Source organism: Lutimonas saemankumensis, assembly GCF_020171465.1.
Lineage (GTDB): Bacteria > Bacteroidota > Bacteroidia > Flavobacteriales > Flavobacteriaceae > Lutimonas > Lutimonas saemankumensis.
The window spans coordinates 865072-958946 of record NZ_JAIUZR010000004.1 but is presented as its reverse complement, the minus strand read 5'-3'; the positions used below and the strand labels follow the sequence as shown (position 1 = coordinate 958946).

The 93875-nt window shown below is 39.1% G+C and carries 78 protein-coding genes and 1 pseudogene (1 of these 79 running past the window's edge); 45 read left to right on the top strand and 34 right to left on the bottom strand.

The features are described 5' to 3' along the window. Window positions 1-5111, bottom strand: a 5111-nt coding sequence (locus LCM02_RS12065) for a beta strand repeat-containing protein (RefSeq protein WP_394369941.1), incomplete at its 3' end; no start/stop codon positions are given. A gap of 276 nt (window positions 5112-5387) precedes the next feature. Between LCM02_RS12065 and LCM02_RS12060 the strand changes: the two genes are divergently transcribed. From LCM02_RS12060 to sufD, 4 genes are read left to right on the top strand one after another with little or no spacing between them, the layout of a single operon-like run. Beyond that, window positions 5388-5717 (top strand): HesB/IscA family protein, encoded by a 330-nt coding sequence (locus LCM02_RS12060; protein ID WP_224930186.1) that lies wholly within the window; start codon window positions 5388-5390, stop codon window positions 5715-5717. A 25-nt stretch (window positions 5718-5742) separates the two neighbouring features. After that, window positions 5743-7191 (top strand): Fe-S cluster assembly protein SufB, encoded by a 1449-nt coding sequence (gene sufB / locus LCM02_RS12055; protein ID WP_224930182.1) that lies wholly within the window; start codon window positions 5743-5745, stop codon window positions 7189-7191. Window positions 7192-7228: 37 nt separating this feature from the next. Further along, the gene (gene sufC / locus LCM02_RS12050) at window positions 7229-7966 is read left to right on the top strand and encodes a Fe-S cluster assembly ATPase SufC (protein ID WP_224930178.1); all 738 of its coding nucleotides are present in this window, start codon (window positions 7229-7231) and stop codon (window positions 7964-7966) included. Between the two features lie 10 nt (window positions 7967-7976). Then, a complete protein-coding gene (sufD, locus tag LCM02_RS12045) occupies window positions 7977-9299 on the top strand; it encodes a Fe-S cluster assembly protein SufD (RefSeq protein ID WP_224930175.1) in 1323 nt (440 codons plus the stop codon). Between the two features lie 4 nt (window positions 9300-9303). On the opposite strand, the gene LCM02_RS12040 is transcribed toward sufD, so the two are convergent. Beyond that, entirely contained in the window at window positions 9304-10164 is an 861-nt protein-coding gene (locus tag LCM02_RS12040) for a cupin-like domain-containing protein (RefSeq protein ID WP_224930173.1), read from the bottom strand. Window positions 10165-10173: 9 nt separating this feature from the next. Beyond that, window positions 10174-11520, bottom strand: coding sequence for a serine hydrolase domain-containing protein (locus tag LCM02_RS12035; RefSeq protein WP_224930169.1), 1347 nt, complete (start codon window positions 11518-11520; stop codon window positions 10174-10176). Window positions 11521-11630: 110 nt separating this feature from the next. Between LCM02_RS12035 and LCM02_RS12030 the strand changes: the two genes are divergently transcribed. The 4 genes from LCM02_RS12030 to LCM02_RS12015 all read left to right on the top strand — a co-directional run bounded on the left by LCM02_RS12030 (window position 11631) and on the right by LCM02_RS12015 (window position 14956). Further along, on the top strand, window positions 11631-12845 hold the full coding sequence (locus tag LCM02_RS12030) for an aminotransferase class V-fold PLP-dependent enzyme (protein WP_224930166.1): 1215 nt from the start codon (window positions 11631-11633) through the stop codon (window positions 12843-12845). Window positions 12846-12855: 10 nt separating this feature from the next. After that, window positions 12856-13242 carry an META domain-containing protein gene (locus tag LCM02_RS12025; RefSeq protein WP_224930163.1) on the top strand — a complete coding sequence of 129 codons (387 nt, stop codon included), beginning with the start codon at window positions 12856-12858 and terminating at the stop codon, window positions 13240-13242. Window positions 13243-13421: 179 nt separating this feature from the next. After that, window positions 13422-14504 carry a zinc metalloprotease gene (locus LCM02_RS12020; RefSeq protein ID WP_224930160.1) on the top strand — a complete coding sequence of 361 codons (1083 nt, stop codon included), beginning with the start codon at window positions 13422-13424 and terminating at the stop codon, window positions 14502-14504. Window positions 14505-14545: 41 nt separating this feature from the next. After that, entirely contained in the window at window positions 14546-14956 is a 411-nt protein-coding gene (locus LCM02_RS12015; RefSeq protein ID WP_224930157.1) for a hypothetical protein, read from the top strand. Here LCM02_RS12015 and rnhA read toward each other — a convergent pair. Continuing rightward, complete coding sequence (gene rnhA, locus LCM02_RS12010; RefSeq protein ID WP_224930154.1) at window positions 14948-15421, bottom strand: ribonuclease HI; 474 nt, start codon at window positions 15419-15421, stop codon at window positions 14948-14950. The genes LCM02_RS12015 and rnhA overlap by 9 nt on opposite strands. After that, window positions 15411-15983 carry a phosphoribosylglycinamide formyltransferase gene (gene purN / locus LCM02_RS12005; protein WP_224930151.1) on the bottom strand — a complete coding sequence of 191 codons (573 nt, stop codon included), beginning with the start codon at window positions 15981-15983 and terminating at the stop codon, window positions 15411-15413. Before purN ends, rnhA begins: the two co-directional genes overlap by 11 nt. Window positions 15984-16154: 171 nt before the next feature. Between purN and LCM02_RS12000 the strand changes: the two genes are divergently transcribed. The 5 genes from LCM02_RS12000 to pyk all read left to right on the top strand — a co-directional run bounded on the left by LCM02_RS12000 (window position 16155) and on the right by pyk (window position 20482). Then, the gene (locus LCM02_RS12000) at window positions 16155-16388 is read left to right on the top strand and encodes an acyl carrier protein (protein WP_224930148.1); all 234 of its coding nucleotides are present in this window, start codon (window positions 16155-16157) and stop codon (window positions 16386-16388) included. Between the two features lie 87 nt (window positions 16389-16475). Beyond that, window positions 16476-17729 carry a beta-ketoacyl-ACP synthase II gene (gene fabF, locus LCM02_RS11995; RefSeq protein WP_224930145.1) on the top strand — a complete coding sequence of 418 codons (1254 nt, stop codon included), beginning with the start codon at window positions 16476-16478 and terminating at the stop codon, window positions 17727-17729. A gap of 5 nt (window positions 17730-17734) precedes the next feature. Further along, window positions 17735-18469 (top strand): ribonuclease III, encoded by a 735-nt coding sequence (gene rnc, locus LCM02_RS11990; RefSeq protein WP_224930143.1) that lies wholly within the window; start codon window positions 17735-17737, stop codon window positions 18467-18469. A 118-nt stretch (window positions 18470-18587) separates the two neighbouring features. Continuing rightward, complete coding sequence (locus LCM02_RS11985) at window positions 18588-19055, top strand: IPExxxVDY family protein (protein ID WP_224930139.1); 468 nt, start codon at window positions 18588-18590, stop codon at window positions 19053-19055. 2 nt (window positions 19056-19057) lie between these two features. After that, entirely contained in the window at window positions 19058-20482 is a 1425-nt protein-coding gene (pyk, locus tag LCM02_RS11980; RefSeq protein WP_224930136.1) for a pyruvate kinase, read from the top strand. A gap of 7 nt (window positions 20483-20489) precedes the next feature. Here pyk and LCM02_RS11975 read toward each other — a convergent pair whose 3' ends face one another. Next, a complete protein-coding gene (locus tag LCM02_RS11975) occupies window positions 20490-22241 on the bottom strand; it encodes an aromatic amino acid hydroxylase (RefSeq protein ID WP_224930133.1) in 1752 nt (583 codons plus the stop codon). Between the two features lie 329 nt (window positions 22242-22570). Here LCM02_RS11975 and LCM02_RS11970 point away from each other — a divergent pair, with 329 nt between their 5' ends. The 9 genes from LCM02_RS11970 (at window position 22571) to LCM02_RS11930 (ending at window position 33160) form a co-directional block, all read left to right on the top strand. After that, window positions 22571-24043 carry a M14 family metallopeptidase gene (locus LCM02_RS11970; RefSeq protein WP_224930130.1) on the top strand — a complete coding sequence of 491 codons (1473 nt, stop codon included), beginning with the start codon at window positions 22571-22573 and terminating at the stop codon, window positions 24041-24043. A gap of 27 nt (window positions 24044-24070) precedes the next feature. Then, complete coding sequence (locus LCM02_RS11965) at window positions 24071-26356, top strand: TonB-dependent receptor (protein WP_224930127.1); 2286 nt, start codon at window positions 24071-24073, stop codon at window positions 26354-26356. A 31-nt stretch (window positions 26357-26387) separates the two neighbouring features. After that, entirely contained in the window at window positions 26388-27500 is a 1113-nt protein-coding gene (locus LCM02_RS11960) for a PQQ-dependent sugar dehydrogenase (protein WP_224930124.1), read from the top strand. 151 nt (window positions 27501-27651) lie between these two features. Beyond that, complete coding sequence (gene gpmI / locus LCM02_RS11955) at window positions 27652-29175, top strand: 2,3-bisphosphoglycerate-independent phosphoglycerate mutase (protein ID WP_224930121.1); 1524 nt, start codon at window positions 27652-27654, stop codon at window positions 29173-29175. A 160-nt stretch (window positions 29176-29335) separates the two neighbouring features. Further along, the gene (locus LCM02_RS11950; RefSeq protein ID WP_224930118.1) at window positions 29336-29752 is read left to right on the top strand and encodes a BT0820 family HAD-type phosphatase; all 417 of its coding nucleotides are present in this window, start codon (window positions 29336-29338) and stop codon (window positions 29750-29752) included. Between the two features lie 113 nt (window positions 29753-29865). Next, window positions 29866-30468: a DUF4254 domain-containing protein gene (locus LCM02_RS11945; protein ID WP_224930114.1), complete on the top strand. Its 603-nt coding sequence runs from the start codon at window positions 29866-29868 to the stop codon at window positions 30466-30468. After that, window positions 30455-31510 carry a glycosyltransferase family 9 protein gene (locus LCM02_RS11940; protein WP_224930111.1) on the top strand — a complete coding sequence of 352 codons (1056 nt, stop codon included), beginning with the start codon at window positions 30455-30457 and terminating at the stop codon, window positions 31508-31510. Before LCM02_RS11945 ends, LCM02_RS11940 begins: the two co-directional genes overlap by 14 nt. A 66-nt stretch (window positions 31511-31576) precedes the next feature. Beyond that, a complete protein-coding gene (map, locus tag LCM02_RS11935; RefSeq protein WP_224930107.1) occupies window positions 31577-32383 on the top strand; it encodes a type I methionyl aminopeptidase in 807 nt (268 codons plus the stop codon). Between the two features lie 9 nt (window positions 32384-32392). Next, window positions 32393-33160 (top strand): class I SAM-dependent methyltransferase, encoded by a 768-nt coding sequence (locus tag LCM02_RS11930; protein ID WP_224930104.1) that lies wholly within the window; start codon window positions 32393-32395, stop codon window positions 33158-33160. 7 nt (window positions 33161-33167) lie between these two features. On the opposite strand, the gene LCM02_RS11925 is transcribed toward LCM02_RS11930, so the two are convergent. The 15 genes and pseudogenes from LCM02_RS11925 to LCM02_RS11855 all read right to left on the bottom strand — a co-directional run bounded on the left by LCM02_RS11925 (window position 33168) and on the right by LCM02_RS11855 (window position 50821). Next, a complete protein-coding gene (locus tag LCM02_RS11925) occupies window positions 33168-33935 on the bottom strand; it encodes a tetratricopeptide repeat protein (RefSeq protein ID WP_224930101.1) in 768 nt (255 codons plus the stop codon). A gap of 16 nt (window positions 33936-33951) precedes the next feature. Further along, window positions 33952-35712: a BatD family protein gene (locus tag LCM02_RS11920; protein ID WP_224930098.1), complete on the bottom strand. Its 1761-nt coding sequence runs from the start codon at window positions 35710-35712 to the stop codon at window positions 33952-33954. A 47-nt stretch (window positions 35713-35759) separates the two neighbouring features. Next, the gene (locus LCM02_RS11915) at window positions 35760-36623 is read right to left on the bottom strand and encodes a tetratricopeptide repeat protein (RefSeq protein ID WP_224930095.1); all 864 of its coding nucleotides are present in this window, start codon (window positions 36621-36623) and stop codon (window positions 35760-35762) included. A gap of 1 nt (window position 36624) precedes the next feature. Continuing rightward, window positions 36625-37659 carry a VWA domain-containing protein gene (locus LCM02_RS11910; protein WP_224930092.1) on the bottom strand — a complete coding sequence of 345 codons (1035 nt, stop codon included), beginning with the start codon at window positions 37657-37659 and terminating at the stop codon, window positions 36625-36627. Window positions 37660-37669: 10 nt separating this feature from the next. Continuing rightward, on the bottom strand, window positions 37670-38671 hold the full coding sequence (locus LCM02_RS11905) for a vWA domain-containing protein (protein WP_224930234.1): 1002 nt from the start codon (window positions 38669-38671) through the stop codon (window positions 37670-37672). Next, complete coding sequence (locus LCM02_RS11900) at window positions 38658-39650, bottom strand: hypothetical protein (RefSeq protein ID WP_224930089.1); 993 nt, start codon at window positions 39648-39650, stop codon at window positions 38658-38660. Before LCM02_RS11900 ends, LCM02_RS11905 begins: the two co-directional genes overlap by 14 nt. Window positions 39651-39675: 25 nt before the next feature. Then, the gene (locus LCM02_RS11895) at window positions 39676-40542 is read right to left on the bottom strand and encodes a DUF58 domain-containing protein (RefSeq protein ID WP_224930086.1); all 867 of its coding nucleotides are present in this window, start codon (window positions 40540-40542) and stop codon (window positions 39676-39678) included. An 88-nt stretch (window positions 40543-40630) separates the two neighbouring features. After that, entirely contained in the window at window positions 40631-41635 is a 1005-nt protein-coding gene (locus LCM02_RS11890) for an AAA family ATPase (protein WP_224930083.1), read from the bottom strand. Window positions 41636-41768: 133 nt separating this feature from the next. Beyond that, window positions 41769-42587, bottom strand: a complete 819-nt coding sequence (panB, locus tag LCM02_RS11885; RefSeq protein WP_224930080.1) for a 3-methyl-2-oxobutanoate hydroxymethyltransferase — start codon at window positions 42585-42587, stop codon at window positions 41769-41771. Window positions 42588-42655: 68 nt separating this feature from the next. After that, window positions 42656-43180, bottom strand: a complete 525-nt coding sequence (locus LCM02_RS11880) for a CvpA family protein (RefSeq protein WP_224930077.1) — start codon at window positions 43178-43180, stop codon at window positions 42656-42658. Between the two features lie 2 nt (window positions 43181-43182). Continuing rightward, entirely contained in the window at window positions 43183-46326 is a 3144-nt protein-coding gene (locus LCM02_RS11875; RefSeq protein WP_224930074.1) for a UvrD-helicase domain-containing protein, read from the bottom strand. Between the two features lie 89 nt (window positions 46327-46415). Next, window positions 46416-48600: pseudogene (gene feoB / locus LCM02_RS11870) on the bottom strand (ferrous iron transport protein B). After that, complete coding sequence (locus LCM02_RS11865; protein WP_224930071.1) at window positions 48597-49619, bottom strand: metal-dependent transcriptional regulator; 1023 nt, start codon at window positions 49617-49619, stop codon at window positions 48597-48599. The pseudogene feoB and the gene LCM02_RS11865 overlap by 4 nt, the downstream one beginning before the upstream one ends. Continuing rightward, window positions 49619-50278, bottom strand: coding sequence for a metal-dependent transcriptional regulator (locus LCM02_RS11860; RefSeq protein WP_224930068.1), 660 nt, complete (start codon window positions 50276-50278; stop codon window positions 49619-49621). The genes LCM02_RS11865 and LCM02_RS11860 overlap by 1 nt, the downstream gene beginning before the upstream one ends. A 105-nt stretch (window positions 50279-50383) precedes the next feature. Then, on the bottom strand, window positions 50384-50821 hold the full coding sequence (locus LCM02_RS11855; RefSeq protein ID WP_224930063.1) for a tellurite resistance TerB family protein: 438 nt from the start codon (window positions 50819-50821) through the stop codon (window positions 50384-50386). A gap of 124 nt (window positions 50822-50945) precedes the next feature. Between LCM02_RS11855 and mfd the strand changes: the two genes are divergently transcribed. The 3 genes from mfd (at window position 50946) to LCM02_RS11840 (ending at window position 56347) form a co-directional block, all read left to right on the top strand. Further along, window positions 50946-54299 (top strand): transcription-repair coupling factor, encoded by a 3354-nt coding sequence (gene mfd, locus LCM02_RS11850; protein ID WP_224930060.1) that lies wholly within the window; start codon window positions 50946-50948, stop codon window positions 54297-54299. 167 nt (window positions 54300-54466) lie between these two features. Next, a complete protein-coding gene (locus LCM02_RS11845) occupies window positions 54467-55801 on the top strand; it encodes a PhoH family protein (RefSeq protein ID WP_224930055.1) in 1335 nt (444 codons plus the stop codon). A gap of 93 nt (window positions 55802-55894) precedes the next feature. Continuing rightward, window positions 55895-56347, top strand: a complete 453-nt coding sequence (locus tag LCM02_RS11840; RefSeq protein ID WP_224930052.1) for a DUF4252 domain-containing protein — start codon at window positions 55895-55897, stop codon at window positions 56345-56347. Window positions 56348-56352: 5 nt separating this feature from the next. Here LCM02_RS11840 and LCM02_RS11835 read toward each other — a convergent pair whose 3' ends face one another. After that, window positions 56353-57147: an SDR family oxidoreductase gene (locus LCM02_RS11835; RefSeq protein WP_224930050.1), complete on the bottom strand. Its 795-nt coding sequence runs from the start codon at window positions 57145-57147 to the stop codon at window positions 56353-56355. 101 nt (window positions 57148-57248) lie between these two features. Here LCM02_RS11835 and LCM02_RS11830 point away from each other — a divergent pair, with 101 nt between their 5' ends. After that, on the top strand, window positions 57249-58595 hold the full coding sequence (locus LCM02_RS11830) for a thioredoxin-like domain-containing protein (RefSeq protein ID WP_224930047.1): 1347 nt from the start codon (window positions 57249-57251) through the stop codon (window positions 58593-58595). Between the two features lie 14 nt (window positions 58596-58609). Here LCM02_RS11830 and LCM02_RS11825 read toward each other — a convergent pair whose 3' ends face one another. Together LCM02_RS11825 and LCM02_RS11820 are read right to left on the bottom strand one after the other, a co-directional pair. Further along, window positions 58610-58969 (bottom strand): YraN family protein, encoded by a 360-nt coding sequence (locus tag LCM02_RS11825; protein ID WP_224930043.1) that lies wholly within the window; start codon window positions 58967-58969, stop codon window positions 58610-58612. 4 nt (window positions 58970-58973) lie between these two features. Continuing rightward, entirely contained in the window at window positions 58974-59978 is a 1005-nt protein-coding gene (locus LCM02_RS11820; RefSeq protein ID WP_224930040.1) for a S66 peptidase family protein, read from the bottom strand. A gap of 150 nt (window positions 59979-60128) precedes the next feature. Between LCM02_RS11820 and metG the strand changes: the two genes are divergently transcribed. From metG to LCM02_RS11790, 6 genes are all read left to right on the top strand, one after another. Further along, window positions 60129-62186, top strand: a complete 2058-nt coding sequence (metG, locus tag LCM02_RS11815; RefSeq protein ID WP_224930037.1) for a methionine--tRNA ligase — start codon at window positions 60129-60131, stop codon at window positions 62184-62186. Between the two features lie 226 nt (window positions 62187-62412). Next, window positions 62413-62892 carry an RNA polymerase sigma factor gene (locus tag LCM02_RS11810; RefSeq protein WP_262902509.1) on the top strand — a complete coding sequence of 160 codons (480 nt, stop codon included), beginning with the start codon at window positions 62413-62415 and terminating at the stop codon, window positions 62890-62892. Next, window positions 62889-63671, top strand: coding sequence for a hypothetical protein (locus LCM02_RS11805; RefSeq protein WP_224930031.1), 783 nt, complete (start codon window positions 62889-62891; stop codon window positions 63669-63671). Before LCM02_RS11810 ends, LCM02_RS11805 begins: the two co-directional genes overlap by 4 nt. Window positions 63672-63689: 18 nt before the next feature. Next, window positions 63690-64745, top strand: a complete 1056-nt coding sequence (locus tag LCM02_RS11800) for a hypothetical protein (protein WP_224930028.1) — start codon at window positions 63690-63692, stop codon at window positions 64743-64745. Between the two features lie 103 nt (window positions 64746-64848). After that, on the top strand, window positions 64849-66975 hold the full coding sequence (locus LCM02_RS11795) for a Tex family protein (protein WP_224930025.1): 2127 nt from the start codon (window positions 64849-64851) through the stop codon (window positions 66973-66975). Window positions 66976-67034: 59 nt separating this feature from the next. Next, window positions 67035-69485 carry a mechanosensitive ion channel domain-containing protein gene (locus LCM02_RS11790; RefSeq protein ID WP_224930020.1) on the top strand — a complete coding sequence of 817 codons (2451 nt, stop codon included), beginning with the start codon at window positions 67035-67037 and terminating at the stop codon, window positions 69483-69485. 12 nt (window positions 69486-69497) lie between these two features. Here the strand turns inward: LCM02_RS11790 and LCM02_RS11785 are convergent, their stop codons facing one another. After that, entirely contained in the window at window positions 69498-70529 is a 1032-nt protein-coding gene (locus tag LCM02_RS11785) for an alkane 1-monooxygenase (protein ID WP_224930017.1), read from the bottom strand. 20 nt (window positions 70530-70549) lie between these two features. Further along, window positions 70550-73693, bottom strand: a complete 3144-nt coding sequence (locus tag LCM02_RS11780; RefSeq protein ID WP_224930015.1) for a VPS10 domain-containing protein — start codon at window positions 73691-73693, stop codon at window positions 70550-70552. Window positions 73694-73808: 115 nt separating this feature from the next. Between LCM02_RS11780 and LCM02_RS11775 the strand changes: the two genes are divergently transcribed. Continuing rightward, on the top strand, window positions 73809-74282 hold the full coding sequence (locus tag LCM02_RS11775; RefSeq protein WP_224930012.1) for a transposase: 474 nt from the start codon (window positions 73809-73811) through the stop codon (window positions 74280-74282). A gap of 111 nt (window positions 74283-74393) precedes the next feature. Here the strand turns inward: LCM02_RS11775 and LCM02_RS11770 are convergent, their stop codons facing one another. Continuing rightward, window positions 74394-74816 (bottom strand): secondary thiamine-phosphate synthase enzyme YjbQ, encoded by a 423-nt coding sequence (locus tag LCM02_RS11770; RefSeq protein WP_224930009.1) that lies wholly within the window; start codon window positions 74814-74816, stop codon window positions 74394-74396. Window positions 74817-74873: 57 nt separating this feature from the next. Beyond that, window positions 74874-75227, bottom strand: a complete 354-nt coding sequence (locus LCM02_RS11765) for a single-stranded DNA-binding protein (RefSeq protein WP_224930004.1) — start codon at window positions 75225-75227, stop codon at window positions 74874-74876. Between the two features lie 237 nt (window positions 75228-75464). On the opposite strand from LCM02_RS11765, the gene LCM02_RS11760 reads away from it, so the two are divergent. The 5 genes from LCM02_RS11760 (at window position 75465) to LCM02_RS11740 (ending at window position 81091) form a co-directional block, all read left to right on the top strand. Beyond that, window positions 75465-75815 (top strand): DUF2116 family Zn-ribbon domain-containing protein, encoded by a 351-nt coding sequence (locus tag LCM02_RS11760; protein WP_224930001.1) that lies wholly within the window; start codon window positions 75465-75467, stop codon window positions 75813-75815. Between the two features lie 89 nt (window positions 75816-75904). Then, window positions 75905-77170 (top strand): carboxypeptidase-like regulatory domain-containing protein, encoded by a 1266-nt coding sequence (locus tag LCM02_RS11755; protein ID WP_224929998.1) that lies wholly within the window; start codon window positions 75905-75907, stop codon window positions 77168-77170. 197 nt (window positions 77171-77367) lie between these two features. Next, window positions 77368-78555 (top strand): phosphoglycerate kinase, encoded by a 1188-nt coding sequence (locus LCM02_RS11750; protein WP_224929995.1) that lies wholly within the window; start codon window positions 77368-77370, stop codon window positions 78553-78555. A gap of 105 nt (window positions 78556-78660) precedes the next feature. Next, window positions 78661-79698: an aldo/keto reductase gene (locus LCM02_RS11745; RefSeq protein WP_224929992.1), complete on the top strand. Its 1038-nt coding sequence runs from the start codon at window positions 78661-78663 to the stop codon at window positions 79696-79698. Window positions 79699-79738: 40 nt separating this feature from the next. Beyond that, window positions 79739-81091, top strand: a complete 1353-nt coding sequence (locus tag LCM02_RS11740; RefSeq protein ID WP_224929990.1) for an alpha-L-fucosidase — start codon at window positions 79739-79741, stop codon at window positions 81089-81091. A gap of 57 nt (window positions 81092-81148) precedes the next feature. Here the strand turns inward: LCM02_RS11740 and LCM02_RS11735 are convergent, their stop codons facing one another. From LCM02_RS11735 to LCM02_RS11725, 3 genes are all read right to left on the bottom strand, one after another. Further along, window positions 81149-81532 carry a RidA family protein gene (locus LCM02_RS11735; RefSeq protein ID WP_224929988.1) on the bottom strand — a complete coding sequence of 128 codons (384 nt, stop codon included), beginning with the start codon at window positions 81530-81532 and terminating at the stop codon, window positions 81149-81151. Between the two features lie 23 nt (window positions 81533-81555). Further along, the gene (gene trpS / locus LCM02_RS11730; RefSeq protein WP_224929986.1) at window positions 81556-82524 is read right to left on the bottom strand and encodes a tryptophan--tRNA ligase; all 969 of its coding nucleotides are present in this window, start codon (window positions 82522-82524) and stop codon (window positions 81556-81558) included. A 109-nt stretch (window positions 82525-82633) separates the two neighbouring features. After that, complete coding sequence (locus LCM02_RS11725; protein ID WP_224929984.1) at window positions 82634-82876, bottom strand: GlsB/YeaQ/YmgE family stress response membrane protein; 243 nt, start codon at window positions 82874-82876, stop codon at window positions 82634-82636. Window positions 82877-82961: 85 nt separating this feature from the next. Between LCM02_RS11725 and trhA the strand changes: the two genes are divergently transcribed. After that, a complete protein-coding gene (trhA, locus tag LCM02_RS11720) occupies window positions 82962-83609 on the top strand; it encodes a PAQR family membrane homeostasis protein TrhA (protein WP_224929982.1) in 648 nt (215 codons plus the stop codon). 3 nt (window positions 83610-83612) lie between these two features. Here the strand turns inward: trhA and LCM02_RS11715 are convergent, their stop codons facing one another. Beyond that, entirely contained in the window at window positions 83613-84767 is a 1155-nt protein-coding gene (locus LCM02_RS11715; protein ID WP_224929979.1) for a DNA polymerase III subunit, read from the bottom strand. Between the two features lie 179 nt (window positions 84768-84946). Between LCM02_RS11715 and LCM02_RS11710 the strand changes: the two genes are divergently transcribed. The 6 genes from LCM02_RS11710 (at window position 84947) to LCM02_RS11685 (ending at window position 92018) form a co-directional block, all read left to right on the top strand. Beyond that, a complete protein-coding gene (locus LCM02_RS11710; RefSeq protein ID WP_224929976.1) occupies window positions 84947-85177 on the top strand; it encodes a ferredoxin in 231 nt (76 codons plus the stop codon). 188 nt (window positions 85178-85365) lie between these two features. Next, window positions 85366-86541 carry a PSP1 domain-containing protein gene (locus LCM02_RS11705; protein WP_224929974.1) on the top strand — a complete coding sequence of 392 codons (1176 nt, stop codon included), beginning with the start codon at window positions 85366-85368 and terminating at the stop codon, window positions 86539-86541. Window positions 86542-86543: 2 nt separating this feature from the next. Then, window positions 86544-87059: a gliding motility lipoprotein GldH gene (locus LCM02_RS11700; RefSeq protein ID WP_224929971.1), complete on the top strand. Its 516-nt coding sequence runs from the start codon at window positions 86544-86546 to the stop codon at window positions 87057-87059. Continuing rightward, complete coding sequence (locus tag LCM02_RS11695; RefSeq protein WP_224929968.1) at window positions 87059-89362, top strand: penicillin-binding protein 1A; 2304 nt, start codon at window positions 87059-87061, stop codon at window positions 89360-89362. The genes LCM02_RS11700 and LCM02_RS11695 overlap by 1 nt, the downstream gene beginning before the upstream one ends. A 4-nt stretch (window positions 89363-89366) precedes the next feature. Further along, window positions 89367-91178 (top strand): AMP-binding protein, encoded by a 1812-nt coding sequence (locus LCM02_RS11690; RefSeq protein WP_224929965.1) that lies wholly within the window; start codon window positions 89367-89369, stop codon window positions 91176-91178. A 75-nt stretch (window positions 91179-91253) separates the two neighbouring features. Next, window positions 91254-92018: an exodeoxyribonuclease III gene (locus LCM02_RS11685; protein WP_224929962.1), complete on the top strand. Its 765-nt coding sequence runs from the start codon at window positions 91254-91256 to the stop codon at window positions 92016-92018. On the opposite strand, the gene rlmN is transcribed toward LCM02_RS11685, so the two are convergent. Continuing rightward, window positions 92015-93058: a 23S rRNA (adenine(2503)-C(2))-methyltransferase RlmN gene (gene rlmN, locus LCM02_RS11680; RefSeq protein WP_224929959.1), complete on the bottom strand. Its 1044-nt coding sequence runs from the start codon at window positions 93056-93058 to the stop codon at window positions 92015-92017. The genes LCM02_RS11685 and rlmN overlap by 4 nt on opposite strands. A 69-nt stretch (window positions 93059-93127) precedes the next feature. Beyond that, window positions 93128-93875 carry the 3' portion of a tRNA preQ1(34) S-adenosylmethionine ribosyltransferase-isomerase QueA gene (queA, locus tag LCM02_RS11675; RefSeq protein ID WP_224929956.1) on the bottom strand. 302 nt of this gene lie beyond the right edge of the window, so the window shows 748 of its 1050 coding nt (coding positions 303-1050); the start codon falls outside the window, past its right edge — the gene reads right to left on this strand; its stop codon occupies window positions 93128-93130.

Here is a 93875-nt window from a genome sequence, read left to right as displayed (position 1 = left end):
CCGCCTTCTACAAAGTTCAGTACATCTGTCGTGGTTCCTGTGATCGTACCGGCACATGCATCCGTCGTGGTCGGTGCGGTCAACACGCCATCACAATCAACCGTTACCGGTGATAATGTAGGTGTAACAGGTGCAGTTGTATCAGGCAATATTGTTACGATTACTGTATCCGAATCAGTACATCCAGTAGATGAGTCTGTAACAGTTAAAGTGTAAGTACCCGCAGCACTAACGACCGGTGAGGCTGTAGCCGCGCCACTATCTATGACCCCATCTGCAGTTGTCCAGGCATAAGTTATGGTTCCAGAGGAAAGAGATGAAATATCACCATCATATATGATGTTTTCAATACCATTATAAGTGATCGTCCTTCCGTTACGAGTTATTTGATTCACATTAACAGTATAACTTCCTGCTGATAAGGGTAAAACAATTGTATCATCACCAGACCCTCCATTAATTGAAGTGTTTCCACTACTGGCCCAATCTGATGAAAACCAGACTACATCATCCCCATCATTTAAATTTATATTTTGACCACTACCATTTACTCCGGTAATGTTTAAATAGTCATCATCAGCAGTTCCATTATAATTATCGTTATTATTAAATAATGTTTCGGAAAAACTCGTTGTCAGTCCTGCTCCGTTGAAACTCACGGTTGGATTAATACAATCAATTGATGCATCCGGTCCTGCCTCTGCCACAGGAGACGTAGGATCACTTAAAGTCACATCAACAGGTGCACTATCACAACCGAGCAGACTTAAAGTAATATCGGTATAAACACCTGCATCTAAACCATTAATGAAAAGAACTCCTCCAGGATTTGTAGTAATATTAACTGGTCCAATTGGTGTTCCATTATCTGAATAACTTACCGAATAAGTTGTATTACTTTCAAGCTGGTTGAAATTAATGAATCCATCAGTACCTCCACAGGTAGTTGGATCAGTCCCATTTCCACCTCCAAATTCAACATCCGGAACGGTCAAAGTTGCCGCATCCGAAGTTATATCACCACATGCAAAAGTACTGCTGCTCACAATAACTCTATATTGATAAGCATCCATACTTGTTGTTGCCCCAGTAATATTAAGTGATGCTGCATCTACATTAGAATAAACTCCACCATTACTTAGGGGTGAAAACGAACCTCCGTTATCTGTGCTTAATTCCCATTGGTAAACCAAATCATTACCTGAGGCCGTGACAGTAAAACTACCATTTCCTGAGGCACAAATTGACTGATCAGTAGGTTGTGTGCTTATACTTGGTGCTGTTCCAGGAATTAAATATACTCCGTTAGGATTGGTATAACCATCTGAGCCGGAAATTACTAAACCATTAGAATCAACCCCAACCGGACTCGATCCAAGTAATCCATCATTATCATTATCTGTAAATCCGGCTTCTGCAACATCATTACATGTATCGCCATCACTGTCAAGGTCTAAAAAGTTTAGAATAAAATCTGCATCATCAGAGCTTTCAGCCACTGCGTAATTCACGGTTCCATCATCAGCTATGTCTTGAACAGCATCTGGTACACCATCCGTTCCAACGATTCCGTTCACAATTCCGTTGGTATATGCCTGACCATGTCCGGCCTCCTCAGCGTCATAAATTCCATCATTATCACTATCAAGATCATATTGATTTGCAATGCCATCTCCATCAGTATCAATATCCGAGTTAGTCACTTGAACATATCCTTCATCAAAATTTGAAAAATTTGACATCGTTACTACAAATGAATATGTGCCCGGAGTTAAAACAACATTACCACTAATTTGCTCCCATGGAGTTGTACTAGATGAACCCCCTTGAAGAGGAAACGCAACTGTCCCTGTAGTTGACACCAAAGTTCCTGAATTCCCAGTACCTGAATAAATAGAAATTTGACCAGTTGCTGAATTGTTATTATCTCTTGGAGAAAAATACCCTGAATAAGTTATATCCGTTGTATTGGTAATTACAAAGGTTTGATAAAAATCTGCATTCCCATTGATATCGAAATAGTGCTGATTAATTCCATCACCAGTATTAGGATCTGCATCGGATGGAGGTCCGCCATTTCCGTAATTATAATCTGGGGCTACTCCGTCGCCATCTACCTGAACTATATTTGGGGTACCACCTGAGCCTAAGGCACCAGGAGTTAATACCCACGGTAAAATAGTTGTTGCATTAACTCCTTGACCCGACTGATTATTTCCATCGTTAGGAACCGAAACATGTTCGAATCCACCATAAAGAAGTAAATTATTTTCTTGCTTATCTAAAATTCCATCATTGTCATCATCCAAATCAAACGCTGGCGAAACCCCGTCACCATCTGTATCACAGGCCGCTGTCATGAATTGAGGATCAGTAACTATGGAATCTGGAGTTGTATATCCGTCCAGATTTCCTGTTACGGTTCCATCGGTATCAACACCGGTTCCACTTAACTGACCGCTACCATTTCCTGTAAAACCTGCTTCTATAACGTCATTACATCCATCATTATCTGAATCAATCTCCAGAGAATCAGGTATACCGTCATTGTCGCTATCCGTTGCTACTGATGGTGTACATGGTGCAGCCGTAAACTCAACACTCTGAATATATGGATCCCAAGAATAATTACCACTAATTCCTAATATCCTGTAATATTTATACGAAGAAGCGTTGGTGCTTAGATCAAATACCTCCTCGTTACCTGTTGCCTGTCCGTCCGATGTTAAAGTCCCGGTCAGATCAGTAAAACTTACATTATCATTCGAACCTTCCACCCTGTAAGTGGAGTTATTTCTCAAAAACGAGCTCGACCTATCAGTATTCACCTTTAACTCAGTGATCACGAGAGCTTCTGTAAATTCAAAATTCAATATTTCTAAACCTGCAATGGGTCCAGAATTTGATCCGGTGCCAAAATAAAAAGAGCTGGTACAACTACCATCGATCAGGTGATTGATTTCTTCACCAGCTGAGAAACATGAACGGTCATTGCCATAAAGCAATCCCGTGGTCAGGTTTGTAATTTCTTCAACCGAAGGGCAAAGGACCTCTTCTCCTTCAACTGAATCCAGAATCCCATCATTATCATCGTCAAGGTCGCAAACATCATTTACTCCGTCTCCATCGGTATCTGTTAGCGTAGGGTTATTACATGAACAATCTGCCGGTTGAGAATTCTCATCAGTTACCATGGAGTTCGTCCCCGTATATCCATCTGAATTTCCTGTTACAGTTCCGTCTGCTGCTATTCCGGTTCCATCTAATTCTCCATCAAAATCCGAATCGGTAAATCCTGCCTCAGCCACATCGAAACATCCATCATCATCACTGTCAATTTCAAATGTGTCCGGTATTCCGTCTGAATCTGCATCACAGTTCCCATTCCCAACTAAAGCAGGATCAATGATCAACTCATGCCATCCGGCATGTGAAGCTCTTGCTCTAAATTGTATGTATCGAATTGGAAAGGGAACAACAAATGAATTGTCCTGGTCAGTTCTCGCATTATTAAGTACCTGACTCGCACTGTTATTTGCTACATTTGCCTGAATAGTTGTCCATCCCGAACCATTTCCTGAAATGGCATTAGTATCGCCATTTGGATCCGTTGAGTCATAGGATACAAAAACATCCATTCGTTCGTCCTCAGACCCTCCTGCGGATTCTTGTAAATATAATGTTGTGCCTGCCGGAATTTCCTGGCCCAGTGCCAATTCAAATACATCATCATCATGAAGCCTTAATTCTGTATTTGAGTCTCCGTCAAAAATATACAACGGGTTGTTGTTTCCAAGATTTGCAGGTGTTGGAGGATTGGCCCAATGCCTAGAAGTGTTTCCATCGATATCCTGCATATAGCTGTAGCCTCCGGTATCCGATAATGGAAGTAAATTTGGACATTCTATCAAGTCTAAAATCCCATCATTATCATCATCAAGGTCACAAACATCTTTTATTCCATCACCATCATTATCTGCTGTTATTAATGGATTGTTACATAAACAATCTGCTGGTTGAGAATTCTCATCAGTCACCATGGAGTTCGTCCCCGTATATCCATCTGAATTTCCTGTTACGGTTCCGTCTGCTGCTATTCCTGTTCCATCCAATTCTCCATCAAAATCCGAATCGGTAAATCCTGCCTCAGCCACATCAAAACATCCATCATTATCACTGTCAATTTCAAATGAATCGAGTATCCCGTCTGAATCCGCATCACAGTTTCCATTACCAACTAAAGCAGGATCAATGATCAACTCATGCCATCCGGCATGTGAAGCTCTTGCTCTAAATTGTATGTATCGAATTGGAAAGGGAACAACAAATGAATTGTCCTGATCAGTTCTTGCATTATTAAGTACCTGACTCGCACTGTTATTGGCTACATTTGCCTGAATAGTTGTCCATCCTGAGCCGTTTCCTGAAATGGCATTAGTATCGCCATTTGGATCCGTTGAGTCATAGGATACAAAAACATCCATTCGTTCGTTCTCAGACCCTCCTGCGGATTCCTGTAAATATAATGTTGTGCCTGCCGGAATTTCCTGGCCCAGTGCCAATTCAAATACATCATCATCATGAAGCCTTAATTCTGTATTTGAGTCTCCGTCAAAAATATACAACGGGTTGTTGTTACCAAGATTTGCCGGAGTTGGAGGATTGGCCCAATGCCTTGAAGTGTTTCCATCGATATCCTGCATATAGCTGTAGCCTCCGGTATCGCTCAATGGAAGTAAACTAGGACATTCTATCAAGTCTAAAATCCCGTCATTATCATCATCAAGGTCATTGACGTTTAGAATCCCATCTCCGTCAAAATCATCATTGTCTGCATATTGACCGAATATGCTTATCGAAAAAAATAATAATCCGAGTAGCAATAATATCTTGGTACTTCTCGAAGAATAGTAGGATTTTTTCTGTGTTTTCCTACTGATAAAATCAAAACTTTTTACTTTTTCCATTGTTAAAGAATTTGTGCTTTTGGCACTAATTTTGTTTTTGTTAGTTGCATAGGCAAAGCCCGTCATCACAGAATCTACTGCTGATAACAGGTTTAAATTGTTATTTTTTGATTGTCTACCGGTTCGCGAATTCTCGGTGTCCATATCTTAAATATTTTGTTAACTATTTGTATGTCAACAAATTATCTCGAAGATATTTTCATTAGTTCTAGAAGAGGAGTCCATCCTTGTTAAGAAGATGTTAATAACTCGAGAAAATTGTTAATATCCGAAACGCCATCAAATAGGCTTTATTGCGCCATTTTTAGTCTGCAAAAAAATTTTTTTTATTGTGTTCTGGGGGCACTTTTTTTTGGGGATGTTTAATAAGTTCAGTTTTTGCCTTATCTTTGCACTTATTTAGAATGAATCTAATTTGTTATGATACAAGTATCTGAAAAAGCTAAACTGAAAGCCATTGAGCTAATGAAAGAGGACGGATTTGATGCTTCCAAAGATTTTATCCGGGTTGGAGTTAAAAGCGGAGGATGTTCAGGGTTGTCCTATGATCTGAGTTTTGACAATGAGGAAAAGGAAAATGATAAGGTGTTTGAAAACAACGATATCAAGATTGTAGTTGACAAGAAGAGTTTCTTATATCTGGTTGGAACTGAACTTGATTATTCCGGTGGCTTGAACGGGACCGGTTTTGTGTTTAAAAACCCGAATGCCAACAGGACTTGTGGCTGTGGTGAAAGCTTCTCACTATAAGTTTTAATCGATCTAATTTAATGTTATGAGCAAGTACACCGAGGATGATCTGAAAAAGGAACTCGAAACGAAAGAATACGAGTATGGTTTCTATACCGAAATTGAATCTGAAACCTTTCCTAAAGGTCTTAACGAAGATATAATCCGGGCAATTTCCAAGAAAAAGAACGAGCCTGAATGGATGACGGAATGGAGGTTAGAGGCTTTTGGTATATGGAAAAAAATGGTCGAGCCTGAATGGGCTAATGTAAAATATGAAAAGCCTAGTTTTCAAGATATTAGTTACTATTCGGCACCTAAACCAAAGAAAGAACTGGAAAGTTTGGACCAGGTAGATCCCGAACTGTTAAAGACCTTCAATAAGCTTGGAATTTCTATTGATGAACAAAAGAGGTTAACCGGTGTTGCCATGGATATTGTTGTAGACTCAGTTTCTGTGGCTACTACTTTCAAAGAAACTCTCGCGGAAAAAGGGATAATATTTTGCCCAATTTCTGAAGCGATACAGGAGCATCCGGAACTGGTCAAAAAATATATAGGCAGCGTAGTACCTAAAACGGATAATTTTTACGCTGCTTTGAATTCAGCGGTATTTACGGATGGTTCCTTCTGTTACATTCCAAAAGGGGTTCAGTGCCCCATGGAACTCTCTACTTATTTCCGAATCAATGAAGGTGGAACAGGACAATTTGAACGAACCCTTGTCATTGCGGATAAAGGAAGTTATGTGAGTTATCTCGAGGGTTGTACGGCACCTGCCCGGGATGAAAACCAATTGCACGCAGCCGTAGTGGAGCTTATTGCCCTGGATGATGCAGAAATCAAGTATTCAACGGTTCAAAACTGGTTCCCGGGGGATCATGAAGGAAAAGGCGGGGTTTTCAATTTTGTTACAAAAAGAGGTATTTGCCATACCAATTCAAAAATTAGCTGGACCCAGGTAGAAACAGGTAGTGCTGTCACCTGGAAATATCCAAGTTGTGTGCTTAAAGGTGACAATTCGGTTGGAGAGTTTTATTCCATTGCCGTTACCAATAATTTTCAGCAGGCTGATACGGGAACTAAAATGGTTCACCTTGGAAAGAATACAAAAAGTACGATTATTTCCAAGGGTATTTCAGCCGGACAGTCTCAAAACTCCTACAGAGGTTTGGTTCAGGTAGGCTCAAGAGCAGAAAATGCCCGGAACTTCTCACAATGTGACTCGCTTTTGATGGGTAATGAATGTGGGGCACATACCTTTCCATATATAGAAGCCAAAAATAAATCCGCTCAGATAGAACACGAAGCCACTACCAGTAAAATCGGTGAGGACCAGCTTTTCTATTGCAACCAAAGGGGTATCGATACAGAAAAAGCTATAGCGCTGATTGTTAACGGTTTTAGTAAAGAAGTACTGAATAAGCTCCCCATGGAATTTGCTGTGGAGGCTCAAAAATTGTTGGAGATTTCTCTTGAGGGATCCGTTGGATAATATATAAAAATTTTAAAGTCAATTAGATCATTTTACAATGTTAAAGATAAAAAACCTACACGCTGGAATAGAGGATAAAGAAATTTTGCGAGGTATTGATCTCGATGTTAAACCAGGCGAAGTTCATGCGATAATGGGGCCAAACGGTTCGGGAAAAAGTACTCTTTCCTCAGTAATTGCGGGAAATGAAACCTACGAGGTGATGGACGGAGATATCGAATTTCAGGATGAAAGTATTCTTGAACTGGCGCCTGATGAAAGAGCTCATAAGGGAATCTTTATGTCATTTCAATATCCCGTGGAAATCCCCGGGGTAACAACCACGAACTTTATTAAAACAGCAATCAATGCAAAGCGAAAGGCCAATGGCCAGGAAGATCTCCCTGCAAGAGATATGCTCAAATTGATCAGAGAAAAGTCTGAATTGCTGGAGATGGACAGAAAATTTCTTTCAAGATCTTTAAACGAAGGGTTTTCGGGTGGAGAAAAAAAACGAAATGAAATCTTTCAAATGGCCATGCTTGAACCAAATCTTGCGATCCTTGATGAAACGGATTCAGGTCTTGACATTGATGCATTAAAAGTTGTGGCCAATGGGGTTAACAAGTTAAAGAATGAAAATAATGCCGTTATTGTAATTACGCATTACCAGAGGTTGCTTGATTATATAGTTCCTGACTTTGTCCACGTACTTCACGACGGAAAGATCGTTAAGTCTGGTGGTAAGGAGTTGGCCCATGAGCTGGAGGATAAAGGGTATGATTGGTTGAAATAGTCGGATTAATATGGATTTAAAAGAAAAATTAGTAGCCTCATTTATGGCTTTTGAGAATCGTGGAAATATAGACCTCGACTCTAAAGTTCATGAAATTCGTTCGGCCGCGATTGAAAGGTTCGAAAAGGAAGGATTCCCGGACAGAAAAAATGAAGAATGGAAATATACTTCCTTGAAATCTTTGCTTAAAAATGATTACTCTGTTTTTCCTAAAGCTGAAAGTGCTTTGGAACTCAAAGATGTGAAAAAATATTTTTTACATGAGATTGAATCTTACAAAATTGTTTTTATTGACGGGGTTTACAGTTCATTTTTATCGGATACCTCACATGAAATAGCTGATATCTGTATATTGTCATCTGCCCTTAAACAACCAAAATATAAAATGGTTGTGGATCACTACTTTGGAACGGTAGCTGCTAAGAGTGATAGTCTTACATCCCTAAACACTGCATTTTCAAAGGAAGGTGCATTCATCAATATCCCAAAGAATACTGTACTTCCAAAACCGATTCAAATCCTTCATTTTTCAACTGGAAATGAAAAAGAGATCATGTTGCAACCCCGAAATTTAGTGGTTGTCGGGGAAAATTCTCATGTACAGATCTATGAAAGACATCAAAGTCTCAGTAACAACAGCGTTTTGACTAATGCTGTAACCGAGGTCTTTGCCCACAAAAGAGCGATTGCTGATATTTACAAGATCCAGAATGACAACAGTGCTGCCTCTCTTATTGACAATACTTACGTTCAGCAAAAAGACAGTAGCATAGTTTCAGTCAACACCTACTCTTTTGGAGGAAAACTTACCAGAAACAATCTTGAATTTCATCAGGAAGGAGAGCATATCACCTCCAATCTGAATGGTATTTCGGTTTTGGGCAACAAGCAACATGTTGACAACCATACCTTGATCCATCACAAAAAAGAAAATTGTGAGAGCCATGAATTATACAAAGGAATTTATGACGATCAGGCTACAGGCGTATTCAATGGGAAGGTTATTGTTGACAAACTGGCCCAGAAAACTAACGCCTATCAGCAGAATGACAATATATTGATCGGGGATAAAGCCAGTATTAATGCAAAACCACAACTGGAAATTTTTGCTGATGATGTGAAATGTTCTCATGGTTGTACCATTGGTCAACTTGATGAAAGGGCACTCTTTTACCTTCAATCAAGAGGTATACCTAAGAAAGAAGCGAAAGCCTTGATGTTGTTTGCTTTCTGTAACGATGTTGTTGAAAAAATTAAAATTGCAGGCCTTAAAACCAGGATCAACAAGTTAATTGCCAAAAAACTTGATGTTAATTTAGGAATGGATATGTAGAGGATTACAGTCTCGCATTCGTGTCTTTTATGGCCCTCTCATTCTTACTGTCAATCCATTTCTGTCCTTGAAGGCGGCGCATGATATTGTCAAGATTCCTCATGATGAATACATTGTAAAAAGCCTTTGACAAGTGCGAAGGATTTCTTGCCAATCCTCTCATGCTCATTGAAAACCCCGGGGTGATATAGCGCATGTAATGCCAGTATCCTTCTGGCATGTACAATGTCTGACCATGTTCCAGTTCTGTTTTGAAACCTTTGGCATTTTTTAAGGCCGGCCATTTTTCAAAGTCAGGTTTTGAAAAATCTATCGACTCGTGTGTGATCAACGAATGAGGAACCTTATATAAATGTTTCTTTTCTGCATATGGAAACAAAATACATTCTTTCCTTCCTTGAAAATGAAAGTGCAAAATATTGGCCAGATCAATATCGTAATGCATAAATGTATATGAGTCTTCTCCTCCAAAAAAAAGCATCGGCAATGACTTCAGAAGGCCCAATCCGATGTTGGGAAAATTAAAATCATTCTGTAATTCGGGCACTTCTTTGAGAACATTGTACAGAAAAATGCGGTAACGGGTTGGTTCTTTTTGCAGAAGATCAATATAATCCTCCATCTTCATCTTGGCATGAGGTTCATTAAAGCCATCATTATAATCCACGGGTCTGTCGTCATACAAGGGGACCGTTTTTTGCCCTACCATTTCCTTGATATAATCAAAATCCCATTTCTTTTTGGCTGGCCAGTCATCAATCAGATTTTCAATAACAACAGGAATCTGAGGCTTCCTGAAGTTCTGTACAAATTCCTTTTTTGAAATGGTTTTAACACGTTCTATCGGGAGAAGATTCAATTCCATGATCTATAATTAATTGATACTTCCTGTTATTCTGCTTAAAAATGCATTCACATCAAATTCAGGCTCATTTACAAGTCCCAGCCTGACCACAACCATCTGCTTGCTCGGAACAATAAATACATATTGTCCTTTGAATCCGTTACACGAATACATGTCTAAAGGAACATCAGGATGATGACCTCCTGCATTCAGCCAGAATTGTGCCCCATATCTTCCATTTGAGGTGTTAGTCGGAGTTGACGCATATTTCACCCAGGAACTATCTAAAACCTGCTCCCCGTTCCAGTTTCCTTCGTGTAAATACAACAATCCAAATTTCGCCCAGTCTCTGGTGGTTGCCCATGCATAAGAGGAGCCAATAAAACTGCCTGAAAGATCTGTTTCAATGACCATGGAATGCATTCCAATCCGGTCAATAAGATCTTTATACCAAAAATCCAGATATTCCTGATGCGTCTTGAATTGACTTTTAAGAAGTGGCCCAGATAAAATGTTTGTGGTCCCAGATGAATAATTCCAGAGGCTATCAGGTTTACCAACAAGTTGATTTTCAATTTGGGAAGACCCCATATCACTCTCGAGATACAACATTTTAGTAACATCAGAAATATTAAAATATTCTTCGTCCCAAGCGAGCCCACTGTTCATTTGAAGAAGATTATTAATGGTTATATTTTTTCTTTCATCCGAAGCCCAATCTTTGATGCCCGTTGAAGAATTGATGTCTATTTTTCCTTGATTTTGTAACACCCCGTACATTGTGCTTGTAATACTTTTTGTCATGGACCATCCGTGCATCAATGTATTTTTATCAAAACCTTCAGAATACTTTTCTTTTAGAATCTTATCCTTGTAGATCACAAGTACTGCTCTTGTCTGCTTTAGATTATCTTCTGCTGAATCAAAAGCAAATGCCACGGCCGAATCAAGCTTCTTATAATCTACTTCTGAAAATACCGTGTCATGCTGCTTCAATTCTCCGTAAGGATATGGTAAGGAATTACTCTTAAAATATCTATTGGGCTCCGGGAATTCCTTATTCGAATCATAGGAGTCATTAATCAAAATGGCACCCAGTCCTTCTTTAAATACCGCTTTTCTTTTCATCAACCCAAAAAGTGAGGCAGTGACAGACTTTTCTTTTTCATCGACCCGATAGCTGGCCAGACTTATGGGAAAAAATCCGTTGTCCTGCTCTGACATGCTCAATTGATCCCTGTTGGCAAGAAACATTCCTGATGCCATATTTTTACTGGCATATCCTGTTACAATATTGAGTGCAGGGTAGTAGGTGAAACTAAAATAAAGTATCACCAACAAGATCAATACAAGAAGGTACTTTAACCATTTCTTCATTTTTAAAAAGACTTTAATTCGGGTAAAAATAACTAATTTTTAAATTCAATTTCCGCGGCAATGAGTTCATACTGTCGTATATTTGTATTTTGAATGATTCTAAATAAGATATGCTAGATATAAATAAAATCAGAGGGGATTTTCCAATTTTGCACCGAAAAGTTAACGGAAAACCATTGGTCTATTTTGATAATGCGGCAACATCCCAGACTCCCAAAATTGTGATCGATACCATTGTTGATTATTACAGTAATTACAATGCCAATATTCACCGAGGTGTCCATACCTTGAGTCAGGAGGCAACCAATGCCTACGAAGCGGCCAGAAAGAAGATTCAAGACCATTTTAATGCAGCAAAGTCATATGAGATCATTCTCACTTCAGGAACAACACACGGTATTAATATGGTGGCCACAGGTTTTGCCGATTTGCTCGAAAATGAGGATGAGATAATTGTATCTGCGCTCGAGCACCACTCAAATATAGTTCCCTGGCAAATGCTCTGTGAGAAAACAGGTGCCATACTAAAGGTGATTCCAATGAGTGATGAAGGCTGTCTTGACCTGGAGGCGTATAAGAAGCTTTTGACAGAAAAAACAAAATTGGTCTTTGTCAATCATGTTTCCAACGCATTAGGCACCATTAATCCCATTAAAAAAATCATCGACATGGCGCATGAACATGGAGCGGCTGTATTAATTGACGGTGCTCAGGCAACGCCTCATATAAAACCTGATGTACAGGAATTAGACTGCGAATTTTATACCTGTTCGGCACATAAACTCTGTGGTCCAACAGGGGTAGGAATGATCTATGGCAAAGAGGAATGGCTACATAAACTCCCCCCATATCAAGGCGGTGGTGAAATGATTAGTGAAGTCACCTTTGAAAAAACTACCTATGCAGATCTTCCACATAAGTTCGAGGCAGGAACTCCAAATATTGCCGGTGTGATCGCTTTTGGGGCCGCCCTGGATTACATGAATAAAATAGGGTTCGACCGAATTGCAGCCTACGAAAATGAGTTGTTGGAATATGCTACAGAAAAATTGCTGACAATTGAAGGCATGAAGCTATATGGAACAGCACATGAAAAAGCAGCCGTGATTTCATTTAACATAGAGGGAATTCACCCTTATGACATAGGTTCCATAGTAGACAAGTTAGGAATAGCTGTCAGAACAGGGCATCATTGTGCCCAGCCTATAATGGACTACTACAATATTCCTGGCACGGTTCGTGCTTCGTTTTCATTCTATAATACCAAAGAAGAAATCGATCTGTTCATAGAAGCCGTTGTCAGGGCCAAATCAATGTTAATTTAATTCTTTAAACATGAAATATCTATTGTTAACTTTCGCGCTTGTGTTTACTTCAATAAATTCAGATCCGGAGAACTCGGATTTGATGACTGAGTGGAAGGTCATCAAAATAGATGGTCTTGAAAATCTCGTCTCCTCTCCCACAATCAGATTTCAGAAGGAAGATTCAAAAGTTGGAGGTTTTGCAGGCTGTAATACTTATTTTTCAACTTATGACCTTTCCGGCAATACCATAAGTTTTGGAAATACAGGATCAACAAGAAAAATGTGTCCGGACATGAGCGTAGAGAATGCTTTCTTGAATTTGCTGCCTAAAATAGCTCGTTATGAAATCGTAAAAAAGGAACTCTATCTCTATGATCAAACCGATAAATTATTGATCATTGCTATCTCGATGTAAAAGGGTTTTCATAAATATTAAATCCTTACTCATTTTAACCTGACTTTTTACCGGATGGTGTTGAGAGATTTTCAATTATTTCTGATAAATTATTGAACAAAAATCATTTTCTAAATCGTTTGTTTTAATTTCCGGATGGATTTTGTTAAATTATAGCCTCTAACAAAAAACTTATTACAATGAAAAAATGGTTACTAACTGTGTTGGCCGTTCCACTCTTGTTTTTTTCCTGTGAGGATAATGAAGACGTGACAATGGACCAAAACGCTGTAGAAATTGACATGTCTGATTTTTATGTTTACACAGACATGGACCCCGAATTGTTTAACAAAGAGAATTCCGGGAAGAAAAAGAATTGCCACTCCATGGCGGTTCTAAACAGAAAGTTAAAGGAAAACCCAGGATTGTACCAAAAAATGTACAATGTTGAAAAGCACACAAGAAAAACCATCGCAGCCAAAAAACCAACTGGCTCACCTGGGGGAGGAAATGGAAATGGCGGGGGTAACGGTGGTGACGGTGGAGGCGGCAACGATCCAGGGCCTTACACGGGAGCAGTGTCAATTCCTGTTGTGATCAATATTCTAGAAGATTTCTCCGGTCAGGTCACTCAGGCTCAAATTAATTCTCAGATTGCCATCCTGAATGAAGATTTCAATAACAATAATCCGAACACTTCTTCAGTTCCTGCTGAATTCGCTGACAGGGTTGCAAATTGTGATATCAGTTTTGGTCCGGTTACCATAAACAGAAAAATATCAACGAAATCATCCTGGGGTACGAATGACAGCATGAAAGACCCTGGCCAGGGTGGAATTGCTGTTACTGACCCTTCTTCAAACCTCAATATTTGGGTATGCAATATAGGAGGAGGAATTTTAGGTTATGCTCAATTTCCAGGGGACCCGGATGTCGCCGGAGATGGTATCGTTATAGGTATTGATTATTTTGGAGAAACATCTGGGCCATACGGAGATGGTAGAACTGCCACCCATGAAGTAGGCCACTGGTTGAATTTAAGACATATCTGGGGAGATGGAAGGTGTAAACAAGATGATTTTGTTGCCGATACTCCTTCTTCGGACAGGTCGAATGGTGGTTGTCCATCATACCCAACTGTTCACTGCAGGACCAATGATATGACTATGAATTATATGGATTATGTTTATGATGATTGTATGTATATGTTTACCAATGGACAAAACGACAGAATGAGAGCTCTTTTTGCTGCAGGAGGAGCGCGAGTCGGTTTTGTAAATTAAATAAACTTTAAAGGGTGCCAATGAGGCACCCTTTTTTTATTATGTTAAAAAATCTGGTCTTTATTGTACTACCATTCGTCACATGTTTAGTGTTTCAGGATAATGAAATATTATCCGTTGAATACGAAGCCTCTACGAGGGGATCATCGAAGAAAATTACCATACGCAAAGACAGCACTTTTATTTTTGATCAGGAAAAGGAGATCGAATTAGTTACGAAAAAAGCTGATTGGTTGTTTCTGAATAAGCAAATCGCCAAACTTGATATGAAAAAAATGGATCTATTTGAAGCACCAACGGATGAAAGATATTCGGATAAAGCCCTAAGCTCTCGATTAACTATCACCACAAAGAGCCATTCTTATGAATCAACCGAATTTGATCATGGAAATCCCCCTGAAGAATTAAAAGGTATCGTTAAAGTACTGACTCGATATCTGACTTCAGAATAATGTGGCCTCATTTTTCTCAAATCCTTCATCAATCAATAAATTCTCCCTCTTCGCTGCCTGAACTGCCAATTTATCGCAACGTTCATTTTGAGGATGGTCGCTATGGCCTTTAACCCATTCAAACTTTACCTTATGTTTTTTATAAACCTTCAAAAATCGCTTCCAAAGATCCGGATTCTTTTTATCCTTGAACCCTTTCCTTACCCAGCCGAACAACCAGCCTTTTTCAACGGCATCCACAACATATTTGGAATCCGAATAGATAACGACCTCTATTCCGTCTTTTTTCAACTGTTCCAGGGCAACAATGACGGCTAATAATTCCATTCTGTTATTCGTGGTCATTCTAAAACCCTCTGAAAACTCCTTAACGTATGGTTTCCCTACCCACTCCATAATGATTCCGTAACCGCCCTTTCCAGGATTTCCGCTACAGGCCCCGTCCGTAAAAATATTAACCTGCATTGAATTCTTTTAAAAGGTTTTCAATTACAATCGGAAAATTCTCATGCTCAAGCAAATGTATTTTAGCTGCCACGTCTTCCGGGGTATCCGTATCGTCAACTTTAACCGTCTTTTGAAAGATAATAGCTCCCTCATCGTAATGTTCATTTACATAATGAATAGTGATTCCCGATTCTATTTCACGGTTCTCGACCACGGCATTATGTACATGCATCCCATACATACCCCTACCTCCATATTTAGGCAGCAAGGCTGGGTGAATATTGATTATCTTGTTATTGAATTCCGAAATGATTGATTTCGGAACCATCAAAAGGAAACCCGCAAGAACAATAAAATCGGCGTTCTCAGTCAAAAATTCCAAAAACTGTTGGCTCTTCATCTCAGCTTTACTGAATGTTCTTACCGGAACCTTTAGGTTCTTTGCCCTCTCAATTACTCCTGCTTCAGAGTTGTTTGTAAGTACATAGGAAACCCTTGCCAGATCACTATTACTGAAATATTTAATAATATTCTCCGCATTAGTTCCTGATCCAGAAGCAAAAATGATAATATTTAGCATCAATGTAAAATTTAGTGATCCTGACAAAAAAAAGCATTATTCCCAAATCTGAGAAAGAATTTATTAAGTATTTGTTTGGATTGAGTTGTTTAACTTTTTTTTACTTTTTACCAATTTGAACCTAAAATATATTATTTTTGCAGCAATATTTAAATTTAAAATTAAAAAATTATGTCAGACATTGCATCAAGAGTTAAAGCTATTATCGTTGACAAATTGGGAGTGGACGAAAATGAAGTGACCAATGAAGCTAACTTTACCAACGACTTAGGAGCAGATTCATTAGATACAGTTGAGTTAATTATGGAATTTGAAAAAGAATTTGACATTCAGATTCCAGACGATCAGGCTGAGAACATTGGCACTGTAGGTCAAGCAATTAGCTATATAGAAGAAGCTAAATAAATTTATACTTTACTTATAAAATTACGAGCTTTTCCTTAACTGGAAACGGCTCGTAATTTCTTGTTATTATTAACAAAAATTTTAAAGATGGAATTAAAACGGGTAGTTGTTACAGGATTAGGAGCCTTGACTCCAATTGGAAATTCTGCTGAAGAATACTGGGAAGGTTTGGCTAACGGAGTTAGCGGAGCCGCACCTATTACCTATTTTGATGCTTCTAATTTTAAGACTCAGTTTGCCTGCGAGCTCAAGAATTTCAATGTCACGGATTTTCTCGACAGAAAAGAAGCTCGTAAAATGGACAGGTTTACCCAGTACGCTATGGTTGTAGCTGATGAAGCTATTGCCGATTCCGGGCTTGATCTGGAGAAAGAAGATACTTCAAGAATTGGGGTTATCTGGGGAGCCGGTATAGGTGGTCTTGAAACATTTCAAAATGAGGTATTGAACTATGCCAAAGGAGATGGTACCCCGAGGTTTAATCCATTTTTTATTCCAAAAATGATTGCTGATATTGCTCCAGGGCAAATTTCAATCAAACATAATCTAAGAGGTCCAAACTTTACAACAGTCTCTGCCTGTGCTTCCTCTGCAAATTCAATTATTGATTCTCTGAACTACATCCGCCTTGGTCAGGCAGATGTTTTGGTCACTGGAGGGTCGGAAGCTGCTGTTGCCATTGCGGGGATGGGTGGTTTTAATGCCATGCATGCCTTGTCAACAAGAAATGATGATCCAAAAACAGCTTCGCGTCCCTTTGATAAGGATCGTGATGGTTTTGTCCTTGGAGAAGGAGCAGGTGCTTTGATTCTAGAAGAACTCGAACACGCCAAGGCCAGGGGAGCCAAAATATATGCTGAAATCATTGGTGGAGGTTTGTCTGCCGATGCCCACCACATTACGGCGCCTCATCCAGAAGGTCTGGGTGCAAAAGCAGTAATGCAAAACTGTCTTCAGAATGCAGGGATCGAGCCTGAAGAAGTAGATGCAGTTAACATGCACGGGACTTCAACTCCATTGGGGGATGTGGCTGAATTAAAAGCGGTTAAAGCAGTTTTTGGGGATCACGCCTATAATCTGAATATCAATTCCACCAAATCTATGACAGGTCACCTCCTGGGTGCCGCGGGTGCTATTGAGGCCATTGCTTCGATTTTATCGATCAAAAACGAGCTTGTTCCTCCAACTATTAACCACTTTACGGATGATGATCAAATTGATCCGAAACTAAACCTTACTTTTAATAAGGCCCAAAAAAGAGATGTCAGGGTCGCCATGAGTAATACATTTGGTTTTGGTGGCCATAATGCCTGTATCCTTTTTAAAAAATACGAAGACTAATCTGAATGAATTTAATTCGCAAAATAACAAATTCTCATGCTGGTAAAGATGAAGAGTTTGTTGTGGCGATTAAAAAAATTATTGGTTATCGTCCAAGAAAAATTGAATTTTACAAAGAGGCCTTTACCCATAGCTCATTAAAAAAAATGAATGACGCCGGGGTTCCCATGAATTATGAGCGCCTTGAGTTCCTGGGCGATGCGATATTAGGAGCGGTAATTGCCAATTATTTATTTAAAAAAATTCCTGCAGGTGATGAGGGCTACCTAACTCAGATGCGCTCTAAAATTGTAAGCAGGGAACATCTAAATGAGCTGGGAAAAGACCTTGACCTGATCAAGTTTGTTGCAAGTTCCATCCCGAATTCTAATTTTGGCGACAATATACATGGTAATCTCTTTGAAGCTTTGATTGGGGCCATTCATTCTGATCGTGGATATTCGTTTACTGAAAAATTTATATTCCGCTTCGTTATTGAACCTTATGTGGATATTGAAAGGCTCGAGGGAAAAATTACCAGCTATAAAAGTGTGTTAATTGAATGGAGTCAGAAGAATAAAAAAAAGATCAAATACCATGTGTATGAAGACACGGGAAACGATACTTTAAAACACTTTAGTGTTAAATTACACGTAGATCAGGAATTGATCTCAAAAGGCAGGGCAACATCAAAAAAGAAGGCCGAAGAAATTGCTTCAAAAAGAGCCTATTACAGGCTAAAACCTCAAATAGAACAATAATTTTTTTGTTATTCAAACGGAAATATCAACTTTTCGCAATCGTTTTCGCAAAATTTTAAGTTGATTTACCAAAAGTATCTCTATTTTTGCACAAATGTTTGTTTCAAACTGATTTATAGTGTCAAAAATTCATTGTATTGATTTTGAGTATGATCATGATTATGATCTTATTGGGATCCACTCGACGCTTCCAGACTACCGGATGGCATATTTTTTAAATCAGTACTTGGAAATTCAGCTCAGCCGCTTTAAAGAGAATCTTGATTTTAAATCTGGCAATTGTAGTTTCCCGCTTTATACATTTGAAGATGAAACGGCATTTACAACATGGTCCTTGATCGCTAACAAACATGTGTTCACGGAAAATGTGATTCAGGGAGGATCAAACCTGTTTCCTGAGGAAACAAAAATAACCTATCTGATTCCTGAAAAGAAAAAAGTAGATTATTTTATAAAAATATCAGGGTTAAAAGATGATATGGAGCTAAATTCAGCTCTTCTTGGCATCAATAAAATAAGTAATATTATAGCTTCCTATGCTATCGATCCCATGAATCTTAAATCAAGGGATAATTTAATTTTTTAAGAATGAAAAAAAGAAAAAAAACGAAAATAGTCGCCACCTTAGGACCTGCAACGTCTACCAAAGAACGAATTAAAGAAATGATGGTCGCGGGGGTGAATGTATTCAGAATCAATTTTTCTCATGCTGACTATGAAGATGTAAAGACAAGAATTAAATTTATTCGTGAGCTCAATAAAGAAAATAACTATAACGTTGCTGTTCTTGCAGACCTTCAGGGCCCGAAACTCAGAGTTGGAGTTATGGAAGAAGGAGTTGTTCTTGATAAAGGTGATGAATTTCAATTTACTACGGAAAAATGTATCGGGACAAAAGAAAAGGCCTTCATGACCTATCAGAATTTTCCCAAAGACGTTGAAAAAGGTGAAAAAATACTTGTAGACGACGGAAAACTTCTCTTTGAGGTTATTGATACAGACCGTGACTCTAATGTTGAGGTGAAAGTCCTTCGAGGAGGTCCGCTTAAGTCAAAAAAAGGAGTTAACCTTCCAAATACCAAAATTTCACTGCCGGCTTTAACAGAAAAAGATATAAAAGATGCTTTGTTTGCCATCGAGCAGGAAGTAGACTGGATCGCTCTTTCTTTTGTACGTACTCCTGAAGACCTGGTAAAACTTAGCGATCTGATCAAGGAAAAGTCAAGCTATAAAATTCCAATCATCGCTAAAATTGAAAAGCCAGAAGCGGTTGACAACATCAATCATTTGACCTCTTATTGTGATGGTTTAATGGTAGCCAGAGGTGATCTGGGAGTTGAAATCCCTATGCAGAAGGTTCCTATCATTCAAAAAATGCTGGTGAGAAAAGCCAAAGAAGCCAGAATACCGGTAATTATTGCAACTCAAATGATGGAATCCATGATTACCAGTCAGATTCCAACCAGGGCTGAAGTAAACGATGTGGCAAATTCAATTATGGACGGCGCCGATGCTGTTATGTTGTCAGGAGAAACTTCTGTAGGAGAATTTCCGGTTGAGGTGATCCAGGCAATGAGAAGTATTATTGTAAGCGTTGAAGATTCTGAACTGATCGAAGGTTACGTTCAAGGCGTAAACTGTATCAATGAGCGCTATATCTCTAAAGCTGTATGCTCAAATGCCGCCAAACTTGCTGATGAAATTGAGGCAGCTGCCATTACAACCTTAACAAATAGTGGGTATACCGCATTTCAGATATCAGCCAGAAGGCCAAAATCGAATATACTTGCATTCTCTGATAATCCAAGAATTCTTGCTCAATTGAATTTACTTTGGGGGGTAAAGGCTCAGTTTTATGATAAAATGGTAAGTACCGATGAAACCGTAGAGGATCTTAATAAGATTACCTTAGAAAGAGGTTATGCCAGTAAAGGTGAATTTGTAATTAATCTGACTTCTATGCCTGTTCACGACAAAGGAATGGTAAACACCCTGAGAGTTTCTCAATTGTAAATAAATTTCAGATTTTATTGACCAGCATCATGCCGTCAAGTATAAGCTGCCGGATGGAATCATCTGTAAAGTTTTGTTCAAGATATCGGCTTATTTCATCTCGTAAGATGGAGTCTTGAACCGGATCCGCCAACTCATATATTTCCAGAGCCAATAACCAATCATGAGGATATTCTGATTGCACGGACTTGAATATCCTCCTTAAAAATTTCTCATCCTTACGCTTTTGATTTCTGTAATCCCGAATCTCCTGATACAGATCAAACAAGGCCAGTTCATTCTCCGAATATGTTATTTTATGGGTTTTCTCTTTAGGAACTTCAAATTGCTGGCCAAATGAATTTGGGTCAGCAATTCCTGAAAAAGCTGATATCACGGATTCCCCTACTGCCATATCGTAGATGCCCCAATCCGGGTGAAATAAAATCTCATCCTTTAAAGTAACCTTACAGTTCCTGAAAGATATCAAAATGATCTTTCCCTGAAGGTTTCGCTTTCCGGTAATTATTTCGCCTTCTACAGTTACTCCTCCTTCAAATTTTAAGCAGGTCTTTCTTCCTTCATAAATACCATAGGCTTCCAGATCGGTAGGAGACATATTTTCAATTGGAAGATTAATCCCTCGAAGCTTTCCAACCGGAGATCCAAAACCTTCAAAATGATAGGACTTGTCATGCCCTATTAATTCCTTGTTCTTATAAGCCAGAGCGGTAGGCCCAGTTGTTTTGAAATAAACTGGCTTGTTGTTATGATCAGAAAAAACTTCTGAAAACTTACCCGAGACCTGTATTCCCGTACTTAATTCAATGGTCCCGTAGTTCCTCGATTCTATGAGTTTTTGAACCCCTTTTAAGCCACCATTCCTCAGGGCCATTGTATTTGCATATTCTTCTAAAACAAAACTCAGATGAGCAAAATCCTCCGTAACAAATAATTGTGGCTGGGGTTTGGTGATATCAAACTCCATCTCTGCAGCAGCTATTGTATACGGAATCTTCTTCACTTTTTCACTCATGCACCATTTACTTTCCCCAATCGATGACAATAATCCCGCTCCATAGATTTTAGGGTTTTCAATGGTTCCGATCAAGCCATATTCAACCGTCCACCAATGCATATTTCTTATCCCCGCCATTTCACTGGGATCACCCATATTTTTTGCAATGAATTCTATACGTTCTTCTGCTTCTGAAATCTCTGACTGCTTTGTTGAAGGGTCTTCTTTTATTATCGATAAATGTCTGATGGCTTCGTATAATTCAAAATCCTTGGAAGATGATATCGCCTTGGCACCAATTTCCCCGAATCTCCTTAAATATTCGGCGTATTCCGGGTTAGCTATAATAGGAGCATGACCGGCAGCTTCATGTATAATATCCGGTGCAGGGGTATATTCAATATGATCAATGGTTCTGATATCAGCCGCAACAACCAAGGTATTATAAGCCTGAAACTCCATAAAAGCATTTGGTGGAATAAAGCCATCTACCGAAACTGCAGCCCAGCCAATTTCTTTCAGAATACGATTCATTCCTTCCATCCTTGGTATTTCTTCAATAGAAATTCCCGCCATTTTTAAACCTGGAATATAAGACTCATGAGCAGCCAGGGATAAATAATCCATATTTTTCCTCATGACATAACGCCAAACAGCCTGATTTTGAGCAGTATATTCATCATAGGGTTGTTTCACAATGAAGTCCCTTAGATGATTCGGAAGTTTATCCAATACCCTGTTTGAAATATAATTTCTCCCCATAAAGCGCCTTTATGTAAAGTTATGGAATTTAAAGATTTAAAATTCTTTAATACTTTCTTAATCAAATTTCAAGTCAATTGAAAATTTCATATTACAAGCCCAGAGATCTTATCAATCCTCGGGATAATTAAGCTTAAAGACAACAGATTGACAAAATTAGTCGTCAAGGACAGAGAAAATATTTTTAACAAATCCATGTTGCACAAATCAATCAGGTCATAATTTATTGATTAACAGTGTACTTTTCTTAAATAACTCGGCAGAAAAGAATTCTAAAAAAGCTTTAAATATTGATATTTTCAAAATCTATTTTCTCTAAATTAGCCGGAATGCAATCTCTTACCATGATAAAATACCTGCTTCTAGTTTTATTGCCGCTGACCCTTATGGGCCAAAGACAATCGATTGACAAAGACCTGTTTGAATCTTATGAATTATACAAAGAAGAATCATTGTTCAACAGACGGTTTAAACATGAACAAATAAGTCTTCTTATCGATTCACTCCGCAATCAAAAAGGAATTGAAATTTCAAGACTGGGACAATCAGTACAAGGTAGAAGTATTTCAATGATCAGCCTGGGGAACGGAGAAACACAAATCCTGTTGTGGTCCCAGATGCATGGTGATGAATCCACTGCCACCGCCGCAATTTTTGACATTGTCAATTATTTAAAATCAAACAGATCAATTCTCGAAAAAATCAGGGTGCATTTTATCCCTATGCTAAATCCGGACGGAGCTGAATTATTCACCAGAAGAAATGCCATTGGCATTGATATCAACAGAGATGCTCTCAACCTGCAATCTCCGGAATCCAGAATTTTAAAGGCGGTAAGAGACAGTATCGATCCTGATTTTGGATTCAATTTGCATGACCAGAGTAAATTTTACAATGCCAGGAACACAAATAAACCTGCTACAATCTCGTTTTTAGCACCCGCTTTTAACAGCAACAAAGATATTAATGAGACCCGAGGAAACGCAATGAGGGTCATTGTAAAAATGAATACCGTGTTGCAAAGATACATTCGTGGACAAGTGGCAAGGTACAACGATGAGTTTGAGCCACGTGCTTTTGGGGACAATATTCAAAAGTGGGGAACAAGTACCATTTTGATCGAGTCTGGTGGTCAGTACAAAGACCCTGAAAAACTTGAAATCCGAAAATTAAATTTTCTGTCTATTTTAACTGCTTTTGAATCTATTGCCTCCGAGAGCTATACATCGGCAACCCTGGATCAATATCTTTCGATCCCAATGAATGACCGTAAATTTTTTGATCTTAAGATTGAAAACCTGAGGTTTTCATATCTCGGACAAGAGTTCAAAGTTGATCTGGGAATCAAACATAAAGAGATTGAAAATAAGGACCATAGCGAATTTTATTATCTGGGAGAAGTGACGGATATAGGAGACTTATCCAATTACTTTGGCTACACAAATCTGAACGCAGAAGGGTTTGATTTCAAAATAGGAAAAACTCATCCCAAAATTCTTTCTGATTTTGATCAATTCAAAGAACTTGATTTCAGGTCGTTGCTTAGCCAGGGGTATTCAGCGATAAGCATTGAAAACATGCCCCCCGAAATAAAATTCACTCCCTTTCCGATGAATATCATTGATGTTAAAAATATTCGAATTCCTAAAAATAACACGATCCCTCAAAGTCCCATAAAACTTGAGGAAAATCCCAGCCTTATTCTTGAAAAGGAAGGAGAGGTAATTTATGCCATTATCAACGGATTTATTTATCATGTGAAAAAGGGAGAAAACCTGATTAAAAATGCAGTTGTCAAGTAGAAAGAATTTTCTAATTTTATACATATTGTGAGAACTTTTTGCTTCATATGGATCATATTGCTTTTCTATTCATTTGATCTCAAGGCGCAGAAATTTCAAGGCAAAATATTGAGCAAAGACAACAGGATACCCCTGGACGGAGTACTGATCTGCAATAGTTCCAAAACGGATTCGATCTTATCAGACATCAACGGGTTTTTTCAGATAAATGTTCCCGGAGCTTATTCCTTTAGTAAAAATGGTTATCACTCAAAAGAAGTTATCGTTGAATCAAGTAGCTTTATCCTGGTTATTTTAGAGGAGAAGCCTTTCGAGCTGTCGGAAGTAGTGATTAAATCAAATCATTTTCAAAGCGAATTAAAAAAAATATCCGCATCGATTTCAATTATCCCTGAAAGCCGTATCAAGAGTAATGACGGATTAAATTTTGCACCCATCCTAAACAGCGCTCCGGGTGTATATATGCATAGCGGAACACTAAACACCAATAGAATAACCATCAGAGGAATTGGATCGAGGAACCTGTTTGGAACCAGCAAGATAAGAGCTTATTACGAGGACATTCCGCTGACCAACGGATCTGGAGAAACAACACTTGAGGATCTTGAACTTGAAGGTATTGCCAGAATGGAAATCATCAAAGGTCCTTCATCAAGTTTATACGGTGCCGGTCTGGGCGGAACTATTCAGTTGATTCCTGAAAAAGGCACCTTCGATTCTTTTTTTATTGAATCTTCATATACTTTTGGATCCTATGGACTGGGAAAATTCTTACTGAGTTCAAATCTGGGTAATCAAACCAACTCAGCTAAAATAAATTTTTCCAGCACGAGTAGTGATGGATACAGAGAAAACAACAAAACCAACAGATACAATTTAACGCTTTCATCCAATCATACTCTGGATAAAAACAATGTCCTAAATGTTATCGGAAACTTTATCGACATGAAGGCTTATATTCCCAGCTCTCTCAATGAAACGGATTATTTGAACAATCCTGAAAAAGCCGCTTTCACCTGGGGAAGATCAAAAGGTTTTGAAGACTACTCCAAATTGTTGCTTGGTCTCTCATGGGAGCATAGTTTCAGTGAAACGTCAAAGTTGATTAGCAGTATTTTTGGGGGATACTTTGACTCTTATGAGGCAAGACCATTCAACATTCAGGATCAAAAAATTGGTTCAGCCGGGCTCCGAAGCCGATATATAAAAAATTCGAACTTAATGAACCGAAAACTTCTTTGGACTGTTGGAATTGAAATCTTCAATGACCGAAGCTTTCTTAAAACCTATGAAAACCTTTACAGAGATTATCCACCTGAAACTGGAAGTGTTCAGGGAGACCTGTTAAGTGATTTTGTTGAAAACAGATTTTATTCTAATCTGTTCTCTGAAGGGAAATATCATTTGTCTGAAAAATTCATTCTCGATCTGGGCCTTAATCTAAATCAGACGAGTTATGACCTGAAAGACAGATACAATGAAAATGAGTTCAATACCTCCGGTTCCTATAGTTTTGATCTCGTCGTGTCGCCTAAAGCTGGTCTGACCTTCCAGGCAGATAAACATAAAATGTTGTTCGCCACGGTCAGTCATGGTTTTTCTCCCCCCAAACTGGAAGAAACTCTTTTACCTGAAGGCGTAATAAATACAGATATTAAACCCGAAACCGGATGGAACTATGAAATAGGAAGCCGAGGGAAATTACTCAAAAACAGATTTAATTATGAACTTTCCCTTTATGCGATGGATATTGATAACTTATTGGTTCCCAGAAGAACCGGAGATGATCAGTTTGTTGGGGTTAACGCCGGAAAAACCCTGCATAAAGGCATAGAATTCGCCTTAAACTATTTTCTCATCGACAAAAAATCAATCCAATTAAGTCATTCAAACTCTTTCAGTTTCCAGAATTTTAAATTTGAAGAGTTTCAGGATCTGGATCAGGATTATTCAGGGAATGACCTCACGGGGGTTCCCGATAAAATCTTCTTCACGGAATTACATCTGAATACCTTGAACGGTTTCTTTACTTACCTTAATTACAGGTATACCGGACAAATACCGATAACCGATGATAATTCTGTTTATTCAGATGCCTTCCAGGTGGTAAATTTAAAATCGGGTTATATCAAACGGATCGGTAATCAATTTCAGTTTGCAATTTCTCTGGGCCTTAATAACGTTTTTGATGAAAAATATGCTTCCATGCTTCAGATCAATGCAATTGGTTTTGGTTCCAGTTCACCGAGATATTTTTATCCGGGACTGCCAAGAAACTATTATTCAAGTGTTCAACTACAATATAGATTCTGAAAAATCGTAACTTTAGGTCAAAATCTCGATCATGAAAAAAATTCTCTTCACCGTTTGCTTTTTATCTGCTTTTTTTATCCAATGCCAAAAGAACACCGAATTCAAAAGTGCTGATGATTTTAACTATAGAGCTGAAACCGTTGTGGACGATCTTGAGATTGCCTGGGGATTCGAATTTTTAGAGGACGGTTCTATTTTAATAGCTGAGCAAGAAGGGAAAATGATTCTGTATAAAGATGGAGAAAGGACCGAAATTAATAATGTTCCTAAAGTCTATTATAACAATCAGGGAGGGTTACTCGATGTAAAGCTGCATCCCGATTATCGGAATAATGGCTGGATCTATTTTTCCTATTCAGGAAATACCGAGAACGATGATAAAGGTTCGAATACAGTTATCATGAGGGCAAGATTAAAAGATAACAATCTTATTGACAAGGAAGTCATTTATAAAGCAACCCCGAACACAAAAAGGGGCCATCACTTCGGTTCAAGAATAGAATTTGACAACGAAGGGTATTTGTTTTTTTCAGTCGGTGACAGAGGTAACAGAGATGTAAATCCTCAGGATATCAACAGAGACGGGGGAAAAATCTATCGGCTAAATGATGATGGAAGTATTCCTTCTGACAATCCCTTTGTTAGCGAACCAGGCTCTAAGGCGGCAGTATATTCTTTCGGGCACAGAAACCCACAGGGAATGGCTCTCCATAAGAATACAGGAAAAATATGGATTCATGAACACGGGCCTCAGGGAGGGGACGAAATTAATATCATCGAATCCGGAAAAAATTATGGCTGGCCTGTGATTACCTACGGCATCAATTATGACGGTAGCGAAATCACAGATAAAACGTCAATGCCCGGAATGGAACAACCTATTCATTACTGGGTCCCATCTATTGCGCCTAGTGGAATGGCTTTTATAAACAGCGATATCTATCCTTCCTGGAAAGGGCATCTTCTTGTAGGCTCTCTTAAGTTTCAATATTTAAATCTGGTTCGCCTTGAAAATAACACAGTTGTTTCTGAGGAAAAACTGATGGAAGACCTCGGACGTGTAAGAACAGTCAAAATTGGACCTGACGGTTATATTTATGTCTCAGTGGAGCAGCTGGGAATTGTTCGTCTGATGCCCGATTGAACCATTATGAGACTATTGTTCGGGTAAATATTTTTATCGTTCCGGATATCGGTAAAAATTAGAAAAATTCACTTTTATTTTCTAGGAAAACAGAGGTCAAAATCTAATTGTTCCGTATCTTTGCATCTGAATTTTCAATACCCAACAAGCCATGGAAAAAAAAGTTATTCTTATCATTTTAGACGGATGGGGTGAAACCCAAAATCCGGATGTCTCGGCAATTTATCAGGCAGGTACGCCTTATTTTGATTATCTGATCAAAAATTATCCCAACTCGAATTTAAGAACGGATGGTTACAACGTTGGTTTACCTGATGGTCAGATGGGTAACAGCGAGGTAGGACACATGAACCTGGGTGCAGGTAGAATTGTGTATCAGGATTTTGTAAAGATCAATAACGCCGTTAACAGCGGTTCCCTGGCTCAGGAAAAAGTAATTACTGACGCTTTTGATTATGCCAAAAATGAAGGTAAGAAAATTCATTTTCTGGGACTGTTATCAGATGGAGGAGTTCATTCTCATATCAACCACTTAAAAGGCCTTTTGAATGCGGCTCATGATGCAAACCTTGATGATGTTTTTGTCCATGCCTTTACGGATGGAAGAGATGTTGATCCTAAATCCGGTATCGGATTTGTAGAGGATATTGAAAATCATATGGCTCAATCTACCGGAAAACTTGCCAGTGTTTGCGGAAGGTATTACGCAATGGACAGAGACCAAAGATGGGAAAGGGTTAAATTATCTTATGATGTCATGGTCAATGGTGAAGGAGATAAGTCTTCCAATGCTTTGGAAAGTATTCAAAAGAGCTATGATGAAGGGATTACTGATGAGTTCATAAAACCCATTGTAATGGTAGATGACCATAATCAACCCGTTACCAAAATAGAAGAAGATGATGTCATTATATTCTTCAATTTTAGAACTGACAGGGGAAGGCAATTAACCAGGGTATTGACCCAGGAGAATTTTCAGGAGTTCGGTATGCATAAACGACCTCTTTATTATGTTACCATGACCAACTACGATGATTCGTTTAAGAATGTTTCCGTAATCTATCCCAAGGATAATTTGAGTTTGACTCTGGGAGAAGTCTTGGAAAAAAATGGTAAAAAACAGATTCGTATCGCAGAGACTGAAAAATATCCCCACGTAACCTTTTTCTTCTCCGGGGGAAGAGAAGAGGAATTTGAAGGAGAAAAACGTTTGTTATGTCCTTCACCTAAGGTGGCAACCTACGACCTTAAACCTGAAATGAGCGCATATGATATCAGAGATGCTATCGTTCCTGAGCTGGAAGCTCAGGAAGCAGATTTTATATGTTTGAATTTTGCAAATACAGATATGGTTGGGCATACCGGAGTTATGGAGGCAGCCATGAAAGCTGCAGAGGCGGTTGACAGTTGTCTTGAAAAAGTCGTTACAACTGCCTTGGCAAATAATTACTCAAGTATCATTATTGCGGATCACGGAAATAGTGAAAAGATGATCAATGAAGACGGTACACCAAATACGGCACATACCATTTACCCAGTGCCTATCATATTGGTAGAAAAAAATAAGGAGAATGGAATTCAAAACGGAATTTTGGGAGATATTGCTCCTACAGTTCTGGACCTTTTAAAGGTTGAAAAACCTGATGAAATGACAAGAGAATCCCTTTTAATTTAGATATAGACAGATTTATTTCACCCCTGATTATAAGGGGTTTATAGATTTGGTTACAAGAAATTATTCATTTTAACGTTATAAAAGTGCTGCACGAGTCTTTATAAAGGCTTTTGCTTGATTTAAGCACTTATTATAGTTAGATTTGATAAAAATTTTGAAGATGAAGATTTTACCTAAAAATTCTTTACTGATTGCGGTTGATTTTGATGGAACGATTGTGGAAGATGCATATCCCAAAATCGGTCAGGCCAAAATTTTTGCTTTTGATACGCTACTCGAATTACAACAAAAAGGACATCGGCTGATCCTTTGGACCTACAGGTATGGAGACAGATTGCAGGAAGCCGTTGATTTCTGTAAAAAAAACGGTCTCGAGTTCTACGCTGTAAATAAGAGTTATCCTGAAGAGAAATTTGACGGAAGTATGAGCAGGAAGGTAAATGCCGACGTGTTTATCGATGATAGGAATGTTGGTGGCCTTTTGGGTTGGGGAGAAATCTATCAACAACTTTTAAAAACGGAAAAACCAAAGGAACACAAATCTAAAAAGGGTCTTTTTGGATTGTTTAAAAGTTAATTTACACCTAACTTCATCCTTTAGAAAATTCGTTATTTTATTGGTATCATACTAAAGAGTATCGAATTTAAATCAAAATCAATCAGGTGAATACCACAACGAATTAACTATATATGAGATCAAACGAAGCATTTACCATTTTTGAGAAAAGCATTGAGGATTACCATGTTACAGATGATATTAATTCAGTAATCAAAAATCCATACGAAAAAGATGATATCAGGCATCTGTTTTATCACAAAAACTGGATTGATGCTGTTCAGTGGCATTTAGAAGATATAATTCGTGATCCCGAGATCAACGCTCTTGAAGCCCTTGAAATAAAAAGGCGTATTGACAAGTCCAACCAGGTCAGAACGGATATGGTGGAGTATATAGACAGCTATTTCCTTGATCAGTATAAGAATATCCAGGTTAAAGAAAATGCCAGGATCAATACTGAAAGTCCTGCATGGGCCTATGACCGATTATCTATTTTGGCTTTGAAAATCTATCATATGAAAGAGGAAGCTGAAAGAGAAAATGCATCTGATGCCCATCGCGAAAATTGTTCTTTGAAATTATCGATTCTTATGGAACAAAAAAAGGATCTTAGTACTGCCATTGATGAGTTATTAACTGATTTTCAAAATGGTGATAAATACATGAAAGTTTACAAGCAGATGAAAATGTACAACGATGATAACTTAAATCCGGTGCTTCGTGCTCGAAAATAAATCTAATCGACCTAAACACATACTTATTCTCCGCTTGTCGGCATTGGGAGATGTCGCCATGACCGTTCCGATAGTTCTGGCTCTGAGACAGCAATATCCTGATCTTAAAATATCGATTTTATCAAGAGAATTTTTCAGACCTTTTTTCAATGAAATCCCGGAAATAATTTTTCACCCCATCGATCCTGAATACTTAAATTCGGGATTATCCGGCCTTTATAAACTGTTTAGGAAACTCTCTGAATATGATATCGACGCGGTAGCAGATCTACATGATGTTTTAAGAACCAAAGTCCTTAAAAACCTTTTCAAAGCAAGTAGAATTCATAATGCATCAATTGATAAGGGAAGAGCGGACAGAAAAAAACTTGTTGCCCTCAGCAAAAAAAAACTAAAGCCGATTAAATCAATTTTTCAGCGTCATTCCGATGTTTGCAGCTCACTTGGTCTGCCCATCGACCTGTCAAATGTGAAACTTTTCAGACAAAAAGAAATCTCCGCAGAAGTGGTTGAAATTACAGGAAATAAAAATTCCAAATGGATCGGAATCGCTCCTTTTGCGACCTACAAGACGAAGGTTTATCCGTTGAATAAAATGGAGCAGGTCATTAAGGGCCTCGAAAAAAAAGGACACCAAATATTTCTGTTTGGAGGAGGAAAAAAAGAGACTGAATCATTGGATAAAATTTCTTCCTCCTTTAAAAACTGTGTCAATATTGCGGGAAGGTTGTCTTTCCAACATGAACTCGAACTGATCAGCAATTTAGACCTTATGGTAAGCATGGACTCGGGTAACGGACATATGGCAGCCCTCTTTGGGGTTCCGGTTATCACCCTTTGGGGCAATACACATCCTTATGCAGGTTTTGTTCCTTTTGGACAGCCTCTGGAAAACAGTATTACAGCCGATCTGAATCAATATCCTTTTATTCCAACTTCGATATATGGAAATAAAATAATTCCTGGATATGAAGATTGCATGCAATCCATAGAATCAAATACGATTGTCCAGAAAATTAACCGCTTACTTGAGGCAGGCTAAGAGATAAAAACTTAAATTTTCAGGTCATTACCTTTTTATAGTATCTTTGCCGCATAATTTGGAATCATGATTAAAATTAAGACCCCTGAAGAGATAGAATTGATGAGAGAAAGTGCTCTGGTCGTTTCAAGGACTCTTGGAGAAATTGCCAAAGTTATCAAACCAGGTGTAACCACTCTGGAGCTTGATAAAATTGCAGAGGAATATATCAGAGATCAGGGAGCTGTTCCCGGTTTTCTCGGTTTATATGATTTTCCAAATACACTATGCATGAGTCCCAATGAGCAGGTAGTACATGGGATTCCAAATGATGAACCTTTAAAAGAAGGCGATATCATTTCGGTTGACTGCGGGGCCTTAAAAAATGGTTTTTACGGGGATCATGCCTATACTTTTGCTGTTGGTGAAATAGATCCGGAAACCAAAAAGCTGCTTGAAATTACAAAAGAAAGCCTCTATGTGGGTATCAGGCAGTTCAGAGCAGGTAACAGGGTTGGTGATGTGGGATATGCCATTCAGCAATTTACGGAAAGCCATGGCTACGGGGTTGTTCGAGAGCTGGTAGGGCACGGAATAGGTAGAGAAATGCATGAAGACCCTGAAATGCCTAATTACGGAAGAAGAGGCAAGGGTAAAAAGTTTGTCGAGGGCATGGTTGTTGCCATTGAGCCCATGATCAATATGGGAACGCATCGGATTAAACAATACAGCGATGGATGGACCATTAAAACTGCCGATATGAAACCCAGTGCACATTTTGAGCATGATGTTGCCATCGTCAAAGGCAAACCGGAATTACTTTCAACCTTCAAATATATCAACGAAGCTTTAGGAATTGAAACTGATGAAGAACTTGAATTCAGGTCTAAATAAGCTATTGATATGAAGATATTCAAATTGGTCCTAAACACTTTTCCTCGACCTTATTTGATCAAATTAAGTTATTTGGCCAGACCATTCTTGTCTCTATGGCTAAGGGGTGATCGGTACACAGATCCAATCGATGGGAAAAGTTTTAAACGATTTTTACCCTACGGTTACGCTGTCCAAAGGCCCAATGTTTTATCTCCAAGTACCCTTTCTCTGGAAAGGCATCGATTGATATGGCTTTATCTGAAAAACGAGACCGATTTCTTTACTAAACCATTAAAGGTTCTGCATATGGCTCCTGAACAGTGTTTTTTATCGCTGTTCCGAAAAATGAAAAATCTCGATTATACGACTGCTGATCTCTACAGTCCGATTGTGGATATTAAAGCGGATATTCTCAACCTTCCCTTTGAAGATAATTCTTTTGACTTTGTATTATGTAATCATGTCTTAGAGCATATCGATGATGATCAAAAGGCCATGAAAGAACTTTTTCGGGTCATGAAAAAAGGAGGAACGGGAATTTTTCAGGTTCCTCAGGAAATTCACAGAGAAAAAACTTTTGAAGACCCTTCAATTACCGATCCTGAAGAAAGAGCGAAATATTTTGGACAGTATGACCATGTAAGAGTGTATGGAAGAGACTATTTTGACCGGCTTCGTAATGCTGGATTCAAAGTTGAAGAAATAGATTATTCAAAAGTGCTTAGTCCGGAGGATATTGATAAATACCGCCTGGCGAATGGAGAAATACTTCCTGTTTGTTCTAAACCTTTGTAGAGATTTTCTAGATTTCCTTTATTGAAGAAGCATCCAGCCACCCCATTTTACCGTCAGCTATTTTGATCTTTTTCCAATTGTCCAAAGTCTCAAGTACCGTAACCTTGGTGCCTTCATGAAGTTCAAAATATAATTCGCTTGATTTTGTAGGAGCACTCTTCACCGCAACTGCGTTTGAAAACACCACAGCCTGGGTGTTATTATCAACATAATGCTTATTTCTAAATGCGAAAAACACGGATGTGGTCACAAATATTACGCAAAGTCCACTCGTAATAAAATAGAATCTTTTTTTGCTTGTGCTGTATGAAAAATGATAAAGCAAGAATAATAGCGCAAAGAGAAAGGCCAGACCAACCGCTATTTTGGCCCAGGTCTCATAATTAAACTTCAATACTATTCCATCCATGAACTTTTGCCCCAGGCTTTTTGGCAGGGGCTCGATATTATCAAGGGTCATCCTGTTGGCAAATTCCAGGTTAAACTTAATATCTCTGTTGTTGGGGTCCAATAGCAAAGCCTTTTCATAGTAATATATAGACGGAGCAACCTGATTTGTCTTGTAATATATATTGGCCATATTGAAATACAAAGACCAGGATTCAAGTCCCTGACCTTCTATTTTCTTGTACAGATCCAATGCTTCCAAATAATTTTCCTGCTGGTAAAACTTGTTGGCTGATGTAAAAAGACTGTCTGCATCCTGTGCCTTAAGTGATATTCCGGTCAGGTATACCATCATAATCAGAACCATATTTACAAACCCTTTCTGCATACTTCTTTGTTCCTTTTTATAGTTGTTTATCAATCTTTGAAATTACCGTTTTCGCATTTTCATATTCCTTCTTCATCATCACATCCGTTGAAGGCGTATAACGGGCATAATCACAATTTTCCAAAACTTTACTAAACTCGTTTATCGTATCCTGATCCACCTCTTTCTTTCTGAGAATTTCAGCGATCTTTTCTCTTGAAATTTCAGAAGTTTCAACATGAAGCTTTGCCTTAAGATAATTGTGAAGTGCCTTCTCCAGCGCAATGTAGAAAGCTTCTTTTCTTCCCAATTCCTTTTTCGCCTGCGACAAATATCTCCGGGCCAGCCTATCCGCTTTACGTCTTTTATTTCCTATGATATCGCTATCTCTCTCCTGTTTTTTCTTTCCAATATAAATACCCAGCGGAATTGATAATAATGGCAAAATCATCAACCAGTAAAATAGATTGGATCCGAAGAAATCGTCTTCTTTAATGACGGAATCAAACTCTGACTTTAAGGCTATATATCGTATGTCGCCCTCATTGCTGATCACTGATTTTTTATTCGTCACCACAGCTTCATCAACGGGTTCCGCACCTTGTAATGCATTGAGCAAAATTGGCTCGGATTCTACTGAATAATATTTTTCTTCCTTCGGGTTAAAATATGAGAAACCAACCGATGGTATCTTAAATTTTCCTCTTGTCTGAGGCACAATCGCGTACTGGTCGTAAACAGATCCGGTCAACCCGTTAAGCGTTGTTTTAATATTTTCCTTGTGTTCCGGCTCGTATACCTCAAGACCGCTTGAAGTTTCGATACCTGGTAGCTTAACCAGTTTAAGATTTCCCTTACCCTTAAGTTCTACTTTGATCAGCGCGGATTCATTGGCTTTTAAAACAGTTTTATTAGGGGTTACCGAGAACTTATAATCTCCAACGGCACCCGTGAAATTAAAAGGTTTACCCACTTCGGGCAATTCCTTCACCCTTATGGTCTTTTTCCCAGAGGTAAGGGTGAAATTCACATCGTTCATTAGCATGTTTCCAAAGAAATCCCTCCTTCCAATAGGAACTCCGGCTGTTATTTCCATTTCGAGGGGATCAATTTCGAGCTTCCCTGATTTATGAGGTATCAATACCATCTTGCGAACAATTACAAATCGATGCGGTTTTCCTCCATAGGTACCATTCTTTGCCACCCATTTTTTTACCTCGATGTTCTGATTCCAGAATCCATTAAAAGAAGGTGAAGAAGCTTCCCTGGTATTTTGAACATTTACCTTGTTGATGTCAACATATAATTTATATACCACGGAAATACTTTCTCCTACATAAGGCCTTAAATTAGATACTTCAGCCACCAGGTGAATATTCTGCTGTGCCACATACCTAGGGTCATTTGGGTCCTCCGGAATCTCAATGGCATCAGACACCGTAACCCTCACGGTATTTGATTTGATCTTCTCTCCTTCATACGTAATTGTTGCCGAGGGTATTATAAAAGTACCTTTAGCGATAGGCTGGATCACATAGGTATAGGTAAGTTTATAGGAAGTTTTACCGTTAATGGAAGAAAAACTACTCGATTGACTCGGGCCTGCCAGAACCTTAAAATTCTTAAAATCGGGAGGGGTAAAGTCATCACCTCCCTGCCTGTCAATTGAAAATTCAATTCTCAAACGTTCATTGAGACCGAGTTCAGTCTTACTTACAGCAGTTTTAAACGTCACCTGTGCCATGACGCTTTGTACTGCCAGCAGTATTATCAATGTGCCTAAAAATTTTCGTTTCATTCTTCTTCTACTTTCGATCTGTCAAAACGACAAAATTCAAGTTTTATTTACCAGTCTTTATCCTGGTTTAACTTTTTACCCTTTGCTTTTTTTGCGTTTACTTTTTTCTGAGTCTTATTTTCCTCGTTGCTCATGGCCTCAAGGAGCTGTTCTATCTGTTGCTGGCTCAGCTGATTAGGCTGAGGTTGTTTTTGTTGCTCCTGCTTATCTCCCTTGTCCTGCTGATCCTGATTATCCTGCTGATCCTGTTCATCTTCATTATTATCGCCCTGGTTTTTATCCTGATCTTTCTTTTCATCCTCTCCCTGTTCCTCTTCCTTATCTTTATTCTCACTATTCTGATCCTGATTCTGATCCTGGTTCTGATCCTGGTTCTGATCTTTGTTCTGATCCTGATTCTGATCTTGATTCTCGTTATTTTGCTGCTGATCTTTTAAAAGCTTCTGTGCAAGAGCAAGATTATAACGGGTAGTCTCGTCTCCCGGATTGATAAGCAATGAGTTTTTGTAAGCCTCAATTGCTTTTGCATATTGCTTTTGCTTCATCATAACGTTGCCAATATTATGAAACGCCTTTTCTCTTGTTTCATTATCACCCGCACTTTTAGCTACAAGTTCATACTGAGGCAAGGCTTCTTCAAATCGATTTTGTTCATAAACGGCATTTCCTAAATTATAACCCGCTGTCCTGTAATTTGGATTCTCCTTTAGCGCCTTTTTATATTTAACTTCGGCATCAACAAACCTCTTTTCTTTAAAAAGATCATTCCCTTTTCTAAGAATCTGCTTTTCTGCGAGTTTGATTTTAGCAGGCTTTTGATTCTCTTTTGTTCTTTCCTGTTTCTTACTTACATTTTCCTGGGCTAAAATCGCCAGGGGTAAAAAGAAACATATAAATGCAATATTTTTCATCTTACCTTTCATTAAATAGATTCAACTTTTGTATCCACTTGGTCTTCTTGTCCAACAGGAAAACATCCAAAACAAGCAGCAGCAATCCAAAACCCACAAACCACTGGAACTGATCCTTGTAATCAGAAAACTGTTTCGATTCAAATTCCTTCTTGTCAGCTTTCAGTAATAACTCTTCAACATATTCTATGGTCTTGGAGGTTTTATTGCCATAAATATACTTTCCATCCCCATTACTCGCTATGTCTTTCAGGGTTTCCACATTGAGCTTTGTGATGACAACCTCGTCTTTTTTATCTTTCTTGTATCCCTGAAATTTCCCGTTTTTCTTAACGGGAATAGGGCTTCCTTTGTTGGATCCAACCCCTATGGTATAGGTTCGAATACCAAGGTCTACAATTTCTTTTGCTATTTTTCCTGAATTTTCCTCATGATCTTCCCCGTCGGAAATTATAAACAAAAAACGATTGGTTTGCGTATCGTCATCAAAAAAAGTTTTCGACAACTGCAGAGCCTCATTGATGGCTGTTCCCTGGGAAGAAACAATATCCGGATTGGCATTTTGCAAAAACATCTTGGCTGCACCGTGATCTGTGGTTATCGGTAAAAGTGGATAGGCATTTCCGGCGTAAACAATAATTCCCACCCTGTCACTGCCTAGTTTATCAATTATTTTTGAAATAATCTGTTTTGATTTTTCCAAACGGTTTGGCGCAATATCTTCGGCCAGCATACTCTTGGAAACATCCAGAGCAAACACAATATCCACACCTTGTCTTTTTACTGTTTTTAACTGGGTCCCCATTTTTGGATTGACCATGGCGATAACTAAAAATGACAGCCCCAACAATACAAAGATCATCTTTAAAACCGGTTTAAACACCGATTTTTCCGGACTTAATCGATTCAAAAGAGAAGAACTTGCAAATTCTTTTTGCTTCCTTACTTTCCACAACCAGCTGAGCATATAAAACAGCAGAAGGATCGCAACAGCGATAAATAAGTAAAAATATTTTGGTTCTTCTATTTGATACATACTCTAATCTCTAGATAAAACTTCTGTACACGGTAAATCTCAACATCATTTCCATTAAAATAAGAAAACCGGCCATCATAAGCAGGGGCCTGAATTTTTCCTGATAATTGTAGTATTTAAATTCTTCAATCTCCGTTTTTTCAAGCTTGTTAATCTCATCATAAATGGCTTCGAGTTTCCTGTTTCCGGTGGCCCTGAAATACTGGCCTTCCGTTTCGGCAGCAATGTATTTTAAAAGCTCTTCATCTATTTCAACAGGGGCATTCCTAAAAATCAGTTTTCCGTTCAGATCCTTTGCTACCGGAAACAAAGCGGTACCATTGGTTCCCAGTCCAATCGTGTAAACCTTTATGTTCAACTCCTTGGCCAACTCCGTTGCCGTTTTTGGGTCGACAAAACCTGTGTTATTGACTCCGTCAGTAAGAAGGATTATAACCTTACTTTTTGCCTTACTGTCTTTCAACCTGTTTACAGCTGATCCAAGGCCCATTCCTATGGCCGTACCATCTTCAATCTGTCCCCATCTTATTTTTCGTATGGTGTTCTGAATAATTGTCTTATCACTTGTAATAGGCGTTTGAGTGAAACTTTCTCCTGCATAAACAACTACTCCAATCCTGTCATTAGGCCTTTTCTGAACAAATTTGCTGGCAACATTTTTAAGCGCTTCCAATCTGTTTGGTTTTAGATCCTTTGCAAGCATACTTGCCGAAACATCAATGGCCATGACTATATCAATTCCTCTCGTTGTCTTGGTTCTTTTGCTTACTTCAACATTTCTGGGCCTTGCAAGCGCAATGATCAGCAAAGCGATAGCCAATAATCTAAAAGCGTATAGCAAGGGCTTCAATCTAGACCAGATATTTTTATGTTCAAAACCCGAAGTACTAGGAACATGAAGGTCCGCCGCATCCTTTTTCCTAACGAAAAAGTACCATACTGCCATGACCGGTATCAGCAACAGCAACCAGAGAAATTCCGGATTTGTAAATTCCATGTTACTTCCCATCATCTGCATTTTCTTTAGATTCAACAGTTACAGGATGCAAGGTGTCGATAATTCCTTCCGCATCCTCTCGATGCAGCACAATTTCATTCTGCAGAGGTTTTGATTTCGCAAATTTCACCAGGTCGGCCTCCTGAAGCAGTTTTTTTAATTTATTCACTGTTTCCTTAGGAATATTCAAATTACTGCTGCTATTAAAATCGATTAGGGTTTCAAGAAGCTCATCCGTAGTTGACTCCAGTGCCGGAATATTCATCTCTCGCTCTATAAAAGTTCTGACAATATCCGTAAGCTCAACATAATACATTTTAATCTTGTTCTGCGATATCAATTTTTTCTCATCCAGTTCCTTTAACCTCATCTTAGCTGCCTCGAAAGGTGGTATTCTTGAAATTATTTCTTCTTCCGTGGGTTTATCTTTCAAAATAAAATACAGTATCAGCCCTATAACAAGGAGCAAAGCTATCAATCCCCAAAAATAATTGAGATAGTCACTAAACAGATAAGGTTCATTTTGGATATCCTTTATGTGATGCATGGGCTGTTTTATGGTATCAACCTCTACCGTACCAACATCGATGATCACCTGATCGGTCAGGAACCTTTTGTTTTTTATAAAAATCTCCTGTCCGGGTAAAACATACCTTCCACTATCAAAACTGGTCAATGTATATTTTTTAATCAGTCTGTTTTTTAAGGAATCAATTTTATGGGAAGTAACAACTCCTACCCTGTTCAGGCTGTCGGATTCAAATTTTGGAAATCGGACATCCTGAGTCTCATCCACAATGATCTCGTAGTTGATCTGTTCTCCAATTCTTATTTTAGTCGTGTCAATTTTCGTTGATACCTGAGCCTGAACAGAAAAAGAAATCAAAAAAACAATGACAACAAGACATAATTTTGAATCAATCAAGGATCCCAGGCCTGTGAGCCTATGCCCTGATTCTTTCTGATTATATGTCTTCTTAAATCCTTTTTTCATTATTTCAACTAACTGAAATTCTATATCAGCCCCTTCGTTTAAAATATCCTAATAACTTTTTAACATAACTCTCATCCACTCGGGTGTTGATCACTCCTGAGCCGCTTTTGGTAAACGAATCTTCAAAATAATCAACTGTTTCCAGATATTTTGCTCTGTAATTGATTCGTACTCTTTTCGAATTGGTATTCACCAAAACGATCTTGCCTGTTTCTGAATCCCGCATTGGAACCATACCCAGTTTGGGCATTTCTGTTTCAAGCTTGTCGTAAACTCTGATTCCTGTCACATCATGCTTTTTACCCACAATTTTCAAAGCATTGTCATATCCTGTATCAATAAAATCAGAAAGAATAAAGACTATAGCCTTTTTCTTCATCACATTTGACAAGTATCTTAAGGCATGGGCAAGGTCTGTTTTTTTGCTTTGTGGTTCAAATTCGATCAGCTCCCTGATGATTCTCAAAACATGGGTTTTCCCTTTTTTCGGAGGAATAAACAATTCAATTTCGTCGGAAAAAAGCAATAACCCAACTTTGTCATTATTCTGAATTGCTGAAAATGCCAGGGTTGCACTTATTTCAGTAAGAATATCCCTTTTGAACTGTTCCGTGGTTCCGAAAGATTCCGATCCACTGATATCCACCACAAGCATCATTGTGAGCTCCCTCTCCTCCTCAAAGATCTTTACATAAGGCTCATTGTACCTCGCAGTGACGTTCCAGTCAATGGATCTTATATCGTCCCCGTACTGATACTGCCTTACTTCAGAAAAGGTCATTCCACGCCCTTTAAAGGAACTGTGGTATTCTCCTGAAAAAATATGATCAGACAATCTTCTTGTCTTGATCTCAATCTTCCTAACCTTTTTTAGTAATTCTTTAGTATCCACTAACCGATATTCTAATTAAACTTCTCAAACTCTGCAATAATCTGAATCATTCAGATCAGTGAAGCATGGTTGCTGATTTTTGAAAAGACTAAGGCACTTCAACCTCATTGACAATTTTGTTTATGATGTCAACGGAGGTCACATTCTCTGCCTCGGCTTCATAAGTGATTCCGATTCTGTGTCTTAATACATCGTGTACCACTGCCCTGACGTCCTCAGGAATCACATAACCCCTTCTCTTGATGAATGCGTAACACTTTGAGGCCATGGCCAGATTGATACTTCCCCTGGGTGAGGCTCCAAAACTGATCAAAGGCTTGAGTTCATTTAAACGGTAGTCTTCCGGGTATCTTGATGCAAAAATGATATTAAGTATGTATTTTTCGATCTTCTCATCCATATAAACCTCCTTAACAGATTCTCTTGCCCTTGCAATCTGATCGATCGAAACAACAGGGTTAACAGTCTCAAAACTACCTTTAAGGTTCTGCCTCATTACCATTTGTTCATCATCAATTTTAGGATAATCGATCACGGTTTTTAGCATAAACCTGTCTACCTGAGCCTCGGGCAACGGATAGGTTCCCTCTTGTTCTATAGGGTTCTGGGTAGCGAGAACCAGGAAGGGTTCCGGCAATTTAAACGTTTCATCACCAATGGTCACCTGATGCTCCTGCATCGCCTCCAGTAGTGCTGACTGCACTTTTGCCGGCGCTCTGTTGATCTCATCGGCCAGCACAAAATTGGCAAAAATAGGCCCTTTCTTTATAGAGAAATCATTCTCCTTCATATTAAAGATCATGGTACCAATAACATCTGCCGGGAGAAGGTCAGGTGTAAACTGAATCCGGCTGAAAGAACCTTTAACCGCTTTTGACAATGTATTTATAGCCAGTGTCTTAGCTAAACCGGGCACACCTTCAAGCAAAATATGACCATCACCGAGCAAACCGATTAACAATCTTTCCAACATTTGTTTCTGACCTACGATAACCTTATTCATTTCCAATTGAAGAAGGTCGACAAACGCACTTTCTCTTTCTATTTTTTCGTTGATCATTCTGATATCAACATTCGTGTTGTGTGTATCCATTTATCTTGTGAAATTTCAATTTGTTCTTTAGACAACAAGGGCAACAAATCTAAGGGATAGGTTAGTTTTTTCTTGTTAAAATTTGGTTAAAAGTAAAAATAAAAAAACTCGCCAAAGCAGCGAGAAATATGAATTAATATTGTTCTTCCTTATTGGGGAAATCCCGAGATTTGACATCTGAAATATAACTTTTGAATGCATTACCCATCTCAGTATAAAGATCGAGATAACGTCTTAGAAATCTAGGACTAAATTCATGAGTCATACCCAACATGTCATGAGTCACCAAAACCTGTCCGTCCACTCCATCTCCGGCACCAATGCCGATAATAGGAATTGATACGCTCTCCGCGACTTCCCTGGCAAGCTTTGCAGGGACTTTCTCAAGTACGATCGCAAAACAGCCTAACTCTTCCAAAAGCACAGCATCTGCTTTCAATTTATTCGCCTCCTCCTCCTTTCTGGCTCTTACTGAATAAGTTCCAAATTTATAAATTGATTGAGGTGTAAGCCCCAAATGGCCCATAACGGGAATTCCAGCCGAAAGGATTCTAGTGATCGACTCTGAAATTTCCGCTCCACCTTCAAGCTTAACCGAATGTCCTCCGGACTCTTTCATGATCCGTATGGCAGAATCCAGCGCCTGTCTCGAGTTCCCCTGATAGGTTCCAAATGGAAGGTCAACAACCACTAAGGCTCTTTCAATGGCACGGACAACTGAAGAGGCATGATATATCATTTGATCAAGAGTAATTGGAAGCGTGGTTTCATGTCCTGCCATCACATTTGAAGCCGAGTCTCCAACAAGGATGATATCTATCCCGGCATGATCAACAATTTTGGCCATTGTATAATCATAAGCCGTAAGCATGGCAATCTTTTCCCCTTCCTTTTTCATTTCCACCAGGGTCTTGGTAGTAATTCTCTTGTATTCCTTTTTTGCTGTGGACATAATTCTGATTTTGCAACGCAAAAATAGCGATAATTTTTATTTGCCTATCGACCCTTTACAACTTATTTTCATAGCACTTTTGATGATTTTGATTTTCTTTTGTCCACTACTTTAACCAAATTGGGGAATATGGCAGGGGCAAAATTTTTGACAGGTTCATAGAGAACTGACTCTTTGGCCTTCTTCTTTTCCATAAATCTAATTCCTGAATTGATTTCCTCATAGACGATAAGGACAATACTTAAAATCAAAGCATATTTCAAAAAACCAAAAATGGCTCCCACCAGCTTATTAAAGAAACCAAGGGCTATGGTCTCGGCAATTTTGGTAAGTGCCCTACCCAGTAAAACCAAGGCTATCAAAATAATAAAAAAGGTCCCCGCAAAGGCCACTACCTGTATCATGGATTCATCCCAGGTAACACTATCTTTCAAAAAATCTCCCAGAAAATACGAAAAGTGAATCGCTCCATAGATCCCTAAAACAAGTCCGACCAGGGTGGTGACTTCCAAAAATAATCCATTCATGTATCCCTTTACGGTACCAAAAATCAGTATAACTCCTAAGATGATATCAATTGTATTGAATTCCATAATTAACTCTTAATAATTTTAATTTCCTTGTCTAAATAAATAATAATTTTCTCTTTAACCCGATAATTCATTTTACTCAAAACATTGGCATAATTCTCAACCTGTAATTTATGGCTGGTACTTGGCTGTCCTGTTTTGTAATCAATAACAACAACCTCGTCCTGGTCAAACACTAATCTGTCTGGAATCAAAATCTCTCCCGATTCAGACAAAATTTCTCTTTCGTTCAGAATTTTTGACCCCGGTTTGTAGTATTCCCTCAGGTCAGGATGATTAATTATCGATCGAATAAGCTGGCCCACTTCCTTCCTTTTCCCTGTATCCAAAAGCCCCCTGGCAACAAATTTTGATAAGGCATTGTCAACATCTTCCTCTGTCTTTACCGATTCCATGATCTCATGAATCAAATTACCGTACCCTATAGCATCACCGCGTTTTGGATCCCAAAGCAACTCTGAATTTGTAACAATATGAATCTGGTGATCCTTCCAGCTGCTACTGATAAAATCCCTTTGAATTTCAGCAGATCCTAAATATGATCTACGTTTACCTGATCTTATTTTTTCTCCAAACTCATAACGAAGTTGTTCCTCTTTCCACAATCCCTTTTGCTCTAAATAATCAATAAACAGTTCCGAACTGTTTCGCAGGCCGTCTTTTGACTTTTTTATTTCTGATATCACATACAACTGTTCAACAGCCCTTGTGAAGCAAACATAAAGCAAATTATAACTGTCCAACTGTCTTTCCCTTTGCTGCCTTTGATATATATCCTCCCCGGATTCTCCCAGGTTCCTGATTGAAGATCCCGAGTTTATAAGTATTCTGTCAAATCCGAGAAACCTTTCTTTATCAAGTAAATCCAGCCATGCTTTTGGATCCCTTTCTTCATATAGGGCCATATTATAGGGGTAAATCACAACCGGAAATTCAAGCCCCTTTGACTTATGAATTGTCATGATCCTAACGGCATTTACACCTTCTGAATTGACAATATTCAGCTTTTCCTTTTTTTCCTCCCAAAAATCCAAAAATGAAACGTTCTTTTGAGATTTTCGTTGTGAAAAATCAAAGACAAAGTCCATAAAATACTGAAGAAATGAATCGGATTCCTCAGTCAGCCTGAAACTCCTTATCAGCTCTTCAACTCCCTCTAAAATTGAGTATTGATTATAGTTTTCCCTGTCAAAAAAAACTCCGAATTCCTCCAGGGCCAAAAACAGTTCTTTACTGCTCAACTTTACCATGCGGCTGAAAAATTCATGCTGCTCCCCTTCAACCCCCAAATGATGATAAAGAAACTCCAGGATTTCAAATTTAGCATCCTCATTTTCTTCGTCTTCAAAGAATTGCAGCATGTTTATAACAAAATTAACAGCTGTATTATTCTTAAGCATCAAGGTTTCTGAACTGACTATATCCACACCTCTTTCGGTCAAAAACTTTGCAACGGCCGCTCCTTCCTTTTTCTTTCTGACCAGAACACAGATCTCACCGGGATCAAATTGAGATAAAAGCTCCTTTATAGTTTGGAGAACCAGTTCAGGGTAAACTTCATTTCTTTCTTCATTGTTCTTGAGCGGCTCGGTAAATTGAAGCCGTACAAATCCTCCTTCCTTACTGTTTGTCTTTTGACTGTTCCCTATCCTGTATAAAGCTTTGTAGCCTGTGAGCTCAAAATGATGTCCGATATGACTAAAAAAGTTATTGTTGAAATGTATTATTTCCTGATGGCTTCTGTAATTGGTATCAAGATTTTTCAGCGTCTTGGGGATTTGAAACGGATTCGTTTCTATTCCGTTTCTTTCAGAGGACAAATTGATAAATTGTTCAGCATGGCCCCCTCGCCATCTGTAAATAGCCTGTTTGGCGTCTCCAACCAGCATCAAACCTGTTCTCTCGGAACTTAAGGCGTTATCGACCAGAGGAATTAGATTATTCCATTGCAATTCTGAAGTATCCTGCATTTCATCAATGAAGAAATACTTGAATCGTTCACCCAGTTTCTCATAGATAAAGGCCGCCGGTTCGTTGATAAGATGATCACTGATCAGCTGATTGAATTCAGAATTCAAACGAATATTGTTGTTCATTTTGATAGTCTCCAAAGCCTGATTGATTGTCTTGATCACAGCAAGAGGAACCAGGTTCTTCAAAATCATTTCATTCAATTTAAATGTTCTGAAAACTTTGAAGGACTTATTGTAAAGAAGGGTTAGATCATCAATTATACTGTCTATGGCAAATTTTGTGCTTTCATTTTTATTCTTGGTATAATAAATTCCATTTTCCAGATTTTTCGATGTACTGCTATCCGGATCAAATACTTTATCAGTCAGTTTTAGCAGAAGTTTTTTAAAAAATTTTGGTAATTGTGAATAATAAAAATCCGAATACGCTAACCCTTTCTGATCAATAAGTTTAAGTCCCTTTTCACCGATCTCTTTTAAAGCCTCCAAATGATGTTTCTGACTTCTTCTCAATTGAAGTGACAACTCCGTAAAGTCATTGATGGTTTTATTTTTTATGGCTTCCAGATGTTTTGCATGATTTTCGTTGAAAATCAACTTTGAAACCTCATAAAGGTCCCTGCTTACATCCCATGATTTATCTTCCAGGGTTTTCTCTTTGGAAAAATCAATAAGTAATTTGGTGAGTTCTTTATTGGTTCCTATCTGAGACAAAACTTCATCCACTGCTTCCCTTAAGATTGAATCTGCATCCAGTTCTACTTCAAAATCTGAAGTCAGATTCAAATCAAAGGCAAAGGACTTTATGAGCTTATTGGTAAAACTATCAATGGTTTTAATATGAAAAGATGCATAATTTTTAAGAATGTCCTGTAGTTTTTCCTTTGCCCTCTTTTGAATCACCTTACTTTCCAGTCCGGTTTCTTCCATCAGAATTGACAGCATTCCGTCATATTGGCGATCCTCAGTCATCTTAGAAAATTCCAAAAGACTTTCAAGGATTCTGTCCTTCATTTCGGATGCCGCTTTGTTGGTAAACGTTATGGCAAGAATATTTTGATAGGACCTTACATTCGGATCCGTCAAAATAATCTTTAAATATTCTTTGACCAGGGTAAAGGTTTTTCCACTTCCGGCGGAGGCATTGTAAACTTTGAATGTTGAAGGATAGATCACTTAATCTATTTTTCATAAAAGTAAGTAAAATGACGCGATAACGCTCATTTTACAGGCTTAAAAAAATTAAGTTTTTTTCTGTTCCGGGCTCAAGCCAGTATTCTCCAGATCTGAGCTACTAAAAAGGTAACTACAAATCCTAAAATAACTGGAAGAATGGAGGCAATTGTTGTCCATTTAACACTATTGGTTTCCTTGTATATGGTGTATATTGTGGTACTGCACGGATTATGTAACAAGCTGAATAACATAAGATTAACTGCAGTTAGCAAGGTCCATCCCCCTGACTTTAAAATCGTAGCCGTATCCGAAGCAGAATCCAGTTCAAACATAACGCCTGCACCCTCGCCTCCGGCAACTCCCGTCACCAGAACCGTAAGCATAAGTACCGTTGGAATTACAATTTCATTTGCAGGAATGGCAACAATGTAAGCGAGTAGTATCACCCCATTTAATCCCAATAAAAATCCAAACCCATCCATACTCTGGACGGCCCATCCTGCAATGCTCATTTCACCTATGTGTATATTCGATATCAACCATATAACTGCACCTGCCGGAGCTGCAAATACAATGGCTCTCCATAACACGATCAATGTCCTGTCGATGATCGAGGTATAAATGGTCTTCCAAAACCTGGGGGGCCTGTAAGGTGGCAGTTCCAGATTAAACGTTGAGACCTCGCCTTTTAAAACCGTTCTTGAAAGCCCCCAGGAAACCAAAAACATGAACGCAATACCCAGAATTGCTATTCCAACAACCGATAGTAGCGAGGCAAGGCTTGAAAAACCAGCCGGTACAGCGGCACCGATGAAAATAGTTGCTATTAAGATTTGAGTTGGCCAGCGACCATTACACAAAGAGAAATTATTGGTAATTATGGCGATCAATCGTTCTCTTGGACTATCAATTATTCTGGTGGCAACGACACCGGCTGCGTTACATCCGAATCCCATACTCATGGTCAGTGCCTGTTTACCATGAGCACCAGTCCTTCTAAAAAGGTTATCCATATTAAAGGCTACGCGAGGTAAATAACCAAAGTCTTCCAATAAGGTGAAAAGCGGAAAAAAAATTGCCATAGGAGGCAACATCACGGCAATAACCCAGGCAACTGCAAGATAAACTCCATCGATCAGAAATCCGTCCAACCACCAAGGCATTCCTATCCCGGCTGCGAAATTCTTTAAAACAGGATGAATGGTATTGAGCAGCAATTCGGCGAGCATTGCGGATGGGTAGTTGGCACCTTCAATTGTTATCCACAATACTAGGCCCAGAAGGAGGAACATGATGGGAAAACCCCAGGTTTTACTCGTAACAATCTCATCTATTTTCCGATCCATTCGGAATCGTTTCTTGCCTGATTCCTTTAGCACTGCGCTTTCAGCGATTTCAGAAGCATCCGCATAGATTCCTTCTGCAAGATTATCGTGAAAATCCTCACCTATCTTCCAACGGAGTTCGTTGGTCATGGCTAATATTCTATCTACTGATGTGTTTTCCATTTTAAACGAATTCTCCTGTTTTAAGCGCATCAATTATTCTTGTGTCTCCCTCCAAAAGCCTTAAAGCTATCCATCTGCTATTTGGAATTTCAGGAAATTCAGACTCAATCTCCTGACTAAGTTTTGTCACAGCTTTCAAAATTTTCTTCGGAACATTTTTGATTTGCCTGGGTTTACAAACAATCTTACCCGAAGCTATTTCGTCTATGGTTTTTAGAAGCTCAGGAATTCCTTTCTGATATCTGGCACTGGTTGGCACAACCGGAATTCCCAGGTCTTTTGACAAGCTCCGTACGTCAATTTGTATATTGTTTCTGTCCGCCTCATCCATCAAATTCAAACATAAAACCGCCTTATCCGTGATCTCAAGGATCTGTAAAACCAAATTCAGGTTTCTTTCAAGCCTGCAGGCATCTGCAACGATTATTGTAACATCCGGCTTTCCAAAAAGAATAAAGTTTCTCGCTACTTCTTCGTCCTGTGAGGTAGACAACAGAGAATAGGTTCCAGGCAAATCCACAAGTTTGTATTTTTTTTCCGCGTAAATATAGGCCCCTTCCGCCCTGCTAACTGTTTTCCCTGGCCAGTTTCCTGTATGTTGACGCAAACCGGTCAGTGCGTTGAACACGGTACTCTTACCCGTGTTGGGGTTTCCTGCGATCGCCAGTACGTGGTCGAAATTATCTGTATGAACACCCAGTTTCTTCAAACTGTCAGCATTATGATGGACGCATGATTCACATGCCGATTCTGATTTCTTACTCATGATTCAATTTTACTGATCAATATTTTGGATGCCTGGTCCTTTCTAAGAGCAATACTGCTGCCTTTAATTTTGTAGGCAATCGGATTTTTCATCGGACTACTTAAGTCTATACTAATCTCAGCGCCTTTAACGAAACCAAGATCGAGTAACCTTCTCCTGTTTTCACCCCGGCATTCTTTCGACATTCCCGTAATTTTTGCCACTTCCCCTTCCAGTAAACCTGAAAGTCTGAAAGTGTCTTCTTCAACCGTTTCTTTTTTTAATTCTGCAACCGTAATGTTGGCTGCAACAATAGGTGCCAGAACGAATTCTTCCCCTTCAGAATAAAAAACAATCCGCTCACTGTTTTTTTCTTCGACCCTTATGACAGATCCTATATATATCTTTTCAGCCAGTATCTGCTTATAAATAACATCAGGCTCATCCTCTATGTGTACAATCTTACCGATACTTTCCACTTCAAGAGAAGATAGGGGAAAACCGTTCACCTCCTTAAGCTTTCCCAGTGTATTTGGTATAGGATCACCATGGGGATCATACATAGGATTCCCCAATTCAGTAGCAAGAACATCTGTTTCTTCATGGCTCAGAACGTGTTCCATCTCTTCCGCCCGATCATGCCATTCAGACTTGTCAAACCCCGTCTTTTCAGCCAGGTATTTTTCCCACAACCTGTGAACCCTTATGATCCTGAGGGCATATTGCCTGCCTTCTTTTGTCAGCCCGATAAGATCTCCCTCCACTTTAACCAATTCATTGACTGACATTTTGTGGATGGCTTCAATTACTGTACTGTCTTTAAATTTTAAAGAATTTGTAAGGGCCGTAATATCCGTTTCAGAACCATAACTTTCCAGTCTGTAAAGTTGTTTTAGGATATCTTCTATTACTGTCTTTTCATTTGACTTCCAGTTATTTCTCAATAACCAGTACCATCCCTTAACAGGTCTGAAAAGGACGTAGGCCAGTATGACGCCACCTGTAAAAATTAATAAAGCTGTTAACGGATTATAGCTCATTACTTAACGTTTTTCAAACAAAGGTTATCGGCCACGCTGTTGGTGATTACCAACCTGTGGGTTCTGGTTTCAATATGATAAGAGCCATCAAAAGGTTCGATATCAATTACTTTAATTCTATCTCCCAAAGCCAGGTTTTTCTTATTCAGGTACTGTAAAAACTCAGATGAAGAATCACGTACTCCCACAAAAACTCCTGCCGAACCAATTTTCATTTCTGAAATTACTACTGTTTTGTTCAATATGGTTCTTCCATGGGCATCAGGAATAGGGTCTCCGTGAGGGTCCAGCTTTGGAAATTTTAAAAAAGCATCTAATTTGTCTATCAAAACCTCTGATTTAACATGCTCCAACTGCTCTGCTATATCATGCACCTCATCCCATTTGAAATTGAGTTTTTGTACAAGAAAAGATTCCCATAACCTGTGCTTTCTTATTACCTTTAAGGCCCCCTTTCTTCCTAACTCTGTGAGATGAACACCTTGGTATTTTCTGTACTGAACAAGGTTCTTTGCTGACAGTTTTTTTAACATGTCGGTTACCGAGGAGGCTTTGGTATTGGTTTTACTGGCTATCAGGTTCGTACTTACGTCGCTGCCGTACCTGTTCTCTAAGTTGTAAATAGTTTTTAAATAATTCTCTTCTGCCTGGGAATACATGCTATTTTTTTTGCAAATTTAAATATTTTTTTAGTTATATCTAAATTATTTAATCAAAAAGCCTGTATCCCAGTGAGAATATTGATTTATTCTATCCTGAATGATTTATTTTAGATGTAATAAGTCAAGTATGGACCTTTTAAAAGATTCGATGTCCGCAGAATCAAGGTTGATCGTTAACGAATGGTCAACAATTTCATCCACAAGTTTTAAAGGAAAAGCCAGGCCCGTTACAATTTTTCTCAAGACAGCAACCTCTGCATTTTCTATGTGATGATCAGCCTTAACCATCACCAATAATTCGTATAATCTTTCAATTCTTTCAACACACTCAATATGTGCCAGAGTAGGAATATCCTCCGGGGACCTCAATATCTCCTTGAATTTTTCATCAGATATATTATACTTTTTCGAAACTTTGGATAGAAATTCAATTTCTTCAGGCGAGATCTGATTATCAGATTTTGCAATTCTGACAATATTTGCAAAATGACTGATGTTTCTTTTCTGTCCTATACCCATATACAAATCAGAAATTCCCATAGCTACAGGTGTTTAGGTTACTATCTAAAGATACAAAAAATTAATAATCTTATAACCCAATCCCTTCAAAATTTGCGGTAAAAGTCTGAGCTATTCGACTTATATTTGCTGAAAAACAGATACCTTGAGTAAGCAACACATTGCTCAACTTTATTCCGATTTTGATAAGGTTAAAGAAATTGTAAACCGAATTCAAAAAGATAATGCGCAGATTGGAATCAGCAATCTGTCAGGATCCTCATTGTCCATGGTGATCTCCTCGGTTTATCAGGCAATAGGAAAACCTCTCTTGCTAATTTGCGGTGATAAGGAAGAGGCCGCTTATTTTCTTAATGACCTGGAGCAACTCCTCGATGCAAACAAATCTCAAAGAAAACACGATGTTCTTTTTTATCCGGGTTCCTACAGAAGGCCTTATCAGATTGAGGATACGGATAACGCAAACATTCTTTTAAGAGCCGAAGTACTCAACAGGATCAATTCTCAAAAGAAACCGGCGCTGATCGTTACCTATGCCGATGCCCTCTTTGAGCAGGTTATCACAAAAAGTGAGCTAAAGCGAAATACCTTAAAACTCAGCGTGGGGGACTCCCTTTCAATTGACTTTATTCATGACCTCTTGCATGAATATAAGTTCAACCGGGTTGATTTCGTGATTGATCCCGGGGATTTTGCCATCAGAGGTGGTATTATTGATGTTTTTTCCTTTTCGAACGATCACCCCTTCAGAATCGAATTTTTCGGGGATGAGATTGACAGTATAAGAACCTTTGATATTGAGTCTCAACTTTCGATCAGTCGTCTGAACAAGATAGACATCATGCCGAATGTTGAAAACAAGTTTCTTGAAGAAAAAAGGCAAAGTTTTTTAAAATACATTTCTTCTAAAACTGTGATCTTTTCCAAAGACAACGAGATTAATAAACACAGGCTGGACAAACTGTTTGAAAGAGCAAAAGAGGCCTTTGAAAAGCTTGAGGGCGAAATAAAACAAAGCAATCCGGAGGAATTGTTTTGTACCGGAGACCTAATAGAAGAACAGCTTTCTGAATTTAACTGTGTGTTTATAGATCCAAAGGGGCCTCAGCTAAATGATAGAGTCATAAATTTTGATACCATTCCTCAGCCCGCATTTAACAAACAGTTTGAACTGCTGATTGAGACGCTTAATGAGAATACTGGCAATGGCTTTATCAATTATCTGTTTTGTGACAATGAAAATCAAGCCAAAAGGTTTCATGATATTTTTGACGATCTGGAAACCGAAGTTCAGTATGAAACAGTCACTACGCCGTTGTATCAGGGCTTTACAGATCGAGATTTAAAAATTGTCTGCTATACTGATCATCAAATCTTTGAGCGGTATCACAAATTCAGGTTAAAAAGCGGGTTTGCCAAAAAACAGTCTATTCAGCTAAAAGAACTGACCAATCTTGAAATTGGAGATTACGTTACACATATCGATCATGGAATTGGACGTTTTGGAGGTCTGCACAAGATCGATGTGGAAGGCAAAAAACAAGAAGCGATCAAGCTCGTATATGGCGAAAGGGATGTTTTGTACATAAGTATTCATGCACTCCATAAGATCACGAAATACAATGGAAAAGATGGGAAAGCTCCCAAAGTGCATAAACTAGGATCCAATGTCTGGAAAAATTTAAAACAGAAAACCAAGACCCGGGTAAAGCACATTGCCTATAATCTGATTGAATTATACGCCAAGAGGAAACTTCAAAAAGGCTATGCCTATAAACAAGACAGTTATCTTCAGCATGAACTTGAGGCAAGTTTTATTTACGAAGACACTCCCGACCAGCTCAGTGCCACTGAGGCAGTTAAGGCGGACATGGAAAAGGATCAGCCTATGGATAGACTGATCTGTGGGGATGTTGGTTTTGGCAAAACCGAAATCGCAATACGAGCGGCTTTTAAGGCAGTGGACAACGGAAAGCAGGTTGCCATACTGGTCCCAACAACCATACTTGCCTTTCAACATGCTAAAACCTTTAGAGAACGATTGAAGGATTTTCCTCTTAAGGTAGATTATCTGAATCGATTCAGAACAGCCAAACAACGAAAAGAAGTTCTTGCCGGATTGAGTGACGGCGGCATTGATATTGTTATTGGGACCCATCAGCTGGTGAGTAAAAATGTTTCTTTTAAGGATCTTGGGCTGCTTATTATTGACGAAGAGCAGAAATTTGGGGTCGCCGTTAAGGACAAATTAAAAACCCTGAAGGAGAATATAGACACCTTGACCCTTACCGCAACACCGATCCCTCGTACACTTCAGTTTTCTCTTATGGCTGCCAGAGATCTTTCTGTAATAAAAACCCCTCCTCCCAACCGACATCCCATAGAAACAAATGTGATCCGGTTTGGAGAGGAAACTATAAGGGATGCTATTCGATATGAAATACTGAGAGGAGGACAGGTATTCTTTATTCATAACCGAATAGAAAACATCAGGGAGGTAGCCGGCCTTATTCAGAGACTCGTACCAGATGCAAAAATAGGAATAGGTCACGGGCAGATGGAAGGCAAGAAACTTGAACAGTTGATGCTTCAGTTTATCAATGGAGATTTCGATGTCCTTGTGAGTACAACTATTGTGGAAAGTGGCCTTGATGTGCCCAATGCAAATACTATATTTATCAATAACGCCAATAATTTCGGATTAAGTGACCTTCATCAAATGAGGGGTCGAGTTGGGAGATCCAATAAAAAAGCCTTCTGTTACCTGATCACTCCTCCCTACCATATGATGACTGATGATGCCCGTAAAAGAATTCAGGCTCTTGAGCTGCATTCAGATCTTGGAAGCGGTTTTTACATAGCGATGAAAGATCTCGAAATAAGAGGTGCGGGAGATCTGTTAGGAGCTGAGCAAAGCGGATTTATTAATGATATTGGTTTTGAAACGTATCAGAAAATCCTTAATGAAGCCATTCAGGAATTAAAAGAGAATGAATTCAAGGATCTGTACCAGCAAGAAGGTGAAACAACCCGGGAATATGTCAAAGAGGTTCAGATTGACTCTGACTTTGAAATTCTTTTCCCTGATGATTATATCAACAATATTGCCGAAAGACTGAGCTTATACAAAGAGTTGAGTGAACTCGAAACCGAAGAAGAACTAAAGCCTTTTGAAGATAAACTGGTTGACCGATTTGGTGAGCTTCCCGTTGAAGCTGTAGACCTTTTAAATTCAGTAAGGCTCAAATGGATTGGAAAACAATTTGGCCTTGAACGCCTGATCCTAAAGCAAAAACGAATGATAGGCTATTTCCTTTCAGATCAGCAAAGCGATTTTTATCAAAGTGAATATTTCACCCGAATACTTCAGTATGTTCAGAAAAACGGCACGTCTTGTGTTATGAAAGAAAAGGAGACCAAAAAAGGACTCCGGCTGTTAATTACCTTCATCCGAATTGACAGTGTTGAAAAGGCTTTGGAAACATTAAAAAGCATTTAGTTAATTTCTTGTTGATAAGTCTGCTCATATTTTGAGTAATCCAACTTTGTTCAATCCTATTTTTTTGTACATTTTTAAAAAATTAAATGCAGCTATTTGCACCGCTGCCTATGAAAAAATAACCCTGCTGATAATTTAGCGGCAGGGCCTCGCCTAAAAGACTGTATATGAAGAAAAACACTACAAAGAAAATTTATGTTCTTGACACTTCAGTATTATTATTTGACCACAACTCTATCACAAGTTTCGAAGAAAATGACGTAGCAATTCCGATTACGGTTCTTGAAGAACTTGACCAGTTTAAGATCGGAAACGAGACTAAAAACTTTGAAGCCAGAGAGGTAATCCGGTTTCTGGACAAACTTTCAGGAAACAATGGTTTGAACAAATGGATGGAGCTCGGCGATGACAGGGGTAAGATCAAAGTGATTATGGATGAGCTTACTCTTGATAAGGTGGATGCCGAAGAAATCTATGGAAACCGTAAAAATGACCATAAAATTATCAATGCTGCCATCTCTCTTCAAAATGAAGAAAAAAGACATCAGATTATCCTTGTAACGAAAGATATCAATCTCAGGATTAAGGCCAAAGCCATTGGATTGACCTCTGAAGATTATGAAACCGGAAAAGTCAAAAACATCAAAAAATTTTCTGAAGGTCTCCCTGTCATTGAAAATATAGATGCCGAAATCATCCAGCGCATCTATCAGAAAAACAGGGTGAAAGAAAAAGGTATTTTGGGTAAAGAAAAAATAACCAATGGATATTATATTCTTAACAATTGTACGAATTCAGTTCTTGCCAGATATAATGGAGAATCAGATTCCATCGAAAAGGTAGATAAAAAATATGTATTCGGTATCAAACCCAGAAATGCTGAACAAACTTTTGGGCTGAACGCTTTACTTAATGAAGAAATCAAACTTGTTGCGCTGGAAGGAGTTGCCGGAACCGGAAAAACCTTACTGGCTCTGGCTTCGGCCCTAGAGCAGAAGAACAAATACGACCAGATCATTCTTGCGAGGCCAATCATACCTTTGAGCAACCGGGAAATAGGATATTTGCCGGGGGATGCTGAAGACAAAATTTCACCTTATATGCAACCCTTATGGGATAACCTGAATTTTATAAAAAATCAATTCAAGGCAAACGAAAAAAAGAGCCGTGTCCTGAAGCAATTAGAAGAATCCGGCCTTTTAACAATAACAGCACTGGCCTTTATCAGAGGTCGAAGTCTGACCAATGCCATATTTATTATAGACGAAGCTCAGAATTTAACACCGCACGAGGTTAAAACGATTATAACAAGAGCAGGTGAAGGCACAAAAGTGATCTTTACCGGAGACATCAATCAGATAGACACCCCTTATATGGATGAACACAGTAATGGGCTCACCTATTTGATCGACAGGCTAAAAGGAAATTCTCTCTTTGCACATATCAAACTTGAGAAGGGAGAACGTTCTCAGTTAGCCAATTTAGCAAATGAAATGCTTTAACAATTTTCCTTTCCCAGGGATTCAACCTCTACGAATCTCTGGGTTTTTTTGTTACATTTTATCAACTCAGTCGTCATAGGTAAAACACTACTTATGAAAAAATTTATATTACTGGTTGCCGTTATACTGAGTACTTCCTGCGCAACCAATACCTCTTTTAATACCTTCTATCAAAACCATGAAGATGATTCGAATTTCTCATTTGGATTAAGCAGCTCCTTAATAGCCAATTTTTTACCTGATGAGGACCTCGAGGATATAAAGCCCCTGTTGAAGAAGGCCAAACACATCAGAATTCTCGTTTTCTCGGATAACGCTGAAGATAAATCCGATAAGTTTGACAAGTTTATTAACCGGTCAAAATTTGAAGAGATGGTTAAATTAAAAAGTGAGAATGATAAACTTGCGTTTTTTACCCTTGAAAAAAAGGATCGAATCAAAGAAATTGTATTGGAAATCTCTTCAGGAGAAGATCTGGTATTGATCGGTTTAAAAACGAATTTAACCCAGGAAGATCTGGACAATCTGATTCAAACAGAAGTATAAAAAATCTATGTTACTTTTATTTTTCTAATCATTCTGGACAAAATCAATGGAAAGAATCTTTTTACCCATACGGCTAGTCGCTCCTTTAACCCTCCAATTACTAGCTCCTGCCGTTCATTCCTGATGGCTCTTATAGCCTTCTTAGCAAATTCATTGGGGTCGAGACCATTTTCTGTGGCATGATCCATTGTTCCCTGTTTCTTGCCTGAACCTGTTACCGCGTTGATGGAAACATTTGTTCTTACATAACCGGGACAGATCAGTGTGACCTTAATATTGTCCTCAAATAATTCTGCTCTCAGGGAATCAAAAAATCCATGCAGAGCATGTTTTGAAGCAGAATATGAACTTCTGAGAGGTGTGCCTATTTTTCCAACTACACTTGTCACCACCACAAAGTGCCCACCATTTTGTTCTCTGAAATGAGGAATTAGCCCTTTGGTCAGGGAAATTGTTCCAAAATAGTTGATATCAATTATTTTTTTGTCCACGGCCAGATCTGTGTCAGCAGCAAAAGACCTTTGACTTATTCCTGCATTATTGATCAGAACATCTATTTTACCAAAAAATCCAACCGCTTTATCCACCGATTCTGATAAAATTTCATATTGCTCAAGATCCATTTCGAGGATCCTTATTTTATCCGGAAATCTGCATTGTGAACGAACTGTTTCCAAAGATTCAAGATTTCTTGATGAGAGAATCAGACGAGTGCCCAGTTTGGAATATTCGCCGGCAAGAGCTGCTCCTATTCCTGAGGAAGCTCCGGTAATCCATACGACCTTATTATTCATTTTCATATCAGATGTTTCCCAAATATAATAAGTTTAGACCTCACCAATGCAATAGTTCCTGATCATAACAATATTGAGGAATATTGTACATTTGTTAAAAATCCTTTATGAAGACTTATTTACTTGTTATCCTTCTCGCTGCAAGTTCATACGTGCAAGCCCAGTATTCCATAAAAGGAACTATTGATCCCGACCATGACTACTCGTGGATTCTGCTTTATCAGATGCAAAACGGAGAGCAAAGCTATGTTGATAATGCTGATGTTATAGATGGTCAATTCACGTTTAATGTTGATGAAAATCAATCACCGGGAGTCTACCGTGCCTATTATCAGATTGAGAATGATTTATATGTTGAATTTATCTATAATCAGGAAGAAATTGAGTTTTCATTTGACCCTAATAATCCGGAATCCACCATATATTTTTTAGAGTCAGCTGAAAACAAAATTTATCGGAGTTATTACAAAAACATTCGAGCGATACAGGAAAAATTAGATTCTGTTCAGGTCCTTTTCTTTGAGTCCGGTGATAAAAAGGAAAAGAAAACATTAAAAAAATCTTATACTTCGATTCTTGAAGAACTTACTGCGATTCAAAAAGATTATGAAGCCAGATCCTCTGAGTTACTTGCAAATCATTTTATCAGAGCTAGTGCACAGCATAATGCTGCAGAACCTATTGAGAACCCCCAGGAGTATCTGAACATGATAAAAATGCACTTCTTTGATGCGATGGATCTTTCTGACGAGGTTTTGTCGCATTCAACCTTTATATACAACCGGCTGAACGATTATGTTTTCTACCTGAATCAGGCCGAAACACTGGAGAGGCAAAATGAATTGCAAAAGGATGCCATTGAAAAAGCAGTTCTCTGGATGGATCAATATGACGAGATCAAAATGGAATTCGAGGAAGAATTGCTGGAAACTTATCTGGAGCAGGAAAATGTAGAAATGATCAATCACGTACTTAATGAATATTACTTAAAGCTTCCTGAGGAGTCTTTAAATAAAGAGATGATCAGTAGAATCAATGCTTCGATAAAAACAATGATCGGGGTCAGGGCTCCTGATTTCAGCTGGTCTGAGAACGGAGTTGAAACTTCCCTTTATGAACTCTCAGGAACGGATTATTACGTTGTGTTATTTTTTAGCTCCAACTGTCCTCATTGTCAAATAGAAATACCTGAGTTTTACAAGTTCATAAGCGGCATTGAAAATATTAAAGTAGTGGCTGTAGGGCTTGAAGACGAAAAAAGAAGCTGGGAAATTATGACCAAAGGTTACGACGAATTTATCAATATTTTGGATTTAGATAAATGGTCGAGTCAAAAAGTTGAGAATTACGGGATCACTGCCATCCCTACATATCTGGTTCTTGATTCAAACAAAAATATCCTTGCTAAACCTGAAGATTTCAATGAATTAAAATCCATGTTTGAAACCAGATAATATCTCGATGAAAATTAAAAAAGGTGGAAAGCATCTGTTAAATGCTCGATATTTACTTCATTGGAATTCTTGATTACAGCTATAATGTCAAAACGAATTTCCTTATCAATTTTGTTTGACAGCAGGTAATTATGAGCGGCTCTCATTAAAAACTTTATCTTTTGTCCGCTCACAAACTCCTGGGGTTTACCAAAATCACTACTGGACCTGGTTTTTACTTCTACGATGACAATCAAATCATCTTTTTGGGCAATAATGTCGATTTCTGCCTTTTGAAATCGCCAATTCTGCTGCCTGATCTGATAGCCTTTATTCTTCAGAAATTCAACCGCAATTCTTTCTCCTTCAAATCCTAATTCATTGTGGGCAGCCATGAACTCAATTAAATTTGATTCTGGCTCTGTTCTTGTTGGCGTTAAGGTCGATGTAGCTCCCAAGAATTAACGATCGGTTGTCGTCCAGATGTCCGGCCGGGAAATCAAAAACGACGGGGAAATCTGTTCCCTCAGCTGCCTCTAGAACTATTTCTTCAAGGGATTTGCCAAAAGGATTACTCTCATTGGGTTTTAATTTAAAATCTCCAACCAGTATACCTTCACATCCATTAAAATAACCCGCTCTTTTTAAGCTTATCATCATACGGTCAATATGATAAAGGGCCTCTCCCACATCTTCTATGAAAAGTATTTTTCCCTGCATGTTGAGATTAGTGTCAGAAGCAAGCATACTGTAAACAATTGAGAGGTTTCCTCCAACCAACTGGCCTGTAGACTTTCCGGTTCGGTTAAATTTTGAAGACGGAATTTTATATTGCATTTTCTTCCCGAATAAAGCCTTGTGCAAAGACTGAATAGATTCTTTTTGAATCGGATCCTCCAGTTCCAGGGTCACGGGCATCTGACCATGAATGGACTGGTATCCAAGATCATGCAATTTATTGTGCAATACCGTAATGTCAGAATATCCAATGATCCATTTTGGATTTTCTGAAAACCCGCTAAAATCCAGGTCATCAATGATCCTTACGGTTCCGTATCCTCCTCTTGCTGCCCATATTGCCTTGATACTCGGATCGTCAAGTGCTTTTTGAAGGTCAGATAATCTTTCCTGATCCGTACCTGCAAAAGTATTGTTTTCCGAAAGTAAATGATTTCCAAAAAACACTACAAGGCCCCAGTGATTCGCCAGTTCTATACCGGCGTCAACCGCACTTCTGTCTTTTATCTTACCCGCAGGTGCCAGGATAATGATCGTGTCCCCTTTTTTTAAACTTGGTGGCTTTACAAGGTCTCTGGTGATGAGCCTTTCTTCATCATTCTGAGCCTCGACCTGTTGTGCCATAACAAGAATCAAACACAATAAATAAGCGATATGTCTTTTCATAAAAAGTTTCTATAAATCTTCGATAAAAGTATAATTAAAAAACGAATTAAAACCCGAGTAAAGAAGTTCAATACGGGAAGGTTTGATAATTTAAAATAAACAGGGTCATGTTTTCCGTTTTTCTTACTTTTGTGGTCTTAATTTTATGACATGCAAGATCCAAAAAGATATACTATTACAGCCGCCTTGCCTTATACCAATGGACCGGTTCATATTGGCCATTTAGCCGGGGTATATGTTCCTGCTGATATTTATGCCAGGTACCTAAGGTTAAATGATAAGGACGTTGCTTTTGTCTGTGGTTCCGATGAGCATGGGGTACCAATTACTTTAAAAGCAAAAGCCGAAGGGACAACGCCTCAGGCTGTTGTGGATAAATACCATGAAATCATCAAAAAATCTTTTCAGGAATTCGGAATCACCTTCGATAATTACTCAAGAACCTCCGCTAAAGTTCATCATGAAACCGCCTCAGGGTTTTTTAAGGATCTCTACGAGCATGGAAAGTTTTTAGAAGAAACCTCAGCTCAACTCTATGACGAAAAAGCAAAACAATTTTTAGCAGACCGATTTGTAGTGGGAACATGCCCTAAATGTGGTTTTGAAGAAAGCTACGGAGATCAATGCGAGAATTGCGGGACAAGCCATAACGCACAGGACCTGATCAATCCAAAATCAGTAATTACCGGAAATATTCCATCTCTAAAAGAAACCAAACACTGGTATCTACCGCTTAATGAATATGAAAAATGGCTTGATGAATGGATACTTCAAGGTCATAAAAAAGATTGGAAAGCAAATGTTTTAGGTCAGGTGAAATCATGGATTGATGATGGTTTAAAACCAAGGGCCGTAACCCGGGATCTTGACTGGGGAATTCCTGTTCCGGTTGAAGGAGGGGAAGGGAAAGTTTTGTATGTCTGGTTCGATGCGCCTATTGGTTATATTTCTTCAACGAAAGAATGGGCCGAAAAAACAGGGAAAGACTGGGAGCCTTACTGGAAGGACAGTGAAACCAAATTATTGCACTTTATAGGAAAAGACAATATTGTTTTTCATTGTATCATTTTTCCTTCCATGCTAAAAGCCCAGGGAAGCTACATTCTGCCTGAAAATGTCCCTGCCAATGAGTTTCTTAATCTGGAGGGAAACAAAATTTCGACTTCAAAAAACTGGGCCGTCTGGCTTCATGAATACCTGGAGGATTTCCCTGAAAAACAGGATGTCCTGCGATACGTTTTAACAGCAAATGCACCTGAAACAAAGGATAACGATTTTACGTGGAAAGATTTTCAGGCGAGAAACAACAATGAGCTCGTTGCCATTTTTGGAAATTTTGTAAACAGAGTCATTGTTTTGACCAACAAATACTATGAAGGAGTTGTTCCAAAACCCGGAGATTTTTCAGAAGTGGACCAGCAAACCCTAAAGCTGATGTATGCGTATCCTGGGATCATCTCAAAATCTGTTGAAAGATTCAGGTTTAGAGAAGCCCTTTCTGAATTGATGAACCTAGCAAGGCTGGGAAACAAGTACCTTGCTGATGAAGAGCCGTGGAAGAAAATTAAAACTGACCCTGACAGGGTTAAAACAATCATGTATGTTGCTTTGCAGATCGCTTCGGCCTTGTCTGTTTTGAGCGAGCCTTTTTTACCATTTACGAGTAAAAAGTTGAAGAAGATGCTGAATCTTGATGCAGGTGTTGATTTAAGCTGGCAATCTGTTGAACCCAATAATGTTTTTATGGTTTCCGATCAAAAAATAAACAAGGCTTCCCTTCTTTTTTCAAAAATTGAAGATGCAGAAATTCAAAAACAGATCGACAAACTGGAAGCTTCCAAAGCAACATCCCAAGAGGTAAAGCCAGAGCCTCAAAAAGAAACCGTCAGTTTTGAAGATTTTACCAAACTGGATATCCGTATTGGGACAATTCTTGAGGCAGAAAAAGTACCGAAAACAAAAAAACTTCTCAAACTTAAAGTGGATGTAGGCATTGACACCCGTACCATCGTAAGCGGAATTGCTGAGAGTTTCGATCCTTCTGAAATCATAGGCCAAAAGGTAACGGTACTTGTCAACCTTGCTCCGAGAAAATTAAGAGGCGTGGAAAGTCAGGGAATGATTTTGATGAGTGATACTCTGGATGGGAAACTCAGTTTTATTGAACCTGATGGAAAGACCGTTGCCAATGGTGAAAAAGTAAGTTGATACATGGAATTGATCTGATAAAACATGAAACATAGATTTGTTTCATGTTTTTTTATGCCCTAAATTGAAGTTTTAAAATAATTTAACCACCCTTGTCAACCATATATCCGGTTTTTACGTCTTTATTAGTGTAAGGCCTTTCAGGAGCATGCTTAGAATCATTAAAACAAATAGCAATTCAGAATTAATCAGGCAGTCGCTTCAAAATAACAGGAGGGCTCAAAAAATGCTATACGAGAAATATTCTCCAAAAATGTTGAGTTTATGCGCTTATTATATAAAAGACCTGCAAAAATCAGAGGAGGTAATGCTAAGTGGGTTTCTCAAAGTCTTTACAAAACTTCATCAGTATTCGCAGAAGGGAAGTTTTGAGGGCTGGGTTCGAAAAATAATGGTTTATGAATGTATTTCTTATTTAAGAAAAAAGAATACCCTCCTTTTTACCGATGAGATTGAATTCTATGAAAGTGTTGTTGAAAACGAGATTGAATTAAAGATAGCCATTGAAGACCTTCAAATCTTTATCAACAAGTTACCAGAAGGCTGTAAAATTATTTTTAACATGTATGTAATTGAAGGCTATAAACATACTGAAATCGCAGACATGCTCAACATAAGTGTCGGCACCTGTAAGACCCAGCTACATCGGGCCAGGAAAGCATTACAGGATATGATTTCGCATCATCAAAAAAAGAAAATACTATGAAACGTTTTCAATACCGAGAGTATCTTCAAAACAGGGAAATAGAACCTTCTTCAGGTTCCTGGGAAAAGCTGGAGAAGCAGTTGACTGTTTACGAGACTTCACAGAAATCCAGGAATTGGATGGTTTTGAAGATTGCTTCTGTAATTTTACTTCTGATTTCTGTTGGAATTTATTTTTTTCAACCGCAACAAAATAAACTTCCTTCACAGGAAATTGCGGCTCCTGTTTCCAAAGAGGATCTGATTGGCATTCCTAAGAATGAGGTTGAAACTGAAATTGCAGAAAAATCCATTGATCCGGAAATCGAAATTTCTAAGAGCGTAAAAAATCCTCAATCTTTGGATAATCAAAATGATTTTGACATTGCCGAGAATCGAAAAGAGACTGAAACTTTAAAGAATTCATTCATAAATGAAGAAAAATGGGGCCCCAAATCCGAAAAAATATCCTCTTCAACCAGTGATACCAACTTTATAGCCGGATTTGATCAGGGTCTGAAGACTGGGGATTATGACTCTGTTTCTGAAAAATTACCTACCTCGGGACACCTTTCCAATGAGGATGAATTACTAAATGCAGAAATAGATCAATTACTTCATGATTCAAAACTGAAACTCATTGTAAATGGCCAGATTTCTCCTAAAAAATACGTCAATACAAATGCGCTTTTAAATTCCGTTGAAGATGACCTCGACAAGGATCTGAGGCAAAAATTAATCGAAAAAATAGTCAATACACTCAAAAAAGATAACGAGGTAGTAACCTCCGAAGAAAACTAATTCCTCAACATATTTATCATGAAAAAAATAGTTTTATTTACATTTCTATTAGGCCATCTTATGCTTTGTTCTGAAATTTCAGGGCAGGAAACCGAAGATACTTTGCAGCAAAAAAAGGAGCAAATAATCAGTGAAGAAAAAGAGGCTCTCAAGAAAAAAGTCCTGGCCATAAACGAACGATACAATGAAGGTGAGATCGACGCTGAAGAGGCTGAAAAACTCAAGGAAGAGGCCGCCGAAATTCATGCTTTAAATATTGAAAACAAAATCGCCATTCTTGAGAATTCTGTGGCTTTATCAGCTAGAGGAGGAGTTTACAAGGATACCATAGATACCAATATTGAAGAAGGCAAAGATCCTTCAAGGTTAAAGATCCAGGTATTTGATGATGAAGATCAATTGATTGAAATCTCTACCGGGAAGCAAAAAAAATATGACAAAAGGACCCATTCCAATTTATTAATTGCTTTTGGTTTTAACAATGCTATTATTGAAGGGCAGTCCATAAACAAATCTCCCTATAAAATGGGAAAAAGCAAATTCTTTGAAATGGGGTGGACATGGACCACCCGACTGGCACAGAACTCGAATTCGGTTCGCTTTCGGTATGGTTTTGCCTTTCAGTTCAATGGCTTAAACCCTACCGATAACAAGTATTTTGTTCAGGATGGTGAACTGACCTATTTAGAAGAATTTCCCGGAAGCCTGACCAAATCAAAACTCCGAATGGATAATCTGGTTGTCCCTGTTCATTTTGAATTTGGTCCTTCCCGAAAAATTGACAAAGGAAATTATTTTCGATACTCTACACGAAAAAAATTCAAATACGGAATTGGAGGCTATTTTGGATTTAATCTTAGAACCCGGCAAAAACTGAAATATACAGTAGATGGCTCGAAACGAAAAGACAAGATCACCCAAAGTTATAATACGAGTAATCTGATCTATGGGGTAAGCAGTTATATTGGAGTAGACGCCTTCTCAGTATATGTAAAATATGATTTGAACAGGATCTTCAACGAACCTAATCGAAAGGAAAATAATATTTCTTTAGGCCTGCGATTCGATCTATAGGATTCAATCAGAAATTCATGACATATAATTTCACTGGCTTTTGATCTATCAGGTATTGTTTCTGAAACCGAAACAATACCTTTGCATTTATCAAATATGATCCATGCAATTACTCAATTATATAAATTCCAGAACAAATCTTCCTCTAAAAGGCATTGAAAATACGATTCAGCTTCTAAATGAAGACTGCACAGTACCTTTCATTTCGAGATACAGAAAAGAGCGTACCGGCAATCTCGATGAGCTGGAGATAGGCAAAATTCTTGAATTCAAAAAAAGCTTTGAAGAGTTAGAAAAAAGAAAACTAAGTATTTTAAAATCACTCAAAGAACAAGAGGTTTTAACCGAACAGTTGCAATCACAGATTGAATCATCCATTGATCTAAATACACTTGAAGACCTTTACCTTCCATTCAGGAAAAAGCGAAAGACAAAAGCAGAAACGGCCAGACGTAACGGTTTGGAACCGCTGGCAAAGATCATCATGAGCCAAAAACCCGATCATCTGGACCAGATTGTAAGACGATTCACTTCCGAGGAGCTTGAAGAAGCTGAAGCACTTGAAGGAGCAAGGCACATCATCGCCGAATGGATAAACGAAAGAAGCAGTATCAGAAACAGAATTAGATGGCACCTCAGTAAGTTTGCAAGAATTGAGACCAAGGTAGTCAAGTCCAAACAAGATTTGGAAAAGGGGCAAAAATTCAAGGATTATTTCAAGTGGGAAGAGGCCTTGAAATCTTGTCCTTCACATCGTCTTCTTGCCATCTTAAGAGCCGAAAAAGAAGGTTTTATACGTGTAGATATAAACCTGGATAAAGAAAGGGTTCTCGATGAGATCAAAGAAAGAGTAATTTCCAATCATAATGAGTGTTCCGTTCAAATTGACAAGGCCATTGATGACGCCTTCAAAAGACTCCTTTATCCTTCCCTTTCAAACGAAATTCTTCAGGCAGCAAAAGAAGATGCAGATGAGCAGGCGATTACTGTATTTTCAAAAAATCTTAGACAATTATTGCTTGGGGCACCACTTGGAGAGAAAAAAATCCTCGCTATCGATCCTGGTTTCAGGACAGGTTGTAAAATCGTTTGTCTGGATGCACAGGGAAGACTGGAGCACAATGAAACCATTTTTCCTCATCCTCCAAAAAATGACTCCAGAAATGCAATCAAGAAAATAAGTTCTCTCGTTGACGCGCATCGTATTCAAGCCATTGCTATCGGAAATGGCACAGCATCACGGGAAACTGAAAATCTTGTAAAAAGGATTCGATTTAACAGAGAAATAGAGGTTTTTGTGGTGAATGAAGCAGGAGCCTCTATTTATTCTGCCTCTCCTATCGCGAGAGCGGAATTTCCTAATTACGACGTCACGGTCAGGGGAGCCATATCCATAGGGAGAAGGCTTTCAGACCCTCTTGCTGAGTTAGTTAAAATAGATCCTAAATCCATTGGAGTGGGCCAGTATCAGCACGATGTAGATCAGAATAAACTGAAACGGAGCCTTGATTCAGTGGTAGAAAGTTGTGTAAACACTGTCGGCGTAAATATAAATACGGCAAGTGTTCCCCTTTTGAGTTACGTTTCTGGTTTAGGAACGAAACTAGCCGAAAACATCGTGGCTTACAGAAACGAGATCGGTTCATTTGAATCGAGAAAGGACATCAAAAAAGTTTCAAGACTGGGTGAAAAAACATTTGAACAAAGCGCGGGGTTCCTTCGAATAAAAAATGCCAAAAATCCACTTGATGATTCTGCTGTGCACCCTGAACGCTATTCTCTTGTTCAAAAGATGGCAAAGGATTCTGGTCATTCCATAACCGAGTTAATTGGTAATTCCGAGCTAATTTCAAAAATCGACCTTAATAAGTACTGCTCCGAAGAAGTTGGCCTGCCTACGCTAAAGGATATACTAAAAGAATTGGAAAAACCCGGGCTTGACCCAAGGGAAAAAGCAAAAGTTTTCAGTTTTGACCAAAACGTTAAGAGTATCGATGACCTAAGAGAAAACCTTTTGTTACCCGGAATTATTAATAATATAACCAACTTCGGCTGCTTTGTGGACATTGGGATCAAAGAAAACGGACTGATTCATGTATCTAATCTTTCAGACACTTTTGTAAGGGATGTAAATGAAATTGTTTCTCTTCAGCAGCAGGTCATTGTCAAGGTTTTACAAGTAGATAAAGAACGTAAACGCATTCAACTGGCTCTTCATAAATCCCTGTAATGCTGATCTCAGTCTTTTTGTAAAAAATAAGTATCTTGTTCCTTTCAAATCTCCTCAATATGAAGCTCAAGTGCGTTACAAAGCTATACTCGGTTCAATTCCTCTTGGCCCTGTGCCTTCTTTTTTTGAGTCCTCATAATGTCATTGCTCAGGATTCTTCACAGGCCTCAGACACCACCGCTGTAAAACAGGAAGCAATTGCCATTGGAGATATTTCAGAGGAATCTGAAAAACTGGGGCAATCTTATCTGAAATTGAAAAGTACTCTCGAGAAAAGTTCTAAAATATCAGATATAGATTCCATTGTTGAGCAGGCTGCGCCTGAAATTCTTGATCTGGTAGACTCGGCATTTTTAAAAAGAGAAGATGTTTCGCTGAGGGATCTGAAGGTCCGAAAAGTAGAATGGTCGAATTACAAATCGATTTTAAATCAATACCAGTCTACGGTTAAAAACAGGTCTGAGGAAATCAGCCGAATCATCAACGATGTTTATAATGACCTAAAAAGATGGGAACTGACAAAAAAAGAGCTGGAGGGCAGAACGGAGTCCAAGGACATAGCCGACAGCTTTAAAACTTCTATTGATGCACTGAATGAGATCATGTCTTTGGCCCAGGAAAGGTTAGACAGTGTTTTTGTTACACAAAAAAAAATTACCGAACTGGTGCTCATCGTGGATGAGGAAATAGCCAATATTGAGTTTGCTGAAAATCAAAGAAGGAAAGACTACTTTGTTTTTGACAGCCCTCCCATTTGGCAAAAAATAGAGCCCGTAATGGTCAGCGACAGTGTTTCTGCGGAATCACTTTCTTCATTCGGTTTAATCAAAAAAGGAATTAGTCAGAACAAGAAGCAGTTCCTGGATTTTTTTCATCTGAACACAAAAATTGTTGTCCTGCAGGTCATCTTCCTGATCTTACTTCTGGCTTTTTTGATCCTGGCGAATTCTAAATGGAAAAAAAATATCCTCACTTTAAGGAACCCTATCGAAATACAGGCAAAAATAATTCTTAAAAACCCGCTACTTACTGTGCTCTCTGTAGGAATTCTTGTTTCTGCCTTCTTCTATGATTCCATGGTGCCGGCATATGCGGAGTTTCATGTTATGGTGATACTCTTCGCCACGGTCCTGTTACTGCCTAAAGTAACCCATAAAAAATTCAGCATATTTCTTTGGCTGCTTTTTGTGGTCTATCTGATCAATACCTTTGAGGCTTTTATCGGGGTAAAGGTTAATTTGATCCGATGGATTTTAATTGCAGATACTATTCTGCTGTTCATGTCTTTATATGTTGGGCGTAAGATAGTCAAAACGTACCCTGAAAAATTTACCCAGATTTTCAGATCCTTCAAAATTATTTCGGCCCTGTATATGTTCTTGTTGATTTTAGCCTTGGTTGCGAATATCATTGGAATGGTTGCCCTTGCCAACTATATTACAAAAGCCGTCATCGTATCGCTTACATTTGGGGTAATTCTTTACCTGGCGGTGAAAGTTTTTACAAGTATTTTTATCCTGATTTTTAAGTTTAGAAAATCGACCAATATTCAGACCATTACTTCCATGGTCAACGCTACCCATCAAAGGATTCGGCCCTTATTCAATTTTATTGGGTTTGTGGCCTGGATGTTCTTTACCCTCTCGAGTTTTGAGGTATTCGATTTCATTGTCGACTGGTATGGAGAGATTATGGCAATTGAATGGATCGTGGGCGAAATGACCATATCTCTAGGCGGTATTCTTGCCTTCATAGGTATATTTATAATTACACTGTTCATTGCCAAAATTGCCGCAACTTTATTTCAGGATGAATGGATGGTGAATGTGCTTCCAAGAGGAGTTGCACCTGCCATTTCACTTGTCCTGAGAATCGTTGTTATTGGACTTGGTCTTTATGCCGGACTCTCCGCTGCGGGAGTTGATCTGAGTAAACTTGGATTTATTTTAGGGGCCCTGGGCGTTGGTATTGGTTTTGGTTTGCAGAATGTGGTGCTGAATTTTGTTTCCGGACTTATTTTAGCCTTTGAAAGGCCCATCAATTTAGGAGACACCATCGAGGTTGATATGGAAATGGGTGTGGTAACGAACATCGGTGTCCGTTCAAGTAATATCAGAGCCTATTCAGGAGCCGAAGTCATTATTCCCAATGGAGATCTGATTTCCAAAAAAGTGGTAAACTGGACGCTTTCTAACCGAAATAGAAGAAGTAAGATCCCTATGAAGACATCTCCGGATGCTGATCCTGAAAAAGTAATACAACTATTCAACAAAATAGCCGGTGACCATCCGCATACCAGTAAGGACCCTGCTCCTAAAACCTATTTCTACGGATACGGCCCTGATGGTAATTTGAATTTTGCCTTATTGTACTGGACCACCTTTTCTGATACATTGAAAACTGACAGCGAAATTGCCTTGATTATTTTCAAAACCCTGAAAGAAGAAGGTATTCAGGCTCCTGCGCCGGTAAGACGCATCATTTCAGAAAGTCCGGGCGGTAAAGAATAAATCGGCTAGAACTTAGGAAGCAATTTTATCGTCCATGACTGAAAACCATAGTGGTGATATCAGGGAAAGCATCATCATCCCCGGATAACCCGTAGGCATCTGAGGGCTTTCAGGCAATGATTCCAGGATCTGGTATTTTTTACTGGCTTTATAGTGGTGATCAGAGTGTCTCGATAAGTTAAAAAGCATCAAACGCCCTATTTGATGATCTGAATTCCAGGAATGCGATGCATTTACCCTTTCATACCTTCCAGATTCTTTTTTAGCCCTCAGTAAACCGTAGTGCTCTATATAATTCACCGTTTCCAAAAGAAGTATCCCGATAACAGAGGCCGCTAAAAAGGCAAATAACACTTTAAGGTCGAAAAAATAATAGATCGAACCGAGTAGCAAGACATTTGCCATAGAATAAACCACCATTCTGTTCGATAACGATAGAACCGATCTTCCTTTTCTTTTCATCCTGTTATTTTCAAGTTTCCAGGCCTTGACATAACTTCCAAAATGCGAAGTAAACCAGAACGAATACACAGATTGGCCTTTTTTGGCAGTTGCCGCATCAGAAGCGGTAGCCACTTCCCTGTGATGCCCTTCATTATGGTAAGGAAGAAAGTGGGTATTCAGCGAAGTAAGCAGCAATATTTCACCCAGAAACTGTTCCAATCTCGATGAACGATGTCCTAGTTCATGACCAATGTTGATTCCAAGGACCCCACACAATAAACCCATTGAAAAAACTTTTCCGGCAAAGGATACAGAGTTTACAGGGGTGAGCTCGATCACATAGAAAAAAGAAACAAGCATCAACAACTGAACTGGTACGGACAAATACAAAATCCAGTCGTAGAACTTATTGTGTTTTTCCTTTAAGGACTTCTCAGGATCAAAATTAGTCCTGTCAGGTTTTAAAAAGAGCTCCAGAAACGGAACAATGCCAAAGACAAGGATAATGGGGAAAAAAGTTTTGATACCCACATTGTTAAAGGAGTAATACACAGATAAGGGAAGTATATAAACAAACAGGTATTTCAGCCTTTTCATCATTTTTTAATTCAGTTTCTTCATCATTCCAAATTCAAATACTCCAATTGAAGTTGATTAAATTCTTTGTTAAAATTAACTATTTCTTCTGAAATGAGTTTTTCATAGGCATCCAGCTCTGTTTTGATCTTTGCCGTCAACTCATTTTTAACATCTATATCCTGGGCTGTTGGAGGAAAATCATCGAGAGTAACAAGGCTGTTCAGATGGCCCAGTTTATTGGTGAGTTTGATAGGATAATTTAAGGGGTCCTGATTGCTTCGATTCTTTGTCTGGTAAAGTTCATTTTCAATCTTTCCAAAGGACTCTTTCAGGTTCTTAGCCTTATCAACGAGGGCCTGCACTGACTTAGTGCCGTCATACTGATCAATAAAGGTCTTTAACTGATCATTGATTTTTTTGATCTGTTTTAAACTCTGGTGTGCCTCATTAATCGTGGCATTGACCTCTGACACAAACTCATACTGCTTTTTCATATCCTCCAGGCTTGCTTCAGCTCTGGGGTCGGCAAGAATCGTAAATGACTTGGTTAATACTTCTCCGTTTACATTTAAACTTACCTGATATTCACCAGGCACAACCTTGGCCCCGCGAAGATCCGCCCACCACAATATCATTCCGTCCAGTTTTTCAGCACCCTCTGTCCTCATGTTCCAAACATGTTTATTGGGTCCTTTTTCTAATTCAAGCTTTTTGGCTTTTTTTTCTGAAACATTGGAAAAAGAAAATAATGTGTCTCCGGACATAGAAAGGTAGTTCAGGTAAACTGTATCTTTCTTTTGATCATAATCAGGGAGATTGAAATAGGTGATCACCCCATTTTCGAGATTCGTTCCTGCCGATTTTGGCTTTTTGGCTTTGTAGCCTTTGGTCCTGTAACTTTTCTTTGGTGCAAACAAAAAATTACCAGACGCGTTTTTTGCCTCTTCGAGTTGATGTAAAACAGTGAGGTCATCCAGCATCCAAAGGCTTCTTCCTTGGGTGGCGATGACCAGGCTGTTGTCCTTCACCACGAGGTCGGTAATAGGAACCACCGGTAAATTCAACTGAAACTTTTGCCAGCTTGATCCTTCATTGAAGGAAATATACATCCCCGTTTCTGTTCCAGCGTAGAGTAACCCTTTGCGGGATGGATCTTCCCGGATAACTCGAGTAAAATGTTCCTTATCGATTCCAGAGTTAATTTGAACCCAGGTCTTTCCATAGTCGGACGTTTTATACAAATAAGGCTTAAAATCACCCAGTTTATATCTTGTTCCGGCGATATAACATGTCCCTTCATCAAAATAGGAAGGTTCAATACTGTTGATCATCATCCATTCCGGCATGTTTGCAGGGGTCACATTTTCCCAGGAAGATCCCCCATTTTTTGAAACATGAACCAGGCCGTCATCCGTCCCTATCCAGAGCAACCCCTCTTTCAACGGGCTCTCATTCGCGGCAAAAATGGTACAATAGTATTCAACACTGGTGTTGTCCTGGGTGATCGGGCCCCCGCTGGATACGAGTTTTTCCGGATCGTTTCTGGTAAGATCACCACTCAACAGCTGCCAGGACTGGCCTTCATCTTCACTCATATGAACATGATTGGAAAATGTATAGAGCCTTTTAGGATTATGCCGGCTAAAAATAATTGGAAAATTCCATTGAAAACGATATTTCATGGCTTCTGCACCTGATCCCATTGGATTATCCGGCCAGACATTAATCGCCCTGACCGTTCCGGTCCTGTGATTCTTTCTTGTTAAATATCCATCATAGCTTCCACCATAAACAATGTCATTGTCAAGAGGGTCCACTGCTATATGAGCGGATTCCCCACCTGCCGTGGATTCCCAGTCTCTTTCAGATATTGTTCCGCCGCTGCTTCGGTGATCTATTCGAACCGTTGAATTATCCTGTTGAGCCGCAAGGATCTTAAACGGGAAACTATGATCTGTTGTAACCCTGTAAAACTGAGACGTCGGCTGATTGTGATACGTTGACCAGGTTTTACCACCGTCATAAGTCACTTGGGCGCCACCATCATCCCCTATGACCATTCTTTTAGAATCTTGAGGATCGATCCACAAATCGTGATGATCTCCATGGGGTGCAACATGGGTCGTAAATGATTTACCTCCGTCCGTAGATTTATGATATCTTACATTCAATACATATACCGTATTTTCATCCTCTGTATCGGCATATACCCTTGTATAGTACCAGGCTCTCTGACGTAATTTTCTTTCTTCATTAACTCGGGTCCATTCCTCTCCTCCGTCATCACTTCTGTATAAACCTCCTTTGTCCTTATTTTCGACCATCGCCCAGATGCGTTGCGAATTTTTAGGAGACACTGTAACCCCAATGATCCCTAAAGTATCCGTTGGAAACCCTTCATTTTTTGAAATCTCCTTCCAGGAATTCCCACTGTCTGTACTTTTCCACAAAGCTGATCCTTCACCTCCACTGCTCAAACTATAAGGAGTTCTTTGAACCCTCCAGGTTGAAGCATAAATAATCCTGGGATTATTCGGGTCCATTTTAAGATCAACGGCACCCGAATGCTCGTTTGAGAAAAGCACCTGTTTCCATGTTTTCCCCCCGTCAACAGATTTGTATACCCCTCTTTCTTTGGTAGGTTTATAAACATTTCCCATGACTGCAGCATAAACTGTGTTGTGGTCCCTGGGGTGGATGGCGATCCTTGAAATATGCCTCGAGGCTTCCAGTCCGGAAGATATCCAGGTTTTCCCGGCATCTTCACTTTTGAATATTCCATAACCGGAAGAAACATTTCCCCTGACGGTCTTCTCTCCTCCACCTACATACATTACATTATTGTCCGATTCGGAAACGGCTATAGACCCTATACTCCCTCCAAAATATCCATCAGAGATGTTTTCCCATGTTCTTCCACCATCTGTAGTCTTCCATATTCCTCCACCTGTCGATCCAAAATAAAACAGGTTCTCCTCACCGGGAACTCCCGTCACCGCCGCGGATCTCCCACCTCGAAATGGGCCAATTAGACGGTATTCGAGACCTTTGTAAAGAGATTCGTCATAAAGAGAAGCCTGAGCGTTACTTTTTTTTTGCTTTTTGCGTTGTGCCTGAATCGGAATGATCATAAAAAGAGAAAGCAGCAGAATAAAACGAGAAGTTGTCGTGAATTTTGAGAGCATAGTCAATTATTGAATTTTTGAAAGCTAATGTAGTTAATAATATGATAATTATTAGCATTCTAATGCAATACCAGATTCCCTTGCAAAACAGCGCATTACTTTGTAACTTAGAGAGGTGAAAAGTTATAAAAACATCAATGATCCACAACGAAGTTTTGTAGCTCCTTTTGTGGATAAACACAGCAGGAAAAATGAATTTTTTGCACAAATTGATGATTATATTGACTGGAACCCCATAAACGTCAAACTTAAGTTGATTTACACAAAGGGGCTTACCGATCGGGGAGCCAAGGCCTATTCACCTTTGCTGCTTTTCAAAATGCATCTCATTTCAAAATGGTATAAACTTTCCGATACCCAGACTGAGACAATGGTTTATGACAGCATATCAGCCATTCGATTTTGCGGATTGACATTGGAAGACAGTGTACCCGGACACAGTACCTTGAGCCGTTTCAAAAAAGAACTAAAAGATCATGGAGCTCTAAAAGGACTGGAAAAAGACGTAGATAATCAATTAAAAGCACATCAAATAAAGGTGAAATCTGGTAAGGGTCGAGTAGATGCGAAACTTCGAAAACTATACTAACATTTTATACCTACTTGAAACACCTACCTGACTTTCAATAGAATTTGACAAATTTGGGGTTCAGTGGATGGTGAGTCAGTAAGCTAATAGTTGAGCCAGAAATGACCTTTTTTATTCTCCGAGTATCGTAATTACTAATCTTCTGGATCCTCCCCTGTTTCTGTGCTCACATAGATAAATACCCTGCCATATACCCATGTTCAATCTGCCGTTGGTAATAGGGACCTGAATTGAGGCTCCCATCAAAGAGGCTTTGATGTGAGCCGGCATATCATCAGGCCCTTCATAGGTATGTATAAAGTAGGGAGCATCTTCAGGAACCATCTCATTCATATGACTTTCAAAATCAGTTCTTACGGTTGGATCCGCATTTTCATTGATCGTCAAACTCGCTGAAGTATGCTTGATAAAAACCTGCATCCAACCTGTATCGATCTGTTTAATTTCAGGAATATTTTGAAGAATCTCCTGAGTAATTAAATGAAATCCTCTGGAATGAGGCCTCAGACTGATTTCTTTTTGAAACGATTTCATTTTATATGTATAATTAGATCAGACTAATTTAACTAAAATGATGATAATCTCTTATGATTACTTTACTCCTTCCGGCTCTCTTTGACCAAGAAATAGAATTTCACTGCAAACCACTTCTGTGATATACTTTTTGATCCCATTTTCATCTTCCCAGGATCGGGTGACAAGTTTTCCCTCAAGAGCCACCTCCTTTCCCTTTTCAAGGTAAGATTCAATCAGATCAGCGGTTTTATTCCACGCTATAATATTGTGCCATTGGGTATCCTCAACTTTTTCTCCCTTTGAATTTACATAGCTGTCATTGGTTGCCAATGAAAATTTTACCAGTTTACTTCCTGAATCAAGGGTTTTAACTTCAGGGTCCATTCCTAGGTGTCCGATTAACTGTACTCTGTTTCTTAATCTATTCATTTTTATCTAATTTTTGTCAAAACGATTTGACGGTTAAACTTTCTGCTCCTCAATTTCTGATTCGCTTTTGCAAATTTGTAACAGCAAAGTCAAAAAGTATACACGATAAACATTTACTTTCGTATGTAATTGAATGTAGTCGTTTGTAAATGATTATTTTATTGTAACTTTAAAGTTTATTTTGGTCTCCAGATCCAACAAATCAGTATTGACCAGAAAAAATCCAATTCCTTTATTATGGAAAAAAAATTGTGCCTTGAATGCGGAGACCCAATCCAGGGACGAAGCGACAAAAAATTCTGTAGTGATTATTGTCGAAACACCTATAATAACAAGGTGAACAAAGACAGTAAAAACCTGATAAGAAATACGAATAACCGTCTGCGCAAAAACTACAGGATTTTGACCGAACTTAATTCCGGGGGAAAAACAAAAGTTATTCGCAACACCCTGAACAGGCATAATTTTGATTTTTCTCTATTCACATCCATCTACCGGACCAAGGCGGGTAAGGTTTACTATTACGTATATGATCAGGGATATCTGGAATTGGATAACGACTATTTTTTATTGATTAAAAAAGAATGAGATTTTGTCAAATCTCAAATGAAACAAACGGAAACCAAATCTTTTTGTAACAAAGCTTTTTTTCATTCGTCGAATGATAAAATTATTGCATGCAGTTGAGATTATTATTTGCCTTTTTGCTTTTAGTCAGCCTTGGAGGTTTGAATCTTCATGCCCAGGATAACAGTTTTGTCACCGGGAAAATCATTAATGGGGAAGACAATCTACCGCTTCCTTTTGCCTCTATCCGATTAAAGAACCACCAGATAGGAACCATCAGTAATGACGATGGGGAATTCGATTTTTATATTCCCAAATCAAAGCGCAATGATACGCTGAGTATCAGTTTTATTGGGTTTAACAGTTATGAGGTGCCGCTGCAAAATATAGATCGTGCCCTTGAAATCATCCTGACTCCCAGTTCAAACGTACTTGATGAGATCATCTTGACCGAGAAGGATCCTCTTGACTATATCAAAAAGGCCCTGGAAAGGCTTTCAGAAAATTATCCTCAGGAACCTTATCAGTCTCTTGCCTATTACAGAGAAAAATTCATCGAAAACGGCGCCGTAATCAACAAAGAAGAAGGGGTTTTTAAAACCTATTACCCTAAGGTTGCAGATTCGTCAAAAAACCAACATCAACTCCTTTTGTATAAACCCGAGGAGAACCCTCAGCAATTTCAATTCATGAGAGAGTGGTTCGAGGCCAAGCAGGAGAAAAGACGTAAAAAGGCCATAAAAAGAGGTGAGGAATTTGATGAAGAGGAATATGACAGTGATATGGATATGGACCTTGGTGGCCCTGAATCTGTTATCGATCTTGACATTAACAATGAACGAGACAACTACCTCAACCCTAAGTATTTTAAAAAATACGAATACAGTTTCGGAGACGAAACTTCCTTAAATGGTGAGCGACTGGTTACCATCAATTTCAAAGCCAAAAGAACAATTGATCATATCAAGGACTCGGGTAAAATTCTTATCAATACGGAAGATTTTGCCATTGTTTCCATCGAGCGAAAAGGGAAGTTCAGTATTCCTTTTATCGTAAAGCCAATTTTATTCGTGATTGGCTTAAAAATTCAGAATCCTACATTTAGCACTGTAATCAGTTATCAGAAATACAAAGAAAAATGGTACCCTCAGTTATTTCGATGGGATGCCAACGTAAAGCTGACTAAAAAGCACACTTTTGATCCCAATGAAAATTCTGATATCAATATTGGACAGGTATTTTTGATCAACCAGGTTGATTCTATTGCGACACCGGTTTCTGAAGAACACCTTTTCAATGAACAAGAAGATATGGCCGGACAGGTATTCAATGATATGGATCTTAAATGGGAGGGACTCAATATCATCAAAGATTGATATTCTCACCTTAATGAAATATGATCAGAAATTCCCTTGAAATATTGCTTATTTACACTCATAATAGCACTTCTTTTTAGTATATTTGTCATCCCAATTTTAATTGGGTACGAATTATTTAAATCTTGAATTACAAAGAGTGGAATTTCTTTATGGGAAGTTTCACTTCTCTATGAAATAACAACCGAAATAAACAAATGAAAACATTAAACGATTTTAATTTCGAAAATAAAAAGGCGCTTATCAGAGTTGATTTCAATGTTCCTTTAAATGAAGAATTACAGGTTACGGATACGACACGAATTGAAGCTGCAAAAGCAACAATTGTAAAAGTGTTAGAGGATGGCGGCAGCGCCGTGCTGATGTCTCATCTGGGCCGCCCAAAAGGTGTTGAGGATAAGTTCTCATTAGGCCATATTGTTGACGCAGTAAGTGAAATCATTGGAGTACAGGTAAAGTTTGTTGACGATTCTGTTGGTAAAAAAGTTGAGCAGGCTGTTGCGGATTTGCAAAATGGAGAAGTTCTTTTACTGGAAAATCTTAGATTTTACGGTGAGGAAAAAGCTGGTGACAGAGATTTTGCAGAAAAACTTTCAAAATGCGGTGATATTTATGTCAATGATGCATTTGGTACTGCACACAGAGCTCATGCTTCTACTGCGATCATCGCTGAATTCTTTCCGGAGCAAAAATGTTTTGGCTTTTTATTGGCCAAAGAGATCGAGAGTCTTGAAAAGGTACTGGGCTCAAGCGAAAAACCTGTAACCGCTATATTAGGCGGATCAAAAGTATCTTCAAAAATAACGGTAATAGAGAATATTCTTGATAAAATAGATCATTTGATTATTGGTGGTGGTATGAGTTTTACCTTTATCAAAGCCTTAGGCGGAGACATCGGTAATTCCATTTGCGAAGATGACAAACAGGATCTTGCTCTGGATATCTTAAAACAGGCCGAAGAAAAAGGGGTCAAAGTCCATTTACCGGTTGACGTGGTTGCCGGTGATGATTTTAGCAATGATGCCAATACCCAGGTTGTAGATATTTATCATATTCCCGAAGGTTGGGAAGGACTTGATGCAGGGCCTAAAACCAATGTTGGGTTTTCATTCGTGATCGCTCAGTCAAAAACGATTTTGTGGAACGGGCCCGTTGGGGTTTTTGAAATGAAGACCTTCTCAAAAGGAACCATTGAGCTGGGTAATGCTGTTGCCGATGCTACTGCTGAGGGAGCATTTTCTCTTGTAGGAGGTGGTGATTCTGTTGCTGCAGTAAAACAATTTGGATTTGCCGATAAGGTGAGTTATGTATCTACGGGTGGTGGAGCCATGCTAGAAATGCTTGAGGGTAAAACTTTACCTGGAATTCAGGCAATCCTGGACTAAGAAATATCATATTTAATTCATAAATTTAAAGGTCTGAAATCTGGAAAAGGTTTCAGGCCTTTTTTTGCACCATTCATATAACCAAAAATCAGTTTCAAACAAATCATGAAATACACCACTATTCCCCAAACAGATATAAAAGTCAGTAAAATATGCCTTGGAACGATGACCTATGGCCAGCAGAATACAGAAGAAGAAGCCCATGAGCAACTCAATTACGCTATTGATCAGGGAGTCAATTTTATAGATACCGCCGAGATGTACTCTATTCCCGGAAGAAAGGAAACCCAGGGTAGTACTGAACGATACATTGGAACCTGGTTAAAAGATCAAAAAAGGGATTCACTGGTGGTTGCCACAAAGGTTACCGGACCCATGCCCTATTTTAATTATATACGTCCAAATTTAGGGTTTTCAAAGGAGGTAATCAGAGAGGCGTTGGATCTTAGTTTAAAAAGGCTTCAGACAGATTATGTAGATATTTATCAGCTGCACTGGCCTGAGAGAAATGTCAATTTTTTTGGCCAGCGAAACTACAACCACAATCCAAATGAACAGTGGAAAGATAATTTTAAATCGGTTATCCAGACGCTTGATGAACTGGTTAAAGAGGGTAAGATCAGACACTACGGAGTTTCAAATGAATCATCCTGGGGGGTGATGAGACAGGTTGCCGAAAGCAAACAAAACGGGCTAACGGTTTGCAAGACCATCCAAAACCCGTATTCCCTGTTGAACAGAACTTTTGAAATCAATTTAGCCGAAGTAAGCCTGAGAGAAAATATTGGGCTTCTGGCCTATTCACCATTAGCTTTTGGGGTTTTGTCAGGTAAATACCTGAATAATAAAATGCCTGAAAATTCAAGATTAAAATTGTTTCCTGCTTATTCCAGATACAGTAATCCTCAGGCTTTAAAACTGACGGCACTTTACGCCGAACTGGCAAAGAAACATAATTTGAGCCTGGCCGAATTAAGCCTGGCCTTCGTGAATCAGCGTCCCTTTGTAACCGGAAATATAATTGGCGCTACCACGATGGATCAACTCAAAGAGAACATTGGCAGCATCAAGGTAAATCTTTCTAAAGAAATTCTTGATGAAATTGATACGATACAGAATTTACAACCCAATCCAGCACCCTAAAGGTTAAAAACATAATTATAAGGGTAAAAAACATAATTATATGAAAAGGTATACTCCTTCATTCCTGTACGCTCCCCTATTCCTACTGCTCATTTGCTCGATTCAGGTCTCGGCGCAAACTGATTATAAACCCTCCAAAGAGAATCTGCAAGCTCGGGAATGGTTTGAAAATGCAAAGTTTGGCATGTTCGTGCATTGGGGCGTTTACAGTGTTCTGGGTGACGGGGAATGGGTGATGAACAATCAAAATATTTCGATCGGCGCCTATAATAAATTACCTTCATTTTTTAATCCTCAGGAATTTGATGCAGATCAGTGGGTAAAACTTGCAAAGGCGGCGGGAATGAAGTATATCACCATTACCAGCAGGCATCATGATGGATTTTCCATGTTTGATACCAGAGCCTCTGATTTTAATATCGTTGATGCCACTCCGTATAAAAAAGATGTTTTAAAGCACCTGGCGGAGGCTTGCAGAAGGGAAGGAATTAAATTGTTTTTTTATTATTCGCTCCTGGACTGGAGGCATGATGATTATTTCCCCAGAGGCAGGACCGGAAACGGAATCCAGGGACGGGCAGATTCAGGAGAATGGAAGAATTACATTGAATTTATGAAACTTCAGCTTACTGAACTGCTCACAAATTATGGGGAAATTGCCGGAATCTGGTTTGATGGCCACTGGGATCAAAAGGAATGGGACGGTAAAAAATTTGGTGCCGTAAAAGTAGACTGGCACTATGATGAAATTTACAGTCTTATCCATAAACTGCAGCCTCAGTGCCTCATAGGAAACAACCATCACCTTGCCCCAATTGCCGGAGAGGATTTTCAAATGTTTGAAAAAGATCTGCCGGGTAAGAATACTACCGGATGGGGAACAAGTTCTGATGATATTGGCTCCTTACCAAAAGAAGTCTGTGAAACCATCAACGGTTCATGGGGATTTAACCTTCAGGATAAAAAACACAAATCAGACAAGGAGCTGATCCAGTACCTGATCAATGCCGCAGGTTATGGAAGCAATTTATTACTCAATGTTGGACCCATGCCCAATGGAAAGATCCAGGAAGAACATGTTAAATCATTAAAAAGCATCGGCAAATGGCTCGAAAAATACGGGCAAACCATCTATGGTACCCGACAAGGACCGGTTCCTCCAAGTTTGAATATGGTATCAACACAAAAAAATGAAAAAATCTACCTTCATCTACTCGATGATCAAACTGAGACCTACCTGATTCCTGATTTCCAGGGAAAAATTAGAAAAATGTCCTTTTATGACAGTGGTAAAAAAGTAAAGCATAAAGTTGACGAGTACGGACTTTCTTTTAAAGTTTCAAAAGAGGAAAAAAACAAGATCGATACGATTATCGTATTGGAGTTACTTTAAAAAGCAGGATTTGAAACTCATAACAGTTGGGCCAATCGCTCTTAAGAATTTTATCTTTTAACTTGTCTTAACTGCGGTAACCTCAATTTCAATTTTCATCTTATCATCCGCTAGGCCCGCTGAAATCATCGTTGCTGCCGGCTTTATAATACCAAAATACTTCTTCAGAACGGGCCAGCACTTTTCAAATTCCTGAGCCTCCGGTAAAATATAAGTTACTCTTACCACATCAACAAGGGCAGAATCTGCCTCGTGCAAGGCCTTATCGATATTTCGAATACATTGTTCAGTTTGTTCAACGATATCATCAGATATCGTCATTGTGTCATAGTCGTATCCCGTGGTTCCGGAAACAAAAATCATATTGCCGGCAACAACCGCTCTTGAATACCCGACCCGATCTTCAAAAGCAGAACCTGAACTTATTAATTTTCTCTTCATCAGAAATGTATTTTTTACAACTTCTAGTACCCCAATTTGGTTCGAACTCTTTTCAGGACCTCATCAGCCACCAAATGCGCCTTTCTTGCCCCTTCAAGAAGCACTTTGTCAACTTCTCCAAGGTTTTCCATATAATAATGATACCTTTCCCTCTCAGGGCCAAACTTATCAATAAGCAGCTCATAAAAGGCCTGCTTGGCATGGCCATAACCGTAATTACCTGCCAGATAGTTTGATCGCATGGCTTCAACCTGCTCTTCATTTGCAACCAGCTTGTAGAGTGCAAATAAATTACAGTTATCAGGATCTTTCGGATCTTCCATGGGTGTGGAATCTGTCTTGATCTTCATGATCTGTTTTCTGAGTTTTTTATCGGGTAAAAAGATGTCAATGATGTTTCCTTTGGATTTACTCATTTTTTCACCATCCGTTCCGGGCACATACATGGTGCTTTCCTGAAGTTTCGCCTGAGGAGGAACCAGGGTCTCCCCCATCTGATGATTAAATCTATTGGCTACATCTCTTGACATTTCCAAATGCTGCAATTGATCCTTTCCAACCGGAACAACATCAGCATCGTATAAAAGAATATCTGCTGCCATGAGCATAGGATAGCTGAACAGGCCTGAATTCACATCTCCCAAACGATCTGCCTTGTCCTTGAAACTATGGGCTAATGTCAATCTTTGATAAGGATAAAAACAACTCAGATACCAGGATAATTCAGTAACCTGAGGTACATCACTTTGTCTGTAAAACACAGTTTTATTTACGTCCACACCAAAAGCGAGCCAGGTAGCTGCTGTACTGTAGGTGTTATGTCTTAACTCTTCCGCATTTTTAATTTGAGTTAAAGAGTGCAGGTCAGCAATAAAAAGGAAAGATTCTTCTTTTGAAACTTTCGACATCTCGATGGCCGGAATAATGGCCCCCAGCAAATTACCTAAATGAGGTGTACCCGTACTCTGTACTCCTGTTAAAATTCTTGACATGTGACTTTCTTAAAATTCAATCGCAAAAATAAGGAAATACCATTGAATTCATAAGGAATACTCTAGAGATTCTTTACGTAGATCCATTCGGTAAGTGAAACAGGGTTTTTTACTTTTTTATAAGCCTCCCTACATACAATATCAAGACCGCGCCAACTACTGCAGTAACCAAAGAACCTAAAATACCGCCATCCGTTGAGAATCCGAGAAAACTGAATAACCATCCGCCAACTACTCCACCTATGATACCCAAAACCATATTCATAAGCAGGCCAAAACCACCGCCTTGCATTATTTTTCCTGCCAGCCATCCGGCAATGGCACCGATGACAATAAAGTAGATAAAGCTCATAATCAAAAGTTTAATTAGTTACATATATAAAAGTAGCGAAAAAATTTGAACTCTTTTCCTGACATTTTTAGTAATTTTGAACACTATGAAAAAGGCAACCACATTTTACGATTCTAAAGAGGAGACGCTTAATATAATAACTCATGCAATTGGTTTTGTTCTGAGTATCATTGCCTTAGTGGTGCTGTTGGTGAGTGCCTCCAAAAAAGGATCGGCAACCCTGATTACCAGTTTTGCCATTTTTGGAAGTAGTCTTATCCTCTTATACGCTGCTTCCACCTTTTATCACTATACCAAAAATCCGGAACTAAGGTTAAAATTGAATATTCTGGATCATGCTGCCATTTATGTATTAATTGCAGGAACCTACACCCCATTTGCGCTGGTGGTCTTAAAAGGATGGGTGGGCTGGACCATTTTCGGAATTTCCTGGGGACTGGCACTGGCCGGCATCATCTTTAAAGTTTTTTACTTTGGCAGGTTCGATAAACTTTCCACTATAGCCTATGTGCTTATGGGGTGGGTTGTCATATTGGCTATAAAGCCTCTAATCGAAAACTTTCCCGCAGGGGGGCTGTACTGGTTGTTTGGAGGGGGTGTTGCCTATACTCTCGGAGCGGTTTTATACAGTATCAAAAAAATCCGATTCAACCATGCTATCTTTCATGTATGTGTTTTAATTGGCAGTTTTTGCCATTTTATGGCTGTTTTTAAATATATCCTTCCTGAATAAATCTTACTTTTCTTCCTTCCGGTGGAGAAATCGTGTTAAACTCATTGAAAGATCTAGAAAAATGATTCTGGCATTTCCATTTCTCTGGATATGATACATGGCATCTTCTATAGCCTGATTGATATCCTCGATATTGGCTCCATGAACAAAGGGAGCAAATTTTTCGATATCGAAATTATTTTGAGATTCATAAAAAACCAGTGAACGGGCATTATAATTTGTCAGTAGCGCCTGACGGAAAAAATGTGAACAGTATTTTAAAAATCTTTTTTGGGTTTCTCTTCCGGTTTTTGCGATCTCTTCACTCCATTTGATCAGGTCCTGAACTACGGTTGCATCACCCTTTGCTTTAAAGGCGGCTCTCACCCATGTTACGAACCATTTTTCAAAAGCCTCTTCATTATCATCATGTTTTAAAAGATGCAGGGCCTTGTTCCAGTTACCGTTGGACTGCTGAGCTATTTTGATCGCCTGATTTTCATCAACCTGATGGCGGCTCATAAGGGTGTCAATGATATTTTGCTCTGTCAGCGGTTGAAAATGAAGTACCTGGCACCTTGACAAAATGGTTTTAATAATCAGCTCCTCATTCTCGGCAATCAGCAAAAACAGGGTTTTCTCCGGCGGCTCTTCGATCAGCTTTAGCAGCTTGTTCGAAGCCGATTGGTTCATCCGTTCAGCCATCCAGATGATCATTACCTTAAATCCTCCTTCATAGGGTTTCAAAATAAGCTTCTTAACAATGTCTTCTGCCTCATCTACTCCAATCTGACCCTGTTTATTTTCGATTCCCAGAAGCTGGTACCAGTTAAACAGGCTTCCGTACGGGGTTTCCTGAATAAATTTTCGCCACTCCTCCATAAAATCATTGCTGGTGGGGTGTTTTTTTACCTTTTCGTTTCTTGTTACCGGAAAGACAAAGTGGAGGTCAGGATGAGCAAGTTTGTCAAACTTCACATTGCAGGCTGCATTACCCGTATTATTCTCGCCACCCTTGTTCTGACAAAGAATATATTGCGCATAGGCAATGGCCAAAGGAAGGACTCCACTCCCGGTGGGAGCAACAAATAATTGAGCATGTGGAATTCTGGAATTCTCTACTGTCCTTATCAAGTGATGTTTGATATGTTCCTGCCCGATGACGTCCGAAAAAAGCATCCTAACTAATCTTAGTGTACAAAGAAAACAAAAAGTTAGGATTTAGATGGCTAATGAACATCTAAATTCCGGTTTATTGATAACTTAAAAAAAACTATTTTTGCCAAAATCTAAAAAGCGATCAAGTAATCGTCAGTAAAAAAATGTGAATCAGAAAAGACTGATCGAAATTTTCGGATATGGTAATAATCACTTTGCAGAGGAAAAAGTGTATTGGATGCAATTATTGTGTCGAACTTGCTCCAAAACAGTTTCAAATGTCCAAAAAGGACGGTAAATCCGTATTGCTTCACGCTACGGATAAGAAAGGTTTCTTTACCATTAAATCGCCCGATATGTCCATACTTGAAAATGTGACAAAGGCTAAAGAGGCATGTCCGGTAAACATAATTAGTGTGAAGGAAAAATAGCATTGCCTCTGATTATATCCCGATCATGTTTTTAGTTTATCATTATTGAGTATATTTACCTAAATTTTTTAGAATCTATATTGAGATTTTGCCTTCAGCAACAATGTTTGGTACGGAGAAATTTATTAAGATTTAAATTGCTGATAAACAGGCAAAAAGCTTTTCTCAATTCAAAATAAAGACATATTATGAGCTGTACTTCGTGCTCATCCTCTATAAATGGATTGCCTCTTGGCTGTAAAAACAATGGTGCCTGTGCTTCGGGAAGCTGTGATAAAATGAATGTTTTTGACTGGCTCTCCAACATGTCCCTGCCCAATGGGCAGAAACCTTTTAATATTGTCGAGGTAAGGTTTAAGAATGGCCGAAAAGGTTTTTATCGTAACACAAAGGGGCTGACAATTTCTATTGGAGATGTGGTTTCTGTAGAAAGTTCACCGGGCCATGATGTTGGGGTCGTATCTCTTACAGGAGAACTTGTTAAGGTTCAAATGAAAAAGAAGAGAGTATCTCCCTCAAAAGAAGACATCAATCAGATTTATCGAAAAGCAACCGAAAAGGACATTGAAATCTGGACAAACGCAAGAAATAAAGAAGTTGAGGTTCAGAGAAAATCGAGACTGATCATTACCCGTTTAGGATTGAAAATGAAGCTATCCGATGTTGAATTTCAGGGCGACGGAAATAAAGCCACTTTTTACTATACCGCTGATGAACGCGTTGATTTCAGGCAGCTGATCCGGGAACTTGCAGGTACCTTCAGCTTAAGGGTTGAAATGAAACAGGTTGGCCTTAGGCAGGAAGCCTCTCGTTTAGGTGGTATCGGATCTTGTGGAAGAGAACTTTGCTGCTCTACCTGGCTTACAGACTTCAGATCGGTAAGTACTTCTGCGGCACGATATCAGCAGCTCTCATTGAATCCTCAAAAGCTTGCGGGTCAGTGCGGAAAATTAAAGTGTTGCCTGAATTATGAACTGGATTCGTATATGGACGCCTTAAAGAATTTTCCTAAAACCAATGTTTGGCTGCAGACTGAAAAAGGCCCGGCTGTGTTTCAAAAAATGGATATATTTCAAGGCTGGTTATGGTATGCCTATAAAGAAAATCCGGTTACCTGGCATAAATTAACCGTGGCCCAGACGAATCAGATCATCGAACTAAACAAAAACAAAACCAAAGCTACAAGTCTTGAAGAATACACGCTGGAATTGGAATTTGAGGCCACGGAAACTTCTAAGTTTACCGATGTTGTGGGACAGGACAGCCTGACCCGGTTTGACAAACCGAAATTCAGAAGAAAGAAAAAAAGGAAGAATCGCAATTTCAGAAACAACAAAAAGAATCTTCAGAAAAAGAAAAATTAAGAATGAGAATTGAATTGAAGAAAAGTGAAAAAGGTCTCACCCAAATTATTTTGGCTTTGTTTTTTGTTGTGTCCTTTGTATCCTGCTCGAACAACCTGGTATACAATCAATATGTTCCGATAGAAAAAGGAGCCTGGCACAAAGATTCCATTATAAATTTCAAGGTCAGCTCAACTGATACAATCTCGAAAAATAATCTTTATGTTACCCTTCGTAATAACAAAGAGTATGAATTTAGCAATCTGTTTCTGATTGTTGGAATTAAATTCCCCAACAACTATCAAATCGTTGATACTTTAGAATATGAAATGACAACACCCGATGGCAGGTTTCTGGGAAGTGGCATGACAGATATCAAAGAGAATAAACTTGAATATAAAACCAATGTTACGTTTTCCATGACAGGGGATTACAATGTTTCAGTACAGCAGGCCATGCGAAGGACAAGAGACATTGATGGCCTGACCCACCTTAATGGAATTACAGATGTTGGATTACAAATTGAAAAATTGAATTGATGGCTGAGAAAAGTCAAAATACAGGTGCCAGTAAGTTTACAAAATGGATATGGAAAATATTCATTGGCGGACTCCTGCTTTTATTTATCGTTTTTTTGCTTGCAGGATTAAATGTTTTTGGAAAGCTGCCAACCTTTGAGGAGCTTGAAAACCCTGAAAATAACCTTGCCACAGAGGTAATTTCCATTGATGGTGAGACTCTTGGAAAATACTATCGGGAAAACCGGACCCCGGTAAAATACAGTGAACTGCCGGATAACTTAATTAAGGCACTGGTTGCCACTGAAGATGAAAGATATTATGATCATTCAGGAATTGATTTTCAGGGAACGGCAAGAGCAGCTGCAAAGTTTGGAAGAGACGGAGGGGCCAGTACCATCACGCAGCAGCTGGCTAAAATGCTTTTTACCAAAAAAGCTTCGGGGAACATTGCGAAAAGACTGATTCAGAAAGTAAAAGAGTGGGTTATTGCCATTAGGCTGGAAAAACAATATACCAAGAATGAGATCATCACCATGTATTTCAACAAATACGATTTTGGCCATAATGCTGTTGGAATAAGATCTGCCAGTCGAATCCATTTCGGAAAAGAGCCTAATGAGCTGGCGATAGAAGAATCTGCAATGCTGGTAGGAATGTTGAAGAATTCATCTTTATACAATCCGATGCGAAGGCCTGAAATGGTAAAGCAAAGAAGGAATGTGGTCTTTGGCCAGATGCTTCGAAATGAATTCATTACTGAAGCCGAAAAAGATTCACTTCAACAGCTTCCTTTGGAACTTGATATCAATCTTGAAGGCCACAGTGACGGAACGGCAACGTACTTCAGGGAATATGTCCGTGATTTTATGAAAAAATGGATCAAGGACCATCCAAAAACCAATGGAGAAAGTTATAATATTTACAGAGACGGTCTGAAAATTTATGTTACTCTTGACTCCCGAATGCAGAAGAATGCGGAAGAAGCCATGAAAGAACACCTTGCCAATTTGCAAAGAGTTTTCTTCAAACAACAGAAAAAGAACAGTACGGCCCCTTTTTATGATCTGGAACCTGAGCAAATTGAAAGTACTATGCTGGCGGCGATGAAAAGAAGTGATCGATGGCGTAAAATGAAACGAAATGGAGCCTCGGAAGAAGAAATCAAGGCCTCATTTTATGAAAAAACTCCAATGAGGATATTTTCGTGGAAGGGAGACATTGATACGGTAATGACCCCCTATGATTCCATTCGATATAATAAGTTCATTCTGCAGGCAGGTTTATTATCGACTGATCCTACAACAGGCCATGTTAAAGCCTGGGTTGGGGGAATAGATTACAAGCATTTCCAGTACGACCATGTTAAACAAGGTAAACGTCAGGTTGGGTCAACGTTTAAACCGTTTGTTTATGCGACGGCGATCAATCAGCTCGGTTTGTCTCCCTGTGATGAATACCCGAATACACCTTATACCATCCCTGCAGGGAAGTACCATCTTGACGAAGACTGGACCCCAAAAAATTCTGGTGAAGAGTATGGAGGTTTGAGGTCCCTTAAAAATGCACTTGCTAATTCTATCAACGTTATTTCAGCAAATCTGATCGATCAGACCACGCCTCAAAACGTGGTGAAAATGGCAAAGAACCTTGGAGTTGAAACAGAAATTCCCGCGGTGCCCTCTGTGGCATTGGGAACGGTTGACCTGAGCCTGTATGAAATGGTAGGTGCCTTAAATACATTTGCCAATAAGGGAATGTATGTAAAACCGATGATGATACTTCGTATCGAGGACAAAAACGGGACGATTTTGGAAGAATTCACACCCGAGACCAAAGAGGTTCTTAGCGAAAGCATTGCCTATACAACCATCAATCTGATGGAAGGCGTTACTAAATACGGGTCCGGAATCCGGCTTAGAACCACAGGAGGGAATTACCCTGATAACGTGGCCACCGGATACCCTTATAAATTTGAGAACCCAATTGCCGGTAAAACCGGAACCACGCAAAATCAATCGGACGGATGGTTTATCGGACTGGTTCCGAATCTATCCACAGGAGTATGGGTTGGAGCTGAAGACAGATCGGTTCATTTTGTGGATATCGCAAGGGGCCAGGGAGCCTCAATGGCGTTGCCAATCTGGGCCTTGTATATGCAGAGAAATTATGCTGAAGAAGATCTGAATATCAGTAAAGAAGAATTTGAAAAACCTGAAGAACTGACCATCAATGTAGATTGTGATAAGGTACAAAGTGAGGATGAAAAAGAGAAAATTGAAGGCGAAAAGCTACCTGACCCTGATGAAGAAATAGATTTCTAAAATTATGACTGCGCACTGGTATCCAAATGATGAGGTATTAAAAGGCAGCAACATCTATAAAATGATGTTGAAAAATAAACTTGATTCTTACCAAAATTTATGGAATTGGTCGGTTCAAAACAAAAGTAATTTCTGGGAACAAACCATTGCCAATCTTGACATCAACTTTATACGAAAATTTGACTCGGTACTTGAAATTTCAGACGGGGTCGAAAATGCCAGCTGGCTGAAGGGGTCAAAATTTAACATAATTGACTCCTGTTTTCAACGTGACGAAGATGCGATTGCACTTGTATATCAAAATGAAAAAGGCGGCCTGCATCAGGTAACTCAGCTGGAGCTCGAAAGGTATGTAAACAGAATCTCCAATAGCTTAAAAGAAAACGGACTCCTTCCGGGGGATCGGATCGCCATTGACATGCCAATGACCTATGAGGCTGTTGCTATCTATCTGGCGGCAATCAAAGCAGGTTGTCCTGTAGTAACTATTGCGGACAGCTTTACTTCGAATGAAATTAAAGTACGTTTAAAGATCACCAGGCCAAAATTGATTTTTACACAAGATTTCATCTACAGAGCCGGAAAAACCCTTCCCCTGTATGATAAAGTGATCAAGGCCAATGCCTCGATGGCTGTTGTTGTGAAAGGTGGGTCATCTGAATGTTCCTTACGGCAAGGAGATATGTTCTTTGAAGATTTTTTGTCTGAAAAGGATGAATTTGAAACGGTCATATTGGGCCCGGAGGATATGATTACCGTTTTGTTTTCGTCCGGCACAACCGGTGAACCAAAGGCGATACCATGGACAAATACGGTTCCCATTAAATGCGCTTCTGACGGTTATTATCATCATAACATTCAGGAAAATGATGTAGTATGCTGGCCAACCAACCTTGGCTGGATGATGGGCCCCTGGCTCATTTTTGCCGGCCTGATCAATAAAGCATCCATTGCTTTGTATTACGGAGCTCCTATGGGAGAAGGATTTGGTGAATTTGTTCAGAATGCCAGGGTAACCATGCTGGGTGTTGTTCCGAGTATCGTAAGGCACTGGAAAAACACCGGGACCATGGATTCATTTGACTGGAACTCGATCAAATGCTTCAGTTCTACAGGGGAAGCTTCGAATCCGGATGAAATGGAATATCTGATGCGGCTCGGAAACAATAAACCTGTTATAGAATACTGTGGAGGTACGGAAATCGGAGGAGGTTATGTGACCAGTACGGTGGTTCAACCCAATATAGCAAGTACTTTTACTTCTCAGGCTCTCGGTGGGGAATTTGTCCTTTTGAATGATGAAGGAAATGAAACGGATCGTGGCGAAATGTTTATAATTCCACCCGTATTAGGCCTGTCCCAATCATTGCTTAACCGGGACCATCATGAGGTGTATTTTGAGGGCAATCCAAGTTTTAAGGGCCAGGTTCTTAGAAGACATGGTGACCAGCTTGAACGTCTTCCTAACGGATATTACAAAGCCCAGGGACGTGCTGATGACGCTATGAATCTGGGAGGCATTAAGGTAAGCTCTATCCAGATTGAGGAGGTCGTCAACTTGCTGGACTTTGTTAAAGAGAGCGCAGCTATTGCCGTTTCACCCCCAAAAGGAGGGCCCGGCCAACTTTTTGTCTATATCGTAAGTAAGGACAATGAAATTGATCAGGATGAAAAATTAAAAACGGTTCGAAACATTATCAGGGAACGTTTGAATCCTCTGTTTAAAGCTGAAGGACTCATCGAAATTGAAGCCTTACCGAGAACTGCTTCTGGCAAGGTCATGCGTCGTAAGTTGCGGGACATGTTACAGCAGTAATTTCCGATTTGATCAAAACTCTCCTGTTCATGTGTAACTTTTTTTGCGATATTTGCCACGAATAAATAGCCTCCTATGAAAGTTTTATCTTATAATGTTAATGGTATAAGAGCCGCAATGAAAAAAGGTTTTTTGGATTGGTTAAGTGCCGCCGATCCCGATGTGATCTGTATTCAGGAAACAAAGGCCCATAAGGAACAGCTTGAATTGAACCTGTTTGAAGATCTTGGTTATCCTTTTCATTACTGGTTCTCCGCTGAAAAAAAAGGCTATAGCGGGGTTGCAGTACTTTCTAAACAAAGGCCAAATCATGTGGAATACGGAACGGGTATTGAAAGCATGGATTTTGAAGGCCGAAACCTACGATTGGATTTTGACCATTTTTCAGTGATGAGCTTGTACCTCCCTTCCGGGACCAATGATGCACGACTTGATTTTAAGCTAAGGTATATGGCGGAATTTCAGGAATATGTAAATGAACTGAAACAGAGCCTGCCTAATTTGTTAATTTGCGGCGATTATAACATCTGCCATGAAGCCATTGACATTCACAATCCAAAGCAAAATAAAAATACCTCGGGGTTCCTGCCCGTTGAAAGAAAATGGATCGGCGATTTCATCAACAGCGGTTTTATAGACACCTTCAGGCATCTCAACAAAGAACCTCATAATTACAGCTGGTGGAGTTACAGGGCGAATGCCAGAAATAATAATAAGGGCTGGAGGATCGATTATTGTATGGCCAGTGCTCCTTTGGAATCGAATATCGAAAGGGCCTTTATATTACCAGAAGCAAAGCACAGTGACCACTGTCCTATCGGGGTAGAACTGAAATTTTAAACTGCTGATTTATTGGCGAGCTGTCCGCAGGCAGCATCAATGTCCTTACCTCGGCTGTGTCTTATATTGACGGTGATATTGTTCCTTTCCAATTCTCTTTGGTAATAGGCAATTGCCGCAGGATCGGCCTGAACAAAACCATCTTCTTCAATGGCATTGTATTCAATAAGGTTCACCTTTGAAGGAACCTTCTTGCAATAAGCCACCAAGGCATCAATATCTTTCTTTTTATCATTGATTCCCTTCCATACCACATATTCAAAGGTAATCACACGTTTGGTTTTCGCATACCAGTACTGTAGTGAATCTAAAAGGTCTGCGAGGTTTGACTTATCGTTGATCGGCATCATTTCAGAACGCACCTCATCAATAGCCGAGTGAAGGGAAACTGCCAGATTGAATTTTACCTCATCATCGGCAAGCTTTTTGATCATTTTATGCAGCCCTACCGTGGATAGAGTGATCCTTCGCGGAGACATTCCCAACCCCTCTTCCGAGGTGATCATATCAATGGACTTCAGGACATTCTTATAATTAAGAAGCGGCTCTCCCATCCCCATAAAAACTATATTATTCAATTTATGCCCCTTATACAGCCGACTCTGACGATCAATAGCCACAACCTGATCATAAATTTCATCCGGGTTCAGGTTTCGCATCTTTTTCAAACGAGCGGTTGCGCAAAAAGTACAATTCAAACTGCAGCCCACCTGGCTTGATACGCAGGCCGTGGTTCGGGTAGGTGTTGGTATAAAAACGGATTCCACCACGAGCCCGTCGTGCAATCGAACCGCATTTTTGATGGTCCCGTCGGTTGACTGCTGCATATCATCCACCTGGATGTGATTGATCACAAAATGTTCATTGAGAAAATTTCGGGTATCCTTCGAGATATTGGTCATCGACTCAAAATCATGAGCCCCTTTGTTCCATAGCCACTCATAAACCTGATTGCCACGAAAGGCTTTCATTTCATGTTCAACAAAAAAGTCTCTCAAGGCTTCTTTACTTAATGCCCTTATGTCGGTTTTCTCAGCCATATTGTATAAAAAAACGTCCGAAAACCAACGTTCAAAGGTATTCGGACGTCAAATCTTTGTCTACTATAATTAAATGATCAGCATGGCATCACCATAGGAATAGAACTTGTATTCATTGTCTATAGCCTCCTGGTACGCCTTTTTCAACAAATCGTGTCCTGCAAACGCCGAAGTCATCATCATCAAGGTTGATTTCGGTGTATGGAAATTGGTAATCATACAATTTGCAATGCTAAAGTCATAAGGAGGAAAAATGAACTTATTGGTCCAGCCCTCAAATGGTTTTAGGTGAGAATCTGCCGATACCGAGCTCTCCATAGATCTCATTACCGTAGTTCCTACTGCACAGATTCGCTTTTTATTGTCAATGGCTTTATTCACTGCATCAGCTGTAGATTCAGGAATAAATACTTCTTCAGAATCCATTCTGTGTTTGGATAAATCTTCAACTTCAACCGGGTTAAAAGTTCCCAACCCAACATGAAGAGTCAATTCTTTTAGGTCTACACCTTTGATCTCAAGCCTTTTCAACAAGTGCTTGGAAAAGTGCAATCCCGCAGTTGGCGCAGCAACCGCCCCTTCGTGTTTAGCATAAATAGTCTGGTAACGTTCCTCATCTGAAGGTTCTACATCACGTTTGATGTATTTTGGCAATGGCGTCTGGCCCATTTCGTTCAATTTCTTGCGGAATTCCTCATAGGTTCCGTCATACAAAAAACGAAGTGTTCTACCTCTGGAAGTTGTATTGTCAATTACTTCGGCAACCAGGCCGCTGTCTTCTCCAAAAAATAACTTATTACCGATCCTGATCTTTCTT

Coding starts and splice junctions, on each gene's coding strand:
- LCM02_RS12060 (WP_224930186.1), top strand. CDS start 5,388: ATGATACAAGTATCTGAAAAAGCTAAACTGAAAGCCATTGAGCTAATG.
- sufB (WP_224930182.1), top strand. CDS start 5,743: ATGAGCAAGTACACCGAGGATGATCTGAAAAAGGAACTCGAAACGAAA.
- sufC (WP_224930178.1), top strand. CDS start 7,229: ATGTTAAAGATAAAAAACCTACACGCTGGAATAGAGGATAAAGAAATT.
- sufD (WP_224930175.1), top strand. CDS start 7,977: ATGGATTTAAAAGAAAAATTAGTAGCCTCATTTATGGCTTTTGAGAAT.
- LCM02_RS12040 (WP_224930173.1), bottom strand. CDS start 10,164: ATGGAATTGAATCTTCTCCCGATAGAACGTGTTAAAACCATTTCAAAA.
- LCM02_RS12035 (WP_224930169.1), bottom strand. CDS start 11,520: ATGAAGAAATGGTTAAAGTACCTTCTTGTATTGATCTTGTTGGTGATA.
- LCM02_RS12030 (WP_224930166.1), top strand. CDS start 11,631: ATGCTAGATATAAATAAAATCAGAGGGGATTTTCCAATTTTGCACCGA.
- LCM02_RS12025 (WP_224930163.1), top strand. CDS start 12,856: ATGAAATATCTATTGTTAACTTTCGCGCTTGTGTTTACTTCAATAAAT.
- LCM02_RS12020 (WP_224930160.1), top strand. CDS start 13,422: ATGAAAAAATGGTTACTAACTGTGTTGGCCGTTCCACTCTTGTTTTTT.
- LCM02_RS12015 (WP_224930157.1), top strand. CDS start 14,546: ATGTTAAAAAATCTGGTCTTTATTGTACTACCATTCGTCACATGTTTA.
- rnhA (WP_224930154.1), bottom strand. CDS start 15,421: ATGCAGGTTAATATTTTTACGGACGGGGCCTGTAGCGGAAATCCTGGA.
- purN (WP_224930151.1), bottom strand. CDS start 15,983: ATGCTAAATATTATCATTTTTGCTTCTGGATCAGGAACTAATGCGGAG.
- LCM02_RS12000 (WP_224930148.1), top strand. CDS start 16,155: ATGTCAGACATTGCATCAAGAGTTAAAGCTATTATCGTTGACAAATTG.
- fabF (WP_224930145.1), top strand. CDS start 16,476: ATGGAATTAAAACGGGTAGTTGTTACAGGATTAGGAGCCTTGACTCCA.
- rnc (WP_224930143.1), top strand. CDS start 17,735: ATGAATTTAATTCGCAAAATAACAAATTCTCATGCTGGTAAAGATGAA.
- pyk (WP_224930136.1), top strand. CDS start 19,058: ATGAAAAAAAGAAAAAAAACGAAAATAGTCGCCACCTTAGGACCTGCA.
- LCM02_RS11975 (WP_224930133.1), bottom strand. CDS start 22,241: ATGGGGAGAAATTATATTTCAAACAGGGTATTGGATAAACTTCCGAAT.
- LCM02_RS11970 (WP_224930130.1), top strand. CDS start 22,571: ATGCAATCTCTTACCATGATAAAATACCTGCTTCTAGTTTTATTGCCG.
- LCM02_RS11960 (WP_224930124.1), top strand. CDS start 26,388: ATGAAAAAAATTCTCTTCACCGTTTGCTTTTTATCTGCTTTTTTTATC.
- gpmI (WP_224930121.1), top strand. CDS start 27,652: ATGGAAAAAAAAGTTATTCTTATCATTTTAGACGGATGGGGTGAAACC.
- LCM02_RS11950 (WP_224930118.1), top strand. CDS start 29,336: ATGAAGATTTTACCTAAAAATTCTTTACTGATTGCGGTTGATTTTGAT.
- LCM02_RS11945 (WP_224930114.1), top strand. CDS start 29,866: ATGAGATCAAACGAAGCATTTACCATTTTTGAGAAAAGCATTGAGGAT.
- map (WP_224930107.1), top strand. CDS start 31,577: ATGATTAAAATTAAGACCCCTGAAGAGATAGAATTGATGAGAGAAAGT.
- LCM02_RS11930 (WP_224930104.1), top strand. CDS start 32,393: ATGAAGATATTCAAATTGGTCCTAAACACTTTTCCTCGACCTTATTTG.
- LCM02_RS11925 (WP_224930101.1), bottom strand. CDS start 33,935: ATGCAGAAAGGGTTTGTAAATATGGTTCTGATTATGATGGTATACCTG.
- LCM02_RS11920 (WP_224930098.1), bottom strand. CDS start 35,712: ATGAAACGAAAATTTTTAGGCACATTGATAATACTGCTGGCAGTACAA.
- LCM02_RS11915 (WP_224930095.1), bottom strand. CDS start 36,623: ATGAAAAATATTGCATTTATATGTTTCTTTTTACCCCTGGCGATTTTA.
- LCM02_RS11910 (WP_224930092.1), bottom strand. CDS start 37,659: ATGTATCAAATAGAAGAACCAAAATATTTTTACTTATTTATCGCTGTT.
- LCM02_RS11905 (WP_224930234.1), bottom strand. CDS start 38,671: ATGATGGGAAGTAACATGGAATTTACAAATCCGGAATTTCTCTGGTTG.
- LCM02_RS11900 (WP_224930089.1), bottom strand. CDS start 39,650: ATGAAAAAAGGATTTAAGAAGACATATAATCAGAAAGAATCAGGGCAT.
- LCM02_RS11890 (WP_224930083.1), bottom strand. CDS start 41,635: ATGGATACACACAACACGAATGTTGATATCAGAATGATCAACGAAAAA.
- panB (WP_224930080.1), bottom strand. CDS start 42,587: ATGTCCACAGCAAAAAAGGAATACAAGAGAATTACTACCAAGACCCTG.
- LCM02_RS11880 (WP_224930077.1), bottom strand. CDS start 43,180: ATGGAATTCAATACAATTGATATCATCTTAGGAGTTATACTGATTTTT.
- LCM02_RS11865 (WP_224930071.1), bottom strand. CDS start 49,619: ATGAGCTATAATCCGTTAACAGCTTTATTAATTTTTACAGGTGGCGTC.
- LCM02_RS11860 (WP_224930068.1), bottom strand. CDS start 50,278: ATGTATTCCCAGGCAGAAGAGAATTATTTAAAAACTATTTACAACTTA.
- LCM02_RS11855 (WP_224930063.1), bottom strand. CDS start 50,821: ATGGGAATTTCTGATTTGTATATGGGTATAGGACAGAAAAGAAACATC.
- LCM02_RS11845 (WP_224930055.1), top strand. CDS start 54,467: ATGAAGAAAAACACTACAAAGAAAATTTATGTTCTTGACACTTCAGTA.
- LCM02_RS11840 (WP_224930052.1), top strand. CDS start 55,895: ATGAAAAAATTTATATTACTGGTTGCCGTTATACTGAGTACTTCCTGC.
- LCM02_RS11835 (WP_224930050.1), bottom strand. CDS start 57,147: ATGAAAATGAATAATAAGGTCGTATGGATTACCGGAGCTTCCTCAGGA.
- LCM02_RS11830 (WP_224930047.1), top strand. CDS start 57,249: ATGAAGACTTATTTACTTGTTATCCTTCTCGCTGCAAGTTCATACGTG.
- LCM02_RS11825 (WP_224930043.1), bottom strand. CDS start 58,969: ATGGCTGCCCACAATGAATTAGGATTTGAAGGAGAAAGAATTGCGGTT.
- LCM02_RS11820 (WP_224930040.1), bottom strand. CDS start 59,978: ATGAAAAGACATATCGCTTATTTATTGTGTTTGATTCTTGTTATGGCA.
- metG (WP_224930037.1), top strand. CDS start 60,129: ATGCAAGATCCAAAAAGATATACTATTACAGCCGCCTTGCCTTATACC.
- LCM02_RS11810 (WP_262902509.1), top strand. CDS start 62,413: ATGCTATACGAGAAATATTCTCCAAAAATGTTGAGTTTATGCGCTTAT.
- LCM02_RS11805 (WP_224930031.1), top strand. CDS start 62,889: ATGAAACGTTTTCAATACCGAGAGTATCTTCAAAACAGGGAAATAGAA.
- LCM02_RS11800 (WP_224930028.1), top strand. CDS start 63,690: ATGAAAAAAATAGTTTTATTTACATTTCTATTAGGCCATCTTATGCTT.
- LCM02_RS11795 (WP_224930025.1), top strand. CDS start 64,849: ATGCAATTACTCAATTATATAAATTCCAGAACAAATCTTCCTCTAAAA.
- LCM02_RS11790 (WP_224930020.1), top strand. CDS start 67,035: ATGAAGCTCAAGTGCGTTACAAAGCTATACTCGGTTCAATTCCTCTTG.
- LCM02_RS11785 (WP_224930017.1), bottom strand. CDS start 70,529: ATGATGAAAAGGCTGAAATACCTGTTTGTTTATATACTTCCCTTATCT.
- LCM02_RS11780 (WP_224930015.1), bottom strand. CDS start 73,693: ATGCTCTCAAAATTCACGACAACTTCTCGTTTTATTCTGCTGCTTTCT.
- LCM02_RS11770 (WP_224930009.1), bottom strand. CDS start 74,816: ATGAAATCGTTTCAAAAAGAAATCAGTCTGAGGCCTCATTCCAGAGGA.
- LCM02_RS11765 (WP_224930004.1), bottom strand. CDS start 75,227: ATGAATAGATTAAGAAACAGAGTACAGTTAATCGGACACCTAGGAATG.
- LCM02_RS11760 (WP_224930001.1), top strand. CDS start 75,465: ATGGAAAAAAAATTGTGCCTTGAATGCGGAGACCCAATCCAGGGACGA.
- LCM02_RS11755 (WP_224929998.1), top strand. CDS start 75,905: ATGCAGTTGAGATTATTATTTGCCTTTTTGCTTTTAGTCAGCCTTGGA.
- LCM02_RS11750 (WP_224929995.1), top strand. CDS start 77,368: ATGAAAACATTAAACGATTTTAATTTCGAAAATAAAAAGGCGCTTATC.
- LCM02_RS11745 (WP_224929992.1), top strand. CDS start 78,661: ATGAAATACACCACTATTCCCCAAACAGATATAAAAGTCAGTAAAATA.
- LCM02_RS11740 (WP_224929990.1), top strand. CDS start 79,739: ATGAAAAGGTATACTCCTTCATTCCTGTACGCTCCCCTATTCCTACTG.
- LCM02_RS11735 (WP_224929988.1), bottom strand. CDS start 81,532: ATGAAGAGAAAATTAATAAGTTCAGGTTCTGCTTTTGAAGATCGGGTC.
- trpS (WP_224929986.1), bottom strand. CDS start 82,524: ATGTCAAGAATTTTAACAGGAGTACAGAGTACGGGTACACCTCATTTA.
- LCM02_RS11725 (WP_224929984.1), bottom strand. CDS start 82,876: ATGAGCTTTATCTACTTTATTGTCATCGGTGCCATTGCCGGATGGCTG.
- trhA (WP_224929982.1), top strand. CDS start 82,962: ATGAAAAAGGCAACCACATTTTACGATTCTAAAGAGGAGACGCTTAAT.
- LCM02_RS11715 (WP_224929979.1), bottom strand. CDS start 84,767: ATGCTTTTTTCGGACGTCATCGGGCAGGAACATATCAAACATCACTTG.
- LCM02_RS11710 (WP_224929976.1), top strand. CDS start 84,947: ATGGTAATAATCACTTTGCAGAGGAAAAAGTGTATTGGATGCAATTAT.
- LCM02_RS11705 (WP_224929974.1), top strand. CDS start 85,366: ATGAGCTGTACTTCGTGCTCATCCTCTATAAATGGATTGCCTCTTGGC.
- LCM02_RS11700 (WP_224929971.1), top strand. CDS start 86,544: ATGAGAATTGAATTGAAGAAAAGTGAAAAAGGTCTCACCCAAATTATT.
- LCM02_RS11695 (WP_224929968.1), top strand. CDS start 87,059: ATGGCTGAGAAAAGTCAAAATACAGGTGCCAGTAAGTTTACAAAATGG.
- LCM02_RS11690 (WP_224929965.1), top strand. CDS start 89,367: ATGACTGCGCACTGGTATCCAAATGATGAGGTATTAAAAGGCAGCAAC.
- LCM02_RS11685 (WP_224929962.1), top strand. CDS start 91,254: ATGAAAGTTTTATCTTATAATGTTAATGGTATAAGAGCCGCAATGAAA.
- rlmN (WP_224929959.1), bottom strand. CDS start 93,058: ATGGCTGAGAAAACCGACATAAGGGCATTAAGTAAAGAAGCCTTGAGA.